The sequence below is a fragment of the Clostridia bacterium genome (genome assembly GCA_035628995.1).
Taxonomy (GTDB): domain Bacteria; phylum Bacillota; class Clostridia; order Lutisporales; family Lutisporaceae; genus BRH-c25.
The window spans coordinates 230,686-346,028 of sequence record DASPIR010000023.1 but is presented as its reverse complement, the minus strand read 5'-3'; the positions used below and the strand labels follow the sequence as shown (position 1 = coordinate 346,028).

Genomic DNA, 115,343 nt, shown 5'->3' with positions numbered 1-115,343 from the left:
GCATACGAAGCCAACGTCACTGCAATCAATTCTGCAAAGAGTATGGCACTCAAGGCCCTTGAAATAGGAAGAGGATAATAACTTGTCTTACTTGCTTCTAGCCATTTTCTGAATTGGAGGATAGAATATGAAAATTATTCCTACACAACCAATAGATATAAATAGCAATTTAATGAACGGCACAGCCAAGAGCGAGGGTACTTCTTTTGCGGACTTCTTGAACAACGCTGTTTCTGAGGTAAATAAGCTTCAGCTTGATTCCGAACAGTTGAATGAAGCTTTTGCAATGGGCAAGACTGACAACATTCATCAGGTAATGATAGCGGGTGAAAAGGCTGAGATGGCGTTACAGTTTACAATGCAAATCAGGAATAAAATCCTTGATGCATATCAGGAAATAATGAGAATGCCTATTTAGGAATATAAAAAAGCAGAAAATTTACAATAGGGTTTCATGAGGTGATTGAATGGGCGAATTTCTGAATAAGTTCAAAAGTGGTTTCAATGAGTTCTGGAGCGGCCTGGAAAAAGGCCAGAGAACAAGAATAATAATTGCCGCCGTACTGTCTGTGGTATTGATTGCAAGCTTTGTAGTCTATGCGAGCCGTCCACAAATGGAGATATTATACTCCAACCTTAGCCAGGCTGATGCGGGACAGATTTATTCCAAACTCAAGGAGATGAGTGTCAATTCGAAAATAAGCGGGACTACAATATATGTACCAAAAGACGAGGTTGATGAGCTGAGAGCCCAATTGGCAGTTGAAGGACTTTTAGGTGAGGATTCCACATATCCTGAAGAAACCCAAGCCACCTTTTATGAGACCAGTCAGGATAAGAACCAACGATACCTTGCAGCGAAGCAGAACAAGCTAAGGAAGGGCTTAAAAGCAATTAAAGGCGTTGAGTATGTAGATGTAAATTTATATATTCCGGAGGAGCAGACCTTTATAATTGACCAGAGCAGCAATGAGGCTACAGCTTCTTTAATAATAAAAATGAAGTCTGGATATCCGGCACTTGACAGGAATCAAGTCAATGGTATTATGCAGTATGTTGCAAAGAGCGTCAAAGGCTTGCAGCCTGATAAGGTTTCTATAATTGATGAAAATGGAAGGTCTCTTGTTCCAGAGGTTGGAACTCAAAATGCAATGATATCATCGCAAATGGAAATGCAAAATGCAGTGAAAGCGGAACTGGAGAAAAGTATCACTAAATTTCTGGAAGCTCCCTTTGGAATGAATAATGTAAAGGTAACTGCAGCAGTAAAGCTTGATTTCAATAGCGTCACACAGGACAAGACCACCTATACCGCTCCTGATGCTGAAAAAAATGCAGGTATAGTCAGGAACATGCAGGATATAAAAAAGGATTGGGTGGATGCAGGACAAGGCGGTGTGCCAGGTACTGATGCAAATACCGATATTAATCAGTACGCAGAGGTGGATGCTTCAAAAGCTCAATACAGCGAAGCCAGTAATGTGGTTAATTACGAAATAAATGAAATAAAAGAAAAGATTGTAAAGGAAATGGGGAATATCCAATCACTATCAGTATCTGTGCTAATTAATGAAAACGGACTCAAAGAGGATGCACTGGCAGATCCAGAACAGCTAACGGCAAAGATAAAGGATTTGGTTAAGTTTTCGGTACAAGGCTTTAATGCAGAAGCTTCTACACCGGATAATAGCATAAATGTTGCACTTATGAAGTTTGATACTTCACTGGAGGATGGTATAAAGAGCGCTCAGGCTGAAGAAGCAAAGATGAGGTCAAGAGAGCTTCTTATAATGGTTGGAACAGGAGTCGGCGCTGTACTTGTTTTTGGAGCTGTTATGTTCCTTATGTTGAGAAAGAGACAGGGAAGCGATGAGGCAGTTGAATACGTGACAGACAGTGCTACCGGTAGAATGGTGCCGGTAAATATGATGACAGGAGAGCCGGTTGCGGAAATTGATATTGAGGATAAAAATGAAGTAAAGAAGAAGATAGAAAGATTCGTAGGATTAAAACCGGAAACAGTTGCTCAGCTCTTAAAAACTTGGATAAACGAGGATTAGAGGTGGTTAATTATGGCAAGAGGATTTAAAGGCGAACTTAATGGCAGGCAAAAGTCAGCAATACTTCTGATAACCCTTGGACCGGAAAAGTCTGCAGCTATTTTCAAACATTTAAAGGAAGAAGACATTGAGCAGCTTACTCTGGAAATTGCGAATATGAGAACTGTATCACCAGAGGAAAAGGAAGAGGTTTTAAACGAATTCTATCAAATTTGTGTGGCTCAGGAATATATATCTGAGGGTGGTATATCCTATGCGAAGGATATATTGGAAAGAGCTCTCGGTGGGCAGAAAGCTTTGGATGTTATTAACAGGCTTACTGCTTCACTGCAGGTAAGACCTTTTGATTTTGTAAGAAAAGCTGACCCGGCACAGATTTTGAACTTTATACAAGGCGAGCATCCCCAGACAATTGCACTTATTCTGGCATACCTCAAGCCTCAGCAGGCAGCTGCAATAATATCCTCGTTACCGCAGGACAAGCAGGCAGATGTTGCAAGAAGAGTTGCTATAATGGACAGGACTTCCCCGGAGGTAATCAAGGAGATAGAAAGAGTTCTGGAGAGAAAGCTTTCATCAATGGTTACACAGGACTATACTATTGCAGGTGGTATAACTGCAGTTGTAGACATACTTAACTCAGTAGACAGAGGTACAGAAAAATTCATCATGGAAACTCTTGAAGTACAGGACACTGACCTGGCAGAACAGATAAGAAAAAGAATGTTTGTATTCGACGATATTGTTACACTTGACAATAGGTCTATACAGAGAGTTACAAGAGAGGTTGAAAACGGGGATTGGGCTCTGGCGCTCAAGAATGCCGGGGAAGAAGTCAGAAAAGCAATATTCAGCAATATGTCAAAACGTCTTGCTGAGATGATAAAGGAAGATATGGACTATATGGGTCCTGTAAGGCTTAGAGACGTAGAAGAAGCACAACAGAAGATAGTAAATGTTATCAGGAAGTTGGAGGATGCAGGAGAAATTGTAATCTCCAGAGGTGGAGGAGATGAGATAATTGTCTAAGATCTACAAATCAAATCATATTTCTATGGGTACTCCAAAGTCTATAATTAACATTTTTAAGAGTGAAGCGAGGCAAAATCCAGAAGCAGAGGTAATAATAGAAGAGACAGCAAAGGATGATGATTTCGCAGAAGCTGCCAATTCTATTATTGAAGATGCCAAGCAGATGTACCTGAAGATAATCGAGGAAGCAAATACCGAAGCAAAATCAATGGTAGCAGCTGCTGATATGGAGGCTCAGAATTTGAAATCTGTTGCTATTGAGAGTGGGTATAAGGAAGGTTATGATTCAGGTTATGTTGAAGGTAGAAGGGAAGCGCAATCAATAGTTGATGAAGCTGCAGAGCTTCGTGAATTTCTTGACATCAGAAAGGAAAAATTCTATCAGGAAGCTGAAGAACAGGTAGTGCAGCTTGTTTTGGAATTGGCAAGAAAAGTAATTGGTGATGAATTAACACAGAATAACGAAACAATTCTATCCTTGGTAAACCAGGCGCTTCAAAAATGCGCCTTCAGGAAAAAGCTTGTCTTAAAGATTTCACCTCAGGATTCAAATTTCATTTTAGAGAATAAAGATAGGATATGCATGATGGTTGAAGGCATATCCGATATTGATATAGTGTCAGATTTATCTCTTACCCAAGGCAGCTGTATTATTGAAACCCCTTCCGGCGAGATTAATTCAAGCATAGATGTTCAGATTAAGGAAATCGAGAAAATATTCGCCTATCTGTTAAGAAATGAGTAATAATAAAAACGGGTATACGTTTATTTATTGTTGAAGTGAAGGGAATGAGGCAATGTGGAGGATATCAATTTAAATAAATATAGAGATGCTTTATCATCCAGTGACCTGATAAAGTATACAGGTCGCGTTTCGCAGGTTGTTGGGCTTACTATTGAGTCCCATGGACCTGCTGTTAATTTAGGGGAGCTTTGCAACATATATCCTCTAAAGGGTGATTTGCCTATAAAAGCTGAGGTAGTAGGCTTTAAGGAAAGTATAGTATGCTTGATGCCTCTGGGGAGCATGAATGGTGTAGGTCCGGGAAGCAAGGTTGAAGCGACAGGGAAGAATCTTTCAGTAGGTGTGTCCGAGGATATGCTTGGCAGAGTTTTCGACGGCTTGGGTGATGTTATTGATGGGAAGGGCTGCGTAAATAGCTGTGCTTTATATTCTGTAGAAAACGATCCTCCTAATGCACTTACAAGAAAGAAAATAAGCGAGATACTGCCTGTAGGTGTCAAAGCGATAGATGGACTTCTTACAATAGGTAAGGGACAGAGAATAGGAATATTTTCTGGCAGCGGCGTAGGCAAGAGCACACTGATGGGAATGATTGCAAGGAATACTAAAGCTGATGTAAATGTCATAGGACTTATTGGAGAGCGTGGCAGAGAAGTAAGAGAGTTTATAGAGAACGACCTTCAAGAGGAAGGACTTGCTCGTTCTGTTGTGATTGTAGCAACTTCAGACCAGCCTGCCTTGGTAAGATTAAAAGCTGCTCAGCTTGCTACTTCAATTGCAGAGTTTTTTAGGGATCAGGGAAAAGATGTAATGCTTCTGATGGATTCGCTTACACGTTTTGCAATGGCACAAAGAGAAGTTGGACTTGCTTTGGGAGAGCCTCCAGTTACAAGGGGCTATACTCCATCTGTATTTGCAGTCATGCCAAGACTCTTAGAAAGGTCAGGCACCTCTGACAAAGGTTCAATAACAGGAATGTACACAGTACTTGTAGACGGTGACGATATGAATGAACCTATTACTGATACAGTAAGAGGAATACTTGACGGACACATTGTTTTGTCAAGAAATTTAGCCAACCGGAATCATTACCCTGCAATAGAGGTGCTGTCAAGTGTAAGCAGAGTTATGCCGAATATAATTAATGGTGAACATAAAGGCTATGCAAATGAAATAAAGAATTTATTGTCAGTATATAAAGATGCTGAGGATTTGATAAACATAGGCGCCTATGTAAAAGGAAGCAACAAGGGCATTGACAGGGCAATAGACAAAATAGACCTTATTAACAGCTTCCTTGGGCAGGATGTTAAAGAAAAGGTGGAACTGGAAGAGGTATTGAACACTATGAAAAACATAGTGTCATAGGGAGAGGCATATGGCTGTATATAGATTCAGATTGCAAAAGCTGCTGGATTATAAAATAAGCATGGAAGAAGAGAAAAAGAATGAGATGAGCCTTGCTTCTAAAAGGCTGGAGATTGAAAAGAACAGGCTTTTGGAGCTTAAGCAGAAGCAAAATGAAATGAACAACACCTTTCAAGAAAAAACTTCTCAAGGAATGGCGGTAAATGAACTAAAGTTATTGGCAAATTATATCGATTATTATAAGAGAAGTATAAAAGAACAAAGAACTAAAATCAAAATGGCTGAAGATTATCTTTCAACTTGCAGAAATGAGCTTATTAAAGCAACTCAGGAAAAAAAGATGATGGAGAAGCTGAAAGAAATAGATTATGGAAAGTACTTGTACAGCGAACAGAAAAAAGAGGAAAAGCTGGTTGATGACCTGGTTTCCTTTAAAGAAAGCAACAAATCATAGGGGGATATGCTTATGACTCAACCACCAGAAAATAATGCAAAGCAAACCGTCGCTAAAGGGTCTGCCGTGGAAAGCAATACTAAGGCTGATTCAAAGCTTGATAAAAATAGAGGAAGAAAGAATAATACCTTCTTATTGATAATAATAATTTTAATACTGGCATTTATTGTTACATTCGGTTCAATATTCATGTTCAACTTCGCAGGGCTAAAGGCGGAGACTTCAATGTGGATAAGCAATATTCCGGTAGTAGGCAAATTATTGAAGCCGGTAGTAGAGAACAAGAATCCAGAGCAAATTGCCAAGGAAGAAGTAGAAATAGAAAAATCAAATAATGCAATAAAGCTCAAGGAAATAAACGAACAAAAGAAGGAACTTGATAAAAAAGCCAAGGAAATCGAAAGCAAAGAAAGAGAACTGGCTGAAAAGGAGCTTCAAATAAATGACACTCTTGAAAAGCTGAGTGAAAAACTCACCAGCATACAAGAGCAGGTACAGTACCTTGAAAAAGTAGATAATACAAAAGCCATGAATATAATCATGAGTATGGATGACAAGGTTACAGCAGTTCAGATACTGCGAAATATGAAGAAGGAAAAAGCGTCTGCCATACTTGCGTTAATGGATCCGCTGCAGGCTGCACAGATACTTGAAGATATTGCAGAACAGCCGCTGGTACAGGATGTAGCAGAGGAAACCGAAAAGCCATAGGATTGCAAAGCGGCATAGTCGCTTTTGTAATATAATCATTGAGATTTATAAGTTGTGGAAGGAGGTGAAATAGTGGCATATAATATCGATATGGCAACTGCACTTAAAGTAAGTATACCGGATAACCGCAGCAAGACAGTTGATTTTCCCAGCAATGCAGCACAAATGCCTAATAGCTTTAGGGACAGCATGAAGGAAGCAGTCAGCAGCAGGAGTCTGGATGAGAGAAAAACAGATGGAGATACTGCTCTCAGAAAGGAACTGGTCAGCAAATCAGAGGCAAAGCTGAAGAACTTGAAAAAGCCAGAGGTAAAGAGCAAAGAAAATGAAAAGCCAGAAGAAGGTAATGAAAAGCAGATTGACACAATAGTAAAGACGATAGAGGAAATGCTTTCAAAGCTGGAAGAACTGGTTAAATTGCAGCAACCTGGAGAAGTACCGACGGAAAAGCAAACAGCATTGCAAGACGACATCATGAAAGCTATAAAGGAGCTCCCAGCAGTACAGGGCAGTAGTAAAGGAATTGAAACAGCAGAGCTGCAAGTGAAAACCCCGGAACTTACAGATGTATTGAAAGGAATGCTGGAAGAGCTAAAGACTAATGACAGCTTGATGAACAAGACATTGACCTCGGACTTTGCGCAAGAACTTGAGATTATTATTTCAGAGACAGTGGCAAAGATTGAAGCTTCTAAAACACCAACGGAAAATAATGTATCAGAGCCGGTTCAGATTAAGGCAGACAACAGTACTGATAAAGCAGCAGCTAGTCTTGGTGCAGTAAGTAGTGAGGTTGATAAAGCTCATGCAGTGCAGAGCGAGGAGAAGAATAATAATTCTGCAGCTGAAAGCAAGATGGTAAATGATGCTGAGGAGAAACAGAATCAGCAAATGAAGGTAGAAGTGCCTGTTGCAGACACAAAGCCTGTCATTAAAGAAGCAAAGCCAGTAGCAGTAGAAGAAGAAGAAGTAGAAGTAGAAGTAGAAGAGCAAGTTAAGACAACCATAGACAGCAAAGTAGATAAGGTAACTGTTGAAGGCAAGGAAAGTAAAAAACAGGATACAGATACCGAAAGCAGCAATGGGGCTGAACATCAAATGCCAAAAACAATAAATGCAGCTCATAACAAACAGGGAAATGCAGAAATGGCTGCAATGAAGCTGGATCAAGCAGTAGTAGACAATCAGGTTGAAATAGTGCAGAATCAAGTGACAGCACCAAAATCAGAGACAGTAAATAAAACAGACATAATCAATCAGATTGTAAAAAAAGCAGAAGTAATATTTACTGATGCCAAGCAGGAAATGAGAATGCAGTTAGAACCTGAAAATCTTGGGAAGCTGTCGTTAAAGCTGGCAGTGGAAAAAGGCTTGATAACTGCAAAGTTTGTAGCTGAAAGCTATGAGGTAAAGCAAATCATAGAATCCAACCTTAATGACCTTAAGGACATGCTCAAGGAAAAAGGTTTGGAAGTGCAGAATTTCAGCGTTTCTGTCGGGCAGGACAACAAGGAACAGAACAACGACAATGCATTCCACCAGTGGAAAGAGACAGTAAAATTAAATGGCAGAAGTATGAATAAAGGAAGCTACGAAGGGTATCAGACAGGGGAAGTTGCACCTGCAAGGATAGTAAACCCATACAGCATGCATAATGGCAAGTTTGATCATAGAGCATAGGAGGTAACAGAATGGCAGTAAGCGGAATTGGTGGACAATATACTACATACAATCCAGACGCACCCAAGGAGTTCAGCAGCAATCTTGATAAAGACGCATTCCTGAAATTACTTGTAACACAACTAAAATATCAGAATCCACTCGAACCGACTCAAGACAGCGAGTTCATTGGACAGATGGCACAATTCAGCGCACTTGAGCAGTCGCAGAATAGCAATATGTCAATAAAGATGAATTCAGCAAATAATATGGTAAACAAGCTGGTAAAGGCGGATTACAAAGCAGCTGATTCCACAGAAACAAAAGAGTACATCGGCCTGGTGGAGAAGGTAATGATAAAAGACAACAATGTATATCTGACATTAGACGTTAAAGGTGTAAAATACGATGTCAAGTATGATGATGTCAAAGAAGTGACAGAGCTTGAAAACTCAGTAGAGCAGATATACCTTATGAACCAGAGTACGAGGAGTAATACAGCCTTCAATTTGATAGGGAAAAATGTCAAGGGTACCTACGAAGAGGTTACAACAGTTGATGGAGTCAAGAGAAGCAAAACAGTAGATATTGAAGGAACAGTTGAAAAGATCAGGAAGGATGGCCCGGCCATATATCTGACGGTTAATGGAAAAGAAATGTTCTTAGAAGATGTGAAAGAGGTAAAATAGACCTTAGAGGTGAGAAAATGAGCGTCATATACAATAACAAGCCCATATTGCCGATAGGCAGGCCAATGCCATCAGCCAAACCGGCAGAGGATAAAAACACAAGCAAAGGTAGTAGCTTTGACGCTGTATTCCAGGAAGAGCTTTCAAAACAGTCTGAAGTAAAGTTCTCAAAGCACGCTTTGGAAAGGCTGCAATCAAGAAATATTAAGCTCTCAAAGGAAGATTTGAATAAAATAGACAATGCGGTCAATAAAGCAGCAGAGAAGGGTGTAAAGGAAACGCTGATAATTATGGGAAACTCAGCTTTCATAGCAAATGTTAAGAACAAAACAATAATCACAGCTGCGACAGAAGACAACTTGAAGAATAATGTATTCACTAACATTGATGGCGCAGTAATAATATAAGCCGGACCTTTTTAAGGGGGCTTAACCTTTCTGAATGACAGAGGAAAGGTACATAAAAAACTTATAGGAGGTCACACATTATGATGAGATCAATGTTTTCCGGTGTATCCGGACTTAGAGCACATCAGCTCAAAATGGATACAATCGGTAACAACATAGCAAATGTAAACACAGTAGGTTATAAATCACAGAGAGCCACTTTTCAGGAAGTATTCAACCAGACTATAAGAGGTGCAGGTTCAGCGCAAGAAGGCAAGGGCGGAACCAATCCGCAGCAGGTAGGTCTTGGAATATCCCTTTCCTCTATTGATACCTTCCATATAAGGGGTGCGGTACAGAGGACAGACAATCTTACAGACCTTGCTGTAAACGGAGATGGCTTCTTTATACTTTCAAACTCAGATGATGGGATGAGCAGGAGTTATACAAGAGCGGGCAACTTCTCGCTTGATGAAACTGGCAATCTGGTTGCGTCAAATGGGTACAAGGTTCTCGGCTATATGATGGATCAAACTACGAATACCCTAAAAAGCCAGTTGGAAGGCCTCAAAATATCCAAAGCTGAGATGGTTGCTGCAAAAGCTACAAAAGATGCTGGCTTTGAAGGAAATCTGGATAACCAGATTGCAAGATTGTCAGCAAATCCTACTTTTGCAGCCGGTGCTATTGTACCTCCTGCGGGGGCAAAATTCTGGGAGACAACTAATACAGTATATGACTCTTTAGGAGGAAAGCATACACTCAAATACACCTTTTTTAGAGGTATAGATGAAAACGGATCCACTGCTTCAGCAGATGCTACGGATAGCGATTGGGGTGTAACCATATACGACCAGGATGAAAAGAAATATTATAACGGTAATGATGACCCAAAAGCCACTATGAACACAACAGATGTGCCAACCGCATATACGGAGAATTTATTCCATCTAAATTTTGGGGTAGACGGTATTATGACAGCAGCCAGTGAAAATGGCGGCAAGGTAAAACTTAAAGTACCTACCAAAAACGGCTCTAGTCCTATAGATATTGATATTGACTTCTCAAAGCTGACCCAATTTGCTAACGAATCCAATGCTGCAGTAACAAGCACCGATGGATACCCACAGGGCTCACTGGATACCTTTAGCATTGGACCAACCGGTGAAATAAGCGGTATTTTCACAAATGGCATGAGCAAGATAATAGGACAGGTTGCATTGTCAGTATTCAAGAATCCAGCAGGTTTGGAGAAGACATCGGAGAACATGTACCAGGTAACACCGAACTCAGGAGATCCAATAACAGGTGTTCCGGGTTCCAGTGGACTTGGATCAATTAACTCAGGCACATTAGAAATGTCGAATGTTGATATATCGAATGAATTTGCCGAAATGATAAGTACACAGAGAGGCTTCCAGGCAAACTCAAGAATAATAACAACCTCGGACGAGATGCTTCAGGAGCTGGTAAACCTTAAGAGATAAATAACTTAACCACAAAATCCCTGGGCCAAAAGCCCAGGGATTAAAAAAATACAAAAAGGAAGTGACTTTATGATTAAGGTAACTAGGTTTAGCGGTATAGTGTATTACCTGAACTGCGAGCTAATTGAAACCATAGAAAATACTCCGGATACAGTTATTACTCTCAGAGATGGAAAAAAATTGTTGGTTTCTGAAACTTCAGAGGAAATAATTGAAAAAATTATCGAATATAAAAAGAGGATTTTTGACCTTTCATCTCTAATTAATAAGGAGAACATCTAAAGTGAGGTGCAAATAATTGGATTTTGCTTCAGTTTTTGGATTAATTGGCGGAATTATAGTAATAATTGTAACTATTCTCTTGAGCGGAGACCTTTCGGGGTATGTGGATATACCGTCAATCATATGTACCTTCGGTGGTACAATATGCATGACTTTTATGGCTTTTCCCGTAAAGAAGCTTAAAGAGGGTTTCGCATCACTGAAGCATGTATTTATTTACACTGAAATGGATTCAGAAAATGTAATAAAATCCATTATAGACCTTGCTAACGTGGCAAGAAAAGAAGGTCTGCTCGCTCTGGAGGAAGCCGCTCAGCAGCTTAAAGATGACTTTCTGCAGAAGGGTGTACTTTTGATTGTTGATGGTACTGATCCTGAGCTTGTGAGGAACATCCTGGAGACAGAGTTGTCCTTTATTGAGGAAAGACATAAAAGCAACCAGGGTGTATTTGAGTATATGGCAGGTATAGGCCCTGGCTTTGGTATGCTGGGGACACTTATAGGACTCATAAACATGCTTGCGAACCTTTCTGACCCATCTACAGTTGGGCCTAATATGGCTGTTGCTATTATAACTACTCTATATGGTTCAATTATCCAAAATGTTTTCTGTAACCCTGTGGTAAATAAGCTAAAGCTCAGAAGCTCACAGGAATCTCTTATGAAAGAAGTAATGCTGGAAGGTATGTTGTCGATACAGGCCGGTGAAAATCCAAGGATAATTGAAGAAAAGCTAAAAGCCTTTATGTCACCTAAAATGAGAAGCATGCTTGAGTCAGCAAAGGAACCGAAAGAGGGAGAGGAATAAATATGGCCAGGAAACGAGTCCAGGATGAGCCAAAGCCTGGTGCACCCGAGTGGATGGCTACATATGGGGATATGGTAACCCTCCTTTTGTGCTTTTTTGTACTTCTGTTTTCCTTTGCCACTCTTGATGTGCAGAAGTTTAAAGCGATAGCAGTATCTATGAATGGTTCGATGGGTGTTTTGGATTCAGGTGCATCAATGAACATGGAGCCATTAGTAGGCAGCTTTCCAAACGATTCCCCTACGGAAGAGAAAGAGGAGTTCAAGAAGCTATACGGGGAAATGAGTGAATTTGTAAAAGAAAACAACTTGGAAGCTAGCATAACGCTTCGTCTGGATGAAAGAGGACTATTAATCAGATTTATGGATGATGTACTTTTTGAATCTGGCAAAGCCGATTTGACAACAAGGGCGGGAGAAATTATTAATAAAGTTGCTGAGATTATCAAAACAAATGACAAGAATGTCAGAGTTGAAGGACATACAGACAATGTACCAATAAGTACGCCAAAATTCCCGTCAAATTGGGAACTATCGACTACCAGGGCAGTTAATGTTGTAAAATATCTAATTGAGGAAAATGGTATAGCGGCAGTGCGGCTATCAGCTTCAGGGTACGCAGATCAACACCCTGTTGATGATAATAATACTCAGATTGGACGGCAAAAAAACAGAAGAGTCGACCTGTTAATACTCCGAGCTGAAAAAGATAACACAGAGCCATAGAATACTCGGGCAGATTTTAAAGCAATTATAAATATATATAAGGTATATTACGAATTCATAAAATCAAGAAAAGCATTTTTGCGAAATTTGAAGAATAATGAAAAATGCGATTTGCAAAATGCAGAGGAGGGTGACTTAATGAAAAAAAATATAGTACTTATCTCAATTATTATACTTTTACTTTTGGTGATAGTTTCAGGTATAATAATATATATGCTTTTGAACAATCCAAGGGTAGTCAAGGAAGAACCTATAAAAATCGACAAAGAACTGATGATGGTGACATTAGGTGACTCCTTTGTGAATAATGTCAAAGATAGTAAAAAAATATGCAAGGTGACATTAAAAGTCGAAATTAATAAAGAAGTGGCAGAATTAATCACTTACAGGGAATCGGAAATAAGGGACAGGATAAATGCATTGATGAGGTCAAAGACTGAAACTGACCTGGCAGGCAAAGAAGGGCAAGAAAAGCTCGCAAAAGAAATGACTGCTGCAATGCAAAAGATAATTAACTCAAAAGAAATTAGGAACGTATACTTTGACGAATTCATAGTGCAGTAATGAAGGCTTCTTAGAGAAGGAGGTGGCAGAGTGTGTCCGAGGTTCTTTCGCAAAATGAGATAGATGCGCTGTTAAGCGCACTAAATTCAGGTGAGATTAGTGTACATGAAATAAAAGAAGAAAAAGAAGAAAGAAAAGTCAAGGACTATAACTTCAAAATACCGAACAAGTTTGCAAAGGACCATACAAGAACGCTACAAATATTACATGAGAATTATTCGAGACTTTTGCAGACATATCTTTCAGGTTATCTGAGAGCCTTGGTACAAATTGAAGTAATATCAGTTGACCAGCTTACATACAATGAGTTTACCAACTCTATGCCAAATCCGTCTGTTCTCGGTATTGTGGACTTTTCTCCTTTAAGTGGATCTATCATAGTTGAAATGACACCATCTATATCATTTGCTATGATTGAAAGAGTTCTTGGGGGCACAGGCCACGCATTTGAAAGGGCAAGAGGTTTTACAGAAATAGAGCTCAGCTTGATTGAGAAAATAATGGGTCAAATAATAAGTTACTTTAAAGACCCATGGAAAAATGTAATAGAGCTGAAGCCGAGACTTAAGAAAATAGAGACGAACCCGCAGTTTGCTCAGATAATGTCTCCAAATGAAACTGTTGCACTAATAACTTTAAATACCAAGGTTGGTAATATTGAAGGAATGATTCACATTTGCATACCTCATTTGGTTATTGAGCCGGTAATACCGAAGCTAAGTACAAAGTTCTGGTTCTCGGGTATAAATAAGGAAATAACCGGCAGTGACTTAAAGATAATAGAAAAGAAGATTCAAAGTACACTGCTTCCTGTGAGGGTAGTATTGGGGCAAAATGAGGTTACTGTAAGAGATTTCATAGGACTTAATATTGGTGATGTAGTACCGCTAAGTACTACAGTTAGTGAAGATTTGAAAATTTACGTAGGCAATCTTTTAAAATTTCATGGTAAGCCTGGATTAAAAAAGAGTAGAGTTTCAGTAAAAATAACGAAAGTAGAAAAGAAAGGAGATGATTACGATGAGTGAAATGCTGTCACAGGAAGAGATTGATGCCCTTCTAAGGGGAGACAGCGCAGAAGTGCCTCAAGATAATTCATCTTCTCAGGCTGATCAAAGCAGTGATCTTACAAGCGAAGAAAAAGATGCTTTGGGTGAGATAGGCAATATCAGCATGGGTACTTCAGCAACAACTCTGTTTACACTCCTTAATAACAAGGTAAACATTACTACGCCTAAAGTATCTGTTGTAACTTGGGAGGAACTTTCAAAAGAATACAGTACTCCATATGTTGCAGTGCAGGTGCATTACAAGGAAGGCTTACAAGGCTCGAATCTTCTTATAATGAAAGAGGATGATGTAAGAATTATCACCGATCTTATGATGGGCGGTTCGGGAGAAAACAGCAATGAGCCCATAGGGGATCTTCATCTCAGCGCCATAGGTGAAGCAATGAACCAGATGATTGGTTCCTCATCTACATCCTTGTCAACTATGTTCAATAAAAGGATAGATATATCTCCGCCTAAGGCATTTATATTATATTTTCAGAACTTTGAAGAGTTAAAGCAATTCGATTCAAACGATAAGGTTGTCAAGATTGCCTTCAGGATGGAAATAGGAGATTTAATTGACAGTGAGATTATGCAGTTAATACCTATAGAATTTGCCAAGGATCTTGTTAGCAATCTTCTTAATAGTATGGCAGCTTCTGAAGGGCCAGTATCGCAAGATAAGCAGCAAGAGCCACAGATAAAACCTGCAGCCGCTAACAAACCCAGCAGTCAGCTGAAGCAGCCTCCAAAACAGACTATATTGAATAACAGGTATAATGAAAACCAAGAAAATGTGCCGGTCAAAAGGGAAGAACACAAGGTGGTTAGTGTTCAGCCTGTTCAATACCAGACTTTCGACAGTGATCAGTGGAGTGTAGAAAAAGAAAGCATTGAGCTGATTATGGATGTACCGCTGGAGATCACAGTTGAACTAGGACGTACAAAGAAGCTTATAAAGGATATTCTGGAATTTGGACCAGGTACTATACTTGAGCTGGACAAGCTGGCAGGAGAACCAGTGGATATATTGGTAAACGGTAAGTACATCGCAAAGGGTGAAGTAGTTGTAATAGATGAGAGCTTTGGAGTCAGGATAACGGATATAGTAAGTGCATCAAAGCGCCTTAGTAAAATTCAATAACATACAATATTAATACATGCAAGGAGGAAGTATTCAAATGGCTAACGGTATACTGATTGTTGACGACGCAGCTTTTATGAGAATGATGATTAAGGATGTATTATCCAAAAACGGTTTTGAAATCTGCGGTGAGGCGGAGAATGGAGCAAGAGCTATAGAAAAGTTTAAAGAGTTCAATCCAGACTTGGTTATAATGGATATTACTATGCCAGAAGTTGATGGAATACAGGCGGTTAAGGAAATCAAAAAAATGAATGGTGCAGCAAAGGTTATCATGTGCTCTGCAATGGGACAGCAAGCAATGGTAATAGAAGCCATACAGGCAGGAGCAAAGGATTTTATAGTTAAGCCCTTCCAGGCAGAAAGAATTATAGAAGCTGTTAAGAAGGTGCTGGGCTAATAAGGAGTAGGTAGTCAAATGATAGGTACAATTAGTAATGTAATGACTGTCGGCAGTACTATATACGGGGCGCTTTACTTTTTATTCATGACAGCTGTTATACTGGGTGCTGCGTATTATGTTACCAAATATTTAGCAAGAAAAGGTTTGAGCTCAGCTAATAATAAGAATCTCAAAATAGTCGAAACAATTCCTCTAGGAATTGATAAGAGCCTTTTGCTTGTTAAGGTTGGCGAGCAATATCTGCTGCTGGGAAATACTCAAAAGGAATTAACTATGCTTACAGCAGTTGATAAAGAAAAGCTGACACTCAGCAATGCAAGTGAAGTATATAACAATATGGACGGGGAAAGCATTGAGTCATACATGGACAAGCTGAAAACTGGAAATGAAAGCGAGGGTATGAACTCAATAAAGCGTAACCTGGACAAATTAAAATCTATTGTTAGAGGGAACAAAATAGATGTTTAAGAGAAAAAGTATTATAATAATTGCATTATTTATAGCCTTAATACTTCCAGCAGTGACCTTTAGTGCTTGGTGCGACCCGCTTCCAATACCTAAGATAGGATTGGATATTGAGGCTGCTGATAACCCGAAGGACGTCGCAATGAGTGTGCAGATAATGTTCATGTTGACAATACTGTCACTAGCACCGTCACTTCTAATAATGCTTACTTCTTTTACAAGGATTATAATTGTACTGTCCTTTACAAGAAATGCATTAGGTACTCAGCAGATGCCGCCAAACCAAGTTCTTATAGGTCTTGCACTATTCTTAACCTTCTTCATAATGTCACCGGTAATAACGGAAATAAATGAAACGGCTTTCAAGCCATATACAAATGGTGTGATTACTCAAGAAGTAGCTATAGAAAAGGCTGTTCAACCTGTTCGTACTTTTATGTTCAAATATACAAGAGAAAAAGACTTGGCGTTATTCCTGAAGCTGGGGCAGGTAAACCAGCCTTTAGCCAAGAGTGATATACCAACCTCTACGCTTATACCAGCATTTATTATAAGCGAGCTTAAAACAGCCTTTGAGATTGGTTTTTTCTTATATATACCGTTTTTAATGATTGATATGGTTGTGGCCAGTACTCTTATGTCAATGGGTATGATGATGCTGCCGCCTATCATGATATCAATGCCTTTTAAAATACTGCTTTTTGTAATGGTCGATGGCTGGAATCTAATAGTCAAATCTCTCATAATGGGATTTAAATAATTGAGGTGTTGTCCATGAATCAAGGTGTAGTAATTGATGTAGCACAAGAAGCAATTAAGGTGGTATTAATGATTTCAGCGCCAATATTGGGATTAGGACTTCTCGTTGGCCTTATAGTAAGCATAGTGCAGGCAACCACACAAATACAGGAGCCTACATTATCATTCATACCGAAAATAATAACAATTTCCTTGACCATGCTTATTTTCGGACCTTGGATGATGAACATTATGTATGAATTTACTGTAAAGCTATTTGAGAATATTCCTACATATATTAAATAGTTATGGATAGTATTAGTGTTATTTTAGTTGATAAATTCCTAATACTGCTTTTGGTTTTTGTGAGAATGTCATCGCTTTTTGTGATAACACCCGTATTTGGAAGAAGAGAAATGCCCTCATATTTAAAAATCGGTCTTGCATTCTTCTGCTCATACATACTGGTTCCTCTGCTTGGAGATGTCAAAGTAGAGTATACCAACTTACTAAGCTTTGCAGTTTTAGCATCTAAAGAATTTTTAGTCGGAATTATAATTGGTTATGTAAGTTTTTTAGTATTTTCAGCTCTTTATGTGGCAGGCCAAATAATTGATATACAGATAGGCTTCGGAATGGTAAATGTCCTGGATCCGACAATGAATACCCAGATTCCTATAACAGGAAACTTTATATATATACTGGCAACTTTGTTCTTCCTTGCTATAGATGGACATCATATGTTAATCTCAGCACTATTCAAGAGCTACAGTGTTTTGCCCATTAACGGCTTTGCGTTTACAGAAGCCATGTTAAACAACATTACAACAATTTTCACAGATGTATTTGTCATAGGGTTTAAAATCAGCATACCTGTTTTGGCAGCAGCCCTACTGGCAGAGGTTGCCCTGGGGATACTATCAAAGACAGTTCCACAGATGAATGTATTTGTGGTGGGTATTCCATTAAAGATAGGTATTGGACTTCTTACTCTATACGTAATGATTCCTATATTTGTACAGATTATGGCGGTGACCTTTGACAGGATGTATGGCTATATCTACTTAATAATAAGGAGTATGGCTAAAGGATGAGCTATTTAATTGATTTTAAGATAAACCTGCAGCTTTTCGGCGAAAAAACCGAGCCCGCAACAGCAAAGAGAAGGCACGAGATGCGGGAGAAGGGACAAATTCCGAGAAGTAAGGAATTGAATACTTCGTTGATATTGCTGATTTCATTCTGGAGTATGAAGCTGCTTTCAGGTTATATTTTCAAAGATATGATTTTTACAATGAAAAGCTATCTTAGTTTTCAAAAAGATATCGACTCCAGATTCACAACTGAAAATATAATGCAATTATTAATTCAGCTTATGCTTATTTTAGCTAAGGTTCTTGCACCGATTCTGATAATAATTGCTTTAGTCGCAATTATTGTTAACTACTTACAGGTAGGAGTTGTTTTTACAACGAAACCCTTAATGCCCAGTCTGAATAAAATGAACCCGATTGAGGGATTTAAGAAATTGTTTTCCAAGACAGCTTTTGTGGAGTTGGTAAAATCAATACTGAAAATAGGAATCATAGGCTATGTAGTATATGATTATTTGGATGATAATATCAAGATTGTACCTGAGCTTCTCAATATGAATATAGAAAGTACAAGTGTATTTATCGGAAACACTATTATAAATATTGGCATAAGAGCTGCTGTGGTGCTTCTCGTACTATCAGTTTTTGATTATGGCTATCAAATATGGGACTATGAAAAAAATATTAGAATGTCTAAGCAGGAAATTAAAGATGAATACAAAATGATAGAAGGTAATCCGCAAATCAAGTCAAAGATAAGAGAGAAGCAAAGACAGCTGTCTTTAAGAAGAATGATGGCAGAAGTCCCTAATGCGGATGTAATAATTACAAACCCGACCCACTTTGCAATTGCTGTCAAATATGATGCAAAAGCATCTGAAGCGCCAATGGTAATTGCAAAAGGCAAGGATCTTATTGCACAAAAGATAAAGGAAACAGCAAAACAAAATAAGGTTCCAGTTGTTGAAAACAAGCCTCTTGCTCAAGCATTGTATAAAAGCGTTGACATTGGCGAGAAAATTCCTAGTGAATTATACAAGGCTGTTGCTGAAGTGTTGGCATTTGTATATAGCTTGAGAGAAAAATAGAAGGAGACTAATATATGGGCAGATCTAGTGATATGGTAGCTATTGCAATAGTAGCTATAATAATGCTTATAGTAGTACCGGTGCCTACATTTTTACTGGATATACTGTTGACATTGAATATTTCATTGTCACTTGTAATATTTTTATTATCTATGTATATTAAGGAGCCGCTGCAGTTTTCTATATTTCCAACGATGCTGCTGATAACTACTCTGTTTCGCCTGTCATTAAACTTCTCAACCACAAGGCTGATACTGGGGACGGGCTATGCAGGAGAAGTTGTAAATGCCTTTGGCAACTTTGTCACAGGCAGCAATGCGATAGTCGGATTTATAATGTTTTTAATTCTTATAGTAGTGCAGTTCATGGTTATCACTAAGGGTTCAGAGAGGGTTGCTGAGGTTTCAGCAAGATTCACCCTCGATGCAATGCCTGGTAAGCAGATGGCTATAGATGCAGATTTGAACACCGGACTTATAAGTGAATTTGAAGCAAAGGACAGACGAAAAAAGATACAGAGGGAAGCTGATTTTTATGGAGCAATGGATGGAGCCAGCAAGTTTGTAAAGGGTGACGCAATAGCGGGTATAATAATTACTGTTATAAATATCACAGCCGGATTTGCTATTGGCATGCTTCAGATGGGCTTGGGTTTTTCAGAAGCTCTTTCAAAATTCACTATATTGACTATAGGAGATGGCTTGGTCAGTCAGATACCAGCACTGCTTATTTCAATAGCTGCAGGTATGGTTGTAACAAGGGCAGCTTCAGAGTCTAATCTTGGAACTGATATTATTTCACAGTTATTAGCGGAGCCAAAAGTGCTTTATATTACAGCTGGAACTCTATTCTTATTGGCATTTACAGGACTTCCGATGATACCAAATATTATCCTTGCATCTTTCCTGGCATTCATGGGCTACTCATTACAAAGAACAATAAAGAGCGCAGCGAAGGATGAGGAAATTAAAGCACAGGACATCGAAGTTGAAGAAATCAGAAAGCCAGAAAACGTAATGACACTACTACAGGTAGACCCTATAGAGCTTGAGTTTGGATATGGAATAATACCCCTGGCTGACGCCAGTCAAGGCGGAGATTTGTTGGACAGGGTAGTAATGATTAGAAGACAATGTGCTCTGGACTTGGGAGTAATCGTTCCTGTTATAAGGCTCAGAGATAATATACAGCTCAGACCTAATGAATATGTAATTAAAATAAAAGGCATAGAAGTAGCAAGCGGCGAGCTGATGTTTGATAATTTCCTGGCGATGAACCCAGGTACTGCCGATGGCGAACTTGAAGGAATAAAGACTACCGAGCCGGCCTTCGGATTACCTGCTGTTTGGATTAATGAAAATCAGAAGGAGAGAGCTGAGATGATGGGTTATACAGTGGTGGATCCACCTTCTGTAATTGCCACACATCTTACCGAGATCATTAAGAACTATGCTCACGAGCTGCTTGGAAGGCAGGATGTTCAAAAGCTCATAGACAATATTAAGGAAAGCTATCCTGCACTGGTAGATGACGTCATACCAAAGATGCTCAGCATCGGAGATGTTCAAAAGGTTCTGGCAAATCTGCTTAAGGAAGGTGTTTCCATAAGGGATATGGTGACAATAATGGAGACACTTGCAGATTATGCACCAATGACGAAAGATACTGACATGCTTACGGAATATGTAAGACAATCAATGAAAAGAAATATTACTAAACGCTTTATATTTGACAAACAGGCAAAAGTAATAACATTGGATGCAGGTTTGGAACAAATAATAATGGACTCGGTGCAGCAGACAGAATATGGTTCTTTTCTTAATTTAGATCCCAGTTCAGCACAGAGGATAATCAATAATCTGCTTAAAGAGGTGCAGAAACTGAATTCAATAGGAGAGCAGCCGATCATACTGGCATCTCCCGTAGTCAGACTCTATTTTAAGAGGATGATAGATCAGGTTGCCCCAGGACTCGTAGTGTTGTCATATAACGAATTGGATACATCAGTTGAGGTACAATCAGTAGGGGTGGTGAGTATATAGTGAAAGTAAAAAGATATGTGGGAGAAACAGCTCAGGAGGCATTGCAAAAAGTAAAATCGGACCTGGGCAGAGACGCAATAATATTAAATACCAGAAAGATCAGAAAGCAGGGCTTGATGGGTTTCTTTTCGAAGCCGCTTGTTGAAGTTGTTGCAACCATCGACAGTGATATTTCATCAGGTGCCAAGCAGAACAAAGCTCAAGATATAAGGCCTTCAGCGCAGCATATTAAAGAGGAGTACAATAACAATAGTGCAAGCAGCTTTATAAGCGAGCTTAATGCAAATATGCAGGTTCAGAAGAATGTGCCAAGGGAGAGCATCAAGCAGCAAACACATAACGATGACAAAGAGCTGCTGCAGCAGGATTTTATGGAGCTCAAAAACATGCTCAACAAGGTTTATGATGCTGTAAAGGTAGATTATGAAAATACTAGACTGTCTGATATAGTGAAGAAATATTTAAAGGCTCTGGAAGATTATGAAGTTGATAAGGTAATCGTCAATGAGATAAAAGAGAAGCTTATTGAGACTTTGGACAGCGAGAAACAACAAAGCGAGGCCATTGTGAGGAACACCATCTATAATATATTAAGCAAGTATATGAAGGAGCCCGAACCATTTTCCTTCACTAAGGACAAAAAGGTAATAATTGTAATAGGTCCAACTGGGGTCGGAAAGACAACTACCCTTGCCAAGCTAGCGGCAAACATGGTTTTGACAGAGAAAAAGAAGGTTGCTCTTATAACCTCTGATACATACAGAATAGCAGCGGTTGAACAGCTTAAGACGTACAGCGAGATAATCGGGGTTCCTTTATCCATAATATATACACCGGCAGAAATTCTTAATGCTATAGAGACTTACAGCAATAAGGATTTGATACTTGTTGATACTGCAGGCAGAAGCCATAAGGATAAATATCAGCTTATGGAATTGAAGACTCTTATAAAATCCAGTATTGACTATGAAGTGTACCTGGTAATGAGTGCCACGACAAAATTTTCAGACTGCATAGAGATAATAAAGAGCTACAGTTTTCTAGATGATTACAAGCTGCTTTTTACTAAGCTGGATGAGACATCCGCCTTTGGCGTAATCCTAAATGTTGCTTACATTACAAAAAAGCCTATTTCATATATCACTACCGGACAAAGCGTGCCTGATGACATTGAAATTGCAGATAATAGCAAGATAATAAATTGTTTGTTGGGAGATAAGTTATATGAAAGATCAAGCTGAGAGACTAAGAGAGATAATTAGCAGCATTAAGGATTATAAAGATGATGAGAAAAGCACAGGCAGCTTGACTGATAAACCGGGATCAAGAGTAATTACGATAACCAGCGGTAAAGGCGGTGTAGGAAAGACAAATTTTACCGTTAACCTGGGTATAAAATTTGCACAAATGGGTCTCAGAGTAGTGATAATAGATGCTGACCTTGGTTTGTCAAATGTAGATGTAGTAATGGGCAAAATGTCCAAATACAATTTATCTGATGTAATAAACAGCAACAAGGATATACTTGAGATACTTGAGGAGGGTCCAAACGGAGTAAAATTCATTTCGGGAGGATCGGGAGTTCAAGAGCTGGTAAAGCTTAACAAAACTCAGCTGGTAGATTTACTGATGAAGCTTGGAAAGCTTGATGAGGAAGCTGATATAATACTAATAGACACTGGAGCAGGGCTGTCGGATAATGTCATAAGCTTTGTGCATGCGGCCAGAGAGGTCATACTGGTGACTACGCCCGAACCTACATCAATAACAGATGCATATGCTCTGATAAAAACAATTACACATAAAGACAAAATGAAGATAATTAAGGTTGTAGTAAATAGGGCTGATAATGCTGCTGAAGCCTTCAACATATTGGATAAGCTTAATGTTGTAACTCAGAAATTCCTTGGTGTTAAGCTGCAGAAGCTGGGTTACATTCTGAATGATGCTAATGTAACAAAAGCAGTGAAGATCCAGCAGCCCTTTGTAATAAGTTTCAGCAGAAGCGAAGCTTCAAAGAATCTGAATGACATAGCTCTAACGCTTATGGATAATAAAGAGCTAAGCACAAATTCGGCGTCCGGAATAAAAGTATTCATAAACAAGCTCACCAACTTATTTAATTAGCTCATACGAATTTCTTCAAAAGTTTTATAATGATTACAGCATATAAACGCAAGTATGAGCAAATGGAACATATACTTGTACTATTTACTTCTTAAGGAGAATCGGTATGTTTGACTTGAAGAAATATTTCACAGTTGGAGAAAAAATTCTAATGGAATATATAGATGCAAGCGGGCACCTGCATGGATACACAAGTCAGGTGATTGAGCTTCATAATAATGATTATTTAGATGTGTTAATACCTATACATAAGAATCAAGATATTTACCTGAAACAAGATACTATGTTAAAGCTAGTAGTATCATCAAAGGGTGAAGCCGTGTATGAGCTTAGAGCTGTTCTACATGAAAGGCTTTTCGGTAAAATACCGCTTTATAGGCTGAAATTGCTTACGGAAATAAACAAGATACAAAGGAGAGATTTCTACAGGCTAAAGCTTATGAAAGATGTTGAAGCTGCGCAAGTAGAAGACCTTAAGGCAAGAAAGTATAGTGAAAAATTCAGATGCAATCTGCATGATATCAGCGCTGGAGGACTTCATCTCAGTTCTGTTAAAGAGCTGCAGGAAAAGGATATGCTTGAAATTACGCTCAATTTGAATGGCAAGAAGCTGATAGTATTTGGAATAGTCGTTCGTAGAACTCTCACTGGAAATTCCAGAGCACCATATGGTTATGGTGTAAGATTTGACAGGATGAGTGATTTTGAAAGAAATGAGGTTTCCAAATATATATTTGAGGAACAGCGCAGGCTGATAAAGAAAGGGTTAGTATAAATATGGTTACCTCTGCAGATAAAAAAATTAGAGTACTTATAATAGATGATTCAGCATTTATGAGAAGAATAATCTCTGATATGCTGAATAGTGATGGAAATATTGAAGTAGCAGCTACAGCAAGAAATGGCAAGGAAGGTATGGAGAAGGCAATAGCCGTGAAGCCGGATATAATTACGCTAGATGTTGAAATGCCTGTTATGAATGGTCTGGAGACACTGGCTGAGCTTATGAAGCTAAGACCTGTACCAAAGATAATAATGCTTTCAAGCTTAACATATGAGGGCGGTGAAGCCACAATAAAGGCTCTTGAGCTTGGAGCTCTGGATTTTGTTGCAAAACCTACCGCCTCAATACTTAACTTTGATGCAGAGCATATAAAGGATGAGCTTACAAAGAAGATAAATTCCATAGGAAAGTCAACAGGAGGATATTTCCCTCAGACACAGTTCAAGGGCATTCTTCCTGTAATAAAAAAAAACACTGCAGCAAGAGTCGGTTCAAAAGAAAGCTTAAAATATCTGATTGCGATAGGCACCTCCACTGGGGGGCCAAGGGCACTTCAGGAGGTACTTACGAAACTCCCTGAGGATATTCCTGCAGCAGTGCTGGTAGTGCAGCATATGCCCCCAGGCTTTACAAAATCACTGTCAGCAAGGTTGGATAGTTTATCACATATAAATGTCAAAGAAGCCGAAGAGGGTGATGTACTAAAGCCAGGTTGGGCTTACATAGCTCCAGGTGATTACCATATGGTGGTTAATAAAGTACTTAATGATGAATATAAAATATCTATAAATAAGGAATCTCCAGTAACTGGACATAGACCATCAGTAAATGTTATGATGAATTCAGTGGCAGAATGTGGGCATAAGGACATCATAGCTGTAATGATGACGGGTATGGGAAGTGACGGTAGTGAGGGCATATTAAAGATTAAAAAAGCTGGGGGAAAAACCGTAGCGCAGGATGAGAATACCTGCGTAGTATACGGAATGCCAAAATCAGCAGTAAACATTGGCGCTATCGATACTATAGCTCCTTTACATAATATAACTGCAGAAATATTAAAAAACATGGGGGTGTAATACTATGGACATGAATCAATATATGGAAATTTTCATAGAAGAATCGCAGGAGCATTTGCAGTTGCTGAATCAGAGCTTGCTAGGCCTAGAAACAAACCCGAAGGATATGAAAATACTAAATGAAATATTCAGGGTAGCGCATACACTAAAAGGTATGGCAGGAACAATGGGCTATACAGGGATTACAAGCCTCACTCATCGAATGGAAGATGTACTGGATGCCATTAGAAATAGCAAGGTTGATGTAAATACCTCAATTGTAGATATTTTGTTTGAGTGTCTTGACTATTTGGATAATTCTATTGGCACAATCTCCAGCACCGGGCAAGAAGGCAGCAATAAGGCAGATGCCATTATTGCAAGTCTTAATGGGATACTTTTGAAAAAACCAGCAGAAGAAGTGAAGAAGGTTGAGGCTGCTCCTGGCAAACAGGATGAATTGATGAAGCTGAATCAATACGATGAAAACATAGTAAGAAAAGCAACACAACAGGGTATGGGGGTTTATAAAGTTAGAGTGATGCTTGCAAGTGACTGCATGCTGAAATCTGCCAGAGCCTTTATTGTTTTTCAGACTGTAGAGAGATATGCTGAGATATTCAAAGCAGTACCAAAGGTTGAGGATATTGAAGACGAAAAATTTGATAATGAATTTACAATAGCAATTGTTACAAAAGAACCTGAAGCTTTAATAAAGAAAGAATTGGAATCTATCTCAGAAATAATTGAGGCAAGATTTGAAAAAATCGAAGTAGCTGCTGAAGCAGAGAGTAATCAGAATATTGAGCTTGATTCTGCAGTGGAAAAAGATACACCAGCGACTTCGGGGGATGAAAAAGAAAATAATGAAGAGACAGCCGGCAAAAAGGCCAAAATGGGCAAAACAGTAAGGGTGGATATTGACAGGCTGGACAACCTTATGAACCTTGTAAGCGAGCTTATAATTATAAAAACAAGACTTGAAGGCGTCGGCAATGATTCAAAGAATCAAGATATGACAGAAGCAGTAGAATATCTGGAAAGAATCACTACCAGCCTGCATGATGCAGTTATGAAGGTAAGAATGGTACCGATAGAAAGAGTATTCAATAGGTTCCCCAGAATGGTAAGAGACTTGTCCAAAGATCTTTCAAAGGATATAACCCTCAATATGTCGGGTGAAGAGACAGAACTGGACAGAACAGTTATAGATGAAATCGGCGATCCTCTTATACACTTGATTAGAAACGCCATAGACCATGGAATTGAAGAGAGGGAAGAAAGAGTCAAAGTCAACAAGACAGCCACCGGAATAGTTAATCTTAGGGCTTACCAGGATGGAAACAGTGTAGTTATTGAAGTTGAAGATGATGGAAAAGGCATAGATGTAGAGAAAGTGAAGAAAAAGGCAATAGAAAGAGGACTTATTTCAGTGAACGAAGCCAGTGAACTGGATGAGAAAGATGCTATTGAACTGCTGTTCAGACCTGGTTTCAGCACTGCAGATAAGATTTCTGACCTCTCAGGCAGAGGAGTTGGACTTGATGTTGTTAAGACAAAGATAGAATCCCTTAACGGTATAGTAGAAGTAGAAAACTCAAAGGGAAAAGGAAGCAAGTTCATAATAAGACTGCCTCTCACTCTTGCTATCATTCAGGCGCTTCTTGTTACAATCGGTGATGAGAAGTATGCATTACCACTAAATGTAATTAGAGATATTACAACTATAAACGCATCAACCATAAGGAACGTACATGGGCAGGATGTTGTACTGAACAGAAACAGCGTAATACCGATTGTAAGACTGGGAAGGATGCTGGAGGTCGCTAATGTTAATAGTGATGCAAGTGAAGAACTTACCGCTGTTGTTGTGAAAAAAGGCGATAAGAATGCAGCATTCATTGTGGACAGCTTGATCGGACAGCAGGAAATAGTAATAAAGACCTTGGGCAAATTCTTGTCAGGTATCAAATTTATAGCAGGCGCAACCATCCTAGGCGATGGACAGGTAGCATTAATCGTTGATACAAATTCTTTGGTATAAGGGGGTGCACACAATGGAAACGGCAGCATATATAAAGCAATACGTTGTATTTAGATTGGAAAATGAGGAATATGGAATCGATATCTTAAGAGTTAAAGAAATCAAGGAAATGATGAGTATAACCAGAGTTCCCAAAGCAGCACATTTTGTACGCGGCGTAATAAATCTCAGAGGTGAAGTCATTCCTGTAATTGAACTTCGAAAAAAATTCAACCTTTCTGAGGGTGCTGAAAATAACAGTACTAGAATCATAATAGTTTCAGTTGATGACATTACTGTTGGGTTAGTTGTCGACACTTCCTCCGAGGTAATAGATATAAGCAGTGAAGCTATAGAAGAAGCACCGGATGGAGTTGGAAGCGTAGACCAAGGGAATATTTATGGTATAGGTAAAGTCGGACAAAGACTCATCATATTGTTGGATATAGTGAAAATAGTTACCAACTCCGCAGTATAAAAAAGGGAATCTATCCTATTCGTTAGAGAAAAGGACGTGATGTAATGGGTATATCAATTGACGATTTAAACAGTCTTCAAATTGATGTCTTAAGGGAGATAGGGAATATTGGAGCAGGCAATGCCGCTACGGCTTTATCCAAAATGATATCCAAAAGAATCGATATGGACGTTCCAAAGGTCAATATCCTAGAGTTTAAAAATGTTTCTGAGCTGGTAGGCGGACCTGAAGTCGAGGTAATAGGCATTTACTTCAAAGTAACCGGCGATATAACTGGGAGCATAATGTTTTTGCTTGACAAAAAATCTGCTAAACTACTGACAAGTTTACTTATGGGCAAACCGGATGATGATGGAGAATTGGATGAGATGGATTTTTCTGCATTGCAGGAAGTCGGCAATATTTTAGCGGGTTCTTACTTGTCTTCATTATCGACTTTAACAAATCTGAAGCTTATCGTATCAATACCTTCCCTGGCAATGGATATGGCGGGAGCAATTTTGAGCGTACCTGTCATACTCTTTGGACAGGTTGGGGATAAGGTTATGCTTATTGAAACTGACTTTAATGAGGGTACAAATCATGTAAAAGGAAACTTTTTCTTGATTCCAGATGAGGATTCATTCGAAATTTTACTTAAGAGTTTGGGAGTAATTTAAAATGGCTGAGTTAATTAAAGTTGGAATGGCAGATCTTAATACTGCATATAGTCCCGGGATACTCACTACACTTGGACTTGGTTCCTGTGTCGGGATTTGTCTTTATGATCCATCTACAAAGATTTCAGGACTGGCACATATAATGCTCCCAAGCAGCGCACAAATAAAGAATAACAGCAACATAGCAAAGTTTGCAGACACTGGAATAATAAAGCTTATTGAAGATATGATCAAAATGGGTGCAAAAAGAAGCAAGCTAGTAAGTAAAATAGCTGGGGGCTCTCAAATGTTCAATTTCAATGATGCAAGTGACATCATGAGGATAGGTGCAAGAAATGTAACAGCTACAAAAGAGACCTTGAAGTCACTCAATGTTCCTATAATTGCAGAGGACACTGGGGGGAATTATGGACGTACTATTGAATTATATTCAGAGACTGGTATATTATTAATAAAAACAATAGGTTATGGAATGAAACAGATATAATAATGCAAAGTATAGCATGTATGTTGTGAAGTATTTATCATAACAAAGCAGTAGAAGCATCTGCATTTGTGTTATCAAAAATGTACTTTTCACAAAACATACTGGCATTGTCCCTCCGGCGACAAAGCCTTAATCAAGGGATATATTTCGTACGAAATATATTGAATGGAGTTTTCTGAGATGAATATCACCGATAACATGCCAATAATAATAGTACTTACTGCACTATTGATAAATATTGCAATCGGAGTTAGCAGCAACATAAATTTTTCTGCACTTATGATTAGATGTATTGTTGTAACTATAGTATTCGGTATATTCGGTTATATGGTTACGAAAACAGTTAAAAATGCTGTAGAATGCAGCAACCTAGGCAAGACCACCCGTGATAAGGATGGAAGAACAGCAGAATTAGAAGAAAACCACAATGTTAACAAATCTATGTTGGATATAAAGGTACCTCCTCTAGACGATGAAGAATTTATGAGCATGGATGATGGCGATGACAATGAATTTGTTGAAGTAAATCCTGTTTATATGGGCGAGTACGATCAGAATGAACAGGACTAACAATACACACTACGGAGGTATATCATGGATCTTATCAATCTATGGGAAACATATTCCAAAACAAAGGATGCAGGTATACGCGAAGAGCTTATACTTAAATATACATATCTGGTTAAGTTTGTAGCAGGCAGGCTGTATGCAAGCTATGGAAGCAACGTTGAATTCGACGACCTCGTAAGCTATGGCATATTTGGCTTGATTGATGCTATCGATAAATATGACTTTTCCAGGGGAGTAAAGTTTGATACCTATGCCCAACTAAGGATCAGAGGCGCTATTATAGACCAACTCAGAGCTATAGATTGGCTTCCCCGATCTGTAAGACAAAAATCAAAAGAAATTGAAAAAGCATATTATGAGATGGAGAACAAGCTTGGCAGACCTGCTAACGATGAGGAAATGGCAGATAGCTTCGGATTATCAATAGAGGATTTTCAGAAGAAGATACAGAATATAACAACATACTCAATAGTATCGTTGGATGATTTACTTGAACAGAAGAGAGATGTAACCAGCAGCGAAGAGGATAAACAGATAGAGACACCTGAGAGTGTGGTTGAAAATATCGAAGTTACAGAAATACTGACAGATGCTATCAGCACATTGCCTGAAAAAGAGAAAAAGGTAGTATCACTCTATTATTATGATGAGCTTACATATAAAGAGATAGGAAAGCTTCTCAATATATCAGAGTCGAGAGTATCGCAGCTGCATACTAAAGCAATTATAAGGCTTAAGAACAGATTCAAAATCGCATTTGAATGATGGGATGGTGTTTTTATGGGGAATGAGTATATTATTCTTGAGGGTAAGGATTATGACAAGTTAATAGCAGAAGGTATGCAACGCCTTAAAGTTAACAAAGCTGAGCTTCATATCGAAGTGCTCGAAAGCAAGAAAAATCTATTTTCCTCATACTATAAAATCAAGTTTTCGTTAGGAGAGCAGAAGACTCTTGCGGTTATCGAGAATAGTATTGACAACATCCTTAATGAGAGTCAAAAGGCGAAGGACAAGCATATTGATTTTGAGTTCAGAGAAGATGGAGTATATATTAAAATAGAATCGGGAGTTACGATGGTAGACATTGTAACTAAAATTGACCTGCGCAGAATTCAGAGTGTAGACTTGACTAAAATCAAACAGTCAGTAGAAGTCGGAGGTCATGATAGCTGGATAAAGATAGCTGAACCCCAAAATCAGAGAATGATAGACAGTGAATGCTTAGTCAAGCTGTCAAATGACAACATGCAGGCTTTTATTACTTTAACCAAGCCTATTGGGGGAGCGGAAATAACAGAGAAAGCAATATACGAAGCACTTAAGCTTAATGGTGTTGTATTTAATATAAAGGACAGTGAAATAAAGAACGCAGTTGCTTTAAAAGCATATGACAGAGAAATACTTATAGCAGAAGGTATTGTACCTTATGCGGGGCAGGATGCAGTACTTTCATATTATTTTGACATGTCAAGCGAAAGATCAATTAATATCGACAAGGACGGAAAGATTGACTATCATGAATTATCTTTAATAAAAAATGTAAAGATTGGACAGAAGCTGGTAACCTTGACGCCGCAGACAGCGGGAATACCGGGTAAAAATGTAAAAGGTGTCGAGGTTGCAGGCAAAGACGGACGGAAGCTTGTATTACCGAGAGGAAAGAATGTTGAAGTAAGTAAAGATGGACTCGAGCTCACCGCTACAGTCGATGGCGAGGTTAAAGTTCTGGATGGAAAAGTAAACGTATTCTCGGTATATGAAGTAAAACATAATGTAGATAATTCTACAGGGAATATAAGGTTTAATGGCAAGGTTGTCGTAATGGGCAATGTACTCACAGGCTTTGTAATTGAGGCTGAAGGGGATGTTGAAGTATATGGAGTCGTAGAAGGAGCGCTTATAAAATCTAACGGCAACATAATACTCCATAGAGGCATACAGGGAATGAACAAGGGAGAGCTTTTCTGCGAAGGAGATCTCATTGCAAAGTTCATGGAAAACTGTAAGGTTGAAGTTAAGGGAAATATACAGAGTGATGCAATAATGCACAGCCAGATTATTTGTGGAAGAAAGCTGGAATCAAACGGCAGGAAAGGCCTGCTGGTTGGAGGTACCTTTAAGGTAGGAGAAGAGATCAAAGCAAAGGTTATAGGGTCTCCGATGGCCACCATAACTGAGCTGGAGGTTGGCATTAATCCTGACATGAGAAAGAAATATGAGGAGATAAAGACCGAGACAAAGCAGATTGCTGAAAATTTGGATAAGACAACCAAAGCAGTTGATCTTCTTACAAAGATGAGCAAGAATACAGAGCTGCCTCTTGATAAGAAGCTCCTTTTGGCAAAGTCTGTTCAGTTGAAGCTGCAGCTCCAGCAGAAGCTTGAAAAGATCCTTTGTGAACAGAATGAACTCGAAGTTTATTTTGAGGAGCTTTCAAGAGGCAAGATAAAGGTTTATGACATAATTTACCCTGGCAGCAGGATAATAATCGGAAGTAGCATGATGTATATTAAAGACTCAATAAAATTTGTTTCGTTCTATAGAGCGAATGCTGAGATAAAAATGGGTTCCTACGACGATGTGTAAATAATTTATGGGGGAGTGATTGTCATGACTATAAGGCCTGTTGACCTGCAGACAATGATACCCAAGCTTCCAGAATTGCAGAAAGCGAGAAATATAGAAAGCGAACAAGAAAAGAGCAATCTTAATATCAACATTCATAAAGAACAGCAGCAGCAAGAAAAAAATACGAAGCAAGTAATCGAAACAAAAAAAGCCCAAGGGAAAAAAGTGGACAGGGAAGGACAACAAAAAGAGAAACAGAGCGGCCACGAAAAAGAACGCAGGGATGGGCAGCCTGGAGAGAAAGATGTACAGCTAAAAGAATCCAAGGGAAGATCTTTGACTAAAATTGATATAAGAATATAAATGGGGTGCTCTCATGATAAACTATGTGCTAATGGGATTTGGAATATTTGCTGTTTTAGCCACCATAACACTCATTTTCCTGGATAAATTAAAGGGCGAGGATATTTATTTCAACATTGACGTAAAGGAACAGGAAATAAAAAAAGTAATTGAAGATGCTGATGAAATAATATCCGAACTGAATTATACTTCTGAAATGGTAGTAAAGGAAATTGAAGAAAAGCTGAAAAGTCTTAGAGAAGAACAGAGAAATCTTGCCAATGCTGCCATAAATAATGCTGTTATTGAGAAGAAGGAGAATGTAGCACCATTTTCTCCCATTATCGCTGTAAACAAGAAAAAGAAGATAACAAATGATGATGTGGATAAGGATAAAGGTTTTGAGGAAAAGCTCAACCCAAAACAGCAGACAGTATTTGACTATGCTTCACAGGGCATGAGTATAACTGACATTGCCAAACAGATGAGCATAGGACAGGGAGAGGTAATGCTGATACTATCCTTGAAGAATGAGGTAGAATAATGGGATACTATAACCTTAAGAATATAACTCTGGGCATAGGAATAGGCTTGATATTTTCATCAATGGTAAATATAAACTTAAGCAGTAGAGAGCTGACAGTAGAAGAAATAAAAAGGGAAGCAGCAAAGCACAGCCTTACTGTACTTACCAATGAAGAGATATATCAAACACCAGCGTCTCCTACTATAACACCGTCTCCTACTGGAACACCAACACCTACGCCAACGCCAGCTCCAGCAAAAATAACACCAACTCCTACACCAGCTAAACAAGCAGCATCAGGAAAAATAACAATAAATGTTAAGGGCGGGATGAGCTCTGAAGGCATTGCAGACCTTCTTAAGGAAAGTGGTCTCATAAAAGATACAAAGGCCTTCTTAAAGAGGCTTGAAGAGGTAAAAAAGGATGATAAGCTGAAGATTGGCAATTTCGAAATACCCAAAAATTCAGGCTATGATGATATAATAAAAATATTAACGAAATAAAGTTCTAGGCTTAGCCTGGAATTTTTCAATTTACAGGGAAATTGAAGTATAAATTTTCACAAGATAATAAAACTATAAGGGATATTGTTGGCATTCGTATAGAGGATTGGTTGCGAGTTACGAGTTACGAGTTGCGAGCATTTTAGTAGGGCTTCGAAGAATCACCCTAATATACGCGTAACGCGAAACCCGAAACGCGTAACAAATTTGTATTGCCAATAAATTTGTTATATGGTAAACTATTTAAGGTAAAAACACACATGATTTGATTCTTTGCGGGGTGCTCTAAGAGTCCATAAAGAATATGACGATCGTGGAGGAAAAAACCATAGGAGGTAATTTTAATGTCAGTGATTTCAATGAAACAGCTCTTAGAAGCTGGCGTACACTTCGGACACCAGACAAGAAGATGGAACCCGAAGATGGCAGAGTACATTTTTACGGAGAGGAATGGCATTTACATCATCGATCTTCAGAAAACAGTAAAGAAGGTTGATGAAGCATATAACTTCATAAAAGAAGTATCTGCTTCAGGTAAGGACATACTTTTCGTAGGAACAAAGAAACAGGCACAGGAGTCAATCGAGTCAGAAGCTCTCAGAGCAAACATGTACTATGTTAATCAGAGATGGCTGGGCGGAATGCTCACTAACTTCAAGACAATCAGGAAAAGAATCGAAAGATTGAATCAACTTGAGAAAATGCAAGAAGACGGAACTTTCGAGGTTCTTCCAAAGAAAGAAGTTATTAAGCTTAGAGGCGAAATGGAAAAACTCGAGAAGAACCTGGGCGGTATCAAGAACATGAATGGTGCTCCAGGAGCGCTCTTTGTCGTTGACCCAAGGAAGGAAAAAATAGCAATACAGGAAGCACACATTCTTGGTATTCCGATAGTTGCAATAGTTGATACTAATTGTGACCCTGAGGAAATTGACTATCCAATACCTGGTAACGACGATGCTATAAGAGCCGTAAAACTTCTTACTTCAAAAATTGCAGATGCTGTTATTGAAGCTAGACAGGGCGAACAGCTTGCTGAGTAACTGCTTGGTAAGTATTTAAAGGCGGCGATAGCCGCCTTTTTAACAATATACGCATATTACATAGGAGGCGAAATAAAATGATTGAAGCTTCAGCTGTTAAGGAATTAAGAGAAAGAACCGGCGCTGGTATGATGGACTGCAAAAAAGCCCTTACAGAAAGCAACGGAGACATGGAAAAAGCCATTGAAATTCTTAGAGAAAAGGGACTTGCTGCCGCAGCTAAAAAAGCTGGCAGAATCGCAAGTGAAGGCATAGTTGACGCGTACATACACGGGGGCGGAAGGATTGGAGTTCTTATCGAAGTTAACTCCGAAACAGACTTTGTTGCCAAGAACGAAGAGTTCAGACAGTTTGTAAGAGACATGGCAATGCAGGTTGCAGCTACTAATCCTTTATATGTGAGAAGAGAAGAAGTTGATCCACATGTAATAGAGAAGGAAAGAGAAATATTTAAAGCTCAGGCTTTGAATGAAGGAAAACCTGAAAAAATCATTGAAAAAATGGTAGAAGGCAGAATCGAAAAGTATTACAAGGAAATTTGCCTGCTTGAACAGCCCTTTATAAAGGATACAGACAAGACGGTGCAGGATATGCTTTCTTCAATGATTGCAAAAATAGGCGAGAACCTTTCCATAAGAAGATTCGTAAGATTTGAAAAAGGTGAAGGCCTGGCAAAGAAGGAAGACAACTTCGTTGAGGAAGTAATGAGCCAAATGAAGAAGTGCTGAAAAAATATGGGAACACTAAGTGTTCTCTTTTTTTTGAAAATCAGAAGGATTTTTTTAGAATTTGTAGAAATTTTATGCTTAATTGGAGGTATAATATATATGAGTGACGTAAAGTATAAAAGAGTGATACTGAAAATTAGCGGCGAAGCACTGGCTGGAGATAAGGCTTCCGGATTGAATCACGATACGCTTCTGAGCATTGCAGAAAGAATAAAGACACTGAGGGAGCTCCAGGTAGAAGTGGCTATAGTAGTTGGCGGCGGTAATTTCTGGAGAGGCAGAAGCGGCGAGGGGATGGACAGGACAACTGCCGACCATATGGGAATGCTTGCGACAGTTATCAATGCTCTGGCAATGCAGGATGCCTTAGAAGGAATAAACGTGCCTACACGTGTGCAGACAGCCATTGAGATGAGACAGATTGCAGAACCGTATATAAGAAGAAAAGCGATAAGGCATTTGGAAAAAGGAAGAGTAGTGATATTTGCATCCGGCATAGGCAACGCATATTTCTCTACTGATACTACAGCTGCCCTTAGAGCTGCAGAAATTGAAGCAGATATTATACTGATGGCCAAAAAAGTTGACGGTGTATATGACTGCGATCCGGTTACAAACAAAGATGCCAAGAAATTTGATAAGATATCATATATTGATGTAATAAACAAGGGATTAGGCGTAATGGATTCTACAGCAGCATCCTTATGCAGGGATAATAAAATACCAATACTTGTATTTGACCTCAAAAACCCTGATAATATAATTAGAGCAGTTATGGGTGAAGAGATAGGCACAGTAGTAAAGGAGGATTAGCAAATGGTTAAGGATATTGAAAAAGGCATGCAGGATAAAATGGAAAAGACCCTGAGCGTATTGAGGCACGAGCTCGCTACACTGAAGGCAGGACGTGCAAATCCTAGTCTTTTGGATCGGATAACTGTAGAATACTACGGAACAGTTACACCTTTAAACCAGCTGGCAAACTTAGCTGCCCCGGAACCAAGGGTACTTACCATAACACCATGGGATACCAAGTCTATTCCAAGCATTGAAAAAGCTATACTAAAGTCAGATTTGGGCATCAATCCTTCAAATGATGGAAAGATGATTAGACTTGTTGTACCACAGCTCACAGAGGAAAGAAGAAAAGATCTGGTGAAAGTAATTAAGAAGCTTGGTGAGGATGCCAAGGTAGCTATAAGAAATATTCGACGTGATGCCAATGAACATCTTAAGAAGCTTAAGAAAGATGGAGAAATAACCGAAGATGTACTTAAAAAGTCTGAAGAAGATATACAGAAGATGACAGATAAATGCATTAAGGAATCGGATAGTGCAATGGCAATAAAAGAAAAGGAAATAATGGAGGTCTAATATACTTGAGTAAAATACCTCTAGTAATAGGATATAAGCTGGATAAGGCTCTTCAACTAATAGGTGGCAAGCAGAATATTATAATTGATTCAACATCAACACCCTACGAAGATAAAAAAAAAGAAAGACAGGGAAATACACCTGTTGTTGTCAGACAAAGAGTAATAAATGACGAAATAAAACTTACTACAACATATTTCGCGAAAAACACTTTACATTAGTAATTCATGTTTCGCGAAATGTTACCTTGATTGTTATTGAATACGCACAATGCACTAGAGGATTACTTATATGCGTTCAATATAGTCTATTTAAATAGTTTCCCTCATTTTGAGGGATATTTTTTTAAGATTGAGAATTTATTTATATGTGGGTTCTTAATGAAGGAGGTTTTTGGATGCTGGTAGAAATTGATATGAATAGGCTTCCAAAACATATCGCTATAATAATGGATGGCAATGGGCGTTGGGCACAAAAAAAGGGCCTGCCAAGAGTCGTGGGACATAAGGCTGGCATGGAGGCCATCAAGGAAACAGTAAGAGCCTGCAGCGACTTGGGCATAAAGATATTGACCGTCTATGCCTTTTCTACAGAAAATTGGAGACGTCCTCAAGATGAAGTAAGCTATCTTATGAACCTGCTGGTGGAGTATATGAGAAAGGAAGTAAATGCACTTCATAATAACAAGGTAAAGATTAAATTACTTGGAGAAGTGGACATACTTCCCAATCAGACAAGAAAAGAGATTAAAGAAGCCCTTAAGCTTACTGAAAATAACGAAGGGCTGCAATTCAACATTGCATTGAATTATGGGGGCAGAGCCGAGATATTATATGCCTGCAAAAAGCTTATACAGGGGGTAAGTGATGGAAGCATAGATAGTGAAGCTGTTGATGAGGCATTACTTGCAAAGTATCTATATACGGGCAGTGATCCTGACCCCGATTTGATAATTAGAACTAGTGGGGAACAGAGGATAAGCAATTTTCTGCTTTGGCAGGGGGCATACAGCGAGCTGGTTTTTGTCGATCAGCTTTGGCCAGACTTTGATGAAAAGGTACTTCGTACGGCTATAAAAGAGTATCAAAGCAGGGACAGACGTTTTGGCGCGTTGAAGTAGTGGAGGTAAAAATGTTAAAGATAAGGGTATTAAGTGCGATTCTTGGAATACCACTTATATTATTTGTTTTGTATTTTAAGGGGCTGTATCTATATTTTTTTGTCACAGCAGTCTCATTAGTAGGTCTTTTCGAGTATTATAGGGCAATGAACAACATAGCTATTAAAACTAATAGAATTTTTGGATATATTGCAGTTATAGTGTACTATATTATGTTTCTTATGCCCATTACCTTTGATAGGCCTGGGTTTCTCATTGTTTTTTCAGTTATGATCTTATTCACATATGAAATACTTACACAAAAGCATAATATAACAGAAATATCTATAACTCTTCTGGGGATTGTTTATATACCATTTCTATTCAGCCACCTTCTTTTCATAGAAAAGCTTAGATATGGAAACATAATACTGTGGCTGCCATTCTTGACTGCATGGTTTACCGATACTTTCGCGTATTTTGTTGGGGTTTACATGGGTAAAGTGAAGCTTTCCCCCAGGATCAGCCCTAAGAAGACTGTAGAGGGAGCATTAGGCGGTATTGTCGGTTCCGTTCTTTTAAGTACTCTTGCGGGTCTTATAATAAGCAGTTTTGGTGTAGATATAAAAATCGTACATTATGTAATTACGGGATTTCTATGTGGCATCGCATCAGAGCTCGGAGATTTAGCCGCATCATATATAAAAAGATACACTGGCGTTAAGGATTTTGGAAATATTATTCCGGGACACGGAGGAATACTTGATAGATTTGATAGTATTTTGTTTACTGCACCGATAATCTATTACTACTTTGTACTTGTTGGAGATATGATATAGGGCTGGTGCGGGGTGTAGGGAACGCATTGTATGCGTTCCGCACTAGGGGCGAACAGTGTTCGCCTATACATAATTCGAGGATTTAGGTTAGGAGATAAACATGAAAACATTATCTATACTAGGGTCGACTGGGTCTATAGGCACTCAGACCTTGGAGATAGTAAGGGAAAACAATCAAAAATTCAAAGTTGAAGCTTTGGCAGCCAATTCCAATATTGACCTGCTGGAAGCTCAGGTAAGGGAATTCAGACCAGAGATGGTTGCTATAGGAGATGAATCCCAATACGAGGAGCTAAAAAGGCGTATAGGCGGCCTGACACATATAACAGCAGGATTGGAAGGCGTTGTAGAAGCTGCAACTGCAGAGAAATGCGATACTGTTCTTTCTGCAATTGTAGGTATAGCAGGGCTGATTCCTACATATAATGCCATAAAATCAGGCAAGAACATAGCACTTGCCAATAAAGAGACGCTGGTTACTGCTGGCAGAATCATTACCGAAGAAGTTAAGCGGTGCAGAGTGTCGATGCTCCCGGTAGATAGTGAGCATTCTGCAATATTCCAGAGTTTAGACAGCAGTAGACATAGTGAAGTATCCAAAATTATACTTACGGCTTCCGGTGGGCCTTTCAGGACTAAAACTATGGAGGAGCTTAGGAATGTTACAATTGCGGATGCCTTGAAGCATCCCAACTGGTCAATGGGCAGAAAAATTACAATAGACTCAGCTACACTTATGAACAAGGGTCTTGAGGTAATCGAGGCCAGGTGGCTGTTTGATATAATGCCGGAAGCAATAGAGGTATGCGTGCATCCGCAAAGCATTATACATTCTGCAGTAGAATATGTTGACGGCGCTGTGATTGCACAGCTGGGACTTCCAGATATGAAGCTGCCTATTCAATATGCACTGACTTACCCGGAAAGGCTTCCAATTGGAGGAAAAAAACTGAGCTTAACTGATATCGGCAGTCTGAATTTCTATAAGCCTGATATCGAGAAGTTCAAATGCCTGGGATTGGCATTCAGGGCACTTTTCATGGGGGACAGTGCATGTGTGGTTTTAAACGGAGCAAATGAGGAAGCAGTAAGATTATTCTTGGATGGTAAAATAAGCTTTCTTGATATAGGGTGCCTGATTGAAAAAACTTTAGATAAGCATAAAGTAATGAATAATATGAATATAGATGATGTGGTGGCTCTTGACCGATGGTCCAGGGAGACGCTGCTTAGTTTGTATCAAGTGGGGTGTATAAGATAATGACATTAATTATTGCAATACTGGCATTTAACGCAATAGTCTTCTTGCATGAAGGAGGACATTTTTTAGCTGCAAGGCTTGGGGGAATAAAGGTTGTAGAATTTGCACTTGGAATGGGACCAAAGATTATTGGCAGAAAGTTTGGAGATACCATGTACTCTTTGAGGGCATTTCCTATTGGCGGATTTTGCCTTATGCTCGGGGAGGATGAGGAAAAAGGAGATCCGGGTGCCTTTAATAACAGACCGATAACAAGCAGAATAGCGTCAGTTATATCTGGACCCTTAGCAAACCTGCTGTTGGCAGTAATGATTTATTCATTGACAATAGCTGCTGTAGATGCACCCATAATAGGTCAGGTTACGAAAGGGATGCCGGCAGAGAAGGCAGGTATCGTTGCCGGTGATAGGGTTGTTGATATAAATGATGTCATCGTTAACAATTGGCAGGAAATGAAGCCGGAAATCGCCAAGCATGAAGGTGAGAATATTACAATAACCTTAGAGAATAGAGGCGTTCAAAGGGATGTACAGCTTACACCGGTTAAGAATCCGAGTATTAATGATGTCGTAATTGGTGTGGCGCAGCAAGTGAAAATTACTGGATTTTCTCTGACTAAAGGGATAGAAAATACCACGACTGTAACAAAATTAATGCTGAACTTCCTTGGACAGCTAGTGATGGGAAAGGCTGATGGTGGTGAAGTAAGCGGGCCTGTTTCAATTTTTGTTTATATGAATGATGCCGCAAAGTCAGGACTTGTAAGTGTGCTAAGTATCTCGGCAATTATAAGTCTTAACCTGGCGATATTTAACCTTTTACCTATACCGGCTCTTGATGGTGGCAGGTTGTTGTTTCTCTTTGTTGAGCTTATAAGAAGAAAGCCTGTACCTGCAGAAAAGGAAGGCATGGTTCATTTTGTGGGACTTGTGGCACTTATGGGGCTTTCACTATTCCTGGTGTATAGAGATATAATTAAGTTTAATTTGATTAATATATTCAGGTAGGGTGTAAAATGAGAAGAAATACTAAAAAAATAAGAATTGGCGATAGATATATTGGAGGCGGTGAGCCCGTACTGATACAATCTATGACTAATACCAAGACCCATGATGCTGTTGGAACGGTAGAGCAGATAAAAAGGCTTCAGGAGGCAGGATGTGACATTATAAGAGTGGCAGTGCCGGATATGGAAGCTGCAAAGGCTCTAAAATACATAAAAAGTCATATCACTATACCGCTCGTTGCGGATATACATTTTGACTATAGATTAGCAATTCAATCAATCCAAAATGGCGTTGACAAGATAAGAATAAATCCCGGAAACATTGGAGATATGGAAAGAGTTAGACAAGTTGCAGAAGCTGCCAAGGAGAGGGGAATTCCGATAAGAATAGGAATCAACTCAGGCTCCTTGGAAAAAGAAGTGCTTAAAAAGCACGGTCACCCCACTTCAGACGCATTGGTTGAAAGTACATTGAATAATATAAGGCTTATGGAAGCTTTTAATTTCAATGATATTGTAATATCAATAAAATCTTCTGATGTTATGCTTACCATAGAAAGCTATATGAAGGCTTCCAAAGTTACAGACTACCCTCTTCATTTAGGGATTACAGAAGCAGGAACAGTTCTCGCAGGGTCTATAAAATCTTCTGTTGGCTTGGGAATTCTGCTTAATAGCAATATAGGCGATACGATAAGAGTCTCTTTGACAGGGGATCCAGTGGAAGAGGTATATGTTGCAAGGGAAATACTCAAAAGCTTGAACCTCATAAAGAGAGGGATAGAGATAATATCCTGTCCGACCTGTGGAAGAACAAATGTAGATCTCATAGGAGTAGCAAAAGAAGTGGAAGCACGAACCAAGAATATAGTTGTTAAGAAGCCCATGAAGCTTGCAGTTATGGGCTGTGCTGTAAACGGTCCAGGAGAAGCAAAGGAAGCAGACCTGGGAATTGCAGGCGGCCAGGGAGAGTTTCTACTGTTTGTAAAAGGGAATATAGTGAGAAAAATACCTCAGGAGAATGTTATAGAAGAGCTTCTAAAAGAAATTGATGCTTATCAATCCGAATAATTTTAACAAGCAAAGCCATCCTATACTATTAGAAATAAGTCCAAATAGGAGGAACTACGATGAATGTAACTGCAATAATTCCTGCTTATAATGAAGAACTGACCATTGCAAGCGTAATAAATTGCTTAAGCGATGTAGATAGAATTCAAAAAATAATAGTAGTCAGCGATGGCTCAACTGATAGGACTGCAGAAATAGCAAGGGAATGCGGCGCCGATGTTATCGAGTTGCAGGAAAATGTCGGAAAAGGCGGAGCGATAAAAGCAGGGGTCAACGAATGTGGATCAGAAGTCATACTTTTTCTGGATGCAGATCTAATCGGCCTGAAGGAGAAGCATGTAATAGATCTTATAAAGCCGGTCATAGACAACTATGCAGATATGACCATTGGAATATTTAGGAATGGCAGAATGGTAACAGACCTTGCACAAAAGGTTACTCCATATCTCTCTGGACAGAGGGCTATAAAAAAGAATATTATCGATAAGATACCCAACATAGATATAACAAGATACGGCGTCGAGGTGGCACTTACAAAATATGTGGAAAAGTTCTCAATACGAGTTCAGGAGGTTGAGCTTCCTGATATGACCCATGTGACAAAGGAAGAAAAACTTGGACTTATAAAGGGAGTGCATGCACGTCTAAAAATGTATTGGGATATTGTGAAGATATTAAGCAGCTCGAATAATAAAAAAGAATTGAAGTAAAAATATCATTAGTATTCCTATTGGGTATTGGCACGAGGTGCGAGGTGCGAGGTACGAGGATTTGAGCATATGCTTCGAAGACAGTACTTTAACCACGAACCCCGAACCACGAACCCCGTACCAGAATACATTCGGAGGTCAATATGCAAAGCAATACCAAGATAAATTCGGAGTTTTTTCTGAAATACAAGGACAAGTTCGAATTGAGAAAGATAAGGATTAAGAAGAAAGCCAGAGAGTGGGAGCTTGTAATAAGCTTAAAGGGACTTATTTCAATATCCGAGCTGAATAAAATTGAAGCGCAAACCTCTGAGTACTATGGTTTGAATGGAGTACGAACCGTTATTGAAGATTCAACCATAAGCATAGGAGCAGAAGAGTTCATTGCTTCCCATTGGGAGGATTTGAAAGGCGTAATCATTGCAAATAACCCGTCTTTTACGGGTTTTCTTATGAACTCCACTATTTATAATGAAAGCAGCATAATAAAGCTTAAGGTAGCATCCAAGGAAGCTGCGAGCTATTTGACTTCAAAAAAGTGTCACAGCATAGTAGCTCAGTACATAAAGGACTATTTCAACATAAATTCGCAGGTTTTGATATGTTTCAATGAGGAAGAGAAGCTTTGCAGCGATGAATACATGAAATGTTATATTGAAGAAGAGAATAAGATTGTAGCGGAAGCCTTAAAGCCGAGTAATGGTGCCAAGGACAGCAAAGACAAAGCAAAAGAGCGAAAAGACGCTGTCATAATGGGTAGAGGCTTTAATGACATTCCTATAAGTATAGCTTCAATAACAGAGGATTCCGGCAGGGTAGCTATTCAAGGAAGCATATTCAATACTGAAGTAAAAACATTGAATAATGGAAGGACAATTATAGTATTCAACGTGTCCGATAATACCAATTCCATTACTGCGAAGATATTCATTAAAGAAGAAAATGATACAGCTAAGCTGGTTGAAAATATAACTAATGGAAGATATGTCAGGATAAAAGGGGATATACAATACGATACGTATATTAAAGAGCTGGTTATATTCCCCAATAACATGGTAGAAGCGGAAAAAACAATCCGTACAGATAATTCTGAAGAAAAAAGGGTAGAGCTGCATGCACATACAGGTATGAGCAGCATGGACGGAATATGCTCTGCCACCGATCTTGTAAAAAGAGCCAAGGAATGGGGACACAAAGCCATTGCGATTACAGATCATGGGGTTGTACAGGCTTTTCCTGAAGCTTATGAAGCATCAAAAAAGCACGGAGTAAAAGTCATATACGGGGTTGAAGGATACTTTGTGAATGATGGTGCACCTATAGTATATAACTCCGGAAGCAGAAGCTTTGATGACGAATTCATAGTATTTGACATAGAGACAACAGGTCTTTATCCAATAAAAGACAGGATCACCGAAATAGGTGCTGTAAAAATTAGGCAGGGGCAGTTGGTGGACAGGTTCTCCGAGCTTATTAATCCTGAAATGCCTATACCTGATAATATCACCAAGCTGACAGGCATAACTAATGCTATGGTCAGAGACAAGGATACAATAAAGGAAGTATTGCCAAGATTCCTTGAATTTGTAGGCAGTTCGACCCTTGTTGCGCATAATGCCAGCTTTGACTGCGGTTTTATCAGAGCAAAAGCTGGAGAGCTGGGACTAGCAGTCAGCAACGTTTCCATTGATACACTGCAGCTTTCAAGAATGCTTCTGCCTGAACTGAAGAAGCACAAGCTCAATCTGGTATGCGAATATTTGGGAATAAGCCTGGAAAACCATCATAGAGCGGCTGACGATGCAGAAGCGACAGCACAGATGATGCTGAAATTCATTGAAATAATGCGTGACAAAGGAATACAGAATATAGAAGATATCAATAAACTTGCCTCAGGAGAAGGAAGCTATAAAAAGCTGGATTCCTATCATATTGTTCTGTTGGTAAAAAACATGACAGGGCTTAGGAACCTTTACAAGCTTATATCAATGGCACATCTGGACTATTTCTATAAAAAGCCCAGAATACCAAAGAGCCTGCTGATGCAGTATCGGGAGGGAATTATTATAGGTTCAGCCTGCGAGGCTGGAGAAGTGTTCCGGAATATAATGAACAGTGCAGACGAGACTACCATAACTGAGAATGCAAGGTTCTATGATTATTTGGAAATACAACCTAACGGTAACAACGATTTTCTGCTTAGAAACGGCAAACTTGCAAACAAGGGAGAGCTTGAAGCTATAAATAAACGTATTGTCGAGCTGGGCAAGAAGCTTAATAAATTGGTGGTTGCTACAGGAGATGTACACTTCCTTGAGCCTGAGGATGAAATATACAGGCGTATTATTATGGCTGGACAAGGATACTCGGATGCTGATGAACAGGCTCCTTTGTATTTCAAATCCACTGATGAAATGCTTGAAGAATTTAAATATCTTGGTAAGGAAATTGCTCAATCAGTAGTAATACAGAACCCAAATAAGATACTGGAGCAAATAGAGGATATAATACCAATACCAGAGGAGACGTACCCGCCAAAGATTGAAGGCGCTGAGGATCAGATAAGAGAGATGACCATGAAAAAGGTTCACCAGGTTTATGGAGAGGTGCTGCCTGAGGTTGTTGTAAAAAGACTTGAAAAGGAATTAAACTCTATAATAAACAATGGGTATGCAGTATTGTATCTAATAGCACAGAAGCTTGTTGCCAAGTCTTTGAAGGATGGCTATCTTGTCGGCTCCAGAGGTTCTGTTGGTTCCTCCTTTGTTGCAACTATGTGCGACATCACTGAGGTTAATCCGCTGCCGCCACATTACCTATGTCCTAAGTGCAAGCATTCGCACTTTTTCCTGGATGGCTCTGTAGCGTCAGGGGCGGATCTTGAAGATAGGAATTGTCCAGAATGCGGAACAGTACTCATAAAAGATGGTCATGATATTCCCTTTGAAATGTTCCTGGGCTTTGATGGAGACAAAGAGCCAGATATAGACTTGAATTTCGCAGGGGAATATCAACCTAAAGTACACAAGTACACCGAAGAGCTTTTCGGAAAGGGTTATGTATTCAGGGCAGGCACTATCGGCACTATTGCAGAAAAGACAGCTTACGGATATATTATAAAATATTATGAAGCAAAGGGCATAAAAGTTAACAGCGCCGAAATGAACAGGCTGATAAAGGGTTGTACTGGAATAAAGAGGACTACAGGGCAGCATCCTGGCGGAGTTATGATAGTGCCCAACTATACTGATATATATAATTTTACTCCTATACAGAGACCTGCAGACGATACAAGCTCAAGTATAATAACCACACACTTTGATTACCATTCAATTAGTGGAAGACTTCTTAAGCTTGATATACTCGGTCATGACGTACCGTCAATAATAAGGATGCTGGAAGATATAACAGGCTTTGGTGTAAATAACATACCGTTGGATGACTCAAAGACCATGAGCCTATTTACAACGACAGAAGCTCTCAATATAAATCTGGATGAAATTGATTGCAAGGTCGGAAGCTTAGGAATACCTGAGTTCGGTACAAAGTTTGTAAGACAGATGCTTATAGATACACAACCGAAGACTTTTGCAGAGCTGGTGCGTATTTCAGGACTTTCACACGGCACTGATGTGTGGCTGAACAACGCCCAGGACCTTATAAAAAATGGTACAACGACTCTTAAAGGAGTTATTTCAACGAGAGACGATATAATGCTTTTCCTGTTGCACGAGGGAGTGGAACCCAAGACCTCCTTTAAAATAGCGGAGGATGTAAGAAAAGGTAAAGGTTTGAAGCCTGAATATGAAGAGGCTATGAAGGCGCAGAATATTCCCGAATGGTACATACAGTCCTGTAAGACTGTAAAATATCTATTCCCTAAAGCGCATGCCACTGCATACGTAATGATGTCCTTCAGGATAGCTTATTATAAAATATATTATCCTGAAGCCTTCTATGCCACTTACTTCACAGTAAAGCTGGATGATTTTGATGCAGATTTGCTGACAAGAGGAATAGATTCAGTAAATGCTAAATGGATAGAAATCGATAGATTGGGGAATAATGCAACTACAAAGGAAAAGAATCTTATGACCCTGCTTGAGTCGGTTTATGAAATGTATCTCAGGGGTATAAAGCTTTTACCGGTAGACCTTTATAAATCTGATGCAAGCAAATTCATTGTAACTGATAATGGGATACTGCCACCGCTGGGATCACTTCAGGGTGTAGGGACTAATGCAGCTCAGAATATAGTGAATACGAGACAGGACTCAAGTTACATATCAATGGACGACCTTAGAGAAAGAGCCAAGGTTTCAAAGACTGTAATAGAGATAATGAAAAACCATGGCTGCTTGAGCGGAATCCCGGAAAGCAATCAATTAAGCTTATTCTCCGCTGGTGGCGGTTTGGAAGTATAATGACGGAATATGATGAAAGTAAAAACTTGCATGTGATTGCAAGAAGTGCTATAATTTTTTAGTGGGCAGGAAGATTATGCTTTTCCTGTGTTACAGAAAAAGATGAGACTGTAATAAACAGTACTTGTCAAATGACTTTTAAGATTAGAGTGGGCAATCCCACTCTTTCGTATTAATATGGGTATAATAAGTTAGAATAACAAATAAAAGGAGAATCAAATATGGCAAAACGGAAGGTTGAAGATATAGTCTATGATTTGGCAAAGCCCATAGTCGACAGGAACAACTTCGAGCTTGTGGAAGTAGAGCTCAAGAAGGAGGGTGCAGACTGGTACCTTAGAGTGTACATAGACAAAGAAGGCGGAATAACAATAGATGATTGCCAAGCCGTAAGCCAAGAGCTCAGTGACTTGTTAGATGAAACCGATCCTATCGAACAGTCATATATATTTGAGGTTTCTTCACCAGGTATAGACAGACCTCTAAAAACCGACAGAGACTATGAGAAAAACAATGGCAAGTTGGTTGAGATAAAGCTATTCTCACCATTGGATGGCAAGAAAGCTTATGAAGGTGTGCTTAAGGGACATACAGCCGACAAAGTTGAGATAGAAGCTGATGGAAAAGATATACACATAGAAAAGATCTCTATAGCCTTAATAAGGCCTGTAATAAAGTTTTAATTAATTATTGGATGGGAGGGAGCAAAAAATGAATGGAGAGTTTCTACAGGCGTTGGATCAGATAGCCAAAGAAAAGGGAATTTCTAAAGAATTACTTATTGAAGCAATTGATGTTGCGCTGGTTTCAGCCTTCAAGAAAAACTTCGGAACCTCACAGAATGTGAAGGTCACAATAAGCAGGGAAACAGGTGAAGTAGACGTATACGCTCTCAAAACAGTATCTGAGGAGATTGAGAGTGATTTACTTCAGATAAGCCTCCAGGATGCGAAGGCTTTAAATAAGAATTATGAAATCGGTGATGTGGTTGAGATGAAGGTTACTCCTAGGAATTTCGGGAGAATAGCAGCTCAAACAGCAAAACAGGTTGTTGTACAAAGGATTCGTGAGGCTGAAAGAGGCATTATATTTGACGAGTATATAAGCAGGGAAAATGAAATAGTGACAGGGCTTGTGCAGAGAAAGGAAAAGAACAGCGTATTTATTGATTTGGGTAAGACAGAAGCTATTCTTGGACCTGGAGAGCAGACGCCCAACGAGGTATATAACATAGGAGACAGAATAAAAACTTTTATAGTTGAAGTAAAAAAGACTACAAAAGGCCCTCAAATAGTACTTTCAAGAACTCACCCGGGACTTGTGAAGAGATTATTTGAGCTTGAGGTTCCCGAAATACAGAAGGGCATAGTTGAAATAAAGAGCATTGCCAGGGAAGCTGGCTCAAGGACAAAAATAGCGGTATACTCTCATGACGAGAACATTGATCCTGTTGGAGCATGTGTAGGACAGAGAGGTCAGAGAGTTCAGGTAATAGTTGATGAGCTAAAAGGGGAAAAGATAGACATAATTGAATGGAATGAAGACCCTGTAATATTTGTCGGAAGCGCATTAAGTCCTGCAAAAGCATTAGGTGTTAACATAGACAAAGAAATGAATGCTGCAAGGGTTATAGTGGGAGATACTCAACTTTCACTCGCCATTGGCAAGGAAGGTCAGAATGCAAGGTTAGCGGCTAAGTTAACCGGATGGAAAATAGATATAAAGAGTCAATCGCAGGTATCTGGTACTTAAAGGAGGTAGGTTCTATGCTCAAAATAAGGAAAGTGCCTCTCAGGAAATGTCTTGGCTGTAATGAAATGAAGCCTAAGAAGGAGCTCATAAGAATAGTAAGAAGCCCCGAAGGAAAGGTTGATATAGACAAGGTTGGAAAGGCACCCGGCAGAGGCTGCTATATATGTCCCAGCCTGAAATGCCTTGAAGCTGCAATAAAAGCAAAGAGAGTGGAGCGAGCACTGGAAGCACCGGTAAATGCTGAAGTGTTCAATAAACTGAGAGAGCAGCTTACTGATGAATAAGGCATATTCCATGTTAGGCCTTGCCAACAAAGCCGGTATGTTGGTTACAGGCGAGGATGCTGTGAGGTATTCAATAAGAAACGGCAAGGTAAAGCTTGCAATTGTGTCGGAGGATGCCTCGGATAATACAAAAAAACGTTTTATCAATTCAGCAGCATTTTATAAAGTGCCCCTCATTACATGGGGCCTGAAAGAAGAACTGGGAAACAGTATAGGAAAAAGTGAAAGGTCGGTACTAGGAATAACCGACGAGAACTTTAGCAAGAACTTTAAGGAAAAACTGACCGCTGAAGTTATTAAAAATGAAAAACCTGGGGGTGCTTTACTTGAATAAAGTAAGAATATATGAATTGGCAAAAGAACTGGGAGTTCAGAGTAAGGATCTTGTTACAATAGCACAGGATCTTAAAATTGACGTGCATAACCATATGAGCACGCTTGAAAATGCGGATATTACTGCAATTAAAGGGAAGCTTGAGAAAAAGGATGTTACGCCAGCGCCTGAGAAAAAGGCTGCACCGATAGAGAATAAAGCGGAAGCACCAAAGAAGCCTGAGCAAAAGCCACAAACACAAGAACAAACTCAACAGAGGCCTCCACAGACCCAACAGACTCAACAGAGACCGCCTCAGACACAACAAACTCAGCAGACGCAGCAGAGACCTCCGCAAGCTCAGCAGACGCAGCAGAGACCTCCGCAAGCTCAGCAGAATCAGCTGAGACCAAACACTAATAAGCCATTTAATAGCGCACAACAGAATCAGCTGAGACCAAACACTAATAAACCGTTTAATAATGCACACCAGAATCAGCTGAGACCAAACACAAATAGACCGGTGAATAATGCTCAACAGCACCCGGCAAGAGATACAAGACCTGCAGGCACTCCTGCAAATCCAAACAATGCACCAGTGAAAACTGCTGTTCCTGGGGAAACAATTGAAGAAACAGCGCAGCTTGACGCAAAAAAAGATTTCTCAAAGGTAGAAAGAATTCAAAAGAAGCCTCAGGTAAGGACTCCACAAGGCAGACCGCAACAGGGCAGACCTCCTTTCAGGAATCAGCAGGGCAAGGGAGGATATAACAGGAATTTCAGACCTAGAGGGTATGAAGAGCCAAAGAGGGAAGAAGTTCATGCACCTAAAAAACCAATAAAAGTCGGAGACACTATTTCAGTAAAAGAACTTAGTGAAAAGCTAGGTAAGCAGGCAACAGAGGTTATTAAGAAGCTTTTACTCCTAGGGGTAATGGCTACAATTAATCAGGAATTGGATTTTGATACTGCAACGCTTATAGCTACAGATTTCGGCGTAAGCGTAGAGCGACTCATAGATAAAGGAAGCGAAGAAGTGCTTCTTAAGACCGACGAGGATAGACCAGAGGATTTATTGCCTCGTTCACCTGTTGTGACAATAATGGGTCATGTTGACCATGGTAAGACTTCACTTTTGGACGCAGTCAGGGAAACAAACGTCATTGCAACAGAAGCTGGAGGCATCACACAGCATATAGGTGCTTATACAGTAAACATTGGCGACAAGAAAATAGCATTCCTTGATACTCCTGGTCATGAAGCTTTTACAGCAATGAGGGCCAGAGGAGCAAAGGTAACGGATATAGCGATACTTGTAGTAGCAGCAGATGATGGCGTTATGCCACAGACAGTTGAAGCAATAAACCATGTAAAGGCTGCTAATGTAGCTATTATTGTAGCTATAAACAAGATTGATAAACCTGGAGCAAATCCTGACAAAGTAAAGCAGGAGCTTACAGAATATGGACTCCTTTCAGAGGATTGGGGCGGAGATACTATCATGGTTCCTGTTTCTGCAAAGAAGAAGGAAGGAATAGACAATCTTCTTGAAATGGTACTCTTAGTTGCTGAAATGCAGGAGCTTAAGGCAAATCCAAATAAAAAAGGTACTGGTACAGTCATAGAAGCGGAGCTTGACAAAGGCAAAGGTCCCGTTGCTACAGTGCTGATACAGGACGGCTGTTTGAATATAGGAGATTTTTTCATAGCTGGAAACACTTATGGAAAAGTAAGAGGCATGATAGACGACAAGGGTAAGAGACTCAAGAAGGCTGGCCCTTCAACTCCTGTAGAGATACAAGGACTTGATGAGGTTCCGGATGCTGGAGATCTGTTTATAGTTGTCGATGACGAAAAGACTGCAAAGACAATTTCTGAAAAGAGAAAAGAAAAGCAGCGTCTTACACAGATTCAGAGCAAGCAGACTGTATCCCTGGAAGAGCTGTTCAACCAAATACAGGAAGGCAAGGTTAAGGAACTTAACCTAATAGTAAAGGCTGATGTGCAGGGTTCTGTGGAAGCTGTTAAACAATCCCTTGCCAAACTTAGCAATGAAGAGGTTAAGGTAAGGACAATACATGGCGGTGTTGGTGCAATCACTGAATCAGACGTAATGCTGGCATCAGCTTCAAATGCCGTAATTATAGGCTTCAATGTCAGACCTCAGCCTGCAGCAGTTGCGCTGGCTGAAAAAGACAAAGTTAATATAAGGCTTTACAGAGTCATATACAATGCCATAGAAGACGTAGAAGCAGCTATGAAAGGCATGCTTGAGCCAGAATACAAGGAAGTGGTGCTGGGACACGCAGAAGTTCGTGCTACCTTCAAGGCATCCAGTGTTGGAACTATTGCAGGCTGCTATGTAACTGACGGCAAGATAAACAGAAACAATGATATAAGAATAATAAGAGACAGTATAGTAGTACATGAAGGCAAGCTGGCATCATTAAAGAGATTCAAGGATGATGCAAAAGAAGTAAATACAGGCTACGAATGTGGATTGAACATCGATAGGTTCAATGACATAAAAGAAGGCGACGTTATAGAATCCTACACCATCGAAGCCGTTCCAAGAAAATAACATTCGGGCAGGTGCATTATAATGGCTAAACATAGAATCGACAGAATTTCGGAAGAAGTTAAAAAGGTCGTAAGCGACATCATAAGAAATGATATTAATGACCCAAGGGTGTCAAAACTCAGCAGCGTAATGGCTGCAGAGGTGACCCCTGATTTGAGGTATGCTAAGATATTCATCAGTGTACTTGGAACTGATGAAGAACAAAAGGATACTATAAAGGGTTTGACCAGTGCTGCAGGGTTTATAAGGCGTGAGCTGGGAAGAAATATTGAGCTTAGACATTCACCAGAAGTGATTTTTGAACTTGATAAGTCCATTGAACACGGCGCTTATATTAACAAGCTCTTGAAGGACGTACAGAAGAAGGACGGAGGAGAGAGCCTTTGATTTATCCCAAGATAATAAGTAAAATCAAAGAAAGCAGCAAGATTGCCATAATGTCTCATATTATGCCCGACGGCGACAACGTCGGGTCTAGCCTTGCCCTTTATAATGCATTGAAGAAGCTGGGCAAGGATGTACACTTTATACTGGATGACAATATACCAAAGGTATATAGATTCTTAAAAGACTCTGACAAGGTTGAGATGCCTGGTCAGTATGAGCATTTCGATGCAATAATAGCTCTTGATTGCGGTGACGCTAACAGACTGGGAAAATCGAGGCTGTACCTTGAGAACAATTTCGTAATTAATATTGACCACCATATTAGCAATGATGAATTCGGCAATCTCAACATGGTGGACTCCAACGCATCTGCTACCGGTGAAATAGTGTACCAGATAATAAAGGTACTTGGTGTACCAATGGATACAGAAATATCAGAGTGCCTTTACATTGCTATTGTAACAGATACCGGACAATTCCAGTACAGCAATACAACCTCTATTACTCACCAAATTGCTGGAGACCTTATAAACAATGGAGTAAATGTTTCTCTGATGTTTGAAAGGATATACCAGAACAGCTCAAAGGAAAAGGTTATGCTGATGAAAACAGCACTGGATACTTTGGAGTTCTATCATAATGACAGCATTTCCTGTATAACCCTGACTCTAAAGCAAATGGAAGAAGTAAATGCAATTGAAGTAGACAGTGATGGAATCATCAATCTTGCTAGAGACATAGAATGCGTCGAAGCTGCAATATTTTTGAAAGAACTTGAGCAGGGGAAAATAAAGGTTGGACTCAGGTCGAAGAAGGTTGTTGATATGGCAGCTGTAGCTCTTCGATTTGGCGGCGGCGGACATGTACGAGCTGCAGGATGTACTCTTCACGGCACAATTGAAGAGGTCAAGGAGAAAATACTCGAAGCAATAATTGAGGAGTACAGATAACATGAACGGAATGAATGGAATTATTAATGTATTGAAGCCTCCTGGAATGACCTCTCATGATGTCGTATCCTTCATGCGAAAGGTACTGAATACAAAGAAGGTAGGGCATACTGGAACACTGGATCCGGAAGCTGCGGGAGTGCTTCCTATATGTATAGGAAAGGCTACCAAGGTTGTCCAATATATTACTGATAAGCAGAAGCGATACAGAGCTAATATAAAGTTTGGCATAGTAACTGATACTTATGACAGCTATGGCAAAATCATTAGTGAATCGGGACAAGTAAGTATTGAGCAAAAAATGCTTGAAGAGGTTTTGAAGAGCTTTACAGGTACAATCAATCAAAAGCCTCCAATATATTCAGCATTAAAAGTAAAGGGTAAGAAGCTTTATGAATATGCCCGTGAAGGTAAAGAAGTGGAGATTGAGGAAAGACCTGTAAATATATATGAGTTGAAGCTTGTAGATATGGAAGCCGCGGATGAGGCAACGATAGACATACTTTGCTCCAAGGGCACTTACATACGGACACTGTGCTATGACATTGGTGAAGCCTTGGACTGTGGAGCATATATGTCTCAGTTGGTAAGACTTGAATCCTCGCCCTTTACAATAGAGAACTCCAATACCTTGGAGGAGATAAAATCTGCAGCTGAAGAAAATCGAATAGATGATATAATGAACGGTGTAGAGATAATATTCAAAGATTATAAAGTCATTACAATAAAGCCATCTGCTTTAAGCTCTATTATGAATGGCAACCCTCTCTTCGAGCAGGGAGTACAGCAAGGCTTTGAAAAACTGAATGCAGATGATAACGCTAGCATATATGGTGAGGACGGATTCATAGGAATCGGCGTTGTGAGATATGAAGAAGCTGGACAGAGATTATATATAAAGATAAAAAACATATTTATTTGAATAGTGATGGAAGGTAGGTTTTCCGGCCAGTCCATTGCGTATAAGGGTGGTTGTCTTGAAAATTGAAGAAAAATATGAGGATGCAATAAAGTCTGCACCATGGTGTATTGCTCTGGGAAGCTTTGACGGAGTTCATCTGGGACACAGGAAGCTTATAGAACTTTTGATAGAAGAGTCCAAGAAGTACGGAACAGGAAGCATGGTATATACTTTTCACACGCATCCTAGAAAAATACTTATGCCCGATAAGCATATTTATCTGATTACAGATAACGAAAAAAGGGCAGAAATAATGCAAGGCATGGGAGTAGACATGCTGTATCTGGAGGATTTCAACAGGGTCAAGGATATGACCGCTGAAGCCTTTGTGAAGAATATACTTGTAGATAGCTTCAAGGCGAAATCTATCGTCGTTGGCTACAACTACAGGTTTGGTAACAAAGGGGAAGGCGATGCTAAAAGCCTAAAGAAATTTGGAGAAAAATTCGGCTTCAAGGTAAATGTGATAGATGCAGTTGAGATTCATGGGCATTCAGTGTCCAGCAGTCTTATCAGGCATACAATAAGAAGTGGCAATGTTGACAAGGTGGCGGATTATCTCGGCAGGGATTTTTCTGTACACGGGAATGTAATTTATGGCAAGCAAAACGGTGAGGTAATGGGAATCAAAACTGCCAACATAGATGTAAAGAAGGACATAACTCTTCCCAAGAAGGGAGTTTATTACACATCTACAACCGTTTCCGGGAAGCTGTATAAAAGCATTTCAAACATAGGCTTCAATCCGACCTTTGATGGTGAAAGCTTGAGTGTGGAAACTCATTTAATAAATTTTTCCGATAATATTTATGGAGAAGAAATAGAAATATTTTTTCACAAGCATATAAGAGATGAAATGAAGTTTGTATCCATGGAGGAATTAGTGAAGCAGATCCGCAAGGATATTGAGTCCAGACTAGCCTATTAGAATAAATATCCTTTACATGGAGAAATATATATGTTAAAATCAAATTTGTTACACAGATACCATTTGCTCAGTATACCGATTCACCAACGGTTTGCTTGGCTTTTGGAGATATAATAAGGAGGTGAAATTAATGGCATTTACAAAGGAAACAAAGGGCAGCGTTATTCAGAAGTTTCAGACCAAAGAAGGCGACACAGGCTCTCCTGAAGTACAGATAGCTATACTTACAGAGAGAATCAATAACCTTAATGGTCATCTTCAGATAAACAAGAAGGACCATCACTCAAGAAGAGGACTTCTCAAGATGGTTGGACAGAGAAGAGGACTTCTGAACTACCTCAAGGCTAAAGACATCGAGAGATACCGTGCTATTATTGAAAAATTAGGATTAAGAAAATAGTAGTTGAAGGGCGGGGATCAATCCCGCCCTTTTTGTAAGTTTTTTTTGAGACAAGAAGGAAATACTAAATACATATAGAAGTTTATATTTTGGAGCTGGTAAATTTATCTTACCTTAGTTTCAGAAATATACTGTATATATACAGATTCGAAAGGAGGAAAAAACGTGGAGATATTTGAATTAGAACTGGGTGGACGAAAGTTAAGCATAGAGACAGGACGAATAGCCCAGTTGGCCGATGCAGCAGTCTTAGTTAGGTATGGCGATACAGTTGTACTTGTAACAGCATGTGCTTCAGATAAGCCAAAGCAGGGAATTGATTTTTTCCCGCTGAGTGTTGATTATGAAGAAAGACTGTATGCGGTAGGAAAGATTCCGGGAGGCTTTATAAAGAGGGAAGGCAGGCCGACGGAAAAAGCCATATTATCAGCAAGATTGATAGACAGACCAATAAGACCATTATTCCCTCATGGCTACAGAAATGATGTTCAGGTAGTTGCTACAATAATGTCTGTAGACCAGGACAATCTACCTGAAATATGTGCAATGGTAGGTTCATCAGCAGCACTTTCTATTTCCTCAATTCCATTTGGAGGACCAACAGGCTCAGTATTGGTTGGACGCGTAGATGGAAAGCTCATAGTTAATCCGAACAATGATGAAAGAGGAAAAAGCGATCTGCACTTAGTTGTATCTGGCACAAAAGATGCTGTTATGATGGTTGAAGCAGGAGCAAAAGAAATTCCTGAAGATGTAATGCTTGAAGCAATCATGTTCGCACATGACAATATCAAGAAGATTGTTGCATTCATTGAGGGCATTGCTGCAAAGGTAGGCAAGGAAAAGAAAGAGTATGATGTTTTCGAGGCTGAAGAAGAGATTGAAAATGCAGTGAGAGAATACGCAACTCAGAAAACTCTTGATGCAGTCAGAACTCCTGACAAACTTGAAAGACAGGAAAAGATGGACTCTGTAAAAGAGGAAGCTTTTGCTCATTTTGCTGAAATCTTTCCTGAGAAAGAAAAGCAAATTGATTCAGTGATGTATGACATCCTTAAGGAACAGGTAAGAAAGCTCATTACTGAAGAAGGCGTCAGACCTGATGACAGAAAACTTGATGAGATAAGACCAATTAGCAGCGAAGTTGGAATACTTCCAAGAGTACATGGATCAGGACTTTTCACAAGAGGGCAGACTCAGGTTCTCACAATTGCAACATTAGGTGCTCTAGGTGATGTACAGATACTTGATGGTCTCAGTGATGAAGAAACAAAGAGATACATGCATCATTACAATTTTCCGCCATACAGCGTAGGCGAGACAAGGTTTATGCGAGGACCAGGAAGAAGAGAAATAGGTCACGGAGCTCTTGCTGAAAGAGCATTGGAGCCAATGATACCTTCCGAAGAGGAATTCCCATATGCAATAAGGCTTGTATCCGAAGTAGTAAGCTCCAATGGCTCAACCTCACAGGGAAGCGTATGCGGAAGCACTCTGGCTCTTATGGATGCCGGTGTACCGATTAAAGCACCTGTAGCAGGAATTGCAATGGGACTTATGAAGGAAAAGGGCAATGTAGCCATACTTTCTGACATACAGGGTATGGAAGACTTCTTAGGAGACATGGACTTCAAAGTTGCCGGAACAAAAAAAGGAATAACCGCAATTCAGATGGACATAAAGATAGCAGGCATAGACAGGTCTATACTTGAAAGAGCTTTAGAGCAGGCAAGAGTTGGAAGAATATTTATACTCGACAAAATGCTCACTGCAATAAGCACTCCAAGAAAAGAACTCTCACAATATGCTCCGAAGATAATAACCTATAAGATTGACCCTGACAAGATTAGAGATATAATCGGCCCAGGTGGAAAGACAATCAATAGGATAATTGCAGAAACTGGCGTAAAGATAGACATCGAGGATGATGGAAGAGTATTCATAGCTGCTACAAATCAAACAGCTGGTGATAAAGCTCTTAAGATAATCGAAGGCTTGGTAAAGGAAGTCAAAGAAGGCGAGATTTACTTAGGCAAGGTTGTCAGGTTAATGACCTTCGGTGCATTTGTAGAAATACTCCCAGGCAAGGAAGGCCTTGTACACATCTCCAAGCTTGATACCAAGAGGGTTGAAAAAGTTGAAGATGTTGTAGCTGTTGGCGATGAGATACTTGTAAAAGTAACCGAAATTGACAAACAGGGAAGGATAAACCTTTCAAGAAAAGATGCAATGGCACCTCCACCAGCAGAAGAGAAACCAGAAGTAAAGACAGAAGAGTAAAACATAAACCAAAGGTTTATGTTTTTCCTTTTTTTGCGTCAGTAATGAGCATGATTAATTCATGCTTTTTTCACTTTTTGGAAGGTATTATGGCAAAATGTGGAGAAATTATAAAGTATGTAATAATGTACAACTATATAGAAATATTCACGACATATGTCATGAATGCACCCTATTATGGATGTGTTGACGACATAGTGTCGTAGTTGTAGTAGTTATCTGATATAGGTGCTAATTAGTTTATATAAGTAATACTGTGCTTTTATTACATATTCGTAGGGAATTGCGATATATTCTGATAAAACTGCGACATAACATGTAAAAAACTTTGTTCTTTGAAAACTGAATAATACGGTATTTATAATATTTGCGTTTCTGTGGAAAATTTAGTATGATTTACTCATAATTACCATATGGGTGAATTGAGATTGAATGATATTATTCATTAGTGGGGGGTTATTGTATGGAAGCTATAGGAGGTTTTGCTAGCGCTTATGGTTTTTTAGTGCTTATCAAACCAATATTGGAGATATTTGTATATATGTCCATTATTGCAGTATCATTTAAAGCTTTACGTGCTTTAAATATATATATTAATAAAAACTTATAACAATTATAAAGTCAGGCAATATTGCAAGATACCGTATTATTCAGTAATGAATCTTACGGTATTTTTATGTCGCAGTCCATGATTTATATGCTGTATTATATGATATGGGAGATTTCATACTAGTCATCGCATTCTTCTTATATGGTGCAAACTTCTATGCGGAGTTTGTGAGATATTTGAGCCCGAAACAGATAATATTTACTCAATTGACTCAAGTCAGGTTCCAGATAGCGGAAATGGTATAGATAATTTTTAGGGTGGGTCTCTGTGGGGCACCATACATCAGATAACAATGCACTCAAGCGGCGGCACGGAGGGAAAGAGCAAGGAGCAGGCCGTGCCTTGGGTTGTCGGATGAACTTGCTTTGAAGCGGGGGCAGGGCAACCATACCCCTTAACCGGGTGCGAGCACTGCCAGGAGGACATTCTTTGTGGTCCGATTCAGTGGTGTCGTGAGTGCGGAGACGTTATCTAAAATTCTTCATGCTATTCCCGCCATGCGGGGCGAGAACTGTATAAATTGATAAAATGTAATTGTACAAAATGAGGTGTTATTCGTGGCAAAACGTTCAATTCCACCACAGAGAGGATTTTTTCCTCAACCATCCTATTTAATTGGTACATACAAAGAGGAAGACAAGCCTAATTTCGCTTTGATTACATGGGTAACATTCTGTTCTGTAGAGCCGCCTATGTTGATGTTTGCTTCTCGCGGGAAAAAGATAACTAGGGAACAAGTTGAGAAGAACAGAATGTTTTCAGTTAATTTGGTAACCACAGAGATGATTGATATTGCAGATTATTTCGGAACTCAATCAGGTTTCTCTATAAATAAATGTGATGCGATTAATGTAACTTGTTCAAAGGGAGAAGTAGTAAATGCTCCTGTTTTAGATATGTCTCCATGGGTATATGAGTGTATGCTGGTTGATATGATACAAGTTGGCAGTGGAGCAATTTACATTGGAGAAGTGAAGAATATTGTAGTTGATGAGAAAATTACTGATACGGCTTATGGGAAGATAGATATGATTAATGTTGATCCTTTGATTTATTCTCCAGGGGGCTATTACAATTTAGGAAGAAGAGTCGGGAATGTGGGGGAATCAAAATGTAGGCTTAAAAAGTAGCTGGTTGTAATCCATGCCAACTACTGAAGCTAGGGGCACGAAGAACTTCAGATAACAAAGTATTTGCGACCATCCCGAACCTAACACAGTAGCTATGTAAGATTCGGAACGGTCTCAAACACGGAGATGTCATACGACAGACCGAGTAAGCGACGCGTCGTCCTGGACCGATTCATTAGTGGTTAGGCTACACAAGATATGATTCGTATTAGTAGGATTATACATAGTAAGGAGATGGCTTATTATTCTTATTATTGAACATTTAGCAGACCACAAAGACCACATTGATACTGTAATAAATTGGCTTTGGAATGAATTTGGAAACGAAAACAATTATAATTTTTTTCAAAGCATAATAAGAAACAGCTTAATAAAGAATAGATTACCTTTAACATTTATTGCACTTGAAGATAATGAATTAGTTGGAACTATCGGTTTGTGGAGAAGTGACTTAGTGAGTAGACAAGACCTTTATCCTTGGCTGTCTGCATTATTTGTAAAAGAAGATTTCAGAGGAAAAAAGATTGGACAGGAATTACAACATTTTTTGATTGAATATTGCAGAGAAGCAGGGTATACTGAACTCTTTCTCTATACTGATATTTGCGACTATTATGAAAAAACTGGATGGATATACCTTGGAGATGGTGTTGAATATTCAGGGGAATATCTAAAAATATACAAGAAAGAAATAAGTAAGTAAGTAATACACAATATTCTTATAATGTGATAAAGAAGAAGTTTAAGGCCGCAGCATACTTGCTGCTCTTGACTTGGTGGGGCTCGGCCCATCGTGTAACAATGCCCTCACGCTGTGGCACGGCGGGCTAGAGCAGGAAGCAAGCGTGCCTTGGGTTGCCGGATGCTATGAAGTTTATCAAATGGGGGAGATTATGATAATGAAAGATATTTATGAAGAATGCCCAATGTATATAAAGAAACTTATTACATTAAGGCAGACAAATATGGAAGATGCTCAAGAATTATTAAAATGCTATTCTGACGAAAAGGCAGTACCATTTTTTAATTCTGATAATTGCCATGGAGATAATTTTCACTACACAACAATTGCAAGAATGAAACAAGCAATTGACTTTTGGAACTTTTCTTATAAAAGCAAGTATTTTGTAAGGTGGACAGTAATTTTGAATGATACAAACGAGAAAATTGGCACAATTGAAATGTTTCATAGAATTGCAGATGATGAATTTAATCACTATGGGGTATTACGAATTGATTTACAAAGCAATTACGAAACCCAACGAATTATTGATGAGGTTTTAGAAATTGTTAATGAAAATTTCTATAAAGCATTTGATGTTGATGCTATTCTCACAAAAGCTATTCCATATGCTACTGAACGAACTGCCTCATTAGTACAAAAAGGATACCAGCCAATCAATAGAAAACTTATGATATACAATGACTACTTTGTAAACTTTGAGAATAAGTAAATCTGAAAAGAAGAAGTTTAAGGCGGCAGTTGCATTTGCGCTGGGTTTGGAGCAGCAACCACACCACCTCGCCGGGTGACAAGCACCACCATGGGGAAGGGCTTTGTGGGTCCGACTCGGAGGTGTCGTAAGTGCGAGACCGTTAGGCGACAGATATGCAAATGGTTAATTCAATGTCATGTATGAGTAGCATACAAATATTGATTAGAGGAGACGGTGTAAATGAGTGAGATAACCAGATATGAAGTAGACGAGGAAGTTGCATATTCCGGATTTGTTGAAGCAGGTGATTTTATATTTCTCAGCTTCTGTGTTGGAAATGTTGGGCAGCCAGTTGAAAAGCAGGTTGAAGGAGCTCTCGATGATATGAGTGCCAGATTAGAAAAGGTGAACCTTACCCTTGAATCAGTAGTTAAGGTTGACGTTTTACTTAGGGATGTCTGGGATATTCCAGTAATGGAGGAAGTTTTCAGACGGAGATTTAAAGGTAGCTATCCTGCAAGAAAAACTATTTCTACAGAGTTTGCACATATAGGTGGACCAAATGGACTTAAAGTACAGATTGATGGTATAGCATATAAACCCAAGAAAATTTAAGTTCTAGTCAATGGGTAATCTTATGTTTTATGAAGTTGGTTTAAGAAGTAAGATTTGTGGAGTTATTGCCTTTGGGGTATAAGTACTGTCAGAATAAGTGAATGAAGATTCTCTTTTACGTAACTATTTGATAGTTTTTGAAAGGAGAAAAAATTTTGAGTGAGGTTAAATATTACGAGGAACTGACTAATATCATATATTCAAATGTATGGCTTATGAATGTATTGCGTACTTCACGAGAATGTGACCTTCCTGATTGGTTCGTTGCAGCAGGGGCTATTCGGAGTATAGTATGGGATAAGCTGCATGGCTACAAAGATCCTACTCCAATAAGTGATGTTGATGTCATTTTTTATGATCGATATGATTTGACACAAGAGAGAGACAAAAAAGCTGAAGTCGAATTGTCTAGTTGCATGCCTAGTGTAGAATGGGATGCTAAGAACCAAGCAGCGGTTCATTTGTGGTACGAAGATGTTTTTGGATTTCCCATTGAACCGATAGTATCAAGTGAAGATGCAATTAATAGATGGAGTCCAGCAAGCATAGGGGTAAGGTTATTATTAGATGATAGTTTATATATATATGCACCTTATGGTCTTACTGATTTATTTGAAATGAAGTTTCGAAGGAATCAGACGTATATACCAATAGACTCTTTCTTAAAGAAGGTAAAAAAGAGTGCTATTAAAGAAAAATGGCCTATGGCTCAGATTGTTTGGGATTAGTTTTATAATGGCATTTACATGCTACTCAGGGCGGAAGCATTTAGATAATTACAAGGAACTGATATTCTGGGCGATGCTACGTGGGGCATAGTCCATCGACTAACACGACACTCACGCTGCGGCACGGAGGGTAGGAGCAAGAGGTAGACGTACCTTGGGTTGTCGGATGTATTTGCTTCAGAGTGGGGCAGGGCAACCACACCCCTTCACCGGGAGCGAAGCTCCGCAGGGGGGGAAGGGCTATGAGGGTCCAGTTCAGTGGTGTCGTGAGTGCGAAACCGTTATATGAAAGGTCACTCGCTTGACAAATAGTTTTGTAACTATTATTCTAATTTGATATAAGGAGTTAATATGGAGAGTTTTAATAATTCATCAGAAAATATGAGACCTATTAACAAAATTGACTATGTGCATTTGGAATTGAGGGTCATGCTGTTCCATTTACTTGTTAACACATTCTGTTTCATTTTAATTCTCTTACTACCAATGATTCTTGCCTCAATTATAGGCACACTCACATTATCGGTATACTTTTTTCTTGGAGTTTATATAAGACGTAATTGCGGCAGAAAACCTAGTATCTTTACAATTCCTGTTTTTTACACTCTAGTAGGTATTGCTGTATTAGCACTTGCTATTATTATTAATATAATAGGTGGATTAGAAATTGGATACCCTTTTGCTTTTTTCATTAGCGTAACACTAATGCCTTTATATTTACTTTTAAATGGTTTCGAAGAATACTCATATTATCTTTTCAATATGTCGATAATACCCATTTTCTTACTGCCAGCTATTCTTATACAATTAGGCTATGTATTTTATGGTAGCGTTTCAAACTGCTTTTTCAAAGTAATCAATGTTCTTAATATCATATTTGCAAAGTGGAAGAATACATTACTTACTACCGCACTATTATTGTTAATATTTTTCCCTGTATCAACCATCGGTTTTTCGTATAAAGTAGAAACCTGCAGTTTTGGTATAGATATTTATGAATATACAGTACACCCTAACAGAAATTTTGAAACAGTCAGCCGTTCTTTTTCAAACGAAATAGAAGAAAAAGTTGATGGGAAGTTAGCATATTTTGATTACTTACTACTAAGCAGCAGTAAGATGCTAGAGGTGCCTATGAAGATTATGTTTGATTATAGAGGTTATAATCCTCATGTTTTGTCTGAAAGCTATACATACGAGGAAATTTATTGGGCCTGGCGTAAGTTTTAAATATTGAGACACTTAAATGTTGTTTTAGTTTTTTACTAATGTACATTTGTAGAAAAGAACAACATAAAGACTATTTACATAATGCGCTATTACATTATGTTAGGGAGTAAAAATTATGAATATAGAAGTTGTAAAAGTACTTTTAGAAGAGAAACAAATATTAGATAATTTATTAAAAATGTATTGTTATGAGTGGTCACAGTATAATAAATTTGATGTTAATCATCAAGGCGAATACGAATTTGAATATCAGATTTCTGATTATTGGGATAAAGAAAATCACTATCCATATTTTGTTAAAGTAAATGGAATATTAGCAGGTTTTGTTTTAATAGATGGTAAGTTTGAGTTATATTTGAATCACGATTATGAAATGGCTGAATTTTTTATTATGTATAAGTATCGTCGAGCAGGAGTAGGACGATATGTAGCAAAAGCTGTATTTGACATGTTTCACGGAAAGTGGGAAATAGGAATACATCCGCATAATATTACGTCACTTAGATTTTGGGGCAGCATTGTTGACGAATATACAGATGGTAAATATGAAATCATGAAATCTTGCCATGATGTTGTATATCATGATGGAACATGCGCTGACATTATTTCATTTGAGAATTAGTAGTTTTCTGTATAAAAAAAGTATCCTAAGTGTCTCAGGGTCTCAAGTGCCCGTCCGATATACGACAGAATGAGCAATGTCGCAATATCGTGTCTCGCCATTATGGGAATGAGTTTTTTAAAATATACTTATAGAGAAGTGTGAAGCAACGATAATTTATATTTTGTGAGGATGATTTTTACGAACATAATGTTAAAAACAAGAACTATGAATCATGTTGTTGTTTTCTGGGATAGGACTCAAGATGAAAAAATAAAAAGATTATTTCCTATCAGTATTGAATCCTTAGAAGAAGCACTGATATTATTCGAGGAGTCCCTAAAAAAAGATGCCTCAAGCTATGGCAAAGTAATCTATTTTGAAGGAAAATATATTGGAGATATTTGGTGTTACGGTATAGATGAAAACAATGAGAAAGTGGTTATGCTAAGTATTGTCATTTTTGAAAAGGAGCTATGGGGAAAAGGGATAGCAACAGAGGCTGCAAAAGTTTTTGTCGAGGACGTTTTTGATAAGTTTGACATAGTAAAAATAGGAGCATTTACATATTCCAATAATTACGCTTCAATAGGTATGTTAGAGAAGGCTGGATTTATAGAAATCGAAAAATTTGTTGAACATGGAATTGAATCAAAATATTATGAAATACGTGAAGTTAAATAGATTATGAGCATAAACCTTGGTATATAACTATAAAGTTTCAAGTTAATTAACTGGGAACTCATTAACCCTTTAAGTTAGTACATATATAATAGTGGGAGGAAAACGGATTGGTATTAGAAATGAAAAAGAAAAACATATTGGTATTGACCGGAAGCCCAAGAAGAAATGGGAATAGCGATAGGATGGGAGACGCGTTTATTCAAGGCGCATTATCGGCAGGGCATGAAGTGACGAAATATGAAACCGCAAGAAAAGTAATCAGTGGATGTAAAGCCTGTAAGACGTGCTGGAGCAAAGGAACCCCGTGCTCTTTTAATGATGATTTTGATGAGCTGGCGTCTTTATTAGAAGCAGCAGATATCATAGCTTTTGTTACGCCTTTATATTGGTTTGGCTTTCCTGCACAAATCAAAGCAGCAATTGATAAAATGTATGCCTATGTGGGAAAAAATTGTAAACACCCGCTTAAAATCAGAAAAAGCCTCTTACTGGTATGTGGTGCAGATGAGGGTATGAAAATATTCGATGGAATAATAGCAACCTATAATGAAATTGCCCACTATATGAAGTGGGAAAGCAGAGGGGTGCTAGCAGTACCGAAGGTTAATGAAAAAGGTGATATTGAAGCAACGGACGCACTTGTGAAAGCAGAGGAATTCGGGAAGTCGTTGGTATTTCTTCGCTAAGAGGTCGCCCTAAAGCTCAGAAACATCAGGCAGATACAATTCATAGTGTGAAAGGTGATAGATAGAATGATAATGGAAAATGGAGTTATGTTTATCTTATATGTAAGGGATCAAGAGAAGTCTAAGCATTTTTATGAAAGTTTATTGAATATTAGTCCATCCTTAGATGTTCCTGGGATGACAGAATTTACTCTTTCTAAAGGTATAATTTTAGGTATTATGCCAGGGGATGGTATTGAAAAAATTCTTGACAATAAAGTCGGAAATCCTAATAGAATAGATGGACTGCCAAGATGTGAAGTATATTTATTTGTAGATAATCCAGATAATTATTATGAAAAGGCAATAGAAATTGGTGGACAAGGTATAAGTAAAGGTGCAAAGCGGAATTGGGGAGATTATGTTTCTTATTGCTCAGACTTTGATGGAAACATAATAGCTTTTGCTACATGATAATAATGGTTTATTTAAGCAGAAGCATTAATACTATGTATTATTTATTACTTTAATAATTGGATGAAAGAAGGTAAATGGCTTTGAAAAATGAAAATAAATACAAGCTTAACATGGATATAAAATATGATTATCTTGAAGTAATAAAAGTTCCAGAGATTATTGAAAACTGCAAAGAAAAATGGTTTAATCAGACTCTTTGTAAAGTAAACTCCTCTGTTTTAAGACTTGGAATATTCGAAGGCGAATTTCATATGCATAAGCATGAAAATGATGATGAAGTATTCTATGTATTAGATGGTGAGCTTTTAATTGAAAGTGAAAAAGGTAATTTTAAGTTAGCAAAGAATGAAGGAATATGCATTCCAAAGGGTACTATGCATAGGCCAATTGCAAACGCTAAGACGATAGTCTTAATGATTGAAAATGAAGGGATAAAGCCGATTGGTGATTAATTAGCTTATTTAACCACATGATACAATGGACCAATAATGAGTTCGATTAAAGAAAGTAGGTGAATAGTACAATGATCAGACTTGCCACAACACATGATGCAGAACAAATTCTAGATATATATACCCCATACGTACAAAATACTACTATTTCCTTCGAGACGATTGTACCGTCTGTTGAAGAAATGGCGACAAGAATCGAGCATGTATTAGAGAATAATCCATGGATTGTACTTATAGAGGGAAATAGCATTCTAGGCTATGCATACGCTTCTAAACATCGTGAGCGAGCTGCTTATAGGTGGGCGGTAGACATTTCTATCTATATAAGACAGGATTGCAGAGGCAAAGGAGCAGGCAAGGCATTGTATACTGCTCTAATATCCATTCTAAAGCTTCAAGGGTATTACAATGTCTATGCTGGGATTTGCTTGCCCAATGAAGCAAGCGTAGGAATCCACGAGTATTTTGGCTTTAAGAAAATTGCTCAATATAATAATGTGGGATACAAATTCGGACAATGGCATGATGTAGGATGGTGGGAGCTGTCTCTAATGCAGCATAATTCGGAACCAAGCGAACCGGTTTCCTTGAATAGTATAAGAAAAGAAGAAATTCTAAGAGTAATAAGCATTTAAGGAGAGTAGATATGAGATTGAATCTGATATTTTGGGCCATTTTATTATCTATGAATAGTGTTTCTTGGAGTGAAGGTGATTTAATAGACAAAGCTAATGATATTTTGGGGAGTAATGAATCCGTTATTATTATTGAAACAAAAGACGAGTCAGTACAAGTAGTTGACTTAATAAATAGCTATGAAATTAGTTTTGTAGAGGCTGTTAACCATAATGATTTCTCACTTGTTGAGCCATATTTAGCAGTAGGTAGCTCGTTATATGATTCTCAGAAAAAGCTAGTGCACGATTTATATATAAAAGGAATAAAAGAAAAATATGTTTCTCATGAGATAGGTTTTTTATATTACGACTCGAGCAGCAGTTATGAGGTCGAGGTTATAGAAACTATTAATATAGCATATCCGGGGAAAGGTGAATCAAATAAAGATTTTCAATGGATTTATACTGTAAATAAAATTGATAATAAATTAAAATTAAGTCAAATAGTAAAATGGGAGAGTTTTGAAAAAGATATTGAATTGAGAAAAAGTAATGCCAGACCTGACGAGTTTTATTTATATTGGCTTTATGAGAGTTATGAAGCTGAGCTTATTGATTTGTTGAATAATGGTAACTCACAGTATTTATCCGGACTATTTAACGAAAATTCAGTCAAGACACAACATGATGCTTTAATTAATAGCTTAAAGGCAAAAGGGAAGGAATTTAGCCTGGTAAAAACTGAGTATCTTAAACATTGGAGCACTTCTAATAACCCTTATACTGGTAAGAAGAAAACTACATTGAGTTATGTTGATGAAAATTCATGTAAGAGAGAATTGAACTTATATATAACTTTAACTGTTGAAGTGTCCAGGTCAAAAGATAAGCTTTCATTTGGCGGATATGCAAGAATAACAAAAGTCGAATATTTGATAGAGTAATTCTACTAAATCGCACCTGATCTGATAAAAGCGAGCGCATATTTGTTAAAGACAGCAGTCATTACATTCAAACAGATCAGCCAAAAGTAGTTATAGATGCTGCCAACAAGCTGGTTACTATAGCTAGTGATGCAAGGAAAAACTAGCAAAGCTTTAGAGAGTATGAGGCAAGGGGGAAAAGTCATGGCTAGAAAATCGTTCAATGAAAAACTCCATAACTCTAAAGATTTGCCAAAGGTAGAGTTCATAGGATTCGATAATAAGATGTCGAAACGCTTTGGTACTGGCAATATGCTTATTGCGGCACCTATGGAATATGATGAAGTAATGAAAAGAATACCCATAGGTAAGCTTACTACATCATATGAAATCATGGCATTTCTTGCTAAAAAGCATAACGCTGATTTTACTTGCCAGCTTACAGCGGGTATATTTATAAATATAGCTGCCAATGCATCAAAGGAAAGAGAAAATATGGGGAGCAGTGATATAACACCCTATTGGCGCACCTTGAAAAAGGGTGGCGAGCTTAATGAAAAATATCCTGGTGGTATAGACCAGCATAGGTTTTTGCTTGAAATAGAGGGTCATGAAATAATGCAGCAGGGCAAGCGTTATTTTGTCAAGGATTATGAAAAAGTATTATATCAAATGTGATAAATGCAGAGAGTATATTAGGTCAAATACACTGCATACACAACAAAAATGACTAGGAGTAAACGAATATGGAATATATGGGAAATAAAGAATACTGGGATGAAAAATTCATGCAAAGAGGTGATAAAGCACTAGAGCCAGAAGCTTCATTGGTAAACAGCATTAAGTATTTTAAGGAAGGCTCAGTCATTGATATAGCATGCGGAGACGGCAGAAACAGTTTGTTTCTTCTTAGTAACAATTTTAAAGTAACAGGGATAGATTTTAGTAATAAGGCTCTTGAAAGGCTGGCGAGGTTTGCAGCAGGACTGAATTATTCTATAGAGACACAACAAATCGATTTAAATATTCCTGGCTCGCTAAAGCATATTGGTGTATTTGATAACGTTTTGATCAATCACTATAGATTGAATCAAGAGCAATTAAAGGATATTCAGAGGCATATATCTGAGAAGGGAATTCTATTTGTATCCGGATTTAGACATAAACATAAGGCTGACCAGAAGATAAGAAAAGAAGACTTAATCGAACCTACTGATTTCGATTTATTAAATAATTCATTCGATCTAATAGAGTATATTGAAAATGATGATGACAGGGGATTCTTTGTAACCTATATTTTTCAAAAGAAATAAGTTTCTTAAAGACAATTAAGGGGGTAAAAAATGTTAGTAGGAAAAAATGTTAAGATAAGAGCAATAGAAAAAACTGATTTAGAACTGTCTTATGCTTGGATGAGTAACCAGGAAAACGTGGGCGGCTTTATGGATGCTCATTTGGTTCATAAGGAATCTTTTATTGAAGGTATGGAGGTCCTGATAAAAGACAAAAGCAAGCTTTTTACAATGATTGAAGATAGTAATGGCAAGTCAATCGGAATAATGAACTATAGAGAAGTTCCCGGAAGTACCACTACTTTAGAAATTGGGATTTTGATTGCAGAAAGCTCTGTAAGAGGAAAGGGCTTTGGAAGAGAGTGTCTGCAGCTGTTTATAGACTATATTTTTAATACTAAAAATGTTATGCGAATACAATTTTTAACAAGAGTTGAGAATGCAGGAATGAAGGTAATCGGGGAAAAAGCTGGATTTACGTTGGAAGGAGTATTGAAGAAATATAAATTGGAGCAAGGTGACTACAGAGATTATTCTATAATGGCTGTAACTCGTGAAGAATGGTCTTTGAAAAAAACTAAAGAGGGAGTTCATATATGATAAAACAGTTTGAAACGCGTAGAAGTATAAGAAAATATTCTGATAAGCCCGTAGAAGACGAAAAAATAATTCAATTACTGGAAGGGGCAAGGCTTGCTCCATCGGGCAGCAATACACAGCCTTGGCATTTCATAGTTGTAAAATCAGAAGTGACTAAACAAAAATTAGCAGAGATATCTCATGACCAGAAATGGATGCTTTCAGCACCGATTTTTATAGTGTGCGTGGCAGACATTCGCTGCAGGGTAAAAGAAGATGTGGAAATTTCATTGAATGACAACAGCCCAGAGAAGGAACTAAAGCAGATTATAAGAGACACATCAATTGCAGTAGAGCATATTGTACTAGAAGCTGATAATCTAGGCTTGGGTACCTGCTGGGTTGCGTGGTTCATACAGAATGAAATAAGACCGATTTTAAATATACCTTCCGACAAATATGTAGTTTGTATTCTAACCCTTGGATATGCCGATGAAACTCCTAAAGCTCGTCCCCGAAAGAGGCTTGAGGAGATAATACACTATGAAAACTGGTGAGAAAATAAGAGTTGTTCATGATACCAATATAGTGTGCGAATATCTAAAGGGTAAAACGAGATATGATTATATCTATCAATTTAATAATCTATCAGATGATCAATGGAAAAATGTTGTGTGCTATGGTTTATATGATAATGATGAATTGAAGGAAATAGCCATGGTAAATATCAATTATTCCATTCCGGTATTACTTGCAGCTAGTTTTAATAATGTAGAGTATAATATTGAACTCATTAGAAGAATGAAGAGATTCCTTCCGTCTAGATTCTATACTCATATAGATAAAGCCACACTAGAAGCGGTGTTCGCTCAAAACTGCATTCATGAATATGAAGAATATTTAAATATGGGATTCTGCGAATATGATACAATAGATAAAAAGCAGAATAACGAGATTGTGAGGCTTGGTTATAAGGATATAAAAGACATTAAAGAGTTGATAGATAATAGTTATCCTGAGGCTTGGCTGGATGATGAGTCAGTGAAAACCAATGAGAATTTTGGAGCTTATGATAATGGAAAGCTAGTAAGCTTTGCAGGCATACTCGCTTATTCTGAACAATATCAAGTTGCTGCTGTAGCTCATGTAACTACTCTTCCCGAATATAGAAAGAGTGGTTATGCAGAAAAGGTTGTAGCAGAGCTGTTAAAAAGCCTGATAACGAAAATACAGTTTATAGGGCTTAATGTAAAGGTCAATAATCTAACGGCTATAAATTGTTATAAAAAATTAGGCTTCAAAGAATTCGGAAGATTCATTGCTTGTGTGATAGAAAATTAAATAGGGGGGTATAAAATTATGAAAACATTGATAGTATATGATTCAGTCTTTGGCAATACAGAGAAAATAGCTAAGGCAATGGGTGATTCCTTGGGTAATCAAGAAAATGTTGAGGTTTTAAAGGTGACCGATATTAATCTTGATCAATTAACAGGCGTAAATTTGCTGATAGTTGGCTCTCCTACAAGAGCATTTAAACCAACAAAGGCAACTGTTGACTTCCTGATTAAAATTCCTTTAAATGGTCTCAACGGTATTAATGTGGCTGCTTTTGACACAAGGATTAGCGCTACAGATGTAAATTCTAAAGTCCTTAACGGCTTCGTTAAAATATTCGGATATGCAGCTAAACCTATAGCTGATAAGCTCGTAAAAAAGGGTGGAAAGCTGATAATCCAGCCTGAAGGATTTTATGTTAAAGAATCCGAAGGTCCTTTGAGAGACGGAGAGCTTGAGCGAGCCGCTGAATGGGTAAAATCAGCTTTAAACGCATAAGACTAAGACTAATTCTACATAAGGAGAATGATCAATGAAAGCTGAGGTAAAGCCTAACATTGAGATGGAATTGCTAGAGAAGATTGATATAAGAGTCGGAACAATTATACAAGTTGAGGACATAGAGAAATCTAATAAGCTGGTAAAGCTGACAGTGGATTTTGGAGATTTTAAAAGAACAATACTCGTAGGCATGAAGGGTGAAAGAGCTAACCCAAAGGAAATAGAAGGACAACAGGCACTTTTTGTTGTTAATCTTGCACCGAAAAAAATGGCTGGACAAATATCTGAGGGCATGTTATTTGATATTGGCTACGCAGACGGAATAACACCAGTCTTAGCTCAACCGGAAAAACCGGTGCCAGCTGGGACTAGGGTTGGATAAATTACTTAGAAGGGAGAAAATAAATGTCAGATACAAAAGATTTAAGACTTGCGGTACTTATTGATGCAGAAAATGTTCCATACAAGAATATAAGGGGTATATTGGAGGAGGTGGCTAAATACGGGACACCTACAATAAAAAGGATTTATGGGGACTGGACGAAAGCCACCTTATCAGGCTGGAAGAATTCCTTGCTGGAAAATGCAATAACTCCAATACAGCAGTATAGTTATACATCCGGGAAGAACTCTTCAGACTCTGCCTTGATAATTGATGCAATGGATATATTATATTCCGAAAAGGTTGACGGCTTTTGCATAATATCAAGCGACAGCGACTTCACAAGACTGGCTACACGACTGCGTGAAGCAGGTATGAAGGTCTTTGGCATAGGTGAGAGAAAAACGCCCAGTGCATTTATTGTCGCATGCGATAAGTTCATATATATTGAAATTATAAATGCACCTGTCAAACATGATGAAATAGACGTCAACGACAGCCGTAAAGCTGATGTTGTTGAACATGAAACTAAAATCAGCTCCGTGGAGATTGGCACCGAAATAATCAACCTGATATCTGCATCTGTAAACGATGTTGCAGATGATAATGGATGGGCTTTTCTTGCTGATGTTGGTAATCTTATATCCAAGAAACAACCTGATTTTGATGCCAGGAACTACGGCTTTTCCAAGCTGACTCCTCTTGTTAAGAGTCTAAAACGCTTTCAGATTGAGGAAAGGGAGTCCAGCAATTCAAGGATAAAGCATATATATATCAGGAATAAGGATAAATAATCTATTGAAGCTATATAACTTCAGATGCTAAAAAAGTTATTTGGAGGGGGTTAAGATGCTAATAGAGCTAATTGAGCTGTCTGCTCAGGATGGTATCGATGTATTTGATATGTTGAAGGAAATAGGACCGGGAGAAAACGGGTTTATGAACAGTGCCTATGGAATAACTTCAGAGGAATTTCCCAACTATCTTGAAGAGATCATGAATTATTCTAAAGGTATAAATCTTCTGCCTGGATATGTGCCCCAGACAATTTATTGGCTGTACATTGATTCTAAGCCTGTAGGAATAGCAAAGTTCAGGCACTGTTTAAATGACTTCTTGCGCGAGCATGGCGGACATATAGGTTATTGCATAAGACCTACAGAGCGTGGTAAAGGATATGGCACTATCATTTTAAGGGAAGCTCTAAAGAAAGCAAAGGATAAGGCCATTGATGAAGCACTTATCACATGCAATGCGACAAATATCCCTTCAAGAAGAGTCATTGAAGGAAACAATGGCAAATTGGAGAGCATCATTGAAGGTGAATGCAAATATTGGATAAAGCTATAGCTGTTCTAGCAGGGGGTTAATTATGTTCAATTATAAAACTTTAGAAAATGTAGATATAGAAATAATACATCAAGCATTTATAAATGCATTCTCAGATTACCAAGTACAAATTGACTTACCTCTTTGGAAGCTTAAGCAAATGCTTCAGAGAAGGGGTTATATTCCCGATAAATCGATGGGAGCATTTAACGGTGAGGTTCTGGTTGGTTTTATCCTTAACGGCTTCAGAGAATGGAACGGGAAGCTTACAGCCTACGATACCGGAACCGGTGTTGTCCCAGAGTACAGAAAGCAAGGAATAACGACTAAGATGTTCCATAATGTTTTGGATCAGCTTAAATGTGAAGGAGCCGAGCAGTATTTATTGGAGGTACTACAACAGAATATATCAGCTTACCAGCTTTATAGAAAGCAAGGCTTTGAAATATCAAGAACCTTTTCATGCTTTAAACTGGATAAAAGTAAATATCAGTCACAGAAGACCTTTGCTGTAGAGCATTTAGAGGGCTTTACAACCGATGATTGGGAGCAGTTGAAGGAATTTTGGGATATTCAGCCCGCCTGGCAGAATTCTATTGAGTCTATCTGTGCTTTAAAGAATGCTTTTGTATACTCTGTAGTTCGGACTGATAGCAAAATAGTTGGCTATGGAATAATTGATAAAAGAACAGGGGATATTCCTCAGATAAGTGTAGATAGAAATTACAGGCGCAAAGGAATTGCCAGAAGCATAATGACTGATCTGATTAACAACACTGAATCGGACAAAGCTGCAGTTTTAAATTTAGATGACCGCTCAAAAGTATCAAAGGACTTTTTAAGTACATTGGGATTTGAGTGCTATGTTGAGCAGTATGAGATGATTCTGGAGATTAATGCTTAAGGAGAAGCTTAAGGATGAATATACAAATATTTGGGATAGATAAATGCTTTGATACCAAAAAGGCTCAGCGATATTTCAAGGAACGCAATATAAAGTTCCAATACATTGATTTGACAGTAAAGAGTCTCAGCAAAAGGGAGTTGGACAGCGTGGAGGCTGCTGTAGGTCTGGCTAATCTCATGAATAGGAACTTAAATGATTATGAGAGGCTAAACCTAAACAAGATAAACAGCAGTATCATAAAGAAAGAAATATTGCTTGAGAACCCTAAGCTGTACATAACTCCTATTGTGAGAAATGGCAAGCTGGCAACTGTGGGATATGTGCCTGATGTCTGGAAAACATGGGAGTAGCTGGTAGGTAAGAGTATGACAAACGTAAAGAAGTTTTATGTTTCTATAACTCTATTTATTATACTAGCCTTGAGCATCTGGTTCATAATACTTGACTTTTCAAGGTTTTACAGCCAGAATTACAGCTATGACATTTATCCAAGTGCACTTTTGAAGCGAATAAATGTATTACTTGCTGCTTCTATTGCTGCGATGTTCTGGTAGGGCTTGACGCTGCTATGGAGGCAGGTATAATAATATTGACAAACGAACAGATGTTCTGCATACTATTACCAAGAAAAGAAAACCGAGGTATTAATGTGGATGGAAGCAATAAAAATCACAAAAAAGCAGGCTCGCCAATTCATTCTTACATATCATGGCTTGATGGGCAAACAAATGTTCGCCGGAAAGCAAGGGATAATAGATTATATCAGCAAGGTGGGATGCATTCAGTTTGACCCGCTGAATATCGTAGGGCATAATCATGAACTAGTACTGCAAGCAAGGATTAAAGACTTTAAGCCAAAGCTGCTGCAGGAGCTGTTGTATGAGGATCGCAAGCTTATAGATGGCTGGGATAAAAACATGTCCATTTATTGCATAAAAGATTGGCCATATTTCAACCGATTAAGGGAAGCGGCAAAACAAAGGCTGGGAAACAGTGACAGGCCTATCAATAATGTATTGTCCAAGATACGTAAAGATATAGAAGATAGAGGACCTGTGTCCTCCATCGATTTGGGCTATTCAGAAACAGTTGATTGGTCTTGGGCACCCACAAGCATATCCCGTGCAGCATTGGAAAGCATGTATTTCTGGGGAGAACTCATCATACATCACAAGGCTTATACTCGCAGAATATATGATTTTGCTTATCGTCACATTTCAGAAGAACTGTTGTTCGCATTAGATCCAAACACTACTGACAGTCAGTATTATCGCTGGTATGTTCTTAGGAGAATAGGCGGTATAGGCATGCTTTGGAACAAAGCAGGGGATGCCTGGCTTGGGATAAATGGATTAAAAAGCAAAGAGAGAAATGCTGCTTTTGCACAGCTTTTAGAAGAGAATATTATTTTAGAGGTATTGGTTGAGGGAGTAAAGTATCCACTTTATATTAAGTGTGAGGACAAGGGACTGTTGGATAGCATATTAAATGGCAAAACGTCATCAAAGCATGCCGCTGTTCTGGCTCCATTAGACAATTTGCTCTGGGACAGGAAGCTTATAAAGGAACTGTTTGACTTTGATTACAGGTGGGAGGTATATAAGCCCGCTTCAGAGCGAAGCTACGGCTATTATGTACTGCCGGTGCTTTATGGTGATAAGTTCGTAGCAAGGTTTGAGCCGGGTTGGGATAAGAGCGCTGGGACCTTGATTGTGAAAAACTGGTGGTGGGAACCTGGAATTAAACAGAGTAAGGGGTTAATGGATGAACTCTATAAATGCTTTAAGCAGTTTGCAGAGTTTTTAGAGGCAGATGGAATTAGAATCGAAGAAAAAACTTCAGTATTGAATGAATTAGGATGGTTAGAATAAAGCGATATACAAATGTAAAGGAGTAATGACATGAACGGAATATTGTTTTCAATAGCAGCAGGAATATTTATAAGCCTGCAGGGAGTATTCAATACAAGATTAAGTGAAAAGATAGGTTTTTGGGAAACAAATACCTTTGTTCATGCAAGTGGGTTTGTATTCACATTTATTATAATGATGGCCGTAGGAAGTGGAAGCTTTAAAAGAATTGGAGAGGCAAATAAACTGTATTTAATTGGAGGCATGCTGGGAGTACTAATACTATTCAGCGTAATGAATGCAATTTCAGCTCTTGGTGCAACCTATAGCGTAGCTATCTTACTGGTTACGCAGCTTATAGCTGCAACAATCATTGATTCCTTTGGGTTATTCAGCAGCCCGGTGATAAAGTTTGATATTACAAAACTCCTTGGAATTGCCATTATGATTTCAGGAATTATTGTTTTCAAGATAAAGGGTTGAGGGGGAAGCGTAAATGGTTATGAATCGATAAATAGGATGGTGCACTTAATGAATAATAAGAAATATCTTAGGATTTTAGTAGTTTTGATTGTGTCGATTGGCCTTAACACCCTTTCGGTACTGCTGGCACCTTATACTTCACCAGATGATTTGGGGCAACTGGCTTTCTTGCTGGTTATACTCTTTCCTGCTTCAGCACTTATATCAGGAATATTATCTCAGCGTCTGAGGATAGGCTTGGTTGCTGCTGCAATTATTTCGGCACTGGCAGCAGCTCTGGTGATATTAGTAAGGTTCAATAGCTCAGGACTTGCATATGCTCTCATATATGCAGCAATAGCAATATTGGGATACCTGCTGTCATGGGGTTTGGATAGGATAATTAAAAAAATCAGGCATTAATCAAAACGATCGAAAGGTCGTTTTTCTTTGTTTTACACGAGCCTCGAGCCACGTGCCACGAGTAAGATTTTTTTATGTTTTAAATACCTGTATTTTGGACTTCTTCTCTGAATATGAATAACTATACCCATATATTTAAATTTGGAGGGATAGTCTTGAAATCCAGGTTAATAATAATCAGTAAGAAAAAGCTTCTAGTGATACTCATAATGCTCGCGTTTCTGCTTCTTTTCATAGCAGCATTACGGATGATAAGCATAAATACAATGAACTACTATGAACCAATATATAAAGGTCTGGAAGATGAAAAGAAGATAGCCTTCGCTTGCAATGTAGTTTGGGGAGAAGAATACTTGCCTCAGATGCTTAAGCTGTTTAAAGAAAACAATATGGAAATAACCTTCTTTATCGGAGGTCAATGGGCGGAGAAGAATGAGGAGTTGTTAAAGAGCATACATAATGACAAGCATGAGTTGGGCAATCATGGCTACAAGCATTTATACCACAGCAAACTGACACCTGAAGCGAACAAACAGGAAATTTTAAAAACAGAAGAAATCGTTAAAAGGATTACCGGCTGTAAGACCGAGCTCTTTGCACCGCCATATGGCGATTTGAATGATACTGTGGTATCCTCTGCAGAAGCCTTGGGGTATAAGGTTATAATGTGGAGCATAGACACGATAGACTGGAATACCAAGGATTATAACAAGATACTGCAACGCTTGGAGAAAAAGCATCATAATGGTGCAATAGTACTAATGCATCCCACAAAGGTTACTATAGAAGCTCTTCCACAGATGATTGAAAGCTTAAAAGGCCATGGCTATGAAATAACGACAGTAAGTGACGTTTTAGAAAATAATTGAAAAAAAATAACACTTTATATATAATGAGATGTACAGTTTAGAATACTAAATACTTCAGGAGGTTAACAATGTTTCAAAAAGAACTTTTGATAAATGGCATACGATTGGTTACTGAAGAAATATCATATGTTAATTCAGTTTCTATCGGTATATGGGTTAAAGTGGGCTCACGATACGAAAATTTTGAAAACAACGGAATTTCGCATTTCATCGAGCATATGCTTTTTAAGGGGACAAAAAACAGATCAGCGAAGGAAATTGCCAATAGCATCGATAAAATTGGAGGACAACTTAATGCCTTCACTTCCAAGGAATGTACATGCTTTTACGCCAAGGTGCTCGATACGCATTTTGATATAGCTCTGGATGTATTGGCGGATATGTTTTTCAACTCCAACTTTTCCAGTGAAGAAATAGATAAGGAGAGAGGCGTAGTCATAGAAGAAATAAGTATGTACGAGGATTCTCCAGAGGATCTTGTTCATGACCTTTTTAGTCAGGCAGTATGGTCAGGAAACCCGCTGGGAATGTCTATTCTGGGAACTGAAGATTCTTTGGAGAACCTTAATAGAGAAAGAATAGTGCATTACTTTAATGAAAACTACATTCCTCAGAATATAGTCATCTCTGTAGTAGGGAATTTCAAACATAATGAGGTAGTCAAAAAGATAAAAGGATATTTTGAGAAGGCAGAGCAGAAGGATAATAGTTCTGCGAACATCATAATCCCAAGGTTTGAGTCTGAGTATACACTCAAGAGCAAGGTTACGGAACAGGTGCACCTTTGCATGGGTTTTAATGGGGTTGATATAAAGAATGAAGCCTTCTATCCAATGCTGATTTTGAACAATGTGTTTGGAGGAGCCATGAGCTCAAGGCTTTTCCAAAAGATTAGAGAAGACAGAGGACTTGCATACTCAGTATTCTCATATCCATCCTCCTTCGAGGACTGCGGCTTGTTTTCCATTTATGCGGGTTCAAAGCCTGACAATTTGAAAAGCGTAGCAACGCTCATAATGGAGGAAATACGGGAAATGAAGAAAACAGGAATTACAGAGGAAGAGCTTTACGACTCTAAGGAGCAGCTTAAAGGCAGCTATATACTTGGGTTGGAGAGCACAAGCGGAAGAATGATTTCTATTGGGAAATCTGAGCTTTTGCTTGATAGAATATATTCTCCCACTGAAGTATTGGAAAGAATAAACAATGTAGATATGGACAGCGTAAGCAGCATAATAAAGCATATATTCGATACAGACAGCATGGGTGCTGCAGTAATCGGTTCTATGGAAAACAATACCGATATAAGAGATATGTTTAAATAAGGCAGCGTGAAAAATTGGAAACTCTTTTAAGGAGGAGTTGCAGTGGACGAGATAATTGTAAAATACATAAGGACAAGCAGTGATAAAGGCTTGGAGGCGAAGATTCCGGAATATGCTACAGCAGGGTCTGCAGGCATGGACTTAAGTGCCTGTATCCCGGAGGACATTATAATAAAAGCCGGTGAAAGAGCCATGGTGAAAACTGGTATAGCAATACAGATTCCCCGCAGCGGTATCGGTGGTTTTGTTTTTCCCAGAAGCGGGCTATCCAGCAGATATGGTATATCCCTCGCAAACTGTGTTGGAGTAATTGATTCTGATTATACCGGTGAGATAATTTGTCCGGTAATTAACCTCAGCATCAGCGATTACATAATAAAGTCCGGAGATAGAATAGCACAGATAGTATTCATGCCGGTAATAAATGCAAAGCTTCATGAAGTGGATAAGCTTGAGGTAACAGAGAGAGGCGCTGGCGGCTTCGGCTCAACAGGGACATAAATTAGGAATATTTGTCTACTTTACTAATATACTTAAGTATGGCTTTTATATTTAATTTATTGGTGAGGTGATACCATGAGATTCAGTAAGTTAAGCGGTAAGGAAATAGTGTCTCTTCCGGATTGTGAAAGGTTGGGATACCTTGGAGACTGTGATTTGCTCCTGGATGGAGAGACTGGCAAGATTAAAGCACTGATAGTCCCTGAGAATAAAGGCACACTATCCTTTTTCATTGATAAGAGATATATTGAGATTCCATGGGAAAGAATAAAGAAAATAGGCAATGACATGATAATAATAGATTTTGCGGATATTTTAAAATGAGAAAAGAGTTACAAGCAAAGCAAAGCTTGTAACTCTTTTTGTATGTTAAAAATTGGCTGAACCAGCATTGGTGTGGGACAATCACCAGTAGAGTAAAAATGACATATTATATACTAGTTTTGTATAATGGAGGAATTAATATGAAAAGCGCAAGATACCTTATTGTAGGCGGTGATGACAGGCTTGTTGAACTTGCAGCAATATTCAAAAAGAACGGAATGACAATCTCTACTTATGGAATGGACAAAGTGGAGATAAAGGACGTCGAGAATTATTTGCACATGGATGAAGCATTGGAGAATTCTGATGTAATAGTCTGTCCCATACCGTTTTCTAAGGATGTACACAAAATCAATTCAAAGTATTCCAGCATTGATATTGAAATCGAAGAATTGTTTAAGAAACTCGGAACAGGCAAGAAACTAATATTAGGAGCAATTAACAACTATTCAAAGGAGCTTGCAAAAAAATACAGTGTAGAATATTTGGATTACTATAACGATGAAGGTTATCAGATACTAAACACCATCCCAACAGCTGAAGGAGCATTGTCAATAATAATAAACGAGACGAGGGATACATTGTTCGGAAGCAAGGTACTCGTTCTTGGTTATGGAAGGATAGGCAAACTCCTCTCAGAGTATTTAAAGGGTTTGAATGCGGATGTGTACGTGGAAGCAAGGAAGGACTCCGATCAGGCCTGGATAAATGCAAGAGGCATGAAGGCTGTGCCAATAGAACAGCTTCCGTCTTACTTGGGAGAAATGGATGTAATAGTGAATACAGTTCCTGCAATGATGTTGGATTGCGGGATGCTTGAATTGGTTAAAAAAGAAGTGTTTATACTGGACCTGGCGTCAACCCCTGGTGGAATTGATTTTGCATATGCAGCAGAAAAAGGCATAAAAACAGTTCATGCACTTGGAATTCCGGGGAAGGTTGCATGCAGGTCAGCGGCGGTTTATATTTACGACACCATAAAGAAGATTCTTAAAGATATATAATGGGAGGAGCTTATTATGAAGCTAGAAGGCTTAAATATAGGATTAGCAATAACCGGATCATTTTGTACCTTTGATAAGTTAGTTCCCGAGGTGGAAAAGCTTGTTTCCCTAAAAGCCAATGTATACCCGATATTTTCCACAAATGCAGCTGCCATGGACACAAGGTTCGGAAATGCTGAAGAGTGGGTAAAGAGGTTTGAGGAAATAACCGGACACAATGCTATAAAAACTATAGCTGATGCAGAACCAATAGGACCAAAAGAGCTCATGGATATATTAGTAATAGCACCCTGTACAGGCAATACTTTAGCAAAACTAGCAAACGCAATAACAGATACACCAGTGCTCATGGCAGCAAAATCCCATATAAGGAACGGGAAACCTATAGTAATAGGCATCTCCTCCAATGACGGACTTGGTATGAGTGCAAAGAACCTGGCAGTACTCCTTAATTCCAAGCATTATTATTTCATCCCCTTTGGACAGGATAATCCAACAGTCAAGAGAAATTCTCTGGTCGCGAAAATGGAACTCCTGGCGCCCACTGTGGAGATGGCAATGGAAGGCAAGCAGTACCAACCCATGATTATTGAAAATTTTAAATCGTGATACGTCGTATTTAGGAGGATGCATCGATGAAAATACTAGTACAGAAGTTTGGAGGAACTTCAGTTGCTACCAATGAGAGAAGAGAGATGGTAGTCGATAAGATAGAAGGCGCTATAAATAAGGGGTTTCTTCCTGTTGTTGTTGTTTCTGCTATTGGAAGAAGTGGAGATCCTTACGCGACTGATACTTTGATAAACCTGGCCAACTCAGTAGGAGTGAGCAGCAATCCAAGAGAAATGGATTTGCTTATGTCCTGTGGAGAAATCATATCCTGTGTAATACTGGCAAACACAATAAAGAAGCGGGGATTTGAAAGCATAGTGCTTACAGGAGGGCAAGCAGGAATAATAACCGACGAGAACTTTGGTGATGCAGAAGTATTGAGAGTCGAACCACAATTCATTTATGACTGCATAGCAGAAAATATAATACCGGTAATTGCAGGCTTCCAGGGCAAGTCTGAAAAGGGTGAAATAACAACTCTCGGCAGAGGCGGCAGTGATGTTACCGGTGCAATTATGGGTGAAGCACTCAACGCTGAAGCAGTTGAGATATACACTGATGTTGAGGGAGTTATGACAGCCGATCCAAGGATTGTACCGGATGCTATGGTTATGGATACCATATATTACAATGAAGTTTTTCAGATGGCGGAGTATGGCGCAAAGGTCATCCATCCCAGAGCCGTAGAAGTGGCTATGAGAAGCAGCATTCCGCTTCTTATAAAGAATACAATGACTGACTCAGCAGGCACTTTGATAACTAATTGTGATAAGAATAGAAGATATAGATATGATAAGCGTGACAAGCTGCTGACAGCCATAGCACATGTAAGCGGCAGGGCAAGAGTGAGGATACGCTTTGATGGTTCAGGCGGTGAATATGAAAGTGACAACCAACTTTTCAATACAATAGCAGCAGAAGGAATAAGCATCGACATGATCAATGTCAACCCTGACTTCAAGGTATTCATAGTTGAGGAGATCAATATCGAAAAACTTAAAGAAGCACTTGGCAAGTATGGCTACAACTATGAGCTCAGGACAAACTGCAGTAAGGTAACTATAATCGGTAACAAAATGAGAGGAGTGCCCGGCGTAATGGCAAAGGCTATAAACGCACTCGCAAAACAAAATATTGAGGTTCTTCAGACCTCAGACTCTCATACCACTATTTCCTGTCTTGTAGAAAGTGTAAATGCCAATGCAGCAGTCAATGCTCTGCATCAGGAATTCGATATGGGGAAAACAACCGTATAATACTTTCTGAATGCTCCAAACCGTTTAAAAAAGCAAATCATTAGGATTTGCTTTTTTTTTGCATACTGTTTCTTTTTAAGGTAAAAATATAAACTACAATAGCAATACAAATGAGGACTGACTTTCAAATAAAACCCGGGAGTGTGATTTGCTTGAATAATATGTATGGATTCAGATCAGCTGGAAACACTGATGCTGAAGAAACAAATAATGAAAATAAGGAAAAGACTGTTGAAAACATAAAGGAACTGGGAGAAACTCGAGTGCCCCAATTCAGGAGCAACATACACTGCATAACTATAATTGGCCAGATTGAAGGGCATTTAGTGCTGCCGCCTCAAAACAAGGCGACCAAATATGAGCATATAATTCCGCAGATTGTAGCAGTAGAAGAGAATCCGGAGATTGAGGGACTGCTTCTGATACTCAATACAGTAGGCGGAGATGTAGAAGCAGGTTTAGCGCTTTCAGAGCTTATTGTAAGCATGAATAAACCATCGGTTTCTCTTGTATTGGGAGGAGGGCACAGTATAGGAGTGCCGCTGGCGGTATCGGCAACTCATTCTTACATAGCACCAACTGCAACGATGACAATACATCCTATTAGGATGAACGGTTTGATTATAGGCGTTCCACAGACCTTCGAATATTTTAATAAGATGCAGGAACGCATAATCAGATTTATAGTGGAGCACAGTCATATAGATTTAGAAACTGTAAAGAGGCTAATGTTTACAACCAGCGAGTTAGCTAATGATGTTGGAACAGTACTGGTAGGTCAGGAAGCTGTAAAGTATGGATTAATTAAGGAAATAGGAGGGCTGCATCAAGCACTCACCAAACTCCAAAGTCTAATAAAGGCTGCGAAGCAAGAAAAGGAAAAACAATAAAAAAACTAGTTAAAGCTGCTTCGTGCATATATTGCGTGGAGCAGCTTTTTTTGTATTGCATGACCAAAGCATAGTCTCTGCAATGCACAATAAATGATGGCTTAGTTGCAACAACTGCCAAATAAGGATATAATATCATTAGAATTAGAGTTAAACGCTTGAATTCATTATGTATTTTATGAGGTGATATCTTGTCGAAGAAAAATATACAGAACGATATAAAGTATGAAATTGCAGGCGTATCCTTGATATTGGCCAGTATATACATATATATAAGCCTTTTCAGCAAAAACTCAGGTATAGTAGGCGAACAGATTAGAATTCTCATTCTTGGAGTATTTGGTCTGGGTGCTTACATAATCCCAATATTAATTATCATACTTGGATTGGCTATGGTATACAGAAGAAATGAAATGCAGATTAACATCAAGTTTTATTCTTTCTGTATATTTCTGATTGCTACGCTTATAGCACTTTTCATCGCAAACTACGACATATTAAAAGGTGCTGATTCCAAATGGCTTGATGCAGTGAAATACTCCTATGACCTGGGTTCTTTGAATGTAGGGGCAGGAGGAGGTGCTGTAGGCGGCTTCCTGGGTTATGCTTTAATCAAGTTGTTCGGAATGATTGGAACCATAGTACTTGTTGCAGCGCTCTACATTATCTCAGTACTTATGTTTACCGAGATAGCCTTCTCACATATTCTTGAGTATATAAAGCAATCGGTATTAAACTTGTATGCGAAACTCAAGAACAAAGACATGGAAGCTGCGGTTACAAGGGAACTTCAGAAGAAAACAGCTGCGCAGAAGCAGGAAGAACATAGTTTATTAGAAATTGATGATGAAGCGAGAATAAAAAGTATAGACAAGAAAATCAAAATACTGGATTTCACCAAGCATTTTGATAAAGGCTTCAAAACCAAAGAAGAAAATGAGACAAATGAAAAGGCTAAAGATATCGCAGAGCTTTCAGAACTGAAGGATAAACCCACAAAAGACAATCAGACTTCAAAAACTGATGCTGTACCAACCATAGTTCCGATAAATAACAAGCAATACGCAAATTATAAGCTGCCACCAACAAATCTTCTGAATTTACCGGTTGAAAACAAGACGGGCAATGCGAAAAAAGAAGTAATGACCAATGTTAAAATTTTGGAGGATACACTCAAGAATTTCGGTGTCAGTGCCAATATAGCACAGGTTTCTGTTGGTCCTACAATCACAAGATATGAGCTTCAGTTGAGTCCAGGTGTAAAAGTAAGCAAGATATTGAGTCTTGCTGATGACATTTCTCTCAGCCTTGCATCTCCTGGGATTAGGATAGAGGCTCCTATACCGGGAAAAGCTGCAATAGGAATCGAAGTGCCCAATAAAGACGTATCCAGCGTGCTTTTGAGAGAAGTGTTGGAGTCAGATGAATTTAAAAATCAAAAGTCAAAGATATCCTTTTCGATTGGTAAGGATGTGGCCGGCGCAAATATTGTAGGGGATCTGGCAAAGATGCCGCATCTGCTTATTGCCGGTTCTACAGGTTCAGGAAAGAGCGTATGCATAAACACATTAATAGCAAGCATTCTTTGTAAGGCTACTCCAGATGAAGTAAAACTGCTGCTAATTGATCCAAAGGTGGTTGAGCTTAGCGTATACAAGTGCATTCCTCACCTTTTGGTCCCGGTGGTGACAGATCCGAAGAAAGCAGCAGGAGCCTTGAACTGGGCTGTCATGGAAATGACTGAGCGTTATAAGAAGTTTGCGGCTAATAATGTTAGAGACATATATGGTTACAATAGTATTAATAAAGAAGGTATAGAGAAGCTTCCGCAGATAGTAGTCGTAATAGATGAATTGGCGGATTTGATGATGGTTGCTCCCGGCGAAGTTGAAGATTCTATTTGCAGGCTGGCTCAGATGGCCCGTGCTGCAGGAATACACCTTGTTGTGGCGACACAGAGGCCTTCTGTTGACGTAATAACCGGACTTATAAAAGCAAATATTCCTTCAAGAATATCCTTTGCAGTATCGTCACAGATAGACTCGAGAACTATATTGGACATGGGCGGCGCTGAAAAGCTTTTGGGAAAAGGGGATGCCCTTTATTACCCTGTTGGAGAAGCAAAGCCTTTAAGAGTACAGGGTGCCTTTGTATCAGATAAGGAAATTGAAAAGCTGGTCAACTATATTAAGGATCAAGTGCCTGTGAACTTTAATAATGAAATACTTAAAGAAATAGAACATAGTGTTGAGTTTGATGAGAATGCCGATGTTGATGTGTTATTAAAGGGAGCCATTGAGATAGTTGTAGAAAGCGGACAGGCATCAATACTCATGCTTCAAAGAAGGCTGAAAATAGGCTACAGCAGAGCTGCAAGGCTTATTGACCAAATGGAGGAGCGAAGGATAATCGGCGGCTACGAAGGCAGCAAGCCCAGAAAGGTACTTATAAGCAAGGAAGATCTGGACGAAATGATATAATGCTTTGACACCTGCATATTAATATAATATACTTTTCATAGATATTGTGTCATGCTGCTAGAAACGAATTCCAGCACAGGGCACTAGAAGGAAATGGGAGGAGCGAAATTTTTGAAGCTGAAAGCAGCAATTGTATCTCTTGGATGCTCAAAGAATCTTGTTGATTCAGAGGTTATGGTTCAGAGCATTCTTAATGATAATTATGAAATCACAAACGATGCTTCAATAGCAGAGGTAATAATAGTAAATACCTGCGGCTTTATAGAAGGTGCAAAACAAGAGTCAATTGATACCATACTTGAAATGTCCGAATACAAGAATAATGGGAAATGCAAGGTGCTCATAGCATCAGGCTGTATGGCAGAACGCTATAAGGAAGAGCTTATAAAAGAGCTTCCCGAGCTTGATGCAGTTATCGGCACCGGAGATTACAAGGATATAACAGAAGTAATACTAAAAACCCTACAGGGTGAAAAGATAGTTAGATATGGGCACCAAGAGCTGGTTGACATTGATAAGCTTCCAAGACGTATTTCTACCTTTGGTGCGTCAGCATATCTGAAGATAGCAGAAGGCTGTGACAACAGGTGCAGCTACTGCATCATACCGACTCTGCGCGGAAGATACAGAAGCAGAAAAATGGAAGATATTCTTGAAGAAGCAGAAGAGCTTTCAAAGAATGGAATACAGGAACTGAATATAATAGCACAGGATATAACCCGTTATGGCATAGACCTTTATGGAAAATACAGGTTAAGCGAGCTTCTAATAGAGCTTGCTGCAATTGAAGGTATAGAATGGATAAGACTTATGTACTCTTATCCTGACGAATTCAGCGATGAACTCATTGATACTATCGCTAAGGAAGAAAAAATATGCAAATACCTGGACATACCCATACAGCATGCAAGCAATGGCATCCTAAAGAAAATGGCCCGCAGAAGCAGCAAGGAAAAAATACTGGAGCTTATTAGGAAGCTTAGGACAAGTATGCCGGGAATAATCCTAAGAACATCTCTTATAGTGGGTTTTCCAGGAGAGACTGAGAAGGATTTCGAAGAGCTGTATGATTTTGTATCTGAAGTGAAGTTCAACAGACTTGGAGTGTTCACATATTCCAGAGAAGAGGATACAGCCGCTTACGGTATGCCCGATCAAGTTGACGAAGCAGTAAAGCAGGAGAGGCTGCAGAAAATAATGCTTCTTCAAAAGGACATATCACAGGAAAACAACAGGAAGCTTATTGGAAAGACTATTAAAGTGCTGATAGAAGGCATATCCTCCGGCGAATACTTCGGACGCAGCTATATGGATGCGCCTGAAATTGATGGAAAAGTATATTTCAAATCCAGTAAGGATTTGATACCTGGTGATTTTTGCTTTGTGAAAATCAATAAGGCTTATGAATACGATTTGGTGGGGGGGAGAATTGATGAACCTGGCAAATAAAATTACAATAATAAGAATACTTATGGTTCCAATTTTCATGGTATTGATGCTGGTAGAATTTCCTTATCATATGGAAGCCGCATTAGCAGTGTTTCTTACAGCTTCACTGACAGATAAATTGGACGGGTATATTGCACGAAAATATAATATGATTACCGACTTCGGCAAATTCATGGATCCCCTTGCCGATAAGTTGCTGGTTACCGGTGCTTTTGTTGTACTTATACAGCTTGGCAGGATAGAAGCCTGGATAGTTTTTGTTATACTTGCAAGAGAATTTGCTGTCACAGGTCTTAGAAGCCTTGCCGCAGCTCAGAATGTTATTATAGCCGCAAGTAATTACGGCAAAATAAAAACTGTAATACAGATTATTGCAATAGCAGTGCTCGTACTGGGCAATTATCCATTCAGCCTTGTGAATCTGCCAATGGATATTATAATGGTTTATGCAGCACTTATAATTACTGTACTATCAGGGCTTGATTATTTTGGCAAGAACATTCGGGTATTGCAAAATATAAAACAGTAGCAGATAAAATGAAAAGGCTTAAATCTATAAGTTTAAGCCTTTTTTAATATTCAAACATAATGATGTAACATGGAGGCCATATAAAATGAAATGCGAAATTGTAGCTGTAGGTACTGAATTGCTGCTGGGCAATATTGTTAACACAAACGCCCAGTATCTGTCCCAGAAGCTTGCTGACCTTGGGATAGACGTATTCTATCATGTAGCAGTGGGAGACAACCTGCAAAGGCTATCAGACACCATTAAGTCAAGCCTTGAGCGTGCCGACCTTGTCATTACCAGTGGCGGCTTGGGTCCCACAGTTGATGATCTGACAAAGGAAGGTGTTGCAGATGCGTTAGGATTGAAGCTGCTGCCTGATGAAGCCAGTATCAAAAAAATTGAAAGCATGTTCAAGGCCATGGAAAGACCTATGACTGAGAACAACCTCAAACAGGGTAATATCCCAGAAGGTGCTGCAATATTGGAAAACGACAACGGAACTGCTCCGGGTGTATTGATTGAGAAGAATGGCAAGATAGTAATAATGCTCCCAGGCCCGCCAAAAGAGCTGTATCCTATGTTTGAAGATAAGGTACTGCCATACCTCAAGACAAAAGTACATTCCACCATTAAGTCCAGAATGCTTCGTATAATCGGTATAGGTGAATCAGCTGCTGAGGATATGCTTAAAGAAATATTCAAAACACAGACTAATCCTACAATTGCACCTTACGCAAAGGATGGGGAAGTACATCTGCGAATTACTGCAAAGACCGATGCTTCAGAGGAGGCCGACCGACTGATTGATCAGATGGAGGAAAGAGTAAGAGCAATACTGGGTGAAGCCATTTACGGTTATGACGATGAAAGTCTGGAAGACGTAGTTATGAACCTGCTTATAGAAAACAGTGCGACCCTATCTCTTGCAGAATCCTGTACAGGTGGGCTGATAGCCAGCCGCTTGACGGATGTTCCCGGAGCCTCTGCAAGTCTTATGTGTGGCGTTGTCAGCTATAGCAATGAGGCAAAGATTAAGATTTTGGGAGTAAAAGAAGATACCATAAAGAATTATGGTGCCGTAAGCAGCCAAACTGCAGAAGAAATGGCTGCAGGCGTAAAAAGAATCAATGCTACAGATATCGGACTTTCCATAACCGGCATAGCAGGACCAGACGGAGGCAGCAAAGAAAAGCCAGTTGGACTATGTTATGTTGGGATTGCAATAGGTGATACTGTAAAGGCACATAAATTCTTGTTCAACGGAAACAGGAAAAGGATAAAATGGAACTCCAGCAGCAGGGCGCTTGATTTGCTAAGAAAAGAGCTGCTATTGCTAAAGAAAAAATAGTAAAATTATGTAATATTCTTGACTAATATATAGCAGTATAATATAATATAAATATAAGAACATTTGTTCGATATGCTGTTTAAGGCATACATGTATGAAAGGAAGGTGTAGCAGTTAATGAGCGCTGCAATGAATGATAAAATGACGGATAAAAAGAAAGCGATAGAACTCGCTTTAGGCCAGGTTGAAAAGCAATTTGGTAAAGGATCAATAATGAAACTTGGTGACTCTACAAAAATGAATGTGGAAGCTGTTTCTACAGGCTCCATTGAACTTGACATCGCATTGGGTATAGGTGGAGTTCCAAGAGGAAGAATAGTTGAGATATATGGACCTGAATCCTCAGGTAAGACCACAGTAGCACTTCACATAATAGCTGAAGCGCAAAGAAATGGCGGCGAAGTAGCCTTTATTGATGCAGAACATGCCTTGGATCCTGTATATGCTAAAAACCTGGGAGTTGATACTGAGAACCTAATTGTTTCTCAGCCGGATACAGGGGAACAAGCTCTTGAAATAGCAGAAACACTTGTTCGCAGCGGAGCAGTTGATGTAGTTGTTGTTGACTCCGTTGCAGCATTGGTTCCAAAGGCGGAAATAGATGGAGAAATGGGCGATGCTCATGTAGGCTTGCAGGCAAGACTTATGTCTCAGGCACTTAGAAAGCTTGCGGGAGCCATCAGTAAATCAAAGTCCACTGTAATATTCATAAACCAGCTTAGAGAAAAAGTCGGCGTTATGTTTGGCAACCCTGAAACAACGTCAGGCGGAAGAGCACTCAAGTTTTATGCTTCAGTAAGACTTGATATAAGAAAAATTGAGAATATTAAAGTAGGCAACGATGTAGTCGGCAGCAGAACAAGAGTCAAGGTAGTTAAGAATAAGGTTGCGCCGCCATTTAAGCAGGCAGAGTTTGATATAATGTATGGTACAGGCATTTCAAGAGAAGGCAGCGTACTTGACGTTGCAGCAAACAACGACGTAGTATTGAAGAGTGGTGCATGGTATTCCTACGGAGATACAAGAATAGGACAAGGTAGAGAAAATGCAAAGCAATACCTGAAAGAAAATCCTGAACTTACAAAAGAAATAGAAGCTAAGCTCAGAGAAATGTTCAACATGGGACAATCAAAAGCCATACCTGCAGTTTTAGAAGATGCAGCTGAGGACGATGAATTTTAATAAATAATAATTTATGAATCACAATAACCTCTATCTAGCGATAGAGGTTAATTTCTATAGTTAGGGTGTGAAGTCTATGAAAATTACAAAGATTGAAGTACAAAAAAAGAATAGCAACCGATGCAGTATATACATAGATGGTGAATATCATAGTTCTATCGATAAGGATATACAGGAAGAGCTGAAGCTTCGCGAAGGAATGGAGCTAAATGAGGATGAATTCAATCAAAAGTTGGAAATAATACAGAATAAGAGTGCGCTTAGAGCAGCACTCTATATAGTGGCGCGCGCTTCAAAGACAGAAAGCGAGATCAGAAAGCGCTTGAAGGAAAAACAGCATAATGAAAAAGCAATAAGCTTAGCATTGGAGTATTTGAGGGAAGTCGGATATATAAATGACGAAAGTTACACCGAGAGTTTTATAAGGAGCTCGAAGGATGTGACTGGCACCAGCAAACGCACTTTATATTACAAGCTGGCAAATAAGGGAGTGGATAGCGAAGTCATCCAGCAAAAGCTTGAAGAAGCTGATATCGACGATTACGCATCTGCTATGAAAGCTGCTCAAAAAAAAGCAGCAAGTATAAAAGGAGATAAGCGAGAAAGGGCATCAAAGCTTTTGAGCTATCTATATAGAAAAGGCTATGGAGTAGATGTATGCAAGAAAATAATTGATACTCTTGACCTTGAGGAAAACTGAAAAATACTACTTTACTAGCAAAATTCTCGGAATTTTGCAAATCGTTCTTAAATTGTTTGAATTGTCACAATAACTTGACAAAATTTTGTATAAGATATAAAATTATTTTGATGTGGTGTATCAGTTGAGAGTGAGATGTTCTTATAAGATTTTTAATGATTATGTAAATGATGATTTGAAAAAAGGTTTTGTGGAAGCCGTTACCGATAGTCGAGAATAAATATTATACAAGGAGGTGAAATTGTTATCGAGCTTATAGTTTATATAGCAATTGCACTAATTACCTTTTTTATTGGGTTTTTAGTTAGAAGATATATTGCTGAATCAAAGATAAAAAACGCTGAGACTCAAGCTGCTAAGATTGTTTCAGAGGCCGAGAAGCAAGCAGAAACCAAGAAAAAAGAACTGGTGCTTGAAGCGAAGGAAGAGGTTCATAAGCTTAGAGGTGAACTGGAAAGAGAAACCCGAGACAGAAGGAATGAAATACAGAGGATTGAAAGAAGATTGCTCCAGAGGGAAGAACTTTTGGATAAGAAGGTTGAAACCCTGGAACAAAGAGACGAAGCGAACATAAAAAAACAAAAAGAAATACAAAAATCCCACGAAGAAGTACAAGAACTCTACAAGAAACAGGTAGAGGAGCTTGAAAGATTATCGGGCTTATCATCAGACGAGGCAAAACATTTACTTTTGAATGATATTGAAAAAGAAATCAGGCATGAAGCTGCAATGATGATCAAGGATATTGAGGCCAAGGCTAAAGAAGAAGGCGATAGAAAAGCCAAGGAAATCGTTGCGAGTGCCATTCAAAAGTGTTCAGCTGACCATGTTGCAGAAACCACAGTATCTGTTGTACAACTGCCTAATGATGAAATGAAGGGCAGAATAATAGGCCGTGAAGGCAGAAATATAAGAACGTTGGAAACACTCACAGGCATCGATTTGATTATTGATGACACACCAGAAGCGGTAATATTATCTGGTTTTGATCCTATAAGAAGAGAAGTTGCAAGAGTTGCTCTTGAAAAACTCATAGTTGATGGAAGAATACATCCTGCAAGGATTGAAGAAATGGTTGAAAAGTCCAAGAAGGAAGTAGATAACTACATTAGAGAGCAGGGCGAACAAGCTACCTTCGATACTGGAGTGCACGGATTGCACCCAGAGATTATAAGACTTTTAGGAAGATTGAAATACAGAACAAGTTATGGACAGAATGTTTTGAAGCATTCTATAGAAGTAGCACACCTAGCAGCGGCAATGGCTGCAGAGCTTGGAGTAGATGTCAAGCTCGCAAAAAGGGCTGGTCTTTTGCATGACATAGGAAAAGCAGTAGACCATGAAGTAGAAGGCCCTCATGTTCAGATAGGTGCTGACCTTTGTAAGAAATACAAGGAATCTGCTGAAGTAATCCACGCTGTGGCAGCGCATCACGGCGATATAGAAGCCACAACTGTTGAAGCAGTGTTAGTACAGGCAGCCGATGCTATATCCGCTGCAAGACCTGGAGCACGAAGGGAAACCTTGGAATCCTATATTAAACGTTTGGAAAAAATCGAAGAGATAGCAAATTCGTTTACTGGAGTTGAAAAATCTTTTGCTATTCAAGCCGGTAGGGAAGTTAGAATCATGGTTAAACCAGAGGATGTAAGCGACAGCGAAATCGTCTATATAGCCAGAGATATAGTCAAGAGAATTGAAGACGAGCTTGAATACCCTGGTCAGATAAAAGTCAATGTAATCAGGGAAACTAGGGCAATTGAATATGCAAAATAGAAAATGAGCGGCAATACATGCATAATGCATGTTGCCGCCTTTTTTAATCATAATAATATATTATCGGGTTCGAGGTGCGAGGTTCGAGGTTACGTGGGGGAATGTCATCCTGAACATAGTGAAGTATCTGAAACCCTAAGGAATATCCATACTTACCACGTAGCACGTGGCACGAAGCACGTAGCAAAAAAGTTGGAGGTACATATGAACATTTTATTTATCGGTGATGTAGTAGGGAGACCGGGCAGGAATTATCTGGCTATGAATCTCCAAAAGCTTGTGAATGATAATAATATTGATTTTATCATTGTAAACGGTGAAAACAGTGCTGGTGGTGTTGGCATAACCAAAAGTACATATGATGAGCTGCTTGGCATGGGAGTTGATATGATTACATTGGGCAACCACTCTTGGGCAAAAAAAGAGATATTTGAATTCATAGAGGAATCAGATAAGCTGGTAAGACCTGCTAACTATCCCAAGGGTACTCCTGGTAAAGGATTCAGAATAACAGAAAAGGTAGGAAAGCGAATAGCAGTAATCAATCTGTGCGGCAGGGTTTTTATGGATTGTATTGAGTGTCCCTTCAAGATAATTGATGAAATACTTGAAGAATTAAAAGGCAAGACAGATATTATAATAGTTGATTTCCATGCTGAAGCTACCTCAGAAAAGCTTGCCATGGGCTGGTATCTTGATGGACGGGTAAAAGCTGTACTTGGTACGCACACCCACATCCAAACCTCTGATGAGAGGGTACTTCCAGGCGGAACTGCATATATAACTGATGTAGGAATGACTGGTCCCAGAGATTCCATATTAGGAGTTGATAAGGACATCGTAATAAGGAAATTTATTACTGGCATGCCTGCACGTTTTGAAGTTGCAAGCGGTGAAGCTGTTCTTGGAGCCGTAAAAATAGCACTTGATGATAATAGCGCTGTGACAAGCATTATTAGGATTATTTAAGCAATCCCCACTAAAATAATTCAAAATTCAAAATTGTAGAAAAAAGGAGGAATTGCGAATTATTTGTAGAATTAACAACTAGAATATTTAAATAGAATATTTTGGATTAATTACTATTAATTAAGGGGGGCTTTAAATGGATGTATTAAAGGTATCAGCTAAATCGAACCCTAATTCTGTTGCAGGAGCTTTAGCAGGAGTGTTGAGAGAAAAAGGCTCCGCAGAAATACAAACTATTGGTGCTGGCGCACTGAATCAAGCCGTTAAAGCAGTTGCAATCGCTAGAGGATTTGTAGCACCAGGAGGAATAAACCTGATATGCATACCAGCCTTCACTGATATTCAGATAGACGGTGAAGAAAGGACAGCTATTAAGCTGATAATAGAACCCAGATAGGCTTGTATACCTGCTTAAGTATAAGCAGGTATTATTTTTTAAATAAAAAATAAAAATACTTTTGTGCGCTTTGTTGAAATAATGATATAATGTTATTTGTTGGTGAAATATATATCATATAACGTATTTATTTTTAGAGGTTGTACAGCTTTTACTGTACAGGAGGCTTTATATGCAAAAAGCTGATTTACATATACATACAACGGCTTCTGACGGACTTTTGAGTCCCGAAGAGGTGGTAAGATGGGCTAGTGTGAAAAGATTGACAGCAATCGGAATAACTGATCACGACACTGTCAATGGCATCATACCAGCTATGGAAGCTTCATCAAAGTATGGAATTGAGGTAGTACCGGGAATTGAGCTTAGCACTTTATATGAAGAGGAAGAAATCCATATTCTTGGCTACTACATTGATTATAAGGCTGAATGGTTCCTGAATACACTCGAAAAAATACAGAATTCTAGATACGAGAGAGCTTCTAAGATAGTAAACAAGCTGAACGGCATGGGTGTTAATATAACACTTGAAGAGGTTAAAGATATAGCTGATAATGGGGCAATAGGCAGGCCGCATATTGCCAGAGCAATGATTGTCAAAGGATATATTAACAATATTAAGGAAGCTTTTCAAGGATACATTGGAAAGGGCTGTCCGGCCTATGTAGAGAGGTATAAGCTCAGCTGCCGGGAAGCAATAGAAATGATAGAACGATTAGGAGGGGTATCAGTACTGGCACACCCCGGACTAATAAGAAATAAAATACATATTGGAAAGATTATAGACCTTGGAATAGGCGGAATTGAAGCATACCATACAAAGCATGATGATGAGACTATAAGAAATTCACTGGCAATTGCAAATACCAGAAGGCTATTAATTACAGGCGGTTCTGACTGCCATGGCATCAAGTTGCATAATGAGCCGATAATAGGAAACTGTTCGGTTGATTATAAATATGTTCAACAGCTCAAAGAAGCTGCAAACAGCAAAATCTGGAGGGGAAGAGATGGAAATCAAACTTTCTAAAAAAATATCGAATATTGCTCCGTCAATGACGCTTGCTATAGATGCAAAGCTTAAGCAAATGGTTGCAGATGGAGTCAAGGTTTATGGCTTTGGTGCAGGTGAACCTGATTTTAACACACCAAAATATATAAATGATGCAGCTATAGAAGCTATAGAAAAAGGCTTCACAAGATATACTGCTGCACAAGGTACCCTTGATCTCAGAAAAGCCATATGCGCCAAATTTAAAAGAGATAACATGCTTACTTATGAACCCAGCCAAATAATAGCATCAAGTGGTGCCAAGCACACACTTTCTAACGCTTTTGCAGCAATTCTTAATCCGGGGGATGAGGTTATTGTACCAGTGCCTTACTGGGTTAGTTATACAGAAATAATAAAGCTTAATGATGGAGTACCCGTATTGGTTCCAACAAAAAAGGAAAACAATTTCAAGCTTACTAAGGAAGAACTCCTGAAGGCTGTAAATCCAAGAAGCAAGGCTATACTATTGAATTCACCCAGCAATCCTACGGGTGCAGTATACTCTGAACAGGAGCTTAGGGATATCGCCGAAGTTGCAGTAGCAAATAATCTATTTGTAGTATCCGATGAGATATATGAAAAGCTGATATATGATGGCAAAAAGCATATAAGCATAGCTTCTCTTGGTGCTGAAATTAAAGAACTGACAATCGTGATTAACGGGATGTCCAAGGCTTATGCTATGACAGGTTGGAGATTAGGTTATGCAGCAGGGAATGAAAAGGTTATAAAAGCAATGTCCAGTGTCCAGAGTCACGCTGTATCACACCCGAATTCCGTTACTCAATATGCTTCAACAGCAGCTTTGAACGGACCACAGGATGATGTAGCAAAAATGGTGCAGGAATTCGAAAAAAGAAGAACCTATATGTTTGAGAGAATAAATACAATGGAAGGTCTTAGCTGTGCTAAACCTGAAGGGGCCTTCTATGTGTATACCGATATAAGCAACTATATGGGAAAGAAATTATGTGGAGTCAAGCTTAATTCCTCCCTGGATTTTGCACAGATAATGCTTGAAAAAGGCCATGTTGCAGTAATACCAGGAGCTGCCTTTGGAAATGATACTTATATCAGGCTCTCGTACGCAACTTCAATGGAAATAATAAGAACCGGACTCGACGCCTTTGAAAGCTTTATAAAAGAAAATCTTAAATAGGAAGGTACATTGCCGTGGATAGGAAGGAATATCAGAACCCTTTAATAAGCAGATATGCAAGCAAGGAAATGTCCTTTATCTTTTCTGAAGACTTCAAATTCTCTACATGGAGAAAGCTTTGGGTGGCACTTGCAGAAAGCGAGATGGAGCTGGGGCTTAAAATCACACAGGAACAGATAAACGAATTAAACGAGCATATATATGACATAAATTATGAAGATGCTGAAAAGCGGGAAAAAGAGACGCGCCATGATGTCATGTCTCATGTTCATGCTTACGGTCTCCAATGCCCAAAGGCAAAACCCATAATACACCTGGGCGCCACCAGCGCATTTGTAGGTGACAACACAGATGTAATACAAATGTCGGAAGGCTTGAAGCTTATAAGGACTAAGCTTCTCAATGTTATAAAGAATCTTTCTGATTTTGCAGAAAGATACAAGATGATGCCTACTTTGGGCTTTACGCATTTTCAGCCGGCACAGCTTACCACTGTTGGAAAGAGAGGCTGCTTGTGGCTTCAGGACTTCCTTATGGATATGGAAGAGCTTGATTCTCGGCTAAAAAGGCTGAAGCTCAGGGGCGTAAAAGGTACTACTGGTACACAGGCCAGCTTCATGTCGCTTTTTAATGGGGATCATGAGAAGATTAAGGAGCTGGACAGGAGAGTTACAGAAAAGATGGGCTTCGACAAGAGCTTTGCTGTTACAGGCCAGACATACTCCAGGAAGCTAGACAGCCAGGTACTTGATGTTCTGACACAAATTGCAGAATCCGCTCATAAGTTCAGCAACGACATTAGATTGCTTCAGAGTCTTAAGGAAATAGAAGAACCTTTTGAAAAGAACCAGATAGGCTCCTCTGCAATGGCATATAAGAGGAATCCAATGCGCTGCGAAAGAATTGCAGCTCTATCACGGTTTGTAATAGTGAATTCTCTTAATCCGGCTATAACTGCTGCAACCCAATGGTTTGAACGGACCCTTGATGATTCTGCCAATAAGAGGCTCGCAATACCGCAGGCTTTCCTTGCAATAGACAGCATACTTAATATAATGATAAATGTATCCAATGGCCTTGTAGTGTATGAAAAGATGATAAATCGCCATATTAACGATGAGCTTCCTTTCATGGCCACGGAGAACATATTGATGGAAGCAGTTAAAGCAGGTGGAGACAGGCAGGAGCTTCATGAAAAGATTAGACTGTACTCTATTGAAGCAGGCAGAAGGGTAAAGGAAGAAGGCTTGGATAACAATCTGATAAGCCTTATAGAGAAGGATGAAAGCTTCAAATTGAATAAAGACAAAATGTATGAGCTTTTAGATGCCAGAAACTTCACCGGCAGAGCGCCAGAGCAGGTTGATGAGTTTCTTGAAGAGCATGTATATCCGCTTCTCCGTGAGAATAGTGATAAATTGAATGTGAAAGTTGACCTTAAGGTATAAAAGTAATATGAGTATATTGTAAAAATATACAACTATGTATATAATATATTAATAAGCTAAGAGAACGAACCTTTAAGCGGTTCGTTCTCTACATAGTTAGCTTAGCTAGGAGGAAAGCATATGAGCAGCACAATGATTAAACAGTTATACAGAAGCACTGGAGAGTACCTGAACAAGAATATCATGGTATCAGGGTGGGTGAAGACTGAGAGAACCTCCAAGAATTTTGGCTTTATAGAATTGAATGACGGAAGTTTTTTCAAGAATCTTCAGGTGGTATTCGAAGAAGGCTTGGAAAACTTCAATGATATAGCAAAACTTTCTGTAGGTTCTGCCATAAGTGTTGAAGGGTTGCTTGTAGAGTCTCCGGGAGCTAAGCAGCCTTTTGAATTAAAAGCAACCAAGATAGTCATTGAAGGACTCTCAACTCCGGATTATCCGCTTCAGAAAAAGAGACATTCCAATGAATTCTTAAGATCAATAGCACACCTTAGGCCAAGGACAAATACTTTCTCTGCAGTATTCAGGGTGAGATCACTGGTAGCATACGCAATACACAGGTTCTTTCAGGATCAAGGCTTTGTGTATGTCCACGCTCCATTAATCACAGGCAGTGATGCGGAAGGCGCTGGAGAAATGTTCAAGGTAACTACTTTGGATATCAATAACCCTCCCAGAACAGAAGATGGAGAGATTGATTATTCCAAGGATTTCTTCGGTAAAGCTGCAAACCTCACTGTAAGCGGACAGCTTAACGTTGAAACCTTCTGCATGGCCTTCAGAAATGTCTACACCTTCGGGCCTACCTTTAGAGCGGAGAATTCAAATACTGCAAGACATGCTGCAGAGTTCTGGATGATAGAGCCGGAAATAGCCTTTGCAGAGCTTTCTGACAATATGAAGCTGGCTGAAGATATGGTAAAGTATATTATTAATTATATTCTGGAGAATGCTCCTGAGGAAATGGAGTTTTTCAACAGTTTCATAGACAATACACTGCTTGAAAGGCTGAATAATGTTGTAAGCGCCGATTTTGGCACTGTCACATATACAGAAGCTGTTGATATACTGATGAAGTCTGGCGTGGATTTCGAATACCCTGTAAAATGGGGCACAGACCTTCAGACAGAACATGAAAGATATCTCACTGAGCAGGTGTTTAAGAAGCCCGTATTCGTAACTGATTACCCGAAAGAGATAAAAGCCTTCTATATGAGGATTAATGAAGATAACAAGACAGTAGCAGCAATGGACCTTCTGGTGCCAGGAGTTGGTGAAATCATAGGAGGCAGCCAGAGAGAAGAAAGACTTGATGTACTGGAAAAGAAAATGGACAAAATGGGACTTGATAAGGAAGACTACTGGTGGTATCTTGACACAAGAAGGTACGGCGGTGTAAAGCATGCCGGATATGGACTTGGCTTCGAAAGAATGATAATGTATATTACAGGTATAAGCAATATAAGGGATGTAGTGCCATTCCCCAGAACTGTTAAGTCTGCTGAATTCTAATTTAATGATTTTTAAAAGTCTGTTGATTTTTCAACAGACTTTTTTTGTTCACAATGTAATTTCTGTAAATATTAGATTTGGAACATAACAAAATTTAATCTACAAATAATATTATTATTAAAGCTATTTAGGAGGGATTTAATGCGAAAAATGTTACTGACCGCGGTTATAATGTTGTTTTCACTATTTATGCTTAATATATATGGAGAACCTAATACTGAACTAATACAAGAAATCGTGGCATGTCCAGAGGAAGAAGTCATCTCTGCAATGAGCAGCTATAAGTATATAGAAGCTTTGAAATCAATGGGCTATTATAAGTATGACTATAAGGATAATAACATAAACATGAGAAATGCAATACTAAGGTTTCAAAGTGATTGCAACCTGACTGCAGATGGCGTTCAAGGCAAAAATTTCAAAAGTGCCATGATAAAGAGACTGATGGTCAATAGCAACTTCAAATCACCAGATATTATAGCAAGAGCTCCATCCAGTGGTCGTTGGATAGCGATTAACCGAACAAAGAGAACTCTTACCCTGTATAATGGGAGAACTGTAATAAAAAAATACCCGATTGCAATAGGAAGGGATTCTTACAGGACACCGCAAGGGAAGTTTTATGTATATCTCAAGAGAAAGAATCCCTACTGGACAGGTGGAGGCCATGCAAAACCGGTTGCCGGAGGTTCTCCTAAAAACCCGCTTGGTAAGAGATGGATAGGTCTTTCGCCTGGAAAAGGCAATTTGTATGGCATTCATGGGAATAATAGTCCGTATTCCATTGGGCAAGCGGTTTCAAAAGGCTGCATCAGGATGATAAATACAGATGTATTGAGTTTATATAATATGGTATCACCGGGAACACCCGTGTGGATAGGTAATGATTCAACATTGAGGAATTGGGGAGTAACACAGAGGAGCTTCTACTAATAAATATGCAAAAAATAAAAAAACCGCAAATTAATTGCGATTACTTAACTTTATTTTGGCAGGGGTACAGGGACTCGAACCCGGAACCAACGGTTTTGGAGACCGCTACTCTACCAATTGAGCTATACCCCTGCGACACAGACTAATTATATATAAAAAACCAAGCTAAGTCAAGAGCTTATTATAACCTTTATTAGCATTTTAGAGGAAGTGCTCTGTAATAATTTTCATTTGGTATATGCATAATATATATGCATATACCTTTTTTGTTAATAATTGTTTGCAGTAGAGGTGCAACATGAATGTTTCAAATGATATACAAGAAAATATGAAAATGCTGAAAAACACCTTCAAGGAAGACGAGTCACTGCTTCTTAGAGAATTTTCTATTGGTGGAGCTAAAAATGTGGAATGTCTTGCTGTTTATATTGATGGTATGGTGGATGTTGCCAGGATAAATACTGAAATCATAAGCCCACTATTGGAAATGAAAAAGGAAGCGACAGATACAGACATTTATCTGCCGGCAATATTGAAGAACAAAATAACTTCTGCTCAGGTAGAAAAAACTGCCGATTTTACAAAGCTTATAAGCTATTTGATAAACGGATATACAGCAATATTCATTGATGGGTATGAAGATGCACTTGCTATAAATACACAGAGCATCAGCAGGAGGAGAGTAAGTGAGCCTGTATCAGAAAAGGTGGTTAGAGGGCCCAGAGATGGTTTTAACGAATCCTTACTCAGCAACATTGGCCTAATAAGAGCGAGAATAAAGAGTGAAAACTTGAAAATTCACTTTAGAGAGATAGGAAGGGAAACCAAAACGAAAGTATGCCTATGCTATATGGATAATATAGCAGATGGTGGAATTGTCAAGGAAGCTGAAAAAAGGCTTGATGCCATAGATATAGATGGGATATTGGATTCCGGATATATTCAGGAATTGATAAGCGATGAAGGTTATTCACCCTTCAGGACTTTAGGTCATACAGAAAGGCCGGATGTAGTAGCAGGAAAGCTGCTTGAGGGCAGAATAGCAATTCTGTGTGATGAAAGCCCCTTTGCTTTAACACTGCCTTTTCTTTTCGTAGAATATTTCAGCGCTAATGAAAATTACTATAATCACTTTTACTATGCTACATTCAACAGGATGTTGAGCTTGATAGGCTTCATCCTCTCAACCAGTGTACCTGCAATATACATTGCGCTTATAACGTTTCACCAAGAAATGCTTCCAACCCCTCTGATACTAAGCATTTCAGCTGCTAGACAGGGTATTCCGCTGCCTACTATTGCAGAGATTATACTTATACTTTTTGTGTTTGAGGTACTGAGAGAAGCTTCTATAAGAATACCTGAGGTTATTGGTCAAACTATAAGCATCGTCGGTGCTCTAATAATAGGGCAGGCCGCTGTTGAGGCAAGGCTTATAAGCGCACCCATAATAATAGTTGGTGCTTTGTCAGGCATTACAAGCTATTTAGTTCCTAAAATGGAGCAGGCTGTCATAGTAGTCAGGCTGGTTATTCTTCTTGCTTCAGCCTTCTTAGGACTCTACGGGTATACTTTCTGCGGCATATTACTATTTATTCACCTCACATCTATGAGATCCTTCGGCGTTCCTTATATGCTTTTTAGTGCTTCATTGGCTGCTGATGACCAAAAGGATGTGATATTCAGGGCTCCCTGGTGGGCTATGAATAAACGCCCAAGAATACTCGCTTCAAAGAATATTGTAAGAAAGAAAAGCTAATTTTGAATGGATTGATAAGTGTGAGAAAAAATAGGACAGTATCGCTCATTGCTTTTATGATCATATGCACTTGCTTCTTGACAGGCTGCTGGAACTATAGGGAGGTTGAACAGCTGGCAATAGTTTCAGGAGTTGCTGTTGATAAGGATGGAAAGGACAAGGTGCTTGTCACTGCTGAAATAGTGAGTGTGCAGCAGGAGCAAAAACAGTCCACACTAAAGCCGGTATATATACAGGCAGTGGGGATGACTTTTTTTGACGCTGCTAGGTCAATGATTGCCCTTGATGGCAAAAGATTATATTGGAGCCATGCCAAGGTGGTAATAGTAGGCGAGGAAATAGCAAAACAAGGTATAAGTGAGGTTTTAGACTTTATAAACAGAGATGCAGAGGTCAGGGAAGACATGTGGGTGCTCCTGTCAAGAGAGAAATCAGCAAGTGAAATATTCAATTCGAAGCCTGAACTTGAAAGTATACTCTCCTTCCAGATCGATAATACAATGAGGGCACAGGAATCAATATCACGATATCCTGCCATAGAATTGTACGAGTTTCTTGATAATATTGGAAGTGAGGAAACTTCTACGACAATTCCCACGGTAAAGCTTATTGATTATAGGGGCAAAACTGAGGTTTATATCACTGGATCAGCAATTATCAAGAAAGATAAACTTCTGGGGTATTTGGGTGAAACTGATACAAGAAGCATGCTCTGGGTACAAAATGAAATAAAAGGGGGGGTATACCCGGTGAAGGATGTCGCTGATACTCAGACAACTGTTTCCTTGGAAATATTCAGAAATAAGACGAAAATAAAACCCGAAGTGAAAGACGGTGTACCAATCATCAAAGTTAATGTATTAACAGACGTGAATATAGGAGAAATTATGGGACATGAAAATTTTATAGGTGAAAAGGGCAGGAAGTTGCTGGAAAAGGATGCGGAGTCACAAATAAAAAAGGATATTGAAGGTGTCATTGAGAAAGCACAAAAAGAATATAAGACTGATTTCCTTGGCTTTGGAGAAAATGTTAAACGTTCTATGCCAAGTGTCTGGAGAAGCATTGAAAAGGAATGGAATGAAATCTTCATGGATATCGAAGTCAGCGTTGAAGTGGATGTCAGGATAAGGGGAAGTGCTACTACAAGTAAACCTATAAAGGTAGGAGAGTAATCTATGTGGCTCATTATGATAATATTATATTTTTTTGTATCTTACATTGATACAAAATCGTTTACCAGACTGAAAGAAAAAGGCATACTACCGCTTTATATCATATTGATGGTGATATCGTGCGCAATAGGCACCGCAAGCGCTTATGTCAATAATTTGCCTAGTCCTGCAGATCCAATAAAGAATTTTATACTATCAATAATTGGCAGTTAAATGGAGGGTACATATGAATAAAGAATTAATATCAGACAAGCAGGGGATCAATCTGACAGTACTTTTTATTTTTGGAAGCACACTGGTAATAGGAACAGGAGGGCAAGCCAAGAACGATATGTGGATTGCGATTATGTTGGCTCTACTTATTTCCGTCCCCATCCTGATGATTTATGCGCGTATACTTAGCCGATATCCTGGGAAGGATTTATATGACATTTTAGAAGAAGTATTTGGCAAATACCTTGGAAGAATCTTCAGTTTGACATTCATTTGGTTTTCATTTCACCTGGGTGCATTAGTGCTTAGGAATTTCGGCGAATTCATGAATACAGTCGGTCTGCCGGAAACTCCTAAAATAGTACCCATAATAATGTTTGCTTTAATATGTGCTTTGGTGGTAAAGAGCGGGATTGAGACTCTTGCCAAATGCAGCAGTCTTTTCATAGTAGGTGTATTTTCACTTCTGTTTCTTCTTGCTTTCTTAACCATACCTGATATGAAGTCTGAAAACTTGCTTCCTATTATGTATAATGGATTCAAACCTGTACTGCAGGGAGCCTTTTCGGCTTTTTCCTTCCCCTTTGGGGAGTTGGTCGTGCTCATGATGGTTTTTGACTCATTGAAGACGCCCAATTCAAACTACAAAGTGTACCTGATCTCATTAGTGATAGGAGGCTTCATAGTACTTTTTATTGCAATTAGAAACATCATGGTACTGGGTCCTGAAACTATTGGAAGTGTATATTTTCCATCTTACACAGCTATAAGCAGGGTCAATATCGGGAATTTTCTTCAAAGACTTGAAATCACAGTTGCACTAGTCTTTATCCTTTCAGGATTTATCAAGATAAGCATCTGCTTGCTGGCAGCAACAAAAGGAATAGCGAAGCTGTTCGGATTCAAGGATTACAGGATACTTGTTACCCCTGTGGGGCTCTTAATGGTTAACCTTGCTTACTTGATATATGACAGTATTATGGAGATGTCTGAATGGGCGCAAGATATTTGGCCTTATTATGCTTTTCCCTTTCAGGTAATATTACCGCTGTTAATACTTATAGCAGTAGAGGTAAAAGCAAAGCTGCAGAAGAAGGCCGGGCAGGCAAAGAATGAAGCCCAGGTGTGAAAACCAGGGCTTAATCCTTGAATAAACCACCAAACATCTTGCCGCTTATTTTGGGGAAGAATAGAAAGATGATCAGCAGCAAAAGCCACCAGTTATCATTCAGAACCAATCCTCTTACAGTATTGCTGACTCCTCCGACTATATCTCCAACTGGCAGTGCAGGTAATGAAAACGGTATAGGTGATGCAGATTTAGTTGGCGTTATTAACGAGAGCAGGCTCCGTACTGGTGAAACCGCTGGCGTTGGTACAGGTTCAGGTGCAGGTGCAGGTGGTATAATAGCCTGAGGTATGGCGTTATAACTTGAAGATCTGTGTCTACGACTCATTATTTAGCCTCCCTTCATTATATATGAGGGATATAAACAAACCCTTAATTACATAATATGAGGCTTTGTCTTTTTAGTTACTATTGAAAAAATGGAAAAGGAGAGAATTAACTCTCCTTTTATTAGAATCTTGTTCTGGTTGTTCCTGTTGTAATGGTTGTTCCAGCTGTTCCTGCCATACTTCTTTCAGCTGTTTCAATTAATCTCTTTACCATTTGTCCGCCGATTCTTCCAGCATCTCTAGCTGTAATATCACCGTTGTAGCCTTCTTTTAAATTAACACCTACTTCAGTAGCTATTTCATACTTAAACCTATCAAGTGCTGCTGTTGCTTGAGGTACTACCTTTTGATTATTTCTTGCCATCTGTGTTCACCTCCTAAAGTATTATGTAAGTAGAGCTGCTTATCACAACTCATTATTATTTTGGTTTAGCTTCAAATTTTTAAACCAAGTAATTATTGCCTAATATGGAGTTATATTTATAGCATTAAAATGCAAGGTTATCATTAATCTGCCACAAAATCCATCACAAAAAAGACATAACAAATGCAAACAATAATAGTGTCATGGAAATGATAATTTAACAGAAAGGAGTTTATCGGATGAAAAAAACAAAGACAGCGAAAAATGCACTATGCGCGGTTTTGGTAATTTGCATGACTTTTTTTGCCGGAATTTCAACTTTTGCAGAAAACAATATAGTTGCGTATCCCAACTCAGACACAACATTGAAAGCAAGCGCTGACAACCATAAGCAATATTTGGAGGATGCTGTCATTAAGCTAGTCCAGGAAGGTAAACTATCCAAGGATAAAGCAGACAGAATAATTGAATTCAAACAGAAAAAATCAGAGGAACTTGACAAGCTTTCTAAAGAGCAAAGGCATAAAATGAAGATGTATGGCAAAAAAGGAAGTCTGCTGAGTGAATTAAAACAGGAAGGAATAATAACAGATGCTGAAGCACAAATCATCAGGCTCAAGCTCCATGAAATGAAGGAAGCAAGGCTTGAAGACGGGATGCAAAGCTTGGTGGATAAGGGAGTGCTCACGCCTAAAGACATTGACAATATAAGAGGTTATATGGTTAAAACAAGGGAGGAACGAAAGGCACGAATTGAAAAGCTAAAATCCATGACTCCTGAAGAAAGGAAAGAGTACTTCAGAGAAAGTAAAAAAGAACGGAAAGATATCATAACCAAGATGGTAGAAGACAAGGTAATAACTGAAAAACAAGCAGAAGAGATCAGAAAGGCAGTACCTGAATTAAATAGATCCAGATCAAAGGAATTAAAACAGAATCGTTCAGTACAGTAATAAATTTAGAAGCCCTTGCTATTTACAAGGGCTTTCTTGATAAAACTATGCAATAGGAAGCTCAACTATAAACAAAGCACCCGATTCAGAGTTTTCTGCAGTTATTCTTCCCTTATGTTTTTCTATAACGGTCTTGGTTATCGCTAACCCAAGTCCAAAATTACCTTTTGAACCTTTGAAGAACCTTTCAAAAATATTAGGAAGTACGCTGGGTTCGAAGCCGGGGCCATCATCAGATATAGTAACCCTTACAGTGCTTTCATCAATGAGTTCAGACTTTATTTGGACAATACTTCCCGCATAACGTAAGCAGTTGCTTAGTATATTGGTAATTGCTCGCGAAAGCTTTTCCTCATCAGCAAATATATTAACTGCCGATGCCAACGCATCTACTTCAATAGAAATGTTTCTATTTTCAGCAATGACCTTCATTCTATCAACGCTGCAGTGAATCAGTTCATTAAAGTTCAGAACACTGAAGTTATAGCTTTCCTCAATTGCATCCAAACGAGACAAGTATAGCAGGTTTTCTACGAGATGGGTCAAACGTTTGGATTCATCGATTATAATATCAGCAGCAGAAGTGGAATCGGTAACACTGTATTTAATGCCTTCTGCATAGCTTTGTATGGACATAAGAGGAGTCCTGAACTCATGAGAGGCGTTCTGCAAAAAGGTTTTCTGAGCCTTGTCATAGGTTTCAAGCTTCTCAGACATCACATTGATATTGTTTACAAATTCGCTCAGTTCATCATATACCGGTGTATCTATCTTTGTTCCGAAGTTTCTTTCTGATATAGAACGTATGTGCTGATTCAGAGTGCTGAAAGGAGCAGAAATTTTCCTTGCCACGACGGTGGAAAACAAAACAATGATTAACGCTGACAAGAGAAGGATTACCAGAAGAATCATATTAATACCCATTTGAAGCTGATTCACCTTTTCAAGACTGGAAAAAATAACTATCCAGCCCAAGCCAAAGTTGTTCTTCTGGGATACAGGCTTTATAATTGCAATATACTCTGTGCCAGAAAGGTGAAAGTTCAAGTACTTTTCCTTTGTGAATTCTCTGGATTTGCCTAATTCTTGTGAAATCTTCGTTAGCAGTCCGACACCGGCAGTAGAATACCATTCAATAGGAGATTTGATTATGTTTCCATTTATATCCAGCAAAATATAATCAGCGTTTAATACTGACAGAGGCTCTCTTAGCGATCTATCCAGCATGAAATAAAATCTGAATACATCATTAGCCCTTTCCTTTTCCATGGAAAGAGAGGGGGGCAGTTTTTTGTTAAAAATAAAGATATCCGGACCTTTTTCCAAGGCTGTATCCTCAGTGCGAGAGGATATTCTGCTCAGTTGTCCTACGAGATCCTTCTCAATGTAAAAACGAATGGTAACATTGAAGATCACGGCAACCAAAGCTATAAGCGTTATGATAATTATAAGATTATATTTGAAAATTCTCCATCTGATTGTATTACTTTTCATAATATCATTCTCCTAGACATTTTGCGGATATCATTTTATTCTTCAATCAAATTCGCATAAATGTTTCATTGCTTTTATTGAATTCGCGCTTTGCCCACTACACATTCTTTACGCGTTCAATCTAATAATCTGAAGCCGAAGCCCCATACAGTCTCAATTTTAAGTACAGAACCTGCATCGGAAAGCTTCTTTCTTATTCTTTTTATCATATCATCAGTCGCCCGGGTTTCTACTTCATTTTCAAAGCCCCACACTTTATCCAGAAGTTCAGTCCGGCTGATAGCCCTGTTTTTATTTATTGACAGGTAATACAACAGGGAAAACTCCATACCTGTAAGTCCAATATCCCTTCCATTAAACTCTGCTCTTTTTATATTGCAATTAATAGTAATATCCGCGGTTTTCACAACCTCGCTGTTTCCTTCGTGTGCTTTATCCAGTTCAACTCTGCGGAAGATGCTTTTAATCCTGGCAATCAGCTCCATTGGACTGAAAGGCTTGGTAAGATAGTCGTCGCTTCCCAATGTAAGCCCTGCAATTTTATCAGTTTCAGTATCCTTAGCGGACACTATGATAATCGGCACGCTGCTCTTTTGGCGTACCTGCGCACACAGTGAGTATCCATCCATTCCAGGCATCATTATATCTATAACAAGCATGTCAGCGGGCTTTGCATTAAAAGCTTCAAGTATTGATTGTCCATTGCTGTATGTCTCAACATCATAACCTTCATTTATAAGAAAGGACTTTATAATATTGCATATATTTACTTCATCATCTGCTATATATATCAGCTTTTTATCCATGCATATATTCACCTCTTAACAATACGTTTTGCGAAATATCCATTGTATTATTCATTCAAATTTCGCAAAAAGTTTCCTTAGTTATTATTGAATTCGCACTTTGCCCAATACAGGTTCTTTCGTGCGTTCAATATAATTCTATCACGAAAGCTGTCGAAATACATTTCAAAAAAATTCTTGCTTTAATTTTGCCACAGTTTTGCGGAGATTTTATCATTCTTTCAAAGATAAAATAAGAATGTAGTTAACAAATACATACCAAAAGGAGAGTAAATTATGTTTGAAAAGATTAGTAAGAAGAAATTAACAGGAGCTATACTCGCGGGGGTACTTACTGTTGCAGGAGCAACATCTGCTTTTGCAGCGGAGCTTCCGAACATCGGGCAAGCAGCTAATGGAGTTAAGATAGCTAAATACGAACAATTTCGTAAAATTGACATTTCAAAAATGTCTACTGCAATTAAGTCTGCAATAGATAGTCTTGTATCAGCAGGAACTATTACACAAGCTCAGGCAGATGCCGTGGCAAAAGCATATACGCCTGGTGAGGGAAGGAAAATGCAGGGAAAGGAAGTGCGTCAAGTATTCCTTAGAAATCCTATGGATGCACTTGTGACTGCAGGTACTATAACCCAAGCACAGGCTGATGCTGTCAATAGTGCAATGAAGTCAATCAGAGAAACTAAAAAGACAGCAGAAGACGTTCTAAAAGAGTTGGTATCTGCCGGAACAATCACACAGACTCAATCTGACGCTGTATTGAAATGCTTTACTCCCGGGGACAGAAAATTTGATAACATTAAATTTGGCAGGAATCCGCTAAGCGAATTGTTAACCTCAGGCACTTTGACCCAAACTCAGATAGATGCAATCAATAAAGCAATTAAGTCTGCAATGAATTCGTTGATTAAACAATAAAAGACATTATAAAACTTAGGGAGCTTAACATAATAACGCTTCCTTTCAAATAATGTAGAAGGAGCCTTTAATTTGGGCTCCTTCTTAAATTTCTTTTATTTTGCCACAGTTTTGCGGAGATTTATAATGATGAAAAGAGGTAGAATTATAAAAGAAAGCGAAAAGGTATAATCGTATCAGGAAAGATCAAGGAGGTAGCATTAATGAATTTGAACACAGGTCTAGGCAGTAAGTTCGCGAGTAAAATAACCAAGAAAAAGTTGATTTCTGTAATTATCCTACTTCTTATTGCCACAGCAGCAGCAACAATAGGCATTAATTACTATAATTCCAAAAATGCAAAAACAGCGAATAAACAACAGACAACAGCCATTGCCCGAAAAGGAGACTTGAGTGTCAGCGTATCTGGCTCAGGACCAATAAGCTCAACAAACAAGTATGATTTGACTTCGAATGTAAGCGGAACACTCACAAAGATATATTTTAAAGATGGAGACAAGGTCAAAGCCGGTGATCTAATCTTTGAAATAGATGACAAAGATACACAGCTGCAGATAAGACAGCTCAGGAACAGCATCGCGCAAGCGCAGCTTACAAAGGATAACAATCTGAAGGATTTGACATCCAGCACAGTCACCGCGCCAATAGATGGAGAGGTTCTAGACCTTCAAGTCAAGGAGGGGGATAGTCTTTCGAACAATAGTACTCTATTGACCATCACCGACAAGTCGAAGCTGAAGCTTTTAGTTTCTTTCAATAATACATATAGAAATAAGTTATCAGTTGATCAGGAAGTTATGGTAAACGCCTTCGATACAACCAAGGAAGAGCTGCAAAAAGTAAAAGGGAAAATATCTAGCATTAGCTCACCCAGCTACAAAACAAGTGATGGAGCCGAAGTGTATAATGTTGGTGTAATAATTGACAATTCCAGTTCTTTAATCGAAGGTATGGTAGGTAATGTAGAAATCAATATATACGGCACTGCCATACAGAGTAAAGGAAGCAGCACCCTTGGATTCATAAAGAGTATGACGATCAAAGCTGCTTCGGGAGGGACTGTATCCACATTAAACGTAGAGAATGGTCAAAATGTTAAGAAGGGCGATACCTTAGCCAAGCTTAATAACGATGATTTGGAGCTCACTATCCAGACAAATGACCTGAAGCTTGAGGACTTGAATTCGCAGCTTCAGACTGCAGAAGAAAAGCTTTTAGACTATAAGATTTATGCACCTTTCGATGGCACTTTTACTTTAAATGATATTGAGCAAGGAAACAGTATTAAACAGGGTGATATCTTGGGAAGTGTAGCAAATTATGATACAATGCAGTTCAGCATTGATGTAGATGAATTGGATATAGCAAAAATTCAGGCAGGACAGAATGCAAAGGTCACTATTGACGCTCTTACTGAAACAAATGATAAACCACTTAATGGGACAGTTACAAAAATTGCAGTAGAAGGAACTTCAGAAAACGGGGTTTCTACATATCCGGTAACTATACAAATTGAAGAAAACTCTGCACTGAAGGGCAGCATGAACGCAAATGCTGAAATTGTTGTCAATGAAAAGAAAGATGTGCTGTATGTACCTGTTGATGCGGTACAAAAAAGGAATGGCAAAAGCTTTGTAAGAGTCGTAAGCGGAGCAGGTCTACCAAGTAAAACAGCAACCGCTTCAAAGGCTGAAGCAACTACAGAAACAAAGAAACAGCAAAGCGTTGAGCAGAAAATAGAGATGAAAGAAGTTAAGACAGGAATAAGCACTGAGCAATATATAGAAATATTAAGCGGCATTAACGAGGGAGATGCAGTAGTCGTAACCGCCGCCGCAGGTTCCGGCAATAATGCATTACGAGGAAAAGAAATGGTTATTATGGGTGCTCCTCCATCAGGTGGTGGTGGTAGTAATTTCAGAAGGAGTAATTAGAGAGGAGTACATCATGATAGAAATAAACAATATGAGTAAAATCTATCGAATTGGTAATGTAGAAGTAAAGGCATTAAATGATGTGAGCCTTACCATAAAGCAACATGAATTTGTATCAATAATTGGACCTTCAGGCTCAGGAAAGTCAACACTTATGAATATGATAGGCTGTCTTGATGTTCCTACTAAAGGAGAATACTATCTTGACGGTGTAGAGATAAGCAAACTTAATGATGAACAGCTTGCAGATATAAGAAACCATAAGATAGGCTTCATATTCCAAGGGTTCAATCTGCTGCAAAAACTCACAGCCGTGGAAAATGTTGAGTTACCCTTGATTTATCAGGGCTTGCATACCAAGGAGCGATATGACAAATCAGTAGAAGCATTAAGGATGGTTGATCTGGAGGACAGAGCGCAGCATAAGCCGACGGAGCTATCCGGCGGGCAGCAGCAGCGTGTTGCTATTGCCAGAGCTTTGGTAGGCAATCCTCCAATGATATTGGCAGATGAACCTACCGGAAACCTGGATTCAAAATCCGGCAAGGAGATAATGCGAATGCTCAAGGATCTGCATCAAAAGGGCAACACCATAGTACTAATCACACATGATAATGAAATTGCAATGCAGGCTGAAAGAGTCATAAGAATACAGGATGGAGAAATCATTGAGGACAGGATGGTGGGATAGATGGGTTTTATGCAAGCATATAAAATGGCTATAAAGAGCATCCGAAGCAACAAGGTGCGTTCCTTCCTCACCATGCTGGGAGTAATAATAGGAGTGTCCTCAGTTATAGCGGCAGTAAGCTTTGCACAGGGCAGTACAAAAAGCATAACAGATACCATAGAGAGCATGGGCACAAATCTTATTCAGGTTAATATAATGGGAAGAAACAGTAACAGGAACGTTACATATAAGCAAATAAAAGAATTCGCAGAAGAAAACAGTACCGATATTGCTGCTGTTGCCCCGCAGTCCAACTCCACAGCTACAGTAAAGTTCAAGACTAATAACAGAGAAACAACTGTTCTGGGAACAAGTCCGGACTATCAAATAATTAAGAGCATTAAAGCACAGCAAGGGCGATTTTTAGTCCAAAATGATCTTGATAATTTGCAAAAAGTAGCGATAATCGGAACAGCAGTGGTCAATGATATCTTTGAAGGTGGAAACCCTATAAACCAAAAGATAAAAATCAATGGGCAAATGTTTACGGTAGTTGGAGTTCTTGAAGAAAAAGATAATGGACAGGATGAAGGGGCAGATGACACAGTTATAATCCCGGTTAGCGTTGCACAGAGACTCTTCCGCTCAGGTACTATCAGAAATTTCGCCGTTCAGGCAGTAAGTCCTGATACAGTTGAAAGTGCAATGACGAAATTGAATGAATTTCTTACAAAAACGTACAAGAATGCAGATGCTTTCAGGGTTTTCAATCAGGCAGAAATGCTTTCCAATCTTGACAGTATGACCGGAACCATGACGGCTGTACTTGCAGGTATAGCAGCTATTTCATTAGTGGTAGGCGGCATTGGAATAATGAATATCATGCTTGTATCTGTTACAGAGAGAACAAGGGAGATAGGCATCAGAAAGGCAATTGGGGCCAAGAAGAAGAACATACTTGTTCAGTTCCTCATTGAAGCAATCATTGTGACTGGTATCGGAGGAATCTTGGGTGTGCTGATTGGCGTATCAATAATACGTTTTATTATTGGAGGGTTCAACCTTGTACCGGAAGTATATTCAATACCATGGATAATGATATCCTTTGGAATCTCACTGGTTGTAGGTGTGGTCTTCGGGCTGTTCCCAGCATATAAGGCAGCGAGCTTGAATCCAATAGAAGCTTTAAGATCGGAATAAGGAGGAGAGAAATGAAAAAACTATGTTTGATAATATCTGTCATATTGTGTGTGGTATTATTGTTTAATAGTATTGCTGCTTTTGCTGATGCTGAGGATGATGGAATATTGACCCTTGAGGAGGCAAAAGCGCTGGCACTGAAAAACGATGTGCAGTTCAACCTGCAGCAAAGCTACATCCAGCAGGCTTCTGAGAGTTATGAAGAGGTATATGATAATAACACCAAGACTGACAATACCAACTACAATAGCCTCGCTGATAGAGCTTCAGCGGCAGTATCCCGCAAAGTATCAATAGAGAGCGCTGCGTCAAGTAGCCGTAGAGCTGTTTTTGAACGAAACGATTTGAAAAGAGCCTCTGATTACAATGTGACAGAAGCCTTCTATGGTGTGATTGAGGCTAAGTATTCACTAATGGATGCAGAAGCAGAAATGGAGCTTAAGAGAAAAGACTTGGAAATAGCCAAGATAAAATATGGACTAAGTATTATTACAAAGAATTCCTTATCCCAGGTGGAATCTGCAGTTACATCCTCACAAACAGCGTACAACAAAACCTTCTCCGAATTGCAGAATAGCATGTCCAAGCTTAGCAAGAATATTGGAAAAAACCTTGATGTATTCAACGATAAGCTGGATATGACCCTCAACGTTCCTGACATCAAAAGTCTTGACTTGAACAAAATAAAAGTAGATTATATGAAAAACAATTCAAGCTACTACTCGGCGAAGGAACAATACGATTTAGCGGAATATAAGCTGCAGCTGACAGAAGAACAGTATGATTACTACTATAAGAGACTGCCCAATAGAACATCAACAATCGTTGAGCAGTTTGATGAAATGTTAAGTAAGGCAAAAAGGGATTTTGCTGATGCAAAGTACAGCTTCAGCGAAAAGGAAAAGGATTTGGACGTTACCTTAAACAGTCAATATACCAGTATTAACAATCTCTATGAAAGCTATGAAACTCAGAAAAAAGAAATAGAGGATACAAAGCTGACAATTGAACAAAATAGAATAAAGTACCAGATGGGACTTATTACAAAAGCGGTTTTGGAAAGCAGTGCTGCAAGTCTTAACAAGCTTGTTAACCAGCTTAATGCAACAATTATAAACCTGAACACACAGTATATGAATATGACGCAGTACAGTCTGGATTAGAAAGAGAGCTTAAAGCTCTCTTCTTTTTGCAATAAGAATGGCTGTCTTTAGCAGCTGCCAGTAAAAAGTTGGACAGACAAATACGATTGAAAGGTAGACTATTATAATTATTTACTTTATTATTATAGTATAAGATATATTTTGTTTAGATGAAGGGGGATGTTTAATGAATGAGATTCTATTGTTAAGTGGGGCAATATTAGTAATATGTGTACTTTCCAGTAAGCTTTTGTATAAGTTTGGAATACCTACATTGATTATTTTTCTTTGCCTAGGCATGTTATTGGGTTCTGATGGTCCGGGAGGAATATACTTTTATGATTACACGATGGCTCAGCATGTGTGCTCACTAGGCCTTGCTTTTATTATGTTTTATGGTGGGTTCGGTTTCAATTGGAAAACTGCCAAGCCTGTAGTATTGCAATCAGTCTTTCTATCAACCGTAGGAGTTGTGATAACAGCATTCCTTGTCGGAATATTTTCTTGGTGGCTTCTGAAAATCTCACTTCTTGAGGGTATGCTCCTTGGAGCTATTGTATCCTCCACTGATGCCGCATCAGTATTTTCGATTTTACGTTCAAAAAAACTGAATCTCAAAGGCGGAATGGCTTCCATGCTGGAAATGGAAAGCGGCAGCAATGATCCAATTTCTTATATGCTTACGATAGTAATCCTATCTTTAATATCAAATAATGGTCAGCAGTCAATTATACAATTGCTCACAAATCAAATTTTATTCGGATTTCTTATAGGCTTCTCACTTGCATTGCTTGCAGTATTAGTAATGAGAC

Annotated in this window: 127 protein-coding genes and 1 tRNA gene (2 of these 128 only partly in view); 123 read left to right on the top strand and 5 right to left on the bottom strand. The window is 38.8% G+C overall.

What is annotated here, in order from left to right:
• The 113 genes from flgC to VEB00_07985 all read left to right on the top strand — a co-directional run.
• Positions 1-78 carry the final stretch of a flagellar basal body rod protein FlgC gene (gene flgC, locus VEB00_08545; protein ID HYF83061.1) on the top strand. Its footprint begins 366 nt before the window's first position, so 78 of the gene's 444 nt are visible here — the last part of the coding sequence; its start codon lies off the left edge, out of view; its stop codon occupies positions 76-78.
• A gap of 94 nt (positions 79-172) precedes the next feature.
• Entirely contained in the window at positions 173-418 is a 246-nt protein-coding gene (fliE, locus tag VEB00_08540) for a flagellar hook-basal body complex protein FliE (protein ID HYF83060.1), read from the top strand.
• Positions 419-467: 49 nt separating this feature from the next.
• Positions 468-2,060, top strand: a complete 1,593-nt coding sequence (gene fliF, locus VEB00_08535) for a flagellar basal-body MS-ring/collar protein FliF (GenBank protein HYF83059.1) — start codon at positions 468-470, stop codon at positions 2,058-2,060.
• A gap of 12 nt (positions 2,061-2,072) precedes the next feature.
• Positions 2,073-3,089, top strand: a complete 1,017-nt coding sequence (fliG, locus tag VEB00_08530) for a flagellar motor switch protein FliG (GenBank protein ID HYF83058.1) — start codon at positions 2,073-2,075, stop codon at positions 3,087-3,089.
• The gene (locus VEB00_08525; GenBank protein HYF83057.1) at positions 3,082-3,837 is read left to right on the top strand and encodes a FliH/SctL family protein; all 756 of its coding nucleotides are present in this window, start codon (positions 3,082-3,084) and stop codon (positions 3,835-3,837) included. Before fliG ends, VEB00_08525 begins: the two co-directional genes overlap by 8 nt.
• A 54-nt stretch (positions 3,838-3,891) precedes the next feature.
• Positions 3,892-5,205 (top strand): flagellar protein export ATPase FliI, encoded by a 1,314-nt coding sequence (gene fliI, locus VEB00_08520; GenBank protein ID HYF83056.1) that lies wholly within the window; start codon positions 3,892-3,894, stop codon positions 5,203-5,205.
• 10 nt (positions 5,206-5,215) lie between these two features.
• The gene (gene fliJ / locus VEB00_08515) at positions 5,216-5,659 is read left to right on the top strand and encodes a flagellar export protein FliJ (protein ID HYF83055.1); all 444 of its coding nucleotides are present in this window, start codon (positions 5,216-5,218) and stop codon (positions 5,657-5,659) included.
• A 12-nt stretch (positions 5,660-5,671) separates the two neighbouring features.
• The gene (locus VEB00_08510) at positions 5,672-6,370 is read left to right on the top strand and encodes a hypothetical protein (protein HYF83054.1); all 699 of its coding nucleotides are present in this window, start codon (positions 5,672-5,674) and stop codon (positions 6,368-6,370) included.
• 72 nt (positions 6,371-6,442) lie between these two features.
• On the top strand, positions 6,443-8,050 hold the full coding sequence (locus tag VEB00_08505) for a flagellar hook-length control protein FliK (GenBank protein ID HYF83053.1): 1,608 nt from the start codon (positions 6,443-6,445) through the stop codon (positions 8,048-8,050).
• Positions 8,051-8,061: 11 nt separating this feature from the next.
• Entirely contained in the window at positions 8,062-8,718 is a 657-nt protein-coding gene (locus tag VEB00_08500) for a flagellar hook capping FlgD N-terminal domain-containing protein (GenBank protein HYF83052.1), read from the top strand.
• Positions 8,719-8,735: 17 nt separating this feature from the next.
• A complete protein-coding gene (locus tag VEB00_08495) occupies positions 8,736-9,125 on the top strand; it encodes a TIGR02530 family flagellar biosynthesis protein (GenBank protein ID HYF83051.1) in 390 nt (129 codons plus the stop codon).
• An 80-nt stretch (positions 9,126-9,205) separates the two neighbouring features.
• Complete coding sequence (locus VEB00_08490) at positions 9,206-10,591, top strand: flagellar hook protein FlgE (protein ID HYF83050.1); 1,386 nt, start codon at positions 9,206-9,208, stop codon at positions 10,589-10,591.
• Positions 10,592-10,660: 69 nt separating this feature from the next.
• Entirely contained in the window at positions 10,661-10,873 is a 213-nt protein-coding gene (locus tag VEB00_08485; protein ID HYF83049.1) for a flagellar FlbD family protein, read from the top strand.
• A gap of 16 nt (positions 10,874-10,889) precedes the next feature.
• Positions 10,890-11,681 (top strand): motility protein A, encoded by a 792-nt coding sequence (locus VEB00_08480; GenBank protein HYF83048.1) that lies wholly within the window; start codon positions 10,890-10,892, stop codon positions 11,679-11,681.
• A 2-nt stretch (positions 11,682-11,683) separates the two neighbouring features.
• Positions 11,684-12,406: an OmpA family protein gene (locus tag VEB00_08475; protein HYF83047.1), complete on the top strand. Its 723-nt coding sequence runs from the start codon at positions 11,684-11,686 to the stop codon at positions 12,404-12,406.
• A 138-nt stretch (positions 12,407-12,544) separates the two neighbouring features.
• Positions 12,545-12,970 carry a flagellar basal body-associated FliL family protein gene (locus VEB00_08470; protein HYF83046.1) on the top strand — a complete coding sequence of 142 codons (426 nt, stop codon included), beginning with the start codon at positions 12,545-12,547 and terminating at the stop codon, positions 12,968-12,970.
• Between the two features lie 32 nt (positions 12,971-13,002).
• A complete protein-coding gene (gene fliM, locus VEB00_08465; protein HYF83045.1) occupies positions 13,003-13,998 on the top strand; it encodes a flagellar motor switch protein FliM in 996 nt (331 codons plus the stop codon).
• A complete protein-coding gene (gene fliY / locus VEB00_08460) occupies positions 13,991-15,166 on the top strand; it encodes a flagellar motor switch phosphatase FliY (GenBank protein HYF83044.1) in 1,176 nt (391 codons plus the stop codon). Before fliM ends, fliY begins: the two co-directional genes overlap by 8 nt.
• Before the next feature lie 37 nt (positions 15,167-15,203).
• Positions 15,204-15,566, top strand: coding sequence for a response regulator (locus VEB00_08455; protein ID HYF83043.1), 363 nt, complete (start codon positions 15,204-15,206; stop codon positions 15,564-15,566).
• Positions 15,567-15,584: 18 nt separating this feature from the next.
• Positions 15,585-16,037 (top strand): flagellar biosynthetic protein FliO, encoded by a 453-nt coding sequence (gene fliO, locus VEB00_08450; protein ID HYF83042.1) that lies wholly within the window; start codon positions 15,585-15,587, stop codon positions 16,035-16,037.
• A complete protein-coding gene (gene fliP / locus VEB00_08445) occupies positions 16,030-16,794 on the top strand; it encodes a flagellar type III secretion system pore protein FliP (GenBank protein HYF83041.1) in 765 nt (254 codons plus the stop codon). Before fliO ends, fliP begins: the two co-directional genes overlap by 8 nt.
• Before the next feature lie 14 nt (positions 16,795-16,808).
• Complete coding sequence (gene fliQ / locus VEB00_08440; GenBank protein ID HYF83040.1) at positions 16,809-17,078, top strand: flagellar biosynthesis protein FliQ; 270 nt, start codon at positions 16,809-16,811, stop codon at positions 17,076-17,078.
• Between the two features lie 2 nt (positions 17,079-17,080).
• Positions 17,081-17,866, top strand: coding sequence for a flagellar biosynthetic protein FliR (gene fliR / locus VEB00_08435; protein HYF83039.1), 786 nt, complete (start codon positions 17,081-17,083; stop codon positions 17,864-17,866).
• On the top strand, positions 17,863-18,954 hold the full coding sequence (gene flhB / locus VEB00_08430) for a flagellar biosynthesis protein FlhB (protein ID HYF83038.1): 1,092 nt from the start codon (positions 17,863-17,865) through the stop codon (positions 18,952-18,954). The genes fliR and flhB overlap by 4 nt, the downstream gene beginning before the upstream one ends.
• Before the next feature lie 14 nt (positions 18,955-18,968).
• Positions 18,969-20,996 carry a flagellar biosynthesis protein FlhA gene (flhA, locus tag VEB00_08425; GenBank protein HYF83037.1) on the top strand — a complete coding sequence of 676 codons (2,028 nt, stop codon included), beginning with the start codon at positions 18,969-18,971 and terminating at the stop codon, positions 20,994-20,996.
• Complete coding sequence (flhF, locus tag VEB00_08420) at positions 20,996-22,237, top strand: flagellar biosynthesis protein FlhF (GenBank protein HYF83036.1); 1,242 nt, start codon at positions 20,996-20,998, stop codon at positions 22,235-22,237. Before flhA ends, flhF begins: the two co-directional genes overlap by 1 nt.
• Positions 22,221-23,123, top strand: coding sequence for a MinD/ParA family protein (locus VEB00_08415; protein HYF83035.1), 903 nt, complete (start codon positions 22,221-22,223; stop codon positions 23,121-23,123). Before flhF ends, VEB00_08415 begins: the two co-directional genes overlap by 17 nt.
• A 106-nt stretch (positions 23,124-23,229) precedes the next feature.
• Positions 23,230-23,898, top strand: a complete 669-nt coding sequence (locus tag VEB00_08410) for a PilZ domain-containing protein (protein HYF83034.1) — start codon at positions 23,230-23,232, stop codon at positions 23,896-23,898.
• A gap of 2 nt (positions 23,899-23,900) precedes the next feature.
• Positions 23,901-24,986, top strand: coding sequence for a chemotaxis response regulator protein-glutamate methylesterase (locus tag VEB00_08405; GenBank protein HYF83033.1), 1,086 nt, complete (start codon positions 23,901-23,903; stop codon positions 24,984-24,986).
• 4 nt (positions 24,987-24,990) lie between these two features.
• On the top strand, positions 24,991-27,009 hold the full coding sequence (locus VEB00_08400) for a chemotaxis protein CheA (GenBank protein HYF83032.1): 2,019 nt from the start codon (positions 24,991-24,993) through the stop codon (positions 27,007-27,009).
• A gap of 13 nt (positions 27,010-27,022) precedes the next feature.
• Entirely contained in the window at positions 27,023-27,466 is a 444-nt protein-coding gene (locus tag VEB00_08395; GenBank protein HYF83031.1) for a chemotaxis protein CheW, read from the top strand.
• 44 nt (positions 27,467-27,510) lie between these two features.
• Positions 27,511-28,125 carry a chemotaxis protein CheC gene (locus tag VEB00_08390; protein HYF83030.1) on the top strand — a complete coding sequence of 205 codons (615 nt, stop codon included), beginning with the start codon at positions 27,511-27,513 and terminating at the stop codon, positions 28,123-28,125.
• 1 nt (position 28,126) lies between these two features.
• A complete protein-coding gene (locus VEB00_08385) occupies positions 28,127-28,612 on the top strand; it encodes a chemotaxis protein CheD (protein ID HYF83029.1) in 486 nt (161 codons plus the stop codon).
• A 180-nt stretch (positions 28,613-28,792) separates the two neighbouring features.
• On the top strand, positions 28,793-29,182 hold the full coding sequence (locus tag VEB00_08380; protein ID HYF83028.1) for a hypothetical protein: 390 nt from the start codon (positions 28,793-28,795) through the stop codon (positions 29,180-29,182).
• A 24-nt stretch (positions 29,183-29,206) separates the two neighbouring features.
• Positions 29,207-29,947: a FliA/WhiG family RNA polymerase sigma factor gene (locus VEB00_08375; protein ID HYF83027.1), complete on the top strand. Its 741-nt coding sequence runs from the start codon at positions 29,207-29,209 to the stop codon at positions 29,945-29,947.
• 15 nt (positions 29,948-29,962) lie between these two features.
• A complete protein-coding gene (locus VEB00_08370) occupies positions 29,963-31,771 on the top strand; it encodes a FapA family protein (GenBank protein HYF83026.1) in 1,809 nt (602 codons plus the stop codon).
• Between the two features lie 24 nt (positions 31,772-31,795).
• Positions 31,796-32,116, top strand: a complete 321-nt coding sequence (locus VEB00_08365; protein ID HYF83025.1) for a hypothetical protein — start codon at positions 31,796-31,798, stop codon at positions 32,114-32,116.
• 13 nt (positions 32,117-32,129) lie between these two features.
• Positions 32,130-32,639: a hypothetical protein gene (locus VEB00_08360; GenBank protein ID HYF83024.1), complete on the top strand. Its 510-nt coding sequence runs from the start codon at positions 32,130-32,132 to the stop codon at positions 32,637-32,639.
• A complete protein-coding gene (locus tag VEB00_08355) occupies positions 32,639-33,124 on the top strand; it encodes a hypothetical protein (GenBank protein HYF83023.1) in 486 nt (161 codons plus the stop codon). The genes VEB00_08360 and VEB00_08355 overlap by 1 nt, the downstream gene beginning before the upstream one ends.
• Positions 33,125-33,468: 344 nt before the next feature.
• On the top strand, positions 33,469-34,167 hold the full coding sequence (gene rpsB, locus VEB00_08350) for a 30S ribosomal protein S2 (GenBank protein HYF83022.1): 699 nt from the start codon (positions 33,469-33,471) through the stop codon (positions 34,165-34,167).
• Between the two features lie 77 nt (positions 34,168-34,244).
• On the top strand, positions 34,245-34,895 hold the full coding sequence (gene tsf, locus VEB00_08345; protein ID HYF83021.1) for a translation elongation factor Ts: 651 nt from the start codon (positions 34,245-34,247) through the stop codon (positions 34,893-34,895).
• 99 nt (positions 34,896-34,994) lie between these two features.
• On the top strand, positions 34,995-35,708 hold the full coding sequence (pyrH, locus tag VEB00_08340; protein ID HYF83020.1) for a UMP kinase: 714 nt from the start codon (positions 34,995-34,997) through the stop codon (positions 35,706-35,708).
• 3 nt (positions 35,709-35,711) lie between these two features.
• On the top strand, positions 35,712-36,269 hold the full coding sequence (gene frr, locus VEB00_08335; GenBank protein ID HYF83019.1) for a ribosome recycling factor: 558 nt from the start codon (positions 35,712-35,714) through the stop codon (positions 36,267-36,269).
• Between the two features lie 5 nt (positions 36,270-36,274).
• Complete coding sequence (locus VEB00_08330; GenBank protein ID HYF83018.1) at positions 36,275-36,490, top strand: hypothetical protein; 216 nt, start codon at positions 36,275-36,277, stop codon at positions 36,488-36,490.
• A 176-nt stretch (positions 36,491-36,666) separates the two neighbouring features.
• Positions 36,667-37,389, top strand: a complete 723-nt coding sequence (locus VEB00_08325) for an isoprenyl transferase (protein HYF83017.1) — start codon at positions 36,667-36,669, stop codon at positions 37,387-37,389.
• A gap of 11 nt (positions 37,390-37,400) precedes the next feature.
• Positions 37,401-38,207, top strand: a complete 807-nt coding sequence (locus VEB00_08320) for a phosphatidate cytidylyltransferase (GenBank protein HYF83016.1) — start codon at positions 37,401-37,403, stop codon at positions 38,205-38,207.
• Positions 38,208-38,307: 100 nt separating this feature from the next.
• On the top strand, positions 38,308-39,468 hold the full coding sequence (locus VEB00_08315) for a 1-deoxy-D-xylulose-5-phosphate reductoisomerase (protein HYF83015.1): 1,161 nt from the start codon (positions 38,308-38,310) through the stop codon (positions 39,466-39,468).
• Positions 39,468-40,475 (top strand): RIP metalloprotease RseP, encoded by a 1,008-nt coding sequence (rseP, locus tag VEB00_08310; GenBank protein HYF83014.1) that lies wholly within the window; start codon positions 39,468-39,470, stop codon positions 40,473-40,475. Before VEB00_08315 ends, rseP begins: the two co-directional genes overlap by 1 nt.
• Before the next feature lie 8 nt (positions 40,476-40,483).
• A complete protein-coding gene (gene ispG / locus VEB00_08305) occupies positions 40,484-41,545 on the top strand; it encodes a flavodoxin-dependent (E)-4-hydroxy-3-methylbut-2-enyl-diphosphate synthase (protein HYF83013.1) in 1,062 nt (353 codons plus the stop codon).
• Between the two features lie 59 nt (positions 41,546-41,604).
• Positions 41,605-42,255, top strand: coding sequence for a glycosyltransferase family 2 protein (locus VEB00_08300; GenBank protein ID HYF83012.1), 651 nt, complete (start codon positions 41,605-41,607; stop codon positions 42,253-42,255).
• A 143-nt stretch (positions 42,256-42,398) separates the two neighbouring features.
• Positions 42,399-46,679, top strand: coding sequence for a PolC-type DNA polymerase III (locus VEB00_08295; protein ID HYF83011.1), 4,281 nt, complete (start codon positions 42,399-42,401; stop codon positions 46,677-46,679).
• 221 nt (positions 46,680-46,900) lie between these two features.
• The gene (gene rimP, locus VEB00_08290; GenBank protein ID HYF83010.1) at positions 46,901-47,362 is read left to right on the top strand and encodes a ribosome maturation factor RimP; all 462 of its coding nucleotides are present in this window, start codon (positions 46,901-46,903) and stop codon (positions 47,360-47,362) included.
• Between the two features lie 28 nt (positions 47,363-47,390).
• Complete coding sequence (nusA, locus tag VEB00_08285) at positions 47,391-48,431, top strand: transcription termination factor NusA (GenBank protein ID HYF83009.1); 1,041 nt, start codon at positions 47,391-47,393, stop codon at positions 48,429-48,431.
• A gap of 14 nt (positions 48,432-48,445) precedes the next feature.
• Entirely contained in the window at positions 48,446-48,715 is a 270-nt protein-coding gene (locus VEB00_08280) for a YlxR family protein (protein HYF83008.1), read from the top strand.
• Positions 48,708-49,049, top strand: a complete 342-nt coding sequence (locus VEB00_08275; GenBank protein HYF83007.1) for a ribosomal L7Ae/L30e/S12e/Gadd45 family protein — start codon at positions 48,708-48,710, stop codon at positions 49,047-49,049. The genes VEB00_08280 and VEB00_08275 overlap by 8 nt, the downstream gene beginning before the upstream one ends.
• Positions 49,042-51,609 (top strand): translation initiation factor IF-2, encoded by a 2,568-nt coding sequence (infB, locus tag VEB00_08270; GenBank protein ID HYF83006.1) that lies wholly within the window; start codon positions 49,042-49,044, stop codon positions 51,607-51,609. The genes VEB00_08275 and infB overlap by 8 nt, the downstream gene beginning before the upstream one ends.
• Before the next feature lie 21 nt (positions 51,610-51,630).
• Positions 51,631-51,996 carry a 30S ribosome-binding factor RbfA gene (rbfA, locus tag VEB00_08265; GenBank protein ID HYF83005.1) on the top strand — a complete coding sequence of 122 codons (366 nt, stop codon included), beginning with the start codon at positions 51,631-51,633 and terminating at the stop codon, positions 51,994-51,996.
• On the top strand, positions 51,993-52,946 hold the full coding sequence (locus VEB00_08260) for a bifunctional oligoribonuclease/PAP phosphatase NrnA (GenBank protein HYF83004.1): 954 nt from the start codon (positions 51,993-51,995) through the stop codon (positions 52,944-52,946). Before rbfA ends, VEB00_08260 begins: the two co-directional genes overlap by 4 nt.
• Before the next feature lies 1 nt (position 52,947).
• Positions 52,948-53,868, top strand: coding sequence for a tRNA pseudouridine(55) synthase TruB (truB, locus tag VEB00_08255; protein ID HYF83003.1), 921 nt, complete (start codon positions 52,948-52,950; stop codon positions 53,866-53,868).
• 55 nt (positions 53,869-53,923) lie between these two features.
• Positions 53,924-54,835 (top strand): bifunctional riboflavin kinase/FAD synthetase, encoded by a 912-nt coding sequence (locus VEB00_08250; GenBank protein ID HYF83002.1) that lies wholly within the window; start codon positions 53,924-53,926, stop codon positions 54,833-54,835.
• A gap of 130 nt (positions 54,836-54,965) precedes the next feature.
• Positions 54,966-55,235, top strand: coding sequence for a 30S ribosomal protein S15 (gene rpsO / locus VEB00_08245; GenBank protein ID HYF83001.1), 270 nt, complete (start codon positions 54,966-54,968; stop codon positions 55,233-55,235).
• A gap of 165 nt (positions 55,236-55,400) precedes the next feature.
• Positions 55,401-57,515 carry a polyribonucleotide nucleotidyltransferase gene (locus tag VEB00_08240; protein ID HYF83000.1) on the top strand — a complete coding sequence of 705 codons (2,115 nt, stop codon included), beginning with the start codon at positions 55,401-55,403 and terminating at the stop codon, positions 57,513-57,515.
• A gap of 463 nt (positions 57,516-57,978) precedes the next feature.
• Positions 57,979-58,125: a hypothetical protein gene (locus tag VEB00_08235; GenBank protein HYF82999.1), complete on the top strand. Its 147-nt coding sequence runs from the start codon at positions 57,979-57,981 to the stop codon at positions 58,123-58,125.
• 557 nt (positions 58,126-58,682) lie between these two features.
• A complete protein-coding gene (locus VEB00_08230) occupies positions 58,683-59,255 on the top strand; it encodes a flavin reductase family protein (GenBank protein HYF82998.1) in 573 nt (190 codons plus the stop codon).
• Positions 59,256-59,478: 223 nt separating this feature from the next.
• Positions 59,479-59,958, top strand: a complete 480-nt coding sequence (locus VEB00_08225) for a GNAT family N-acetyltransferase (protein ID HYF82997.1) — start codon at positions 59,479-59,481, stop codon at positions 59,956-59,958.
• Between the two features lie 190 nt (positions 59,959-60,148).
• Complete coding sequence (locus VEB00_08220; protein HYF82996.1) at positions 60,149-60,709, top strand: GNAT family N-acetyltransferase; 561 nt, start codon at positions 60,149-60,151, stop codon at positions 60,707-60,709.
• A gap of 222 nt (positions 60,710-60,931) precedes the next feature.
• On the top strand, positions 60,932-61,306 hold the full coding sequence (locus tag VEB00_08215; protein HYF82995.1) for a RidA family protein: 375 nt from the start codon (positions 60,932-60,934) through the stop codon (positions 61,304-61,306).
• Positions 61,307-61,461: 155 nt separating this feature from the next.
• On the top strand, positions 61,462-62,034 hold the full coding sequence (locus tag VEB00_08210) for a nucleotidyltransferase family protein (GenBank protein HYF82994.1): 573 nt from the start codon (positions 61,462-61,464) through the stop codon (positions 62,032-62,034).
• A 351-nt stretch (positions 62,035-62,385) separates the two neighbouring features.
• On the top strand, positions 62,386-63,264 hold the full coding sequence (locus VEB00_08205; protein ID HYF82993.1) for a hypothetical protein: 879 nt from the start codon (positions 62,386-62,388) through the stop codon (positions 63,262-63,264).
• A 115-nt stretch (positions 63,265-63,379) separates the two neighbouring features.
• Positions 63,380-63,886 (top strand): GNAT family N-acetyltransferase, encoded by a 507-nt coding sequence (locus tag VEB00_08200; protein ID HYF82992.1) that lies wholly within the window; start codon positions 63,380-63,382, stop codon positions 63,884-63,886.
• A 189-nt stretch (positions 63,887-64,075) separates the two neighbouring features.
• The gene (locus tag VEB00_08195) at positions 64,076-64,549 is read left to right on the top strand and encodes a GNAT family N-acetyltransferase (protein ID HYF82991.1); all 474 of its coding nucleotides are present in this window, start codon (positions 64,076-64,078) and stop codon (positions 64,547-64,549) included.
• A gap of 119 nt (positions 64,550-64,668) precedes the next feature.
• Positions 64,669-65,235 carry a flavodoxin family protein gene (locus VEB00_08190; protein HYF82990.1) on the top strand — a complete coding sequence of 189 codons (567 nt, stop codon included), beginning with the start codon at positions 64,669-64,671 and terminating at the stop codon, positions 65,233-65,235.
• Between the two features lie 66 nt (positions 65,236-65,301).
• Entirely contained in the window at positions 65,302-65,688 is a 387-nt protein-coding gene (locus VEB00_08185; GenBank protein HYF82989.1) for a VOC family protein, read from the top strand.
• Between the two features lie 77 nt (positions 65,689-65,765).
• A complete protein-coding gene (locus VEB00_08180) occupies positions 65,766-66,143 on the top strand; it encodes a cupin domain-containing protein (protein HYF82988.1) in 378 nt (125 codons plus the stop codon).
• A 71-nt stretch (positions 66,144-66,214) separates the two neighbouring features.
• The gene (locus VEB00_08175; protein ID HYF82987.1) at positions 66,215-66,778 is read left to right on the top strand and encodes an arsinothricin resistance N-acetyltransferase ArsN1 family B; all 564 of its coding nucleotides are present in this window, start codon (positions 66,215-66,217) and stop codon (positions 66,776-66,778) included.
• An 11-nt stretch (positions 66,779-66,789) separates the two neighbouring features.
• The gene (locus tag VEB00_08170; protein ID HYF82986.1) at positions 66,790-67,704 is read left to right on the top strand and encodes a hypothetical protein; all 915 of its coding nucleotides are present in this window, start codon (positions 66,790-66,792) and stop codon (positions 67,702-67,704) included.
• A 183-nt stretch (positions 67,705-67,887) separates the two neighbouring features.
• Entirely contained in the window at positions 67,888-68,361 is a 474-nt protein-coding gene (locus tag VEB00_08165; GenBank protein ID HYF82985.1) for an MGMT family protein, read from the top strand.
• Between the two features lie 68 nt (positions 68,362-68,429).
• Entirely contained in the window at positions 68,430-68,996 is a 567-nt protein-coding gene (locus tag VEB00_08160; protein ID HYF82984.1) for a methyltransferase domain-containing protein, read from the top strand.
• A gap of 30 nt (positions 68,997-69,026) precedes the next feature.
• Complete coding sequence (locus VEB00_08155; protein HYF82983.1) at positions 69,027-69,575, top strand: GNAT family protein; 549 nt, start codon at positions 69,027-69,029, stop codon at positions 69,573-69,575.
• Positions 69,572-70,111, top strand: coding sequence for a nitroreductase family protein (locus tag VEB00_08150; protein HYF82982.1), 540 nt, complete (start codon positions 69,572-69,574; stop codon positions 70,109-70,111). Before VEB00_08155 ends, VEB00_08150 begins: the two co-directional genes overlap by 4 nt.
• Complete coding sequence (locus VEB00_08145) at positions 70,098-70,895, top strand: GNAT family N-acetyltransferase (protein HYF82981.1); 798 nt, start codon at positions 70,098-70,100, stop codon at positions 70,893-70,895. The genes VEB00_08150 and VEB00_08145 overlap by 14 nt, the downstream gene beginning before the upstream one ends.
• 18 nt (positions 70,896-70,913) lie before the next feature.
• A complete protein-coding gene (locus tag VEB00_08140; protein HYF82980.1) occupies positions 70,914-71,390 on the top strand; it encodes a flavodoxin family protein in 477 nt (158 codons plus the stop codon).
• A gap of 34 nt (positions 71,391-71,424) precedes the next feature.
• The gene (locus VEB00_08135; protein HYF82979.1) at positions 71,425-71,775 is read left to right on the top strand and encodes a tRNA-binding protein; all 351 of its coding nucleotides are present in this window, start codon (positions 71,425-71,427) and stop codon (positions 71,773-71,775) included.
• A 23-nt stretch (positions 71,776-71,798) separates the two neighbouring features.
• Positions 71,799-72,569 carry an NYN domain-containing protein gene (locus tag VEB00_08130; protein ID HYF82978.1) on the top strand — a complete coding sequence of 257 codons (771 nt, stop codon included), beginning with the start codon at positions 71,799-71,801 and terminating at the stop codon, positions 72,567-72,569.
• Positions 72,570-72,624: 55 nt separating this feature from the next.
• A complete protein-coding gene (locus VEB00_08125) occupies positions 72,625-73,125 on the top strand; it encodes a GNAT family N-acetyltransferase (protein HYF82977.1) in 501 nt (166 codons plus the stop codon).
• Between the two features lie 22 nt (positions 73,126-73,147).
• Complete coding sequence (locus VEB00_08120) at positions 73,148-74,008, top strand: GNAT family N-acetyltransferase (GenBank protein HYF82976.1); 861 nt, start codon at positions 73,148-73,150, stop codon at positions 74,006-74,008.
• A gap of 14 nt (positions 74,009-74,022) precedes the next feature.
• Entirely contained in the window at positions 74,023-74,361 is a 339-nt protein-coding gene (locus tag VEB00_08115) for an ArsC/Spx/MgsR family protein (GenBank protein ID HYF82975.1), read from the top strand.
• 15 nt (positions 74,362-74,376) lie between these two features.
• Positions 74,377-74,565, top strand: a complete 189-nt coding sequence (locus VEB00_08110; protein ID HYF82974.1) for a hypothetical protein — start codon at positions 74,377-74,379, stop codon at positions 74,563-74,565.
• Between the two features lie 99 nt (positions 74,566-74,664).
• Positions 74,665-75,882, top strand: coding sequence for a crosslink repair DNA glycosylase YcaQ family protein (locus VEB00_08105; GenBank protein ID HYF82973.1), 1,218 nt, complete (start codon positions 74,665-74,667; stop codon positions 75,880-75,882).
• Positions 75,883-75,912: 30 nt separating this feature from the next.
• Entirely contained in the window at positions 75,913-76,344 is a 432-nt protein-coding gene (locus tag VEB00_08100; protein ID HYF82972.1) for a DMT family transporter, read from the top strand.
• Between the two features lie 48 nt (positions 76,345-76,392).
• Positions 76,393-76,746, top strand: a complete 354-nt coding sequence (locus VEB00_08095) for a hypothetical protein (GenBank protein HYF82971.1) — start codon at positions 76,393-76,395, stop codon at positions 76,744-76,746.
• 155 nt (positions 76,747-76,901) lie between these two features.
• Entirely contained in the window at positions 76,902-77,615 is a 714-nt protein-coding gene (locus tag VEB00_08090; GenBank protein ID HYF82970.1) for a polysaccharide deacetylase family protein, read from the top strand.
• 68 nt (positions 77,616-77,683) lie between these two features.
• Positions 77,684-78,940 carry a pitrilysin family protein gene (locus tag VEB00_08085; protein ID HYF82969.1) on the top strand — a complete coding sequence of 419 codons (1,257 nt, stop codon included), beginning with the start codon at positions 77,684-77,686 and terminating at the stop codon, positions 78,938-78,940.
• Positions 78,941-78,991: 51 nt separating this feature from the next.
• Positions 78,992-79,441: a dUTP diphosphatase gene (gene dut, locus VEB00_08080; protein HYF82968.1), complete on the top strand. Its 450-nt coding sequence runs from the start codon at positions 78,992-78,994 to the stop codon at positions 79,439-79,441.
• Positions 79,442-79,516: 75 nt separating this feature from the next.
• Positions 79,517-79,765 carry a YlmC/YmxH family sporulation protein gene (locus VEB00_08075; GenBank protein ID HYF82967.1) on the top strand — a complete coding sequence of 83 codons (249 nt, stop codon included), beginning with the start codon at positions 79,517-79,519 and terminating at the stop codon, positions 79,763-79,765.
• A gap of 140 nt (positions 79,766-79,905) precedes the next feature.
• Positions 79,906-80,769 (top strand): dipicolinate synthase subunit DpsA, encoded by an 864-nt coding sequence (dpsA, locus tag VEB00_08070; protein HYF82966.1) that lies wholly within the window; start codon positions 79,906-79,908, stop codon positions 80,767-80,769.
• A gap of 15 nt (positions 80,770-80,784) precedes the next feature.
• Entirely contained in the window at positions 80,785-81,378 is a 594-nt protein-coding gene (locus VEB00_08065; GenBank protein HYF82965.1) for a dipicolinate synthase subunit B, read from the top strand.
• Between the two features lie 26 nt (positions 81,379-81,404).
• Complete coding sequence (dapG, locus tag VEB00_08060; protein ID HYF82964.1) at positions 81,405-82,637, top strand: aspartate kinase; 1,233 nt, start codon at positions 81,405-81,407, stop codon at positions 82,635-82,637.
• 161 nt (positions 82,638-82,798) lie between these two features.
• Positions 82,799-83,527, top strand: coding sequence for an ATP-dependent Clp protease proteolytic subunit (locus tag VEB00_08055; GenBank protein ID HYF82963.1), 729 nt, complete (start codon positions 82,799-82,801; stop codon positions 83,525-83,527).
• A 191-nt stretch (positions 83,528-83,718) separates the two neighbouring features.
• Positions 83,719-86,007 carry a DNA translocase FtsK 4TM domain-containing protein gene (locus tag VEB00_08050; protein HYF82962.1) on the top strand — a complete coding sequence of 763 codons (2,289 nt, stop codon included), beginning with the start codon at positions 83,719-83,721 and terminating at the stop codon, positions 86,005-86,007.
• Between the two features lie 111 nt (positions 86,008-86,118).
• Positions 86,119-87,456, top strand: a complete 1,338-nt coding sequence (gene rimO, locus VEB00_08045; protein HYF82961.1) for a 30S ribosomal protein S12 methylthiotransferase RimO — start codon at positions 86,119-86,121, stop codon at positions 87,454-87,456.
• Positions 87,440-87,985, top strand: coding sequence for a CDP-diacylglycerol--glycerol-3-phosphate 3-phosphatidyltransferase (gene pgsA, locus VEB00_08040; protein ID HYF82960.1), 546 nt, complete (start codon positions 87,440-87,442; stop codon positions 87,983-87,985). The genes rimO and pgsA overlap by 17 nt, the downstream gene beginning before the upstream one ends.
• Positions 87,986-88,070: 85 nt before the next feature.
• The gene (locus tag VEB00_08035) at positions 88,071-89,315 is read left to right on the top strand and encodes a competence/damage-inducible protein A (GenBank protein ID HYF82959.1); all 1,245 of its coding nucleotides are present in this window, start codon (positions 88,071-88,073) and stop codon (positions 89,313-89,315) included.
• 141 nt (positions 89,316-89,456) lie between these two features.
• Complete coding sequence (gene recA, locus VEB00_08030; protein ID HYF82958.1) at positions 89,457-90,497, top strand: recombinase RecA; 1,041 nt, start codon at positions 89,457-89,459, stop codon at positions 90,495-90,497.
• 76 nt (positions 90,498-90,573) lie between these two features.
• Complete coding sequence (locus VEB00_08025; protein ID HYF82957.1) at positions 90,574-91,197, top strand: RecX family transcriptional regulator; 624 nt, start codon at positions 90,574-90,576, stop codon at positions 91,195-91,197.
• 216 nt (positions 91,198-91,413) lie between these two features.
• Positions 91,414-92,973 (top strand): ribonuclease Y, encoded by a 1,560-nt coding sequence (rny, locus tag VEB00_08020; protein ID HYF82956.1) that lies wholly within the window; start codon positions 91,414-91,416, stop codon positions 92,971-92,973.
• Positions 92,974-93,177: 204 nt separating this feature from the next.
• Positions 93,178-93,942, top strand: a complete 765-nt coding sequence (locus VEB00_08015; protein ID HYF82955.1) for a TIGR00282 family metallophosphoesterase — start codon at positions 93,178-93,180, stop codon at positions 93,940-93,942.
• Positions 93,943-94,078: 136 nt separating this feature from the next.
• The gene (locus VEB00_08010; GenBank protein HYF82954.1) at positions 94,079-94,339 is read left to right on the top strand and encodes a stage V sporulation protein S; all 261 of its coding nucleotides are present in this window, start codon (positions 94,079-94,081) and stop codon (positions 94,337-94,339) included.
• A 172-nt stretch (positions 94,340-94,511) separates the two neighbouring features.
• Entirely contained in the window at positions 94,512-95,369 is an 858-nt protein-coding gene (locus VEB00_08005; protein HYF82953.1) for a PHP domain-containing protein, read from the top strand.
• The gene (locus VEB00_08000; protein ID HYF82952.1) at positions 95,356-96,552 is read left to right on the top strand and encodes a pyridoxal phosphate-dependent aminotransferase; all 1,197 of its coding nucleotides are present in this window, start codon (positions 95,356-95,358) and stop codon (positions 96,550-96,552) included. The genes VEB00_08005 and VEB00_08000 overlap by 14 nt, the downstream gene beginning before the upstream one ends.
• Before the next feature lie 14 nt (positions 96,553-96,566).
• Positions 96,567-98,000, top strand: a complete 1,434-nt coding sequence (purB, locus tag VEB00_07995) for an adenylosuccinate lyase (GenBank protein HYF82951.1) — start codon at positions 96,567-96,569, stop codon at positions 97,998-98,000.
• 120 nt (positions 98,001-98,120) lie between these two features.
• Entirely contained in the window at positions 98,121-99,512 is a 1,392-nt protein-coding gene (asnS, locus tag VEB00_07990) for an asparagine--tRNA ligase (protein ID HYF82950.1), read from the top strand.
• Between the two features lie 141 nt (positions 99,513-99,653).
• The gene (locus VEB00_07985) at positions 99,654-100,445 is read left to right on the top strand and encodes a L,D-transpeptidase (protein HYF82949.1); all 792 of its coding nucleotides are present in this window, start codon (positions 99,654-99,656) and stop codon (positions 100,443-100,445) included.
• A 56-nt stretch (positions 100,446-100,501) separates the two neighbouring features.
• Here VEB00_07985 and VEB00_07980 read toward each other — a convergent pair.
• A tRNA-Trp gene (locus VEB00_07980) sits at positions 100,502-100,577 on the bottom strand.
• A gap of 166 nt (positions 100,578-100,743) precedes the next feature.
• Here VEB00_07980 and VEB00_07975 point away from each other — a divergent pair.
• The 3 genes from VEB00_07975 to VEB00_07965 all read left to right on the top strand — a co-directional run bounded on the left by VEB00_07975 (position 100,744) and on the right by VEB00_07965 (position 104,721).
• Positions 100,744-102,204 carry a spore germination protein gene (locus tag VEB00_07975; GenBank protein HYF82948.1) on the top strand — a complete coding sequence of 487 codons (1,461 nt, stop codon included), beginning with the start codon at positions 100,744-100,746 and terminating at the stop codon, positions 102,202-102,204.
• A 20-nt stretch (positions 102,205-102,224) separates the two neighbouring features.
• On the top strand, positions 102,225-103,379 hold the full coding sequence (locus tag VEB00_07970) for a Ger(x)C family spore germination protein (protein HYF82947.1): 1,155 nt from the start codon (positions 102,225-102,227) through the stop codon (positions 103,377-103,379).
• A gap of 226 nt (positions 103,380-103,605) precedes the next feature.
• Complete coding sequence (locus VEB00_07965) at positions 103,606-104,721, top strand: endospore germination permease (protein ID HYF82946.1); 1,116 nt, start codon at positions 103,606-103,608, stop codon at positions 104,719-104,721.
• A gap of 10 nt (positions 104,722-104,731) precedes the next feature.
• Here the strand turns inward: VEB00_07965 and VEB00_07960 are convergent, their stop codons facing one another.
• Complete coding sequence (locus tag VEB00_07960) at positions 104,732-105,049, bottom strand: hypothetical protein (protein HYF82945.1); 318 nt, start codon at positions 105,047-105,049, stop codon at positions 104,732-104,734.
• Positions 105,050-105,171: 122 nt separating this feature from the next.
• Positions 105,172-105,414 (bottom strand): alpha/beta-type small acid-soluble spore protein, encoded by a 243-nt coding sequence (locus tag VEB00_07955; GenBank protein HYF82944.1) that lies wholly within the window; start codon positions 105,412-105,414, stop codon positions 105,172-105,174.
• A gap of 239 nt (positions 105,415-105,653) precedes the next feature.
• On the opposite strand from VEB00_07955, the gene VEB00_07950 reads away from it, so the two are divergent.
• Positions 105,654-106,367: a hypothetical protein gene (locus VEB00_07950; GenBank protein HYF82943.1), complete on the top strand. Its 714-nt coding sequence runs from the start codon at positions 105,654-105,656 to the stop codon at positions 106,365-106,367.
• Between the two features lie 45 nt (positions 106,368-106,412).
• On the opposite strand, the gene VEB00_07945 is transcribed toward VEB00_07950, so the two are convergent.
• Both VEB00_07945 and VEB00_07940 read right to left on the bottom strand, forming a co-directional pair.
• Positions 106,413-107,861 carry a HAMP domain-containing sensor histidine kinase gene (locus tag VEB00_07945; protein ID HYF82942.1) on the bottom strand — a complete coding sequence of 483 codons (1,449 nt, stop codon included), beginning with the start codon at positions 107,859-107,861 and terminating at the stop codon, positions 106,413-106,415.
• 116 nt (positions 107,862-107,977) lie between these two features.
• Complete coding sequence (locus VEB00_07940) at positions 107,978-108,667, bottom strand: response regulator transcription factor (protein HYF82941.1); 690 nt, start codon at positions 108,665-108,667, stop codon at positions 107,978-107,980.
• A gap of 276 nt (positions 108,668-108,943) precedes the next feature.
• Here VEB00_07940 and VEB00_07935 point away from each other — a divergent pair, with 276 nt between their 5' ends.
• The 6 genes from VEB00_07935 to VEB00_07910 all read left to right on the top strand — a co-directional run.
• Positions 108,944-109,585, top strand: coding sequence for a hypothetical protein (locus VEB00_07935; GenBank protein ID HYF82940.1), 642 nt, complete (start codon positions 108,944-108,946; stop codon positions 109,583-109,585).
• Positions 109,586-109,788: 203 nt separating this feature from the next.
• Entirely contained in the window at positions 109,789-111,519 is a 1,731-nt protein-coding gene (locus tag VEB00_07930) for an HlyD family efflux transporter periplasmic adaptor subunit (GenBank protein HYF82939.1), read from the top strand.
• Positions 111,520-111,532: 13 nt separating this feature from the next.
• The gene (locus VEB00_07925) at positions 111,533-112,210 is read left to right on the top strand and encodes an ABC transporter ATP-binding protein (protein ID HYF82938.1); all 678 of its coding nucleotides are present in this window, start codon (positions 111,533-111,535) and stop codon (positions 112,208-112,210) included.
• Complete coding sequence (locus VEB00_07920; protein HYF82937.1) at positions 112,211-113,389, top strand: ABC transporter permease; 1,179 nt, start codon at positions 112,211-112,213, stop codon at positions 113,387-113,389.
• Positions 113,390-113,400: 11 nt separating this feature from the next.
• Positions 113,401-114,552, top strand: coding sequence for a TolC family protein (locus tag VEB00_07915; protein HYF82936.1), 1,152 nt, complete (start codon positions 113,401-113,403; stop codon positions 114,550-114,552).
• 166 nt (positions 114,553-114,718) lie between these two features.
• Positions 114,719-115,343: the 5' end (the start) of a potassium/proton antiporter gene (locus tag VEB00_07910; GenBank protein ID HYF82935.1), read on the top strand. Its footprint extends 800 nt past the window's final position; 625 of the gene's 1,425 nt are visible here — the first part of the coding sequence; its start codon is at positions 114,719-114,721; its stop codon lies off the right edge, out of view.

Excerpts from the sequence above, each read along its gene's own strand:
- fliE (HYF83060.1), top strand. The coding sequence starts at position 173 with ATGAACGGCACAGCCAAGAGCGAGGGTACTTCTTTTGCGGACTTCTTG.
- fliF (HYF83059.1), top strand. The coding sequence starts at position 468 with ATGGGCGAATTTCTGAATAAGTTCAAAAGTGGTTTCAATGAGTTCTGG.
- fliG (HYF83058.1), top strand. The coding sequence starts at position 2,073 with ATGGCAAGAGGATTTAAAGGCGAACTTAATGGCAGGCAAAAGTCAGCA.
- fliJ (HYF83055.1), top strand. The coding sequence starts at position 5,216 with ATGGCTGTATATAGATTCAGATTGCAAAAGCTGCTGGATTATAAAATA.
- VEB00_08510 (HYF83054.1), top strand. The coding sequence starts at position 5,672 with ATGACTCAACCACCAGAAAATAATGCAAAGCAAACCGTCGCTAAAGGG.
- VEB00_08500 (HYF83052.1), top strand. The coding sequence starts at position 8,062 with ATGGCAGTAAGCGGAATTGGTGGACAATATACTACATACAATCCAGAC.
- VEB00_08495 (HYF83051.1), top strand. The coding sequence starts at position 8,736 with ATGAGCGTCATATACAATAACAAGCCCATATTGCCGATAGGCAGGCCA.
- VEB00_08490 (HYF83050.1), top strand. The coding sequence starts at position 9,206 with ATGATGAGATCAATGTTTTCCGGTGTATCCGGACTTAGAGCACATCAG.
- VEB00_08485 (HYF83049.1), top strand. The coding sequence starts at position 10,661 with ATGATTAAGGTAACTAGGTTTAGCGGTATAGTGTATTACCTGAACTGC.
- VEB00_08475 (HYF83047.1), top strand. The coding sequence starts at position 11,684 with ATGGCCAGGAAACGAGTCCAGGATGAGCCAAAGCCTGGTGCACCCGAG.
- VEB00_08470 (HYF83046.1), top strand. The coding sequence starts at position 12,545 with ATGAAAAAAAATATAGTACTTATCTCAATTATTATACTTTTACTTTTG.
- fliY (HYF83044.1), top strand. The coding sequence starts at position 13,991 with ATGAGTGAAATGCTGTCACAGGAAGAGATTGATGCCCTTCTAAGGGGA.
- VEB00_08455 (HYF83043.1), top strand. The coding sequence starts at position 15,204 with ATGGCTAACGGTATACTGATTGTTGACGACGCAGCTTTTATGAGAATG.
- fliO (HYF83042.1), top strand. The coding sequence starts at position 15,585 with ATGATAGGTACAATTAGTAATGTAATGACTGTCGGCAGTACTATATAC.
- fliP (HYF83041.1), top strand. The coding sequence starts at position 16,030 with ATGTTTAAGAGAAAAAGTATTATAATAATTGCATTATTTATAGCCTTA.
- fliQ (HYF83040.1), top strand. The coding sequence starts at position 16,809 with ATGAATCAAGGTGTAGTAATTGATGTAGCACAAGAAGCAATTAAGGTG.
- fliR (HYF83039.1), top strand. The coding sequence starts at position 17,081 with ATGGATAGTATTAGTGTTATTTTAGTTGATAAATTCCTAATACTGCTT.
- flhB (HYF83038.1), top strand. The coding sequence starts at position 17,863 with ATGAGCTATTTAATTGATTTTAAGATAAACCTGCAGCTTTTCGGCGAA.
- flhA (HYF83037.1), top strand. The coding sequence starts at position 18,969 with ATGGGCAGATCTAGTGATATGGTAGCTATTGCAATAGTAGCTATAATA.
- VEB00_08415 (HYF83035.1), top strand. The coding sequence starts at position 22,221 with ATGAAAGATCAAGCTGAGAGACTAAGAGAGATAATTAGCAGCATTAAG.
- VEB00_08410 (HYF83034.1), top strand. The coding sequence starts at position 23,230 with ATGTTTGACTTGAAGAAATATTTCACAGTTGGAGAAAAAATTCTAATG.
- VEB00_08405 (HYF83033.1), top strand. The coding sequence starts at position 23,901 with ATGGTTACCTCTGCAGATAAAAAAATTAGAGTACTTATAATAGATGAT.
- VEB00_08400 (HYF83032.1), top strand. The coding sequence starts at position 24,991 with ATGGACATGAATCAATATATGGAAATTTTCATAGAAGAATCGCAGGAG.
- VEB00_08395 (HYF83031.1), top strand. The coding sequence starts at position 27,023 with ATGGAAACGGCAGCATATATAAAGCAATACGTTGTATTTAGATTGGAA.
- VEB00_08390 (HYF83030.1), top strand. The coding sequence starts at position 27,511 with ATGGGTATATCAATTGACGATTTAAACAGTCTTCAAATTGATGTCTTA.
- VEB00_08385 (HYF83029.1), top strand. The coding sequence starts at position 28,127 with ATGGCTGAGTTAATTAAAGTTGGAATGGCAGATCTTAATACTGCATAT.
- VEB00_08380 (HYF83028.1), top strand. The coding sequence starts at position 28,793 with ATGAATATCACCGATAACATGCCAATAATAATAGTACTTACTGCACTA.
- VEB00_08375 (HYF83027.1), top strand. The coding sequence starts at position 29,207 with ATGGATCTTATCAATCTATGGGAAACATATTCCAAAACAAAGGATGCA.
- VEB00_08370 (HYF83026.1), top strand. The coding sequence starts at position 29,963 with ATGGGGAATGAGTATATTATTCTTGAGGGTAAGGATTATGACAAGTTA.
- VEB00_08365 (HYF83025.1), top strand. The coding sequence starts at position 31,796 with ATGACTATAAGGCCTGTTGACCTGCAGACAATGATACCCAAGCTTCCA.
- VEB00_08360 (HYF83024.1), top strand. The coding sequence starts at position 32,130 with ATGATAAACTATGTGCTAATGGGATTTGGAATATTTGCTGTTTTAGCC.
- VEB00_08355 (HYF83023.1), top strand. The coding sequence starts at position 32,639 with ATGGGATACTATAACCTTAAGAATATAACTCTGGGCATAGGAATAGGC.
- rpsB (HYF83022.1), top strand. The coding sequence starts at position 33,469 with ATGTCAGTGATTTCAATGAAACAGCTCTTAGAAGCTGGCGTACACTTC.
- tsf (HYF83021.1), top strand. The coding sequence starts at position 34,245 with ATGATTGAAGCTTCAGCTGTTAAGGAATTAAGAGAAAGAACCGGCGCT.
- pyrH (HYF83020.1), top strand. The coding sequence starts at position 34,995 with ATGAGTGACGTAAAGTATAAAAGAGTGATACTGAAAATTAGCGGCGAA.
- frr (HYF83019.1), top strand. The coding sequence starts at position 35,712 with ATGGTTAAGGATATTGAAAAAGGCATGCAGGATAAAATGGAAAAGACC.
- VEB00_08325 (HYF83017.1), top strand. The coding sequence starts at position 36,667 with ATGCTGGTAGAAATTGATATGAATAGGCTTCCAAAACATATCGCTATA.
- VEB00_08320 (HYF83016.1), top strand. The coding sequence starts at position 37,401 with ATGTTAAAGATAAGGGTATTAAGTGCGATTCTTGGAATACCACTTATA.
- VEB00_08315 (HYF83015.1), top strand. The coding sequence starts at position 38,308 with ATGAAAACATTATCTATACTAGGGTCGACTGGGTCTATAGGCACTCAG.
- rseP (HYF83014.1), top strand. The coding sequence starts at position 39,468 with ATGACATTAATTATTGCAATACTGGCATTTAACGCAATAGTCTTCTTG.
- ispG (HYF83013.1), top strand. The coding sequence starts at position 40,484 with ATGAGAAGAAATACTAAAAAAATAAGAATTGGCGATAGATATATTGGA.
- VEB00_08300 (HYF83012.1), top strand. The coding sequence starts at position 41,605 with ATGAATGTAACTGCAATAATTCCTGCTTATAATGAAGAACTGACCATT.
- VEB00_08295 (HYF83011.1), top strand. The coding sequence starts at position 42,399 with ATGCAAAGCAATACCAAGATAAATTCGGAGTTTTTTCTGAAATACAAG.
- rimP (HYF83010.1), top strand. The coding sequence starts at position 46,901 with ATGGCAAAACGGAAGGTTGAAGATATAGTCTATGATTTGGCAAAGCCC.
- nusA (HYF83009.1), top strand. The coding sequence starts at position 47,391 with ATGAATGGAGAGTTTCTACAGGCGTTGGATCAGATAGCCAAAGAAAAG.
- VEB00_08280 (HYF83008.1), top strand. The coding sequence starts at position 48,446 with ATGCTCAAAATAAGGAAAGTGCCTCTCAGGAAATGTCTTGGCTGTAAT.
- VEB00_08275 (HYF83007.1), top strand. The coding sequence starts at position 48,708 with ATGAATAAGGCATATTCCATGTTAGGCCTTGCCAACAAAGCCGGTATG.
- rbfA (HYF83005.1), top strand. The coding sequence starts at position 51,631 with ATGGCTAAACATAGAATCGACAGAATTTCGGAAGAAGTTAAAAAGGTC.
- truB (HYF83003.1), top strand. The coding sequence starts at position 52,948 with ATGAACGGAATGAATGGAATTATTAATGTATTGAAGCCTCCTGGAATG.
- rpsO (HYF83001.1), top strand. The coding sequence starts at position 54,966 with ATGGCATTTACAAAGGAAACAAAGGGCAGCGTTATTCAGAAGTTTCAG.
- VEB00_08235 (HYF82999.1), top strand. The coding sequence starts at position 57,979 with ATGGAAGCTATAGGAGGTTTTGCTAGCGCTTATGGTTTTTTAGTGCTT.
- VEB00_08220 (HYF82996.1), top strand. The coding sequence starts at position 60,149 with ATGATAATGAAAGATATTTATGAAGAATGCCCAATGTATATAAAGAAA.
- VEB00_08215 (HYF82995.1), top strand. The coding sequence starts at position 60,932 with ATGAGTGAGATAACCAGATATGAAGTAGACGAGGAAGTTGCATATTCC.
- VEB00_08205 (HYF82993.1), top strand. The coding sequence starts at position 62,386 with ATGGAGAGTTTTAATAATTCATCAGAAAATATGAGACCTATTAACAAA.
- VEB00_08200 (HYF82992.1), top strand. The coding sequence starts at position 63,380 with ATGAATATAGAAGTTGTAAAAGTACTTTTAGAAGAGAAACAAATATTA.
- VEB00_08195 (HYF82991.1), top strand. The coding sequence starts at position 64,076 with ATGTTAAAAACAAGAACTATGAATCATGTTGTTGTTTTCTGGGATAGG.
- VEB00_08190 (HYF82990.1), top strand. The coding sequence starts at position 64,669 with ATGAAAAAGAAAAACATATTGGTATTGACCGGAAGCCCAAGAAGAAAT.
- VEB00_08185 (HYF82989.1), top strand. The coding sequence starts at position 65,302 with ATGATAATGGAAAATGGAGTTATGTTTATCTTATATGTAAGGGATCAA.
- VEB00_08180 (HYF82988.1), top strand. The coding sequence starts at position 65,766 with ATGGCTTTGAAAAATGAAAATAAATACAAGCTTAACATGGATATAAAA.
- VEB00_08175 (HYF82987.1), top strand. The coding sequence starts at position 66,215 with ATGATCAGACTTGCCACAACACATGATGCAGAACAAATTCTAGATATA.
- VEB00_08170 (HYF82986.1), top strand. The coding sequence starts at position 66,790 with ATGAGATTGAATCTGATATTTTGGGCCATTTTATTATCTATGAATAGT.
- VEB00_08165 (HYF82985.1), top strand. The coding sequence starts at position 67,888 with ATGGCTAGAAAATCGTTCAATGAAAAACTCCATAACTCTAAAGATTTG.
- VEB00_08160 (HYF82984.1), top strand. The coding sequence starts at position 68,430 with ATGGAATATATGGGAAATAAAGAATACTGGGATGAAAAATTCATGCAA.
- VEB00_08155 (HYF82983.1), top strand. The coding sequence starts at position 69,027 with ATGTTAGTAGGAAAAAATGTTAAGATAAGAGCAATAGAAAAAACTGAT.
- VEB00_08150 (HYF82982.1), top strand. The coding sequence starts at position 69,572 with ATGATAAAACAGTTTGAAACGCGTAGAAGTATAAGAAAATATTCTGAT.
- VEB00_08145 (HYF82981.1), top strand. The coding sequence starts at position 70,098 with ATGAAAACTGGTGAGAAAATAAGAGTTGTTCATGATACCAATATAGTG.
- VEB00_08140 (HYF82980.1), top strand. The coding sequence starts at position 70,914 with ATGAAAACATTGATAGTATATGATTCAGTCTTTGGCAATACAGAGAAA.
- VEB00_08135 (HYF82979.1), top strand. The coding sequence starts at position 71,425 with ATGAAAGCTGAGGTAAAGCCTAACATTGAGATGGAATTGCTAGAGAAG.
- VEB00_08130 (HYF82978.1), top strand. The coding sequence starts at position 71,799 with ATGTCAGATACAAAAGATTTAAGACTTGCGGTACTTATTGATGCAGAA.
- VEB00_08125 (HYF82977.1), top strand. The coding sequence starts at position 72,625 with ATGCTAATAGAGCTAATTGAGCTGTCTGCTCAGGATGGTATCGATGTA.
- VEB00_08120 (HYF82976.1), top strand. The coding sequence starts at position 73,148 with ATGTTCAATTATAAAACTTTAGAAAATGTAGATATAGAAATAATACAT.
- VEB00_08115 (HYF82975.1), top strand. The coding sequence starts at position 74,023 with ATGAATATACAAATATTTGGGATAGATAAATGCTTTGATACCAAAAAG.
- VEB00_08110 (HYF82974.1), top strand. The coding sequence starts at position 74,377 with ATGACAAACGTAAAGAAGTTTTATGTTTCTATAACTCTATTTATTATA.
- VEB00_08105 (HYF82973.1), top strand. The coding sequence starts at position 74,665 with ATGGAAGCAATAAAAATCACAAAAAAGCAGGCTCGCCAATTCATTCTT.
- VEB00_08100 (HYF82972.1), top strand. The coding sequence starts at position 75,913 with ATGAACGGAATATTGTTTTCAATAGCAGCAGGAATATTTATAAGCCTG.
- VEB00_08095 (HYF82971.1), top strand. The coding sequence starts at position 76,393 with ATGAATAATAAGAAATATCTTAGGATTTTAGTAGTTTTGATTGTGTCG.
- VEB00_08085 (HYF82969.1), top strand. The coding sequence starts at position 77,684 with ATGTTTCAAAAAGAACTTTTGATAAATGGCATACGATTGGTTACTGAA.
- VEB00_08075 (HYF82967.1), top strand. The coding sequence starts at position 79,517 with ATGAGATTCAGTAAGTTAAGCGGTAAGGAAATAGTGTCTCTTCCGGAT.
- dpsA (HYF82966.1), top strand. The coding sequence starts at position 79,906 with ATGAAAAGCGCAAGATACCTTATTGTAGGCGGTGATGACAGGCTTGTT.
- VEB00_08065 (HYF82965.1), top strand. The coding sequence starts at position 80,785 with ATGAAGCTAGAAGGCTTAAATATAGGATTAGCAATAACCGGATCATTT.
- dapG (HYF82964.1), top strand. The coding sequence starts at position 81,405 with ATGAAAATACTAGTACAGAAGTTTGGAGGAACTTCAGTTGCTACCAAT.
- VEB00_08055 (HYF82963.1), top strand. The coding sequence starts at position 82,799 with ATGTATGGATTCAGATCAGCTGGAAACACTGATGCTGAAGAAACAAAT.
- pgsA (HYF82960.1), top strand. The coding sequence starts at position 87,440 with ATGAACCTGGCAAATAAAATTACAATAATAAGAATACTTATGGTTCCA.
- VEB00_08035 (HYF82959.1), top strand. The coding sequence starts at position 88,071 with ATGAAATGCGAAATTGTAGCTGTAGGTACTGAATTGCTGCTGGGCAAT.
- recA (HYF82958.1), top strand. The coding sequence starts at position 89,457 with ATGACGGATAAAAAGAAAGCGATAGAACTCGCTTTAGGCCAGGTTGAA.
- VEB00_08025 (HYF82957.1), top strand. The coding sequence starts at position 90,574 with ATGAAAATTACAAAGATTGAAGTACAAAAAAAGAATAGCAACCGATGC.
- VEB00_08015 (HYF82955.1), top strand. The coding sequence starts at position 93,178 with ATGAACATTTTATTTATCGGTGATGTAGTAGGGAGACCGGGCAGGAAT.
- VEB00_08010 (HYF82954.1), top strand. The coding sequence starts at position 94,079 with ATGGATGTATTAAAGGTATCAGCTAAATCGAACCCTAATTCTGTTGCA.
- VEB00_08005 (HYF82953.1), top strand. The coding sequence starts at position 94,512 with ATGCAAAAAGCTGATTTACATATACATACAACGGCTTCTGACGGACTT.
- asnS (HYF82950.1), top strand. The coding sequence starts at position 98,121 with ATGAGCAGCACAATGATTAAACAGTTATACAGAAGCACTGGAGAGTAC.
- VEB00_07985 (HYF82949.1), top strand. The coding sequence starts at position 99,654 with ATGCGAAAAATGTTACTGACCGCGGTTATAATGTTGTTTTCACTATTT.
- VEB00_07975 (HYF82948.1), top strand. The coding sequence starts at position 100,744 with ATGAATGTTTCAAATGATATACAAGAAAATATGAAAATGCTGAAAAAC.
- VEB00_07965 (HYF82946.1), top strand. The coding sequence starts at position 103,606 with ATGAATAAAGAATTAATATCAGACAAGCAGGGGATCAATCTGACAGTA.
- VEB00_07960 (HYF82945.1), bottom strand. The coding sequence starts at position 105,049 with ATGAGTCGTAGACACAGATCTTCAAGTTATAACGCCATACCTCAGGCT.
- VEB00_07955 (HYF82944.1), bottom strand. The coding sequence starts at position 105,414 with ATGGCAAGAAATAATCAAAAGGTAGTACCTCAAGCAACAGCAGCACTT.
- VEB00_07950 (HYF82943.1), top strand. The coding sequence starts at position 105,654 with ATGAAAAAAACAAAGACAGCGAAAAATGCACTATGCGCGGTTTTGGTA.
- VEB00_07945 (HYF82942.1), bottom strand. The coding sequence starts at position 107,861 with ATGAAAAGTAATACAATCAGATGGAGAATTTTCAAATATAATCTTATA.
- VEB00_07940 (HYF82941.1), bottom strand. The coding sequence starts at position 108,667 with ATGGATAAAAAGCTGATATATATAGCAGATGATGAAGTAAATATATGC.
- VEB00_07935 (HYF82940.1), top strand. The coding sequence starts at position 108,944 with ATGTTTGAAAAGATTAGTAAGAAGAAATTAACAGGAGCTATACTCGCG.
- VEB00_07930 (HYF82939.1), top strand. The coding sequence starts at position 109,789 with ATGAATTTGAACACAGGTCTAGGCAGTAAGTTCGCGAGTAAAATAACC.
- VEB00_07925 (HYF82938.1), top strand. The coding sequence starts at position 111,533 with ATGATAGAAATAAACAATATGAGTAAAATCTATCGAATTGGTAATGTA.
- VEB00_07920 (HYF82937.1), top strand. The coding sequence starts at position 112,211 with ATGGGTTTTATGCAAGCATATAAAATGGCTATAAAGAGCATCCGAAGC.
- VEB00_07915 (HYF82936.1), top strand. The coding sequence starts at position 113,401 with ATGAAAAAACTATGTTTGATAATATCTGTCATATTGTGTGTGGTATTA.